At 59.8% G+C, this 111872-nt stretch carries 114 protein-coding genes and 2 tRNA genes (1 of these 116 running past the window's edge); 55 read left to right on the forward strand and 61 right to left on the reverse strand.

The features are described from left to right. The 4 genes from BLQ98_RS00005 to BLQ98_RS00020 form a co-directional block, all read right to left on the reverse strand. On the reverse strand, nucleotides 1–521 hold a 521-nt coding region (locus tag BLQ98_RS00005), incomplete at its 3' end, for a tyrosine-type recombinase/integrase (RefSeq protein ID WP_141135293.1). Nucleotides 522–670: 149 nt separating this feature from the next. Then, nucleotides 671–760 (reverse strand) — tRNA-Ser (locus tag BLQ98_RS00010). 236 nt (nucleotides 761–996) lie between these two features. Beyond that, a complete protein-coding gene (ychF, locus tag BLQ98_RS00015) occupies nucleotides 997–2094 on the reverse strand; it encodes a redox-regulated ATPase YchF (protein ID WP_093731312.1) in 1098 nt (365 codons plus the stop codon). Nucleotides 2095–2153: 59 nt separating this feature from the next. Further along, complete coding sequence (locus BLQ98_RS00020; protein WP_093731313.1) at nucleotides 2154–2345, reverse strand: hypothetical protein; 192 nt, start codon at nucleotides 2343–2345, stop codon at nucleotides 2154–2156. A 177-nt stretch (nucleotides 2346–2522) separates the two neighbouring features. Here BLQ98_RS00020 and trpA point away from each other — a divergent pair, with 177 nt between their 5' ends. The 8 genes from trpA (at nucleotide 2523) to BLQ98_RS00060 (ending at nucleotide 9561) form a co-directional block, all read left to right on the forward strand. Then, nucleotides 2523–3314, forward strand: a complete 792-nt coding sequence (gene trpA / locus BLQ98_RS00025) for a tryptophan synthase subunit alpha (RefSeq protein ID WP_093731314.1) — start codon at nucleotides 2523–2525, stop codon at nucleotides 3312–3314. 97 nt (nucleotides 3315–3411) lie between these two features. Further along, nucleotides 3412–4578 (forward strand): alpha-hydroxy acid oxidase, encoded by a 1167-nt coding sequence (locus tag BLQ98_RS00030; protein ID WP_093731315.1) that lies wholly within the window; start codon nucleotides 3412–3414, stop codon nucleotides 4576–4578. A gap of 225 nt (nucleotides 4579–4803) precedes the next feature. Continuing rightward, nucleotides 4804–5448 (forward strand): 50S ribosomal protein L25/general stress protein Ctc, encoded by a 645-nt coding sequence (locus BLQ98_RS00035; protein ID WP_093731316.1) that lies wholly within the window; start codon nucleotides 4804–4806, stop codon nucleotides 5446–5448. 152 nt (nucleotides 5449–5600) lie between these two features. Next, nucleotides 5601–6323, forward strand: coding sequence for an aminoacyl-tRNA hydrolase (gene pth / locus BLQ98_RS00040; RefSeq protein WP_093731317.1), 723 nt, complete (start codon nucleotides 5601–5603; stop codon nucleotides 6321–6323). After that, nucleotides 6320–7354, forward strand: coding sequence for a DUF2332 domain-containing protein (locus tag BLQ98_RS00045; protein WP_093731318.1), 1035 nt, complete (start codon nucleotides 6320–6322; stop codon nucleotides 7352–7354). The genes pth and BLQ98_RS00045 overlap by 4 nt, the downstream gene beginning before the upstream one ends. Nucleotides 7355–7421: 67 nt before the next feature. Further along, the gene (locus BLQ98_RS00050) at nucleotides 7422–8594 is read left to right on the forward strand and encodes a serine hydrolase domain-containing protein (RefSeq protein ID WP_093731319.1); all 1173 of its coding nucleotides are present in this window, start codon (nucleotides 7422–7424) and stop codon (nucleotides 8592–8594) included. Beyond that, on the forward strand, nucleotides 8591–8980 hold the full coding sequence (locus BLQ98_RS00055) for a DUF2237 family protein (RefSeq protein WP_093731320.1): 390 nt from the start codon (nucleotides 8591–8593) through the stop codon (nucleotides 8978–8980). The genes BLQ98_RS00050 and BLQ98_RS00055 overlap by 4 nt, the downstream gene beginning before the upstream one ends. After that, on the forward strand, nucleotides 8980–9561 hold the full coding sequence (locus tag BLQ98_RS00060) for a DUF4893 domain-containing protein (RefSeq protein ID WP_093731321.1): 582 nt from the start codon (nucleotides 8980–8982) through the stop codon (nucleotides 9559–9561). The genes BLQ98_RS00055 and BLQ98_RS00060 overlap by 1 nt, the downstream gene beginning before the upstream one ends. Nucleotides 9562–9636: 75 nt before the next feature. On the opposite strand, the gene trpB is transcribed toward BLQ98_RS00060, so the two are convergent. Then, nucleotides 9637–10863, reverse strand: a complete 1227-nt coding sequence (trpB, locus tag BLQ98_RS00065; RefSeq protein WP_093731322.1) for a tryptophan synthase subunit beta — start codon at nucleotides 10861–10863, stop codon at nucleotides 9637–9639. A gap of 159 nt (nucleotides 10864–11022) precedes the next feature. Continuing rightward, a complete protein-coding gene (locus tag BLQ98_RS00070; RefSeq protein ID WP_093731323.1) occupies nucleotides 11023–12975 on the reverse strand; it encodes an AsmA family protein in 1953 nt (650 codons plus the stop codon). A gap of 64 nt (nucleotides 12976–13039) precedes the next feature. Here BLQ98_RS00070 and rimO point away from each other — a divergent pair, with 64 nt between their 5' ends. From rimO to trhA, 3 genes are all read left to right on the forward strand, one after another. Beyond that, nucleotides 13040–14410 carry a 30S ribosomal protein S12 methylthiotransferase RimO gene (rimO, locus tag BLQ98_RS00075; protein WP_093731324.1) on the forward strand — a complete coding sequence of 457 codons (1371 nt, stop codon included), beginning with the start codon at nucleotides 13040–13042 and terminating at the stop codon, nucleotides 14408–14410. Nucleotides 14411–14625: 215 nt separating this feature from the next. Then, nucleotides 14626–15003, forward strand: a complete 378-nt coding sequence (locus BLQ98_RS00080; protein WP_237272297.1) for a hypothetical protein — start codon at nucleotides 14626–14628, stop codon at nucleotides 15001–15003. Between the two features lie 124 nt (nucleotides 15004–15127). Then, on the forward strand, nucleotides 15128–15748 hold the full coding sequence (trhA, locus tag BLQ98_RS00085; RefSeq protein ID WP_093731326.1) for a PAQR family membrane homeostasis protein TrhA: 621 nt from the start codon (nucleotides 15128–15130) through the stop codon (nucleotides 15746–15748). Nucleotides 15749–15754: 6 nt separating this feature from the next. On the opposite strand, the gene BLQ98_RS00090 is transcribed toward trhA, so the two are convergent. Both BLQ98_RS00090 and BLQ98_RS00095 read right to left on the reverse strand, forming a co-directional pair. After that, nucleotides 15755–16105 carry a YigZ family protein gene (locus BLQ98_RS00090; protein WP_093731327.1) on the reverse strand — a complete coding sequence of 117 codons (351 nt, stop codon included), beginning with the start codon at nucleotides 16103–16105 and terminating at the stop codon, nucleotides 15755–15757. Between the two features lie 9 nt (nucleotides 16106–16114). Further along, nucleotides 16115–16822 (reverse strand): M48 family metallopeptidase, encoded by a 708-nt coding sequence (locus BLQ98_RS00095; RefSeq protein WP_093731328.1) that lies wholly within the window; start codon nucleotides 16820–16822, stop codon nucleotides 16115–16117. 124 nt (nucleotides 16823–16946) lie between these two features. Between BLQ98_RS00095 and BLQ98_RS00100 the strand changes: the two genes are divergently transcribed. From BLQ98_RS00100 to BLQ98_RS00155, 12 genes are all read left to right on the forward strand, one after another. After that, nucleotides 16947–17183, forward strand: a complete 237-nt coding sequence (locus BLQ98_RS00100; RefSeq protein ID WP_093731329.1) for a DUF8831 family protein — start codon at nucleotides 16947–16949, stop codon at nucleotides 17181–17183. Between the two features lie 14 nt (nucleotides 17184–17197). Beyond that, nucleotides 17198–18064: a branched-chain amino acid aminotransferase gene (locus tag BLQ98_RS00105; protein WP_093731330.1), complete on the forward strand. Its 867-nt coding sequence runs from the start codon at nucleotides 17198–17200 to the stop codon at nucleotides 18062–18064. A 32-nt stretch (nucleotides 18065–18096) separates the two neighbouring features. Next, nucleotides 18097–18555, forward strand: a complete 459-nt coding sequence (locus BLQ98_RS00110) for a universal stress protein (protein ID WP_093731331.1) — start codon at nucleotides 18097–18099, stop codon at nucleotides 18553–18555. Between the two features lie 98 nt (nucleotides 18556–18653). Then, nucleotides 18654–19214 (forward strand): NifU family protein, encoded by a 561-nt coding sequence (locus BLQ98_RS00115; RefSeq protein WP_093731332.1) that lies wholly within the window; start codon nucleotides 18654–18656, stop codon nucleotides 19212–19214. Next, nucleotides 19207–19863, forward strand: coding sequence for a tRNA (adenosine(37)-N6)-threonylcarbamoyltransferase complex dimerization subunit type 1 TsaB (gene tsaB, locus BLQ98_RS00120; RefSeq protein WP_093731333.1), 657 nt, complete (start codon nucleotides 19207–19209; stop codon nucleotides 19861–19863). Before BLQ98_RS00115 ends, tsaB begins: the two co-directional genes overlap by 8 nt. Next, nucleotides 19860–20276 (forward strand): GNAT family N-acetyltransferase, encoded by a 417-nt coding sequence (locus BLQ98_RS00125; protein ID WP_093731334.1) that lies wholly within the window; start codon nucleotides 19860–19862, stop codon nucleotides 20274–20276. The genes tsaB and BLQ98_RS00125 overlap by 4 nt, the downstream gene beginning before the upstream one ends. A gap of 160 nt (nucleotides 20277–20436) precedes the next feature. After that, nucleotides 20437–21432 carry a BMP family lipoprotein gene (locus BLQ98_RS00130; protein ID WP_093731335.1) on the forward strand — a complete coding sequence of 332 codons (996 nt, stop codon included), beginning with the start codon at nucleotides 20437–20439 and terminating at the stop codon, nucleotides 21430–21432. Nucleotides 21433–21434: 2 nt separating this feature from the next. Further along, a complete protein-coding gene (locus BLQ98_RS00135) occupies nucleotides 21435–23063 on the forward strand; it encodes an ABC transporter ATP-binding protein (RefSeq protein WP_093731336.1) in 1629 nt (542 codons plus the stop codon). Between the two features lies 1 nt (nucleotide 23064). Continuing rightward, nucleotides 23065–24195, forward strand: a complete 1131-nt coding sequence (locus tag BLQ98_RS00140) for an ABC transporter permease (RefSeq protein ID WP_093731337.1) — start codon at nucleotides 23065–23067, stop codon at nucleotides 24193–24195. Then, complete coding sequence (locus tag BLQ98_RS00145; protein ID WP_093731338.1) at nucleotides 24195–25163, forward strand: ABC transporter permease; 969 nt, start codon at nucleotides 24195–24197, stop codon at nucleotides 25161–25163. Before BLQ98_RS00140 ends, BLQ98_RS00145 begins: the two co-directional genes overlap by 1 nt. A gap of 79 nt (nucleotides 25164–25242) precedes the next feature. Then, nucleotides 25243–26151, forward strand: coding sequence for a sulfite exporter TauE/SafE family protein (locus BLQ98_RS00150; RefSeq protein WP_093731339.1), 909 nt, complete (start codon nucleotides 25243–25245; stop codon nucleotides 26149–26151). After that, complete coding sequence (locus tag BLQ98_RS00155; protein WP_093731340.1) at nucleotides 26148–26918, forward strand: TIGR02186 family protein; 771 nt, start codon at nucleotides 26148–26150, stop codon at nucleotides 26916–26918. The genes BLQ98_RS00150 and BLQ98_RS00155 overlap by 4 nt, the downstream gene beginning before the upstream one ends. Nucleotides 26919–26950: 32 nt before the next feature. On the opposite strand, the gene BLQ98_RS00160 is transcribed toward BLQ98_RS00155, so the two are convergent. The 3 genes from BLQ98_RS00160 to BLQ98_RS00170 all read right to left on the reverse strand — a co-directional run bounded on the left by BLQ98_RS00160 (nucleotide 26951) and on the right by BLQ98_RS00170 (nucleotide 31437). Further along, nucleotides 26951–28489, reverse strand: coding sequence for an ATP-dependent DNA helicase (locus BLQ98_RS00160; protein WP_093731341.1), 1539 nt, complete (start codon nucleotides 28487–28489; stop codon nucleotides 26951–26953). 168 nt (nucleotides 28490–28657) lie between these two features. Beyond that, nucleotides 28658–29938 (reverse strand): crotonyl-CoA carboxylase/reductase, encoded by a 1281-nt coding sequence (gene ccrA, locus BLQ98_RS00165; RefSeq protein WP_093731342.1) that lies wholly within the window; start codon nucleotides 29936–29938, stop codon nucleotides 28658–28660. A gap of 152 nt (nucleotides 29939–30090) precedes the next feature. After that, the gene (locus tag BLQ98_RS00170; protein WP_093731343.1) at nucleotides 30091–31437 is read right to left on the reverse strand and encodes a 1-acyl-sn-glycerol-3-phosphate acyltransferase; all 1347 of its coding nucleotides are present in this window, start codon (nucleotides 31435–31437) and stop codon (nucleotides 30091–30093) included. A 204-nt stretch (nucleotides 31438–31641) separates the two neighbouring features. On the opposite strand from BLQ98_RS00170, the gene BLQ98_RS00175 reads away from it, so the two are divergent. From BLQ98_RS00175 to deoD, 3 genes are all read left to right on the forward strand, one after another. Continuing rightward, nucleotides 31642–33609 (forward strand): protein meaA, encoded by a 1968-nt coding sequence (locus tag BLQ98_RS00175; RefSeq protein ID WP_093731344.1) that lies wholly within the window; start codon nucleotides 31642–31644, stop codon nucleotides 33607–33609. Nucleotides 33610–33693: 84 nt separating this feature from the next. Further along, nucleotides 33694–34008, forward strand: coding sequence for an H-NS histone family protein (locus BLQ98_RS00180; protein ID WP_093731345.1), 315 nt, complete (start codon nucleotides 33694–33696; stop codon nucleotides 34006–34008). A gap of 82 nt (nucleotides 34009–34090) precedes the next feature. Beyond that, entirely contained in the window at nucleotides 34091–34801 is a 711-nt protein-coding gene (gene deoD / locus BLQ98_RS00185; RefSeq protein WP_093731346.1) for a purine-nucleoside phosphorylase, read from the forward strand. Nucleotides 34802–34881: 80 nt separating this feature from the next. Here deoD and BLQ98_RS00190 read toward each other — a convergent pair whose 3' ends face one another. The 11 genes from BLQ98_RS00190 to BLQ98_RS18195 form a co-directional block, all read right to left on the reverse strand. Further along, nucleotides 34882–35724: an urea carboxylase-associated family protein gene (locus tag BLQ98_RS00190; protein ID WP_093731347.1), complete on the reverse strand. Its 843-nt coding sequence runs from the start codon at nucleotides 35722–35724 to the stop codon at nucleotides 34882–34884. A gap of 51 nt (nucleotides 35725–35775) precedes the next feature. Further along, nucleotides 35776–35991 carry a hypothetical protein gene (locus BLQ98_RS00195; protein ID WP_093731348.1) on the reverse strand — a complete coding sequence of 72 codons (216 nt, stop codon included), beginning with the start codon at nucleotides 35989–35991 and terminating at the stop codon, nucleotides 35776–35778. Nucleotides 35992–36052: 61 nt separating this feature from the next. Continuing rightward, nucleotides 36053–36832, reverse strand: coding sequence for a succinate dehydrogenase iron-sulfur subunit (locus BLQ98_RS00200; protein WP_093731349.1), 780 nt, complete (start codon nucleotides 36830–36832; stop codon nucleotides 36053–36055). Nucleotides 36833–36885: 53 nt separating this feature from the next. Further along, nucleotides 36886–37701: an FkbM family methyltransferase gene (locus BLQ98_RS00205; RefSeq protein ID WP_093731350.1), complete on the reverse strand. Its 816-nt coding sequence runs from the start codon at nucleotides 37699–37701 to the stop codon at nucleotides 36886–36888. Continuing rightward, nucleotides 37701–38036: a hypothetical protein gene (locus tag BLQ98_RS00210; RefSeq protein ID WP_093731351.1), complete on the reverse strand. Its 336-nt coding sequence runs from the start codon at nucleotides 38034–38036 to the stop codon at nucleotides 37701–37703. Before BLQ98_RS00210 ends, BLQ98_RS00205 begins: the two co-directional genes overlap by 1 nt. 83 nt (nucleotides 38037–38119) lie before the next feature. Then, the gene (sdhA, locus tag BLQ98_RS00215) at nucleotides 38120–39925 is read right to left on the reverse strand and encodes a succinate dehydrogenase flavoprotein subunit (protein ID WP_093731352.1); all 1806 of its coding nucleotides are present in this window, start codon (nucleotides 39923–39925) and stop codon (nucleotides 38120–38122) included. 31 nt (nucleotides 39926–39956) lie between these two features. After that, a complete protein-coding gene (sdhD, locus tag BLQ98_RS00220) occupies nucleotides 39957–40328 on the reverse strand; it encodes a succinate dehydrogenase, hydrophobic membrane anchor protein (RefSeq protein WP_009826051.1) in 372 nt (123 codons plus the stop codon). A gap of 11 nt (nucleotides 40329–40339) precedes the next feature. Continuing rightward, entirely contained in the window at nucleotides 40340–40723 is a 384-nt protein-coding gene (gene sdhC, locus BLQ98_RS00225) for a succinate dehydrogenase, cytochrome b556 subunit (RefSeq protein WP_093731353.1), read from the reverse strand. Nucleotides 40724–41096: 373 nt separating this feature from the next. Further along, nucleotides 41097–42059 carry a malate dehydrogenase gene (gene mdh / locus BLQ98_RS00230; RefSeq protein ID WP_093731354.1) on the reverse strand — a complete coding sequence of 321 codons (963 nt, stop codon included), beginning with the start codon at nucleotides 42057–42059 and terminating at the stop codon, nucleotides 41097–41099. A gap of 189 nt (nucleotides 42060–42248) precedes the next feature. After that, on the reverse strand, nucleotides 42249–43292 hold the full coding sequence (locus BLQ98_RS00235) for a PRC-barrel domain-containing protein (protein WP_093731355.1): 1044 nt from the start codon (nucleotides 43290–43292) through the stop codon (nucleotides 42249–42251). 120 nt (nucleotides 43293–43412) lie between these two features. After that, entirely contained in the window at nucleotides 43413–43589 is a 177-nt protein-coding gene (locus BLQ98_RS18195) for a hypothetical protein (RefSeq protein ID WP_208595997.1), read from the reverse strand. 174 nt (nucleotides 43590–43763) lie between these two features. Here BLQ98_RS18195 and BLQ98_RS00240 point away from each other — a divergent pair, with 174 nt between their 5' ends. The 13 genes from BLQ98_RS00240 to lpdA all read left to right on the forward strand — a co-directional run bounded on the left by BLQ98_RS00240 (nucleotide 43764) and on the right by lpdA (nucleotide 57018). Further along, nucleotides 43764–44621 carry an HpcH/HpaI aldolase/citrate lyase family protein gene (locus tag BLQ98_RS00240; RefSeq protein WP_093731356.1) on the forward strand — a complete coding sequence of 286 codons (858 nt, stop codon included), beginning with the start codon at nucleotides 43764–43766 and terminating at the stop codon, nucleotides 44619–44621. Between the two features lie 5 nt (nucleotides 44622–44626). Further along, complete coding sequence (locus BLQ98_RS00245; RefSeq protein ID WP_093731357.1) at nucleotides 44627–45184, forward strand: NnrU family protein; 558 nt, start codon at nucleotides 44627–44629, stop codon at nucleotides 45182–45184. Between the two features lie 18 nt (nucleotides 45185–45202). Further along, nucleotides 45203–45406: a DUF1737 domain-containing protein gene (locus tag BLQ98_RS00250; protein ID WP_009826044.1), complete on the forward strand. Its 204-nt coding sequence runs from the start codon at nucleotides 45203–45205 to the stop codon at nucleotides 45404–45406. Beyond that, nucleotides 45406–46443: a MaoC family dehydratase gene (locus BLQ98_RS00255; RefSeq protein WP_093731358.1), complete on the forward strand. Its 1038-nt coding sequence runs from the start codon at nucleotides 45406–45408 to the stop codon at nucleotides 46441–46443. The genes BLQ98_RS00250 and BLQ98_RS00255 overlap by 1 nt, the downstream gene beginning before the upstream one ends. Nucleotides 46444–46724: 281 nt before the next feature. Then, nucleotides 46725–47918 carry an ADP-forming succinate--CoA ligase subunit beta gene (gene sucC / locus BLQ98_RS00260; RefSeq protein ID WP_093731359.1) on the forward strand — a complete coding sequence of 398 codons (1194 nt, stop codon included), beginning with the start codon at nucleotides 46725–46727 and terminating at the stop codon, nucleotides 47916–47918. Between the two features lie 19 nt (nucleotides 47919–47937). Further along, entirely contained in the window at nucleotides 47938–48471 is a 534-nt protein-coding gene (locus BLQ98_RS00265) for a succinyl-CoA synthetase subunit beta (protein WP_093731360.1), read from the forward strand. Continuing rightward, nucleotides 48468–49154 carry a hypothetical protein gene (locus BLQ98_RS00270; RefSeq protein WP_093731361.1) on the forward strand — a complete coding sequence of 229 codons (687 nt, stop codon included), beginning with the start codon at nucleotides 48468–48470 and terminating at the stop codon, nucleotides 49152–49154. Before BLQ98_RS00265 ends, BLQ98_RS00270 begins: the two co-directional genes overlap by 4 nt. Nucleotides 49155–49197: 43 nt before the next feature. After that, nucleotides 49198–50085 (forward strand): succinate--CoA ligase subunit alpha, encoded by an 888-nt coding sequence (gene sucD / locus BLQ98_RS00275; RefSeq protein ID WP_093731362.1) that lies wholly within the window; start codon nucleotides 49198–49200, stop codon nucleotides 50083–50085. Nucleotides 50086–50161: 76 nt separating this feature from the next. Next, a complete protein-coding gene (locus BLQ98_RS00280) occupies nucleotides 50162–53125 on the forward strand; it encodes a 2-oxoglutarate dehydrogenase E1 component (RefSeq protein WP_093731363.1) in 2964 nt (987 codons plus the stop codon). A 2-nt stretch (nucleotides 53126–53127) separates the two neighbouring features. Next, nucleotides 53128–54657, forward strand: a complete 1530-nt coding sequence (gene odhB, locus BLQ98_RS00285) for a 2-oxoglutarate dehydrogenase complex dihydrolipoyllysine-residue succinyltransferase (protein WP_093731364.1) — start codon at nucleotides 53128–53130, stop codon at nucleotides 54655–54657. Nucleotides 54658–54687: 30 nt separating this feature from the next. Further along, nucleotides 54688–55074 carry an MAPEG family protein gene (locus BLQ98_RS00290; protein ID WP_093731365.1) on the forward strand — a complete coding sequence of 129 codons (387 nt, stop codon included), beginning with the start codon at nucleotides 54688–54690 and terminating at the stop codon, nucleotides 55072–55074. 12 nt (nucleotides 55075–55086) lie between these two features. Continuing rightward, the gene (locus BLQ98_RS00295) at nucleotides 55087–55482 is read left to right on the forward strand and encodes an MAPEG family protein (RefSeq protein WP_093731366.1); all 396 of its coding nucleotides are present in this window, start codon (nucleotides 55087–55089) and stop codon (nucleotides 55480–55482) included. 147 nt (nucleotides 55483–55629) lie between these two features. Continuing rightward, on the forward strand, nucleotides 55630–57018 hold the full coding sequence (gene lpdA / locus BLQ98_RS00300) for a dihydrolipoyl dehydrogenase (RefSeq protein ID WP_093731367.1): 1389 nt from the start codon (nucleotides 55630–55632) through the stop codon (nucleotides 57016–57018). Nucleotides 57019–57101: 83 nt separating this feature from the next. Here lpdA and BLQ98_RS00305 read toward each other — a convergent pair whose 3' ends face one another. From BLQ98_RS00305 to BLQ98_RS00315, 3 genes are read right to left on the reverse strand one after another with little or no spacing between them, the layout of a single operon-like run. Then, nucleotides 57102–57833, reverse strand: coding sequence for a lysophospholipid acyltransferase family protein (locus BLQ98_RS00305; protein WP_093731368.1), 732 nt, complete (start codon nucleotides 57831–57833; stop codon nucleotides 57102–57104). Then, nucleotides 57833–58738 carry a cell division protein FtsX gene (locus BLQ98_RS00310; RefSeq protein WP_093731369.1) on the reverse strand — a complete coding sequence of 302 codons (906 nt, stop codon included), beginning with the start codon at nucleotides 58736–58738 and terminating at the stop codon, nucleotides 57833–57835. The genes BLQ98_RS00305 and BLQ98_RS00310 overlap by 1 nt, the downstream gene beginning before the upstream one ends. Then, nucleotides 58735–59412, reverse strand: coding sequence for a cell division ATP-binding protein FtsE (locus BLQ98_RS00315; protein ID WP_093731631.1), 678 nt, complete (start codon nucleotides 59410–59412; stop codon nucleotides 58735–58737). Before BLQ98_RS00315 ends, BLQ98_RS00310 begins: the two co-directional genes overlap by 4 nt. A gap of 165 nt (nucleotides 59413–59577) precedes the next feature. On the opposite strand from BLQ98_RS00315, the gene BLQ98_RS00320 reads away from it, so the two are divergent. Next, nucleotides 59578–60432 (forward strand): zinc-ribbon domain-containing protein, encoded by an 855-nt coding sequence (locus BLQ98_RS00320; RefSeq protein ID WP_093731370.1) that lies wholly within the window; start codon nucleotides 59578–59580, stop codon nucleotides 60430–60432. A 61-nt stretch (nucleotides 60433–60493) separates the two neighbouring features. Here BLQ98_RS00320 and BLQ98_RS00325 read toward each other — a convergent pair whose 3' ends face one another. From BLQ98_RS00325 to argH, 5 genes are all read right to left on the reverse strand, one after another. Next, the gene (locus BLQ98_RS00325; protein WP_093731371.1) at nucleotides 60494–63076 is read right to left on the reverse strand and encodes a TIGR02302 family protein; all 2583 of its coding nucleotides are present in this window, start codon (nucleotides 63074–63076) and stop codon (nucleotides 60494–60496) included. A 39-nt stretch (nucleotides 63077–63115) separates the two neighbouring features. Next, a complete protein-coding gene (lysA, locus tag BLQ98_RS00330; RefSeq protein ID WP_093731372.1) occupies nucleotides 63116–64381 on the reverse strand; it encodes a diaminopimelate decarboxylase in 1266 nt (421 codons plus the stop codon). 148 nt (nucleotides 64382–64529) lie between these two features. Then, a complete protein-coding gene (locus tag BLQ98_RS00335) occupies nucleotides 64530–64733 on the reverse strand; it encodes a hypothetical protein (RefSeq protein ID WP_093731373.1) in 204 nt (67 codons plus the stop codon). Next, nucleotides 64730–64909, reverse strand: coding sequence for a hypothetical protein (locus BLQ98_RS00340; RefSeq protein WP_093731374.1), 180 nt, complete (start codon nucleotides 64907–64909; stop codon nucleotides 64730–64732). The genes BLQ98_RS00335 and BLQ98_RS00340 overlap by 4 nt, the downstream gene beginning before the upstream one ends. Continuing rightward, on the reverse strand, nucleotides 64906–66297 hold the full coding sequence (gene argH, locus BLQ98_RS00345) for an argininosuccinate lyase (RefSeq protein WP_093731375.1): 1392 nt from the start codon (nucleotides 66295–66297) through the stop codon (nucleotides 64906–64908). The genes BLQ98_RS00340 and argH overlap by 4 nt, the downstream gene beginning before the upstream one ends. Before the next feature lie 22 nt (nucleotides 66298–66319). Here argH and BLQ98_RS00350 point away from each other — a divergent pair, with 22 nt between their 5' ends. Further along, nucleotides 66320–66889, forward strand: coding sequence for a TlpA disulfide reductase family protein (locus BLQ98_RS00350; protein WP_093731376.1), 570 nt, complete (start codon nucleotides 66320–66322; stop codon nucleotides 66887–66889). A 30-nt stretch (nucleotides 66890–66919) separates the two neighbouring features. Here the strand turns inward: BLQ98_RS00350 and BLQ98_RS00355 are convergent, their stop codons facing one another. Both BLQ98_RS00355 and BLQ98_RS00360 read right to left on the reverse strand, forming a co-directional pair. After that, nucleotides 66920–67993 (reverse strand): Hint domain-containing protein, encoded by a 1074-nt coding sequence (locus BLQ98_RS00355; RefSeq protein ID WP_093731377.1) that lies wholly within the window; start codon nucleotides 67991–67993, stop codon nucleotides 66920–66922. 93 nt (nucleotides 67994–68086) lie between these two features. Further along, nucleotides 68087–69004 carry a lipid A-modifier LpxR family protein gene (locus tag BLQ98_RS00360; protein WP_093731378.1) on the reverse strand — a complete coding sequence of 306 codons (918 nt, stop codon included), beginning with the start codon at nucleotides 69002–69004 and terminating at the stop codon, nucleotides 68087–68089. Between the two features lie 183 nt (nucleotides 69005–69187). Between BLQ98_RS00360 and BLQ98_RS00365 the strand changes: the two genes are divergently transcribed. Next, nucleotides 69188–69712 (forward strand): winged helix DNA-binding protein, encoded by a 525-nt coding sequence (locus BLQ98_RS00365; protein ID WP_174226595.1) that lies wholly within the window; start codon nucleotides 69188–69190, stop codon nucleotides 69710–69712. Here the strand turns inward: BLQ98_RS00365 and eda are convergent. Both eda and edd read right to left on the reverse strand, forming a co-directional pair. Beyond that, on the reverse strand, nucleotides 69709–70356 hold the full coding sequence (gene eda / locus BLQ98_RS00370; RefSeq protein WP_093731380.1) for a bifunctional 4-hydroxy-2-oxoglutarate aldolase/2-dehydro-3-deoxy-phosphogluconate aldolase: 648 nt from the start codon (nucleotides 70354–70356) through the stop codon (nucleotides 69709–69711). The two genes, BLQ98_RS00365 and eda, sit on opposite strands and share 4 nt — an antisense overlap. 21 nt (nucleotides 70357–70377) lie before the next feature. Then, nucleotides 70378–72177: a phosphogluconate dehydratase gene (gene edd / locus BLQ98_RS00375; protein WP_093731381.1), complete on the reverse strand. Its 1800-nt coding sequence runs from the start codon at nucleotides 72175–72177 to the stop codon at nucleotides 70378–70380. A gap of 173 nt (nucleotides 72178–72350) precedes the next feature. Here edd and BLQ98_RS00380 point away from each other — a divergent pair, with 173 nt between their 5' ends. Both BLQ98_RS00380 and nagA read left to right on the forward strand, forming a co-directional pair. After that, complete coding sequence (locus BLQ98_RS00380; RefSeq protein WP_093731632.1) at nucleotides 72351–73238, forward strand: glucosamine kinase nucleotide-binding domain-containing protein; 888 nt, start codon at nucleotides 72351–72353, stop codon at nucleotides 73236–73238. Next, nucleotides 73235–74353, forward strand: coding sequence for an N-acetylglucosamine-6-phosphate deacetylase (gene nagA / locus BLQ98_RS00385; RefSeq protein ID WP_093731382.1), 1119 nt, complete (start codon nucleotides 73235–73237; stop codon nucleotides 74351–74353). Before BLQ98_RS00380 ends, nagA begins: the two co-directional genes overlap by 4 nt. A 69-nt stretch (nucleotides 74354–74422) precedes the next feature. Here the strand turns inward: nagA and BLQ98_RS18560 are convergent, their stop codons facing one another. The 7 genes from BLQ98_RS18560 to BLQ98_RS00425 form a co-directional block, all read right to left on the reverse strand. Continuing rightward, complete coding sequence (locus BLQ98_RS18560; RefSeq protein WP_258182285.1) at nucleotides 74423–74944, reverse strand: UGSC family (seleno)protein; 522 nt, start codon at nucleotides 74942–74944, stop codon at nucleotides 74423–74425. Nucleotides 74945–74968: 24 nt separating this feature from the next. Beyond that, complete coding sequence (locus BLQ98_RS00400; protein ID WP_093731383.1) at nucleotides 74969–76558, reverse strand: TlpA family protein disulfide reductase; 1590 nt, start codon at nucleotides 76556–76558, stop codon at nucleotides 74969–74971. Between the two features lie 63 nt (nucleotides 76559–76621). Then, nucleotides 76622–76716, reverse strand: a tRNA-Sec gene (locus tag BLQ98_RS00405). Nucleotides 76717–76758: 42 nt separating this feature from the next. Then, the gene (selB, locus tag BLQ98_RS00410; protein WP_093731384.1) at nucleotides 76759–78630 is read right to left on the reverse strand and encodes a selenocysteine-specific translation elongation factor; all 1872 of its coding nucleotides are present in this window, start codon (nucleotides 78628–78630) and stop codon (nucleotides 76759–76761) included. Further along, nucleotides 78627–80018: an L-seryl-tRNA(Sec) selenium transferase gene (selA, locus tag BLQ98_RS00415; protein WP_093731385.1), complete on the reverse strand. Its 1392-nt coding sequence runs from the start codon at nucleotides 80016–80018 to the stop codon at nucleotides 78627–78629. The genes selB and selA overlap by 4 nt, the downstream gene beginning before the upstream one ends. Nucleotides 80019–80158: 140 nt before the next feature. Further along, entirely contained in the window at nucleotides 80159–81085 is a 927-nt protein-coding gene (locus BLQ98_RS00420; protein ID WP_093731386.1) for an MYG1 family protein, read from the reverse strand. 131 nt (nucleotides 81086–81216) lie between these two features. Continuing rightward, nucleotides 81217–81528: an ETC complex I subunit gene (locus tag BLQ98_RS00425; RefSeq protein ID WP_093731387.1), complete on the reverse strand. Its 312-nt coding sequence runs from the start codon at nucleotides 81526–81528 to the stop codon at nucleotides 81217–81219. 140 nt (nucleotides 81529–81668) lie between these two features. On the opposite strand from BLQ98_RS00425, the gene BLQ98_RS00430 reads away from it, so the two are divergent. Then, entirely contained in the window at nucleotides 81669–81953 is a 285-nt protein-coding gene (locus BLQ98_RS00430; RefSeq protein ID WP_093731388.1) for an antifreeze protein, read from the forward strand. Between the two features lie 99 nt (nucleotides 81954–82052). After that, the gene (gene uvrB / locus BLQ98_RS00435) at nucleotides 82053–84269 is read left to right on the forward strand and encodes an excinuclease ABC subunit UvrB (protein WP_093731389.1); all 2217 of its coding nucleotides are present in this window, start codon (nucleotides 82053–82055) and stop codon (nucleotides 84267–84269) included. Nucleotides 84270–84278: 9 nt separating this feature from the next. Here uvrB and BLQ98_RS00440 read toward each other — a convergent pair whose 3' ends face one another. Next, nucleotides 84279–84464 carry a DUF3008 family protein gene (locus BLQ98_RS00440; protein ID WP_093731390.1) on the reverse strand — a complete coding sequence of 62 codons (186 nt, stop codon included), beginning with the start codon at nucleotides 84462–84464 and terminating at the stop codon, nucleotides 84279–84281. 166 nt (nucleotides 84465–84630) lie between these two features. On the opposite strand from BLQ98_RS00440, the gene BLQ98_RS00445 reads away from it, so the two are divergent. Then, nucleotides 84631–84885: a hypothetical protein gene (locus BLQ98_RS00445; protein WP_093731391.1), complete on the forward strand. Its 255-nt coding sequence runs from the start codon at nucleotides 84631–84633 to the stop codon at nucleotides 84883–84885. A gap of 76 nt (nucleotides 84886–84961) precedes the next feature. On the opposite strand, the gene BLQ98_RS00450 is transcribed toward BLQ98_RS00445, so the two are convergent. Next, a complete protein-coding gene (locus BLQ98_RS00450; protein WP_093731392.1) occupies nucleotides 84962–85240 on the reverse strand; it encodes a hypothetical protein in 279 nt (92 codons plus the stop codon). 156 nt (nucleotides 85241–85396) lie between these two features. Between BLQ98_RS00450 and BLQ98_RS00455 the strand changes: the two genes are divergently transcribed. Together BLQ98_RS00455 and BLQ98_RS00460 are read left to right on the forward strand one after the other, a co-directional pair. Further along, nucleotides 85397–85582, forward strand: coding sequence for a PLDc N-terminal domain-containing protein (locus BLQ98_RS00455; protein ID WP_093731393.1), 186 nt, complete (start codon nucleotides 85397–85399; stop codon nucleotides 85580–85582). A gap of 140 nt (nucleotides 85583–85722) precedes the next feature. After that, on the forward strand, nucleotides 85723–86394 hold the full coding sequence (locus tag BLQ98_RS00460) for a hypothetical protein (protein WP_093731394.1): 672 nt from the start codon (nucleotides 85723–85725) through the stop codon (nucleotides 86392–86394). Here BLQ98_RS00460 and BLQ98_RS00465 read toward each other — a convergent pair. The 3 genes from BLQ98_RS00465 to BLQ98_RS00475 form a co-directional block, all read right to left on the reverse strand. Continuing rightward, entirely contained in the window at nucleotides 86391–88679 is a 2289-nt protein-coding gene (locus BLQ98_RS00465) for a glycosyl hydrolase family 28-related protein (protein ID WP_093731395.1), read from the reverse strand. The two genes, BLQ98_RS00460 and BLQ98_RS00465, sit on opposite strands and share 4 nt — an antisense overlap. Nucleotides 88680–88815: 136 nt before the next feature. Continuing rightward, on the reverse strand, nucleotides 88816–89229 hold the full coding sequence (locus BLQ98_RS00470) for a DUF4864 domain-containing protein (protein ID WP_093731396.1): 414 nt from the start codon (nucleotides 89227–89229) through the stop codon (nucleotides 88816–88818). Nucleotides 89230–89291: 62 nt separating this feature from the next. Further along, nucleotides 89292–90872 carry a lysine--tRNA ligase gene (locus BLQ98_RS00475; RefSeq protein WP_093731397.1) on the reverse strand — a complete coding sequence of 527 codons (1581 nt, stop codon included), beginning with the start codon at nucleotides 90870–90872 and terminating at the stop codon, nucleotides 89292–89294. A 119-nt stretch (nucleotides 90873–90991) separates the two neighbouring features. On the opposite strand from BLQ98_RS00475, the gene BLQ98_RS00480 reads away from it, so the two are divergent. Beyond that, the gene (locus BLQ98_RS00480; protein ID WP_208595998.1) at nucleotides 90992–91414 is read left to right on the forward strand and encodes a tellurite resistance TerB family protein; all 423 of its coding nucleotides are present in this window, start codon (nucleotides 90992–90994) and stop codon (nucleotides 91412–91414) included. 22 nt (nucleotides 91415–91436) lie between these two features. On the opposite strand, the gene dacB is transcribed toward BLQ98_RS00480, so the two are convergent. The 4 genes from dacB to BLQ98_RS00500 form a co-directional block, all read right to left on the reverse strand. After that, the gene (gene dacB / locus BLQ98_RS00485; RefSeq protein ID WP_093731399.1) at nucleotides 91437–92948 is read right to left on the reverse strand and encodes a D-alanyl-D-alanine carboxypeptidase/D-alanyl-D-alanine endopeptidase; all 1512 of its coding nucleotides are present in this window, start codon (nucleotides 92946–92948) and stop codon (nucleotides 91437–91439) included. Between the two features lie 225 nt (nucleotides 92949–93173). After that, a complete protein-coding gene (locus tag BLQ98_RS00490) occupies nucleotides 93174–93803 on the reverse strand; it encodes a nicotinate-nucleotide adenylyltransferase (protein ID WP_093731400.1) in 630 nt (209 codons plus the stop codon). 77 nt (nucleotides 93804–93880) lie between these two features. Next, nucleotides 93881–95434: an alanine/glycine:cation symporter family protein gene (locus tag BLQ98_RS00495; protein ID WP_093731401.1), complete on the reverse strand. Its 1554-nt coding sequence runs from the start codon at nucleotides 95432–95434 to the stop codon at nucleotides 93881–93883. Between the two features lie 11 nt (nucleotides 95435–95445). Continuing rightward, nucleotides 95446–95886, reverse strand: coding sequence for a universal stress protein (locus tag BLQ98_RS00500; protein ID WP_093731402.1), 441 nt, complete (start codon nucleotides 95884–95886; stop codon nucleotides 95446–95448). Nucleotides 95887–96262: 376 nt separating this feature from the next. Between BLQ98_RS00500 and ettA the strand changes: the two genes are divergently transcribed. Next, nucleotides 96263–97918 carry an energy-dependent translational throttle protein EttA gene (ettA, locus tag BLQ98_RS00505; RefSeq protein ID WP_093731403.1) on the forward strand — a complete coding sequence of 552 codons (1656 nt, stop codon included), beginning with the start codon at nucleotides 96263–96265 and terminating at the stop codon, nucleotides 97916–97918. A 99-nt stretch (nucleotides 97919–98017) separates the two neighbouring features. Here the strand turns inward: ettA and BLQ98_RS00510 are convergent, their stop codons facing one another. Next, nucleotides 98018–98977, reverse strand: coding sequence for a response regulator transcription factor (locus BLQ98_RS00510; RefSeq protein WP_093731404.1), 960 nt, complete (start codon nucleotides 98975–98977; stop codon nucleotides 98018–98020). A 397-nt stretch (nucleotides 98978–99374) separates the two neighbouring features. Between BLQ98_RS00510 and BLQ98_RS00515 the strand changes: the two genes are divergently transcribed. Further along, complete coding sequence (locus tag BLQ98_RS00515) at nucleotides 99375–99581, forward strand: cold-shock protein (RefSeq protein ID WP_005851393.1); 207 nt, start codon at nucleotides 99375–99377, stop codon at nucleotides 99579–99581. A 137-nt stretch (nucleotides 99582–99718) separates the two neighbouring features. Continuing rightward, entirely contained in the window at nucleotides 99719–100270 is a 552-nt protein-coding gene (locus BLQ98_RS00520) for a L,D-transpeptidase (RefSeq protein WP_093731405.1), read from the forward strand. A gap of 95 nt (nucleotides 100271–100365) precedes the next feature. Here the strand turns inward: BLQ98_RS00520 and BLQ98_RS00525 are convergent, their stop codons facing one another. From BLQ98_RS00525 to BLQ98_RS00555, 7 genes are all read right to left on the reverse strand, one after another. After that, the gene (locus tag BLQ98_RS00525; protein WP_093731406.1) at nucleotides 100366–101355 is read right to left on the reverse strand and encodes an ABC transporter substrate-binding protein; all 990 of its coding nucleotides are present in this window, start codon (nucleotides 101353–101355) and stop codon (nucleotides 100366–100368) included. 36 nt (nucleotides 101356–101391) lie between these two features. Next, nucleotides 101392–102231, reverse strand: a complete 840-nt coding sequence (locus BLQ98_RS00530; RefSeq protein ID WP_093731407.1) for an ABC transporter permease — start codon at nucleotides 102229–102231, stop codon at nucleotides 101392–101394. After that, on the reverse strand, nucleotides 102228–103094 hold the full coding sequence (locus tag BLQ98_RS00535) for an ABC transporter permease (protein ID WP_093731408.1): 867 nt from the start codon (nucleotides 103092–103094) through the stop codon (nucleotides 102228–102230). Before BLQ98_RS00535 ends, BLQ98_RS00530 begins: the two co-directional genes overlap by 4 nt. A gap of 69 nt (nucleotides 103095–103163) precedes the next feature. Beyond that, nucleotides 103164–103940, reverse strand: a complete 777-nt coding sequence (locus BLQ98_RS00540) for an ABC transporter ATP-binding protein (RefSeq protein WP_093731409.1) — start codon at nucleotides 103938–103940, stop codon at nucleotides 103164–103166. Then, nucleotides 103937–104464, reverse strand: coding sequence for a hypothetical protein (locus tag BLQ98_RS00545; protein ID WP_141135294.1), 528 nt, complete (start codon nucleotides 104462–104464; stop codon nucleotides 103937–103939). Before BLQ98_RS00545 ends, BLQ98_RS00540 begins: the two co-directional genes overlap by 4 nt. A 151-nt stretch (nucleotides 104465–104615) precedes the next feature. Beyond that, entirely contained in the window at nucleotides 104616–106076 is a 1461-nt protein-coding gene (hydA, locus tag BLQ98_RS00550) for a dihydropyrimidinase (RefSeq protein ID WP_093731411.1), read from the reverse strand. Between the two features lie 93 nt (nucleotides 106077–106169). After that, the gene (locus BLQ98_RS00555) at nucleotides 106170–107420 is read right to left on the reverse strand and encodes a Zn-dependent hydrolase (protein WP_093731412.1); all 1251 of its coding nucleotides are present in this window, start codon (nucleotides 107418–107420) and stop codon (nucleotides 106170–106172) included. A gap of 168 nt (nucleotides 107421–107588) precedes the next feature. On the opposite strand from BLQ98_RS00555, the gene BLQ98_RS00560 reads away from it, so the two are divergent. After that, nucleotides 107589–108224: a TetR family transcriptional regulator C-terminal domain-containing protein gene (locus BLQ98_RS00560; protein WP_093731413.1), complete on the forward strand. Its 636-nt coding sequence runs from the start codon at nucleotides 107589–107591 to the stop codon at nucleotides 108222–108224. Between the two features lie 15 nt (nucleotides 108225–108239). Here BLQ98_RS00560 and preA read toward each other — a convergent pair whose 3' ends face one another. Next, nucleotides 108240–109544 (reverse strand): NAD-dependent dihydropyrimidine dehydrogenase subunit PreA, encoded by a 1305-nt coding sequence (preA, locus tag BLQ98_RS00565; protein ID WP_093731414.1) that lies wholly within the window; start codon nucleotides 109542–109544, stop codon nucleotides 108240–108242. A 20-nt stretch (nucleotides 109545–109564) separates the two neighbouring features. Then, complete coding sequence (locus BLQ98_RS00570; protein ID WP_093731415.1) at nucleotides 109565–110887, reverse strand: NAD(P)-dependent oxidoreductase; 1323 nt, start codon at nucleotides 110885–110887, stop codon at nucleotides 109565–109567. Nucleotides 110888–111170: 283 nt separating this feature from the next. On the opposite strand from BLQ98_RS00570, the gene BLQ98_RS00575 reads away from it, so the two are divergent. Continuing rightward, nucleotides 111171–111377, forward strand: a complete 207-nt coding sequence (locus BLQ98_RS00575) for a cold-shock protein (RefSeq protein ID WP_093731416.1) — start codon at nucleotides 111171–111173, stop codon at nucleotides 111375–111377. Between the two features lie 66 nt (nucleotides 111378–111443). Here the strand turns inward: BLQ98_RS00575 and BLQ98_RS00580 are convergent, their stop codons facing one another. After that, on the reverse strand, nucleotides 111444–111872 hold the 3' portion of the coding sequence (locus BLQ98_RS00580) for an arylesterase (protein WP_093731417.1). The gene runs 222 nt beyond the window's last position; only the last 429 of its 651 coding nucleotides appear in the window; its start codon lies off the right edge, out of view; it ends in the stop codon at nucleotides 111444–111446.

The raw sequence follows: 111872 nt of genomic DNA on the forward strand, positions 1-111872 counted from the left end.
ACAACCTTTATACGTTGCGCCAAGCGCTTTGCAGTTTCATGCTTTTCTGTCCAGATCGGCGCGAGGCACATCATCACTTCTGGCTGGTCGATGCTATCAATGGGCATGCGCCCTATTTTGGGGAAAGCGTAATCGCGCAAGGTGTTGATCCACTGCTGTCCGTGCTTGGCGTTTTTCCACGTGGGCATCCGGTCGATATGAACCTGCTGAGCGACCTCTTCAAAGGTTGGAACCTCTTGGCGGGCATTGAAACGCGGGTTCAGACCTTGCTTGGCCATCCGGCGATATTCCAGCGCCCGCTCACGTGCTTGATTGATGGTGACGATATCCGCGCCACCAAGACCAAAGTCGGTGCGCAGAGGCGCGCCTTTCTTGTTCTTCTGGCCTTTGACCACAACCCGCACGATCCAACGCCGCGCGCCTGAGGGATCGACCACCAAGTATAGACCGTTACCGTCGCCATGCCGCCCAGCGCCGAGATTCTCGACCAGTTTCTTAGTCAGCTTGCCGGATAGGGCCATTCAAAAATACCACGTTCCATACCACTCAAGGAACGAATATAGACAACATCGAAAGAAACTCAAGGAAATCGGGAAGCGCATCCAAATGCCGGGAAACAAAAGAAAAAGGCCGCTCAAAGCGGCCCATTCAGATCGAAAAAAAGGTATGGTGGCGGAGACGAAGGGATTCGAACCCTCGAGACCCTTCCGGGCCTACTCCCTTAGCAGGGGAGCGCCTTCGACCACTCGGCCACGTCTCCGTCGACGCGTATATCCAAGAAAACCCATGGGGCACAAGCGGTAATCTGAGAAAATAGGACGAATGTGGTTAATGCCGGATGCGGCGGCTACCGTTGCTTGTGGGTACGCGCAGGGTGATGCGCCCACATGAGCGCCCTTGGGCTCGCTGACCTGCTCAGATGGTGCGTCAGGGGCTCTGCCAGCATCGCTTCGCAAGGATTCGGCGGGCCGTTTGTGACGGGCCCGCCGGTTTGGATCAGGTGTTGAACAGAAAGTGCAGGACGTCGCCGTCTTTGACGGTATAGCTTTTGCCTTCCGCGCGCATCTTGCCGGCCTCCTTGGCGGGGCCTTCGCCGCCCAGACCAACAAAATCGTCATAGGCGATGGTTTCAGCGCGGATAAAGCCTTTTTCGAAATCACCGTGAATCACACCAGCAGCTTTGGGCGCAGAGGTGCCGGCCTTGATCGTCCAGGCGCGGGCCTCTTTCGGACCGACGGTAAAGTATGTTTCCAGGTGCAGCAGATCGTAGCCCGCGCGGATCAACCGATCGAGCCCGGCTTCCTCAAGACCCATTTCTTCAAGGAACATGCTGGCTTCTTCGGGTTCCAGCTGGCTGATTTCCTCTTCGATCTGCGCCGAGATCACGACGTGGCTGTTGCCCTGCGCCGCGGCCATCTCGCCCACTTTGGCAGACAGCGCAGTGCCTTCCGCGGCCTCGGATTCGCCAACGTTGCAGACGTAAAGCACCGGCTTGGAGGTCAGCAGCTGCAACATGCGCCAGGCTTTTGCGTCGTCCGCGTCCACGTCGACGGTGCGTGCGGGATTGCCGTTTTCGATGGCTTCTTGCGCGGCGGCCAGCAGGCGGTCTTGTTGCGCGGCATCCTTGTCGTTGCCCTTGATCTTGCGGACCAGACCAGCGCGGCGTTTTTCGATGCTTTCCAGATCGGCAAGCATCAGTTCGGTATCAATGGTTTCGGCGTCGGCCACGGGGTCCACGCGCCCTTCGACATGGGTCACGTCGCCATCCTCAAAGCACCGCAGCACATGCGCAATAGCGTCTGTTTCGCGAATATTGGCAAGGAACTGGTTGCCCAGACCTTCGCCTTTGGACGCGCCTTTGACCAGGCCTGCAATGTCGACGAAGGTCATCCGCGTGGGGATGATCTGCTTGGAGCCCGCAATCGCGGCCAATTTATCAAGGCGCGCATCCGGCACCGCAACTTCGCCGACGTTCGGTTCGATTGTGCAGAACGGAAAATTGGCCGCCTGCGCTGCCGCTGTTTTGGTCAGCGCGTTGAAGAGGGTCGACTTGCCGACATTCGGCAGACCCACGATTCCCATCTTAAAGCCCATGACAAGCATCCTTTATAAGTTGGCGTTGTCCTAGGGTTTCAGCTGACTTTACGCAAGTCTTAGCGCATCTGCCGGTCCTGCCGCGTCTGATAAATCAGGATCCACGCAAGGATGATGAACATCGGATGGGTTAACCCGCCCGAAAAGATCACAGCCGGAATCCAGATCAGGAAAACGATAATCGCCGTGAAGATCCGTCCTGTCAGCAGGATGGAAAGCGGCGGCAACAGCAGGGCGAGTACATAATTCATAGCCTGAATGTAGGCGCGGGTGACATGATTTAAAGGTCCGCGCCACGTGTAGATGTATAAAAACAGCACCTTGCCGCTAAGTTTTTCAGAAAATCCCCCTCGCACGCCCGCGGAGTTGGATTGATTTCCCGCGATATATTCGGCATTGCAGCAGGGTAACGTAAAAAGGCCGCCCTCATGACACGTATCGACGCCAAATTCGCTGACCTGAAATCCCAAGGCAAGAAAGCCTTTGTGGCCTATGTGATGGCCGGCGATCCAGACTTTGATACATCGCTCGAGATTGTGCGCGGCCTGCCCGGCGCTGGCGTCGACGTGATCGAACTGGGTCTGCCTTTCACCGACCCAATGGCCGACGGTGCTGCCATTCAGCTGGCAGGGCAACGCGCCCTTGAAGGCGGGATGACACTCGATAAGACGCTGGCACTTGCCGCAGCTTTCCGCGAAAAGGATGACACGACACCAATCGTTTTGATGGGGTACTACAATCCGATCTACTCCAAGGGCGTGGATACCTTCCTTGAAGCCGCCAAAAAGGCCGGTGTCGATGGGTTGATCGTTGTCGATCTGCCTCCCGAAGAAGACAACGAGCTCTGTCTGCCAGCACAAGCCGCCGGTATGAATTTTATCCGGCTTGCCACGCCGACCACCGATGACAAGCGTCTGCCGCGTGTTGTGCAGAACACCTCGGGCTTTGTGTATTACGTGTCGATCACCGGCATCACCGGTTCTGCCGAAGCGGATGCAGGCGATGTTGCCCCCGAAGTTGTACGCATCCAGAAAGCCAGCGGCCTGCCCGTAATTGTCGGGTTCGGTGTAAACACCCCCGCCAAGGCCGAAGCCATTGCCGGTGTCGCAGATGGCGTCGTGGTCGGATCTGCTATCGTGTCCAAAATTGCAGACGGGTTGCCTGTCGAAGACGTGCTGAGCTTTGTCAAATCGCTCGCAGATGGTGCGCATCGGGCCTAAGGCTCCTGCCCACCACCCGATGCCGGGGCTTAAAGCAATTGATTTCAACGGGCCGAATTGGTTAGATCATCTGACCAATACATAGGAAATTGCCACCATGCCCGTGATCACGACCATCGATGACCTCAAGCGCCTGCATGAACGCCGTGTGCCGCGGATGTTCTATGATTACGCGGAATCGGGCAGCTGGACAGAGCAGACCTTCCGCGAAAACACCACCGACTTTGAACAGATCCGCCTGCGCCAGCGTGTCGCCGTGGACATGAGCGGCCGCAGCACCAAGACGCAGATGATCGGGCAGGATGTGGCGATGCCCGTGGCGCTCGCCCCCGTTGGGCTGACCGGCATGCAGCACGCCGACGGAGAGATCAAAGCCGCTCGCGCCGCCGAAGCCTTTGGCGTGCCCTTTACCCTGTCGACCATGTCGATCAATTCAATCGAGGACGTGGCAGAGGCGACGACGAAACCTTTTTGGTTCCAGCTATACACCATGCGCGACGAAGACTACGTTGCGCGGCTGATCCAGCGCGCCAAGGATGCGAAATGCTCGGCCCTTGTCATCACGCTTGATCTGCAAATCCTTGGCCAGCGCCACAAGGATCTGAAGAACGGCCTCTCTGCCCCGCCCAAGCTGACCGCCAAAACGCTCGCCAATCTGGCAACCAAATGGAGCTGGGGCATCGGCATGATGGGGGCCAAGAGGCGCAGCTTTGGGAACATCGTGGGCCACGTGCACGGCGTTGACGATACCGCAGATCTTGGCGCTTGGACGGCTGAGCAGTTCGACCCGACGCTCGACTGGGACAAAATCGCCAAGCTAAAAGAACAATGGGGCGGTAAGGTTATCCTCAAGGGCATTCTGGATGCGGACGATGCACGGATGGCGCTGAAAGTCGGGGCGGATGCGATCATCGTCAGCAACCACGGCGGGCGCCAGCTGGACGGCGCGATCAGCTCCATTCGGGCGCTACCATCGATCCTCGAGGCCGTGGGCGACCAGATCGAAGTCCATCTGGACAGTGGAATTAGGTCCGGTCAGGACGTGCTCAAGGCGATGGCGATGGGGGCCAAGGGCACCTATATCGGGCGTGCCTTTATCTACGGGCTTGGCGCAATGGGTCAGGCCGGTGTTACCTCAGCGTTAGAGGTGATCCACAAAGAACTCGACCTGTCGATGGCGCTTTGCGGTGAAACCTCTGTCGCGGCGTTGGGAAAGCATAACCTGCTTATTCCAAAAGGTTTTGAAGGCGACTGGCAGCCCTGAGCCTGCGACTTGTTCGCATGATCCGACCGCCTTGGCCTTTATGTCAGGGCGGGCGGAAACCATGCGCGCAGCCCCTGCCCCGCCTCACTAGGTCGCAAACCAAAGCCAACTTGCGCAAAATCGGCGTTTTAGCCTTTCCCAAACGCCCAAACCCGTCTATACGCGCGGCTTCACGCGGACATACAGCCTTGGAGGATGTCCGCCCTAAACATATTGGAGATTACAATGGCTGGAGAGATTCCTGATCTGGAAGCTTTCGAACGCACGGGGACAGGCAAGGGCGCCGCTCGTCAAGCACGCCGCGACGGCATGGTTCCTGGTATCGTATTCGGTGGTGACCTTGATCCGCTGCCGATCAACCTGGACTTTAACAAGCTGCTGACCAAATTGCGCGCAGGCCGCTTTAAGGCGACTCTGTTCAACCTAAAGGTTGAAGGCCAAGAAGACGTCCGCGTCATCTGCCGCGACGTTCAGCGTCACGTTGTTAAAGACCTGCCAACGCACGTTGACCTGATGCGTTTGAAGCGCACCACCAAAATCAACCTCTTCATCCAGGTTGAAGTCGAAGGCGAAGAAGTCAGCCCCGGCGTGAAAAAGGGTGGCGTTCTGTCGCTGGTCCGTCCCGAAGTCGAACTGGTTGTGACCGCAGGCGATATCCCTGATCACATCACAATCGACGTTTCCGAACTGGAAATCGGCGACAGCCTCACCATCTCGAGCGTCAAGCTGCCAGACGGCTCCAAGCCGGTCATCGACCGTGACTTCGTGATTGCCCAGATCTCCGCACCTTCCGGTCTGGCGAGCCAGGACGACGAAGACGAAGATGTTGCAGCAGACGAAGTGCCCGCAACAGAAGTCAAAGAAGACTGATACGACTATATCCCTCGCGCCAACGGGTGCGGCTGGGTCGAGACGGGGTCGCCATGGGCGGCCCCGTTTTTCGTTGGGGCGTTATTTCGTTTGGTTCTGCGGTCTGTTATCTTTGGCCGACCAAACGTTTACATCTAAGATAAGGGGTCCGCATGAAACTGATCGTAGGGCTTGGCAATCCAGGCGCGAAATACGCGGGCAACCGGCATAACATCGGCTTTATGGCGCTGGACCGCATCGCGCAGGACCACGGTTTTGCCGGATGGAAAACCAAACATAACGGGCTGACGGTCGAAGGACGCTTTGGCGCGGATCGTGTGGTCTTGCTCAAGCCCGAGACGTTCATGAACAACTCCGGCCAGTCCGTGCAATCGGCCATGCGGTTTCACAAGCTTGAACCCGCGGATGTGATTGTGCTGCATGACGAAATCGACCTCGCCCCCGGCAAGGTGAAATGCAAGACTGGCGGCGGGCATGCGGGGCACAATGGCTTGCGGTCGATCCATGCGCATATCGGCCCCGACTATGACCGCGTGCGCCTTGGCGTGGGGCACCCCGGCCACAAGGATGCCGTCCCCGGCTACGTGCTGCGCGACTTTGCTAAGGCAGATCAGGACTGGCTGGATGACGTTTTGCGCGGGATCAGTGACGGTGCCGCGGAACTTGCGCGCGGCGATACGGCCAAATTCATGAACGCCGTCGCCCTACGCGTCGCCCCACCACGATCCGGTACCGGCACGAAGAAACCTGCGGTTGCGCAAGCCAACCCCCAAGCTTCAGCGCCAAAGCCCCCACAACCAGCGGCACAGCCCGAGCCTGCCGCCAAATCAGACGAGCGCAACCCGATGCAAAAGCTACTGGACCGGTTCAAATGACACTGCAAGCCGCCTTTAAAGAGCAGGCAGAGCATTGCATCGCATTGGGGTCTCCCTTCATGGGGCAGCTGATGCGCGTGCTGGCGCGTGACTGGCCCGCAGACACAGCCCTTGGCCGTAAATTCGCGGCGTTTGAGGGCGATATCGGCCCGTCGGGCGCGTCGCTTCCCCTGCGCATCGCGGGCGGGCTGCATGCGCTGGTCCTGAAACGCAAAGCGCCTGCGCTGATGGCGGTTTACCCGCCCCATAAGGCCAGCGATGCCGCTTTGTCAGAGGCCGTGCGCGACGCGATCACCACGCACGAAGCCTTCTTGCTTGATTGGACCGACAGCGCGCCGCAAACGAACGAGGTCCGCCGCTCTGCCGCACTGATCGCCGGTGCCCGCGTCGCGGCGCAGCATTTCAATCTGCCGATCCGACTGTCCGAACTGGGGGCCAGCGGCGGGCTGAACCTGATGTGGGACCAATTCGTGCTCGAGATCGAAGGGCACCGGTACGGGTCGAATATGTCAACGATCCTGCTGTCGCCTGACTGGACCGGCAAACTGCCTCCGGCGAACAACCCGCAGGTCGAAAAACGTCGCGGCGTTGATCTGAACCCGCTTGACCCGACACGGCCCGATCATCTGCTGCGGCTGATGTCCTATATCTGGGCGGACCAACCCGACCGGCTGACGCTGACCCGCACCGCGGCGTCCGTCATGACGGCGCAGGTACAACGCGGCGATGCGATTGACTGGCTGGCGCGCACCCTACCCCAATCCCCCGAAGGCTGCCTGCACCTGATTCAGCACACCGTCGCGTGGCAGTATTTCCCCAAAGAGGCGCAGGTCCGCGGCAACGCGTTGATCGAGGCCGCCGGCAAACGCGCCACGCGCAACCGCCCCCTGGCATGGCTGTCGATGGAGCAGGACGGATCCGGCCTGAAAGGGGCCGCGCTGACGCTCAGGCTCTGGCCCGGTGACATCACCCTGCCCTTGGCGCGGGTCGATTTCCACGGCCGCTGGATCGATTGGACCTACACCGGCTGACGCCAAGTTTATCTGGCACCACCGCAGCCTTCGTGCTTGGGTATCCCCGCATATCAGGGAGGATTTCATGCGCACATTCGGGAAGTGGCTGGGCCGTATTTTACTGGCTCTTGTGGTGGCTGTGGTCGTTGTCGGCCTGTGGAAACGCGAAGAGATCACGCGGCTGCTGGCGGTGAATTCGCTCTTTGCCGAAGACAAGATCGTGCATAACTTCAGCCATATGGATGACGCCTTCCTGTCCAAGCCCCTGTCGCGCGGTGATGGCCCCACGGCAGAGCTGTCCTATGGTCCCGAATACGCGCCCCCGGCCACGGTCAACGACTGGATCGAAGCCCGTGATGTGACCGCCTTGGTTGTGCTGAAAGATGGTCAGATTGTCTATGAGAACTACTTTAAAGGCACCCAGCCCGATGATCTGCGGATCAGCTGGTCTGTCGCCAAAAGCTACCTTTCCGCCCTTGTGGGCATCCTGTTGGACGAAGGGGCCATCGCCTCGATTGACGATCAGGTCACGGCCTATGCACCCAAGCTGAAAGGCACCGCCTATGACGGGGCGACGCTGCGCAACGTGCTTAATATGGCCAGCGGGGTTACCTTTGACGAAGATTACCTCGACCCGGACTCCGACATCAACAAGATGGGCCGCGCCCTCGCCCTTGGCGGAGAGCTGGACGATTTCACCGCAGGCCTAAAAGATACCTTCACCACACCGGGCAGCCAGTGGCAGTATGTGTCGATCGACACCCATGTCATCGGAATGGTCGTGCGGGGGGCAACCGGCAGGTCCGTCACTGACCTTTTGTCGGAAAAAGTCATCACCCCCATGGGACTGGAACATGCGCCCTATTACGTCACTGACGGCGCGGGTGTCGCCTTTGTCTTGGGCGGGTTGAACCTGACCACCCGCGATTACGCCCGCATGGGGCAGATGTTCTTGCAAAACGGGCGCTACAACGGTCAGCAGATCGTGCCAGCGGACTGGATCGCCGCCTCTACCGCGCCTTCGGCCCCGACGGCAGAGGGGCAGATCGGCTATGGCTATCAGTGGTGGATCCCCCAAGGTGCGACAGAGGGTGAATTCATGGCCCGCGGTGTGTATGGTCAATACATCTACATCAACCGCGCCGACGGGGTGGTGATCGCGACAAATGCCGCCGACCGCAAGTTCCGCGAGGCCGGGGTCAGCGATCAGAACATCGCCATCTTCCGCCAGATCAGCGCAGCCTTGGGGGGCACATGACACCTGACGAAAGCATCAATATCCTTGGCGGCCCACTGGCCGTCTGTGGCACCGACCCCGTGACGGGCTTTTTCCGCGACGGGTCATGTAATACCTGTGCCGCCGATCAGGGCAGCCACACGGTCTGCGCGATCATGACGGCGGAATTTCTGGCCTATTCCAAATATGTTGGCAATGACCTCAGCACACCGCGCCCCGAATTCGGCTTTGCCGGACTGTCAGCAGGCGATCCGTGGTGTCTTTGTGCGGGGCGTTTCTTGCAAGCGGCGGACGAGGGCTGCGGGCCATTGATCCATCTTGAGGCGACCCATCAGCGCGCGCTGGATATCGTGCCGCTGCGCGTGCTGCAGGCCCATGCGCTGCCCCCTGAGGCAGGGGGCAACTGATGCTGCGGTATGCCTTGACCCTGACCGCGATGCTGGGGGCACTGCCCGCAATTGCCCAAGACGCCCTGCGCCCGCAGGAACAACTCCGCCTTGACCGGTTCGAGACGGTCGCGGGCAACGCCTTGCTGCAAGCTTTCCAGAGCGCCAGCGCGGAGGACCGCGGTGCCCTTGGGCGCGCGCTTTCTGGCACGCCGCAAGTCGCCTTTGACGAAGGGCTGGCAGGCGATTGGTCCTGCCGCACGATCAAGCTGGGGGGAATGCCGGCGTTGGTGGTCTATAGCCCGTTCAAATGCCGCCTGACATTTCAGGGCAACGGTTATTTATTCGAAAAGATCAGCGGGTCGCAGCGCACGACGGGCTTCATCACGTTGCGTGATGGGCAGGCGATCTATGCGGGCGTGGGGTACGTCGCGGGGGAGACGCCCCCCGCTTACGACGCCTTGCTGCCCGAGTTCGCCGGTGATGGCACGGTGCAGCCCGATGTGGCGGTATTCGAACGTGTCAGCAACCAGCGGGCGCGGCTGATGTTTCCCGCGCCGGTAGTCGAAAGCGACTTTGATATCCTAGAACTGACCCGATAGGGCCTGCGCCAAAAGAAAAGGGGGCGATGCGCCGCCCCCTTCGTGATCGTCAGTGTCTAAGCTTTCGTCTGATCCTCAGACCTTCATGTCAAAACCAAGCGCCTTGGCGACGGTGAAGATATCTTTGTCGCCGCGCCCACACATGTTCATGCAGATGATGTGATCCTTGGGCAGCTCTGGCGCGATCTTCATCACATGCGCCAGCGCGTGGCTGGGTTCGAGCGCGGGGATGATCCCTTCGAGCGCGCAGCTCAGCTGGAACGCCTCAAGCGCTTCTTTATCGGTGATCGACACATATTGCGCGCGGCCAATGTCGTGCAGCCAGGAATGTTCAGGCCCGATACCGGGGTAATCCAAACCCGCCGAGATAGAGAAGCCTTCGAGGATCTGACCGTCGTCGTCCTGCAGCAGATAGGTGCGGTTGCCGTGCAGCACGCCGGGGCGGCCACCGGTCAGCGACGCGCAATGCTCCATTTTTTCGTTCACACCCTTACCGCCGGCTTCGACGCCGATGATGTTCACATCTTTGTCGTCAAGAAACGGATAGAACAGCCCCATCGCGTTCGACCCGCCGCCAATCGCCGCAATCAGCGTATCGGGCAGACGGCCTTCGGCGGCATCCATCTGTTCGCGCACTTCCTTGCCGATGATCGACTGGAAATCGCGGACCATCGCGGGATAGGGGTGCGGGCCGGCAACTGTACCGATGCAATAGAAGGTATCGCGCACGTTGGTCACCCAATCGCGCAGCGCGTCGTTCATCGCGTCTTTCAGGGTCCCACGGCCCGAGGTTACGGGGATCACTTCGGCCCCCAGCAGACGCATGCGGAACACGTTGGGGGCCTGACGTTCAACGTCATGCGCGCCCATATAGACGACGCATTGCAGACCGAACTTGGCGCAGACCGTTGCCGTCGCCACACCGTGCTGGCCCGCGCCGGTTTCCGCGATGATCCGTTTCTTGCCCATCCGCCGCGCCAGAATGATTTGGCCCAAGACGTTGTTGATCTTATGCGCGCCGGTGTGGTTCAGCTCGTCGCGCTTCATGTAAACCTTGGCACCGCCCAGATGTTCGGTCAGACGCTCTGCGAAATACAGCGGGCTGGGGCGACCGACATAGTGGGTCCACAGGTCGTTCATTTCAGCCCAAAAGCTGTCGTCCGTCTTGGCCTTTTCATATTCCGCCTCGAGTTCGAGGATCAACGGCATCAGGGTTTCCGACACAAACCGCCCCCCGAAATCGCCAAAGCGGCCATTTTCATCAGGGCCGGTCATGAAAGAGTTGAAAAGATCATTGTCCATGGAGGTGCTCCTTGCGCTTGGCGACCAGCCTTAACGCCCCCGCCGCGACAGGTAAAGACGGGGCGGGGGCGGCGACGTATCTGCGCCGCCCGCCACCTTCAAAACGCCGCGGAAAAGCGCGTATCTCGTTGACGTGTCCGATCGCCGAGGCATCCGCCCCTAGTCGAAGAGCTTGAACAAGCCACGCCGCAGCTCGTCTTCGACTTTTTGCTTCAACGCATCCTCGACCGATTGCCCGTCCTGCCGCGACACGCCAAGCTCCTCCTCAAGCTTTTCGTTCAGCTTCTGACGGGCCTTTTCTTTTTCCTTGGCAAAGTTCATGTCGACCGCCGCCTGCAAGTCTGGTTTGATTTGCGGTGCGGCCCACGGCCCGAAGATGCGCACTGGAATGGCCAGACCGCGATCGCCGTTTACCTGCAGCGCCTTGGGCGTAACGGTATAATCCAGTGTCTGTGCCCCCAACCCCACCTGCCCCGTTCCCGTGGCGGTAAAGTTAGGCAGCTGCATCAACAGGTCATCATTGCGCAGCACGCCCTGATCCATGTCGAATGTCGCAGCAAGTGAATCAAACACGGTCGTCCCGCCCTCGACATCAAAATTTCCCATGAGCGCGTCCAGATCAATGCCGTCGATATGGCCACGCCCGACATTCACCGCCCCCGATCCGCTGAGCGAGCGCATGATCGCGTTCAACGACGCGCCAGAGCCAAGAAAGGACACTTCGGCATCGCCCGTCCCATGGAACCGGCCCAGCCCAGCGGTTTGCTGCAGCAACGGCTGCATGGCAATGGATTGCGCATTCAACGCGCCCCCCACAGACAGGCCGTTGCGGTTGTTGATCACGAACTCGCCGCTGATCACACCGGCATAGGCTCTGATCTCGCGCAGTTCGGCCACCAGTCGCGACCGGTCGTTGCGCAGCAGCACACGGGTTGCACCAAGCGACAGCGTGCCCAGATCAATGCTGTCCGCCCGCAGCGCGATTTCGCCGTTAAACCCCGCCAGCGCAGAGGCATCAATCGGCGCGGTTGACCAGCCCGACGACGATGCAGGCGCAGGTGCTGCGGTGCTCGATGCCGGCGCGGGACTGCCGCTGGTGTCGCTGCGTGCAAATCCGGTCAGGTCCAGCGTGCCCACGTTGAATTGCGCGTTCACATCCGGCGTGCCGTTCAGCGTAATATCTGCCGCACCTGTCAGCGCATTGCCGCCCAGATCAGCCACCACATCGCGCAGGGCCAAACGCCGGTCCGGCGTGAGCGTCAGGTCGAGCTTTATATCTGTCGTTTTTCCCAGGCCTTGCGGCAGCGCGATGGCACCTGCCCCCAAAGCAGCAAGGAAGCGCTCTGTATTCGACGTCTTGAACCACAAGTCACCTGCAACCGCCCCGCTCAACCCCGCCCGACCGGCCAGCGTGACGCCACCGCCTTTGGTGTCCACGCGGGCGCGCAGCGGGCGGATGTCGCCGTTGAGGAGTTGGTCAAAGCGGTCAATCTTCGCCTCGATCGTCACGCGATCCGCAGCAGGGCGCAGTGCGGCCTTGATCACCGCATCGCCCGCACGTTCAGGCCAATCGAGCGACAGGTCAACGCCTGCGAAACGCACCAGATCGGCACCTTCGGCATCATAGATCAACGTCGCGTCGGTGATATCAAGCCGCTGGATCGTCAGTGGGCGCGGGCTGCGGGCGGGGGCTGAGGGCGCGGTTTCAATTGACGCGGCACCGCCGCCATCGCTGAACTGCCAGCTCGCGCGGCCGTCGCGCCGCTGCTCAAGCCGGATCGTGGGGCTTTGGGCTTCGATGTTTGTGATCTTGATCTCGCCCCGGATCAGCGCCATCGCATCGACGCCAATCGCCGCATTGGCCGCAGACAACATTGCCCCGTCTTTGGCCCAATCTGCGTTGCCGACTTCAAGCCCGCCTGCGGTCACCCCCAGCACAGGCCAGAACGTCAGGCCTACATCGCCCGTAATCGTGACCTCGCGGCCGGTCAGGTTGTGCAGTTGATCCGCCGCGATTCGCGCAATGCGATCGGCAGGCAAAAGAAACAGCGACCCCACGGCCACCGCTAAAATCAGCAACAGAATGCCAATTGCCCGAATAATCCACTTCATTGCCCGTCTCCTTGCCCGATGCGAGGCCTTTCCCAGACCCTTTGCATGGCTTATAGCGCAGTTCATGAGCACAAACCCACCAAATCTACGCCCCGATCTTGCGCCCAAGGCACAGATCAGCAATCCGTCCCGCCCCGGCCAGCCGACCATCGGCATGGTATCGCTTGGCTGCCCCAAGGCGCTTGTCGACAGCGAACGTATTTTGACGCGCCTGCGCGCCGAAGGCTACGGCGTGTCGCCCGATTATGCCGGCGCAGATGCGGTGATTGTGAACACCTGCGGGTTCCTTGATTCCGCCAAGGCCGAAAGCCTTGATGCCATCGGCGAGGCGTTGAAGGAAAACGGCAAGGTGATCGTGACCGGCTGCCTCGGGGCCGAGCCGGATTATATCCGCGAACATCACCCCCGCATTCTGGCTGTCACCGGCCCGCACCAATACGAACAGGTGCTGGACGCGGTGCATGGAGCCGTGCCGCCTTCGCCCGATCCGTTTATCGATCTGCTGCCAGCGCAAGCCGTCAGCCTGACCCCGCGCCATTACAGCTACCTGAAGATTTCAGAAGGCTGTAATCACAAGTGCAAGTTCTGCATTATCCCCGACATGCGCGGCCGCCTGCAGTCACGCCCTGCGCACGCGATCCTGCGCGAGGCGGAAAAGCTGGTGCAGAACGGCGTGAACGAGCTGCTAGTGATCTCTCAGGATACCTCGGCGTATGGCGTCGATATTAAACACGCCGAAGACCGCGGCCACCGCGCGCATATCACCGATCTGGCGCGTGATCTGGGCTCGCTCGGGGCTTGGGTGCGGCTGCATTACGTCTACCCCTACCCCCATGTGCGCAACCTGATCCCGCTGATGGCCGAAGGCTTGGTGCTGCCCTATCTCGATATTCCATTCCAGCACGCGCATCCCGATGTGCTCAAACGCATGGCCCGCCCTGCGGCTGCGGCAAAAACGCTGGATGAGATCGCCGCGTGGCGCGACACCTGCCCTGACATCACCCTGCGGTCGACATTCATCGTTGGCTACCCGGGCGAGACTGAGGCCGAATTCCAGACCCTGCTGGACTGGCTCGACGAGGCACAGCTTGATCGTGTGGGCTGCTTTCAATACGAGAACGTCGCTGGGGCGCGGTCGAACGCATTGCCGGATCACGTGCCGGACGAGATTAAGCAGGACCGCTGGAACCGCTTTATGGAGAAGGCACAGGCCATCTCTGCCGCCAAGCTGGAAGCCAAGGTTGGCCGCCGCATGGATGTAATCATCGACGAGATCGACGACGAGGCCGCCACCTGCCGCACCAAGGCCGACGCGCCAGAGATTGATGGCAACCTGTTCATCGACGAAGGCTTCGAAAACCTGAGCGTTGGCCAGATCGTGACTGTCGAAGTCGAAGAAGCCGGCGAATACGATCTTTGGGGGCGCGTGGTCTAGGCCACCGCCCTTATCCCTGCACGATTGGAACAGACGAAGCGCTTTGACGCTCCTGTTGACGTTGCTACACCCCACCTCGACAGCACCCCATATTGTGGACAGCAAACCATATCACCCTATATATAGACAGGCAGCAGCGCAGAAAGGGCGTTGCCCTTGAAAAAGCATCAACGATGTTCTATATATGTTCCAACCAGAACAAGGGGGTCCACACGATGTCCTACCAACCGCAGTTTCCCGGCATGTTCGATCCCGGCCAAGGGGCCGTACCTGCCCATACAGAAGATTCACCCCGCGATGTGCGCGCAACATTGCCGCCAACTCAAAAGCAGATGCACTATGCCGCGTCGCTGAGCCTCAAGACTGGCGCACCAGTGCCAAGACAGGCACAAAAAGACCGCGCCGCATTGTCTGAGTGGATCGATGCGCATAAGCCCAAGCCGGTCGAAGGGCCGTTTTCGCAGTACCCGTCGTCAAAGCAGGTTGCCTTTGCCGAACGCATCGCACGGCTAAAGCGGCGCGATATCCCGCAGGAGTGTTTTCGCGACAAAACGATGATGTCGCGCTGGATCGACGGGAACAAACCCCGTTGAACCGGTGGCAGGCCGGATGCTCTTTAGCGTTGCCTATACCAAGGGATAGGCCGTGATACCAAAGCACCGAAATTTAGACGGGATCAAACATTGGAATGACATAATCCAGTGCTAGATTTGTTTCATGGCTTATCCGCACCCCACCGCTGACACCCTCGCCGACGGCACGATCCACGTGCTGGGTTTGGGGTTTGCCATACCCGCAACGATCTTATTGACCACCGATGTCGCGGGTCAGGGTGGGGCGCTCACACCGATACTGATCTATGCGGCCTGCTTCGTCCTATCGCTTCTGGCATCTGCCATATACCATCTTGTACCCTTTGACCGCCCGCGTGCCCTGTTGGGGCGGATCGATCATGCGGCGATCTATTTCAAGATCGCGGGCACCTATACCCCCCTCGTCGTGTTGATCGGGACAGGTTTTGCCTATGGCATCCTCGCCGTTGTCTGGGCGCTTGCCATTATCGGTGCCATCGCCAAACTGTCGTTCTGGAGCACGGAATCAAGAGCGTCGCTGTATCTCTACCTTGGCATGGGGTGGCTGTCTGTGCTGCTGGTCTGGCCGATGTGGCAAAGCCTTCCCCCAATGGCGCTGACGTTGATTGGCGCTGGCGGGTTGATCTATTCGCTGGGGACTGTGATTTTCGCCCACCCCGGCATGCGATTTCAGAATGCGATCTGGCACAGCTTTGTATTGACCGCGTCCATCTGCTTTTTCGCAGCGATCTCTATCAGCCTGTAGCCCGCCTTAAGCTGCATCCAGATAGGCGCGCACACAGGATTGCACATGACGAAAACGGTCGCCGCCGAGATGTTTGCCGCCATACCAGCGAGTGACCACGATCAAATGATCTTTCAGACCTTCGCGCTCCAACATGCGGATGATGACCATCCCCGCACCGGATTCCCCATCATCGCCTTTTAGCGGGCCGCCGTCTGACAGCAGCACCGCCCAGGTGTTATGGGTCGCTTTGGCATAGCTTTTATCGCGCTTAAGCTCTTTCAGCGCAGCATCCACCGCGGCGCGATCAGACGCAGGGCAGCCCGACACGGCATACTTGGACCCGCGGTCCGTAAGTATCTGGCCAAGCTGCCGCATCAAGTGTCGTTACATACCTGCCGCTGTTCGGCGCACCGTATCCAGACGCGATGCATTGGGCGGGTGCGTGCCGAGGAAACGGTCGCCGGGATCGGGGATACGGGTAAAGAATTCGGCCCCCCGCAGCGGATTATAGCCGGCACGCGCAGTAATGATGGTGCCCAAAGCATCTGCCTCAAGCTCGAAATCCTTGGAATATCGCCGCGCCCCCACCTGTGCCCCAAGTCGTTGCGCCGATTCGACCGCAGTCGGATCGCCACCGCTGAGTGTCGCAAGACCGGCAAAGATCACGGCACCGGCCACCGCGTTTTGTTGCTGGCGCGCAATATGCCCTTCGATGTGATGGGCGGCTTCGTGCCCCATGACAAAGGCAAGCTCGTCCTCGTTCCGCGCATCCGCAATCAGCGCGAGGGTAAAGGCAATAACGGGACGCCCCGCCTTGTCTTCGGTCTGATAGGCGTTGGCGGGCTGGCCCGGACGGTCGTCTACCACAATGTTGAAATCGCAGTTGACTTGCGACGTGCGCGTCCGACATTCGCGTTCCGCGACGGGTTCGACGGTGCGCAACACGCGGATAAAGCTGCGGGCCGATTCATTGGCGGAAAAGCCTGCGGGCTGTCCCTGATCAGGCTGGGTGGTGACAGGCCCCGACAGTGTTGTCGGTTCACACGCGGCGATGAATGCCACTGCGGCCAGAGCAAAACAGTATCTCAACATTACGTAACGTATCCTCAAAAGGGCACCGAATAGAACAACTACCCGTTTAACGTGGCAGCACTGATTTGAACAGACGGTGCAGTGCTGCTCTTGCATTGGACCGCCGAAAGAATACTGTGCCGGCATGTTTACGATTGAACACGAATTCGATGCCAGTGTGATCACGCTGATCGACGAAGGCAAAGCACCCTTGCGTGAAGACGTGACGGTGCAAGCTTTTGCCAGCGTCATCACAATCGAGCAGTGGGACCCGCGCACCAACTCTGTCTCCAAAATCAGCCTCTCGCCAGAGCAGCTGAATGATCTGACAGCTGCGCTGAACCTGCCCGAAGGCATCTACCGCACCGCGCCCAAGCGGTAATTAAAGGAAAGAAAATGGCCACCGGCACACATATCAAGACGTACTTCGAAGGCAGTTGGCACGAGGGCGACATCTCTGTCATCAAGGCCGCGGACCACGGCGCATGGTTGGGCACAACCGTGTTCGACGGTGCCCGCCTGTTCGACGGACTGAGCCCGGATCTGGAGGCGCATTGCGCCCGGATCAACCGGTCTGCCAAGGCGCTGATGATCACCCCCACGGTCGAGACCGACGATATGGTCGCGATGGTGCGCGAGGGTCTGAAAAGCTACCCCAAGGACGCCGCCGTCTATATCCGCCCGATGTACTGGGCGCTGGCAGGCGATGAATTGGGCATCGTGCCGCTGAAAGACGCGACCGGTTTCGCCATCTGCCTTGAACAGATCCCCATGGCCGCCCCCGATGCAGCCACCACCCTCACGCGGACCCGTTTCCGCCGTCCCGTGCTCGAAGATAACGTGGTGAACGCCAAGGCGGGATGTCTGTATCCGAATAACGCGCGTATGATGGTAGAAGCGCGCGCCAAAGGGTTTGGCAACGCGCTGGTGGCCGACGCGATGGGCAATGTCGCGGAGTCGGCGTCGGCCAACGTGTTTATGGTCAAGGATGGCGAGGTTTTCACCCCGATCCCCAACGGCACGTTTCTGGCAGGTATCACACGCGCACGGCATATGTCGAACATGCGCGCCGACGGGATCAAGGTCCACGAAACCGTCCTGAGCTTTGATGATTTTCACGCCGCAGACGAGGTGTTCTTGTCCGGCAACATGATGAAGGTTACGCCGGTAAAGGCCTTTGATGACACCCAGTACAACATCGGCCCCATGACCCGCCGCGTCCGCGAAATGTATTGGGATTGGGCGGCCTCTGACCGTGGCTGACCCCGCGCCCCGCTGCTTGTCAGGAGAAATCTATGCGTAAATTTATGGTCGTGCTGGATGACAGCCGCGAATGCCTGAATGCCATGCGATTTGCCGCGATGCGGGCGTCTAACTCTGGCGGCGGGGTCGTTGTGCTGTCGGTCATCCCGCCGGATGAATTCAACCACTGGATCGGTGTGGCCGAGGTCATGCGGGACGAGGCCCGCGAACGCATCGAGGTGCATTTCGAGGTCTTTGCGAAATGGATGCGGGACCGGCTGAACGTGGAGCCCACTTTGGTCATTCGCGAAGGTGTGATCGTGGACGAAATCATCAACCAGCTGGACGAAGACCCCCAAGTCGGCGTGCTGGTGCTTGGCGCGGGTACGGACAAGAAATCCGGCCCCGGTCCCTTGGTCACCCAGCTGTCGCGCAACGCAGGCTCGCTGCCGGTGCCGATCACCATCGTTCCCGGCGACATGAGCAAAGAGCGCCTAGAGATGATTACCTAAGGCGGCACGGCAGGCCTCCGCCAACTTAGAATCGTTCCAAACCTTGACTTGGCCGCGTTCAAGTCGCATATCTGCATCAACCCTTTGAGGAGCATGTGATGTTTATTCAGACCGAATCCACGCCCAACCCCGCAACGTTGAAGTTCCTGCCCGGTCAGACCGTGCTGGAAATGGGCACTGCCGATTTCCCCGCCCCCGAAGCAGCAAGCGCATCGCCCTTGGCCACGCGTTTGTTCGCCGTCGAAGGTGTAACCGGCGTGTTCTTCGGCACTGATTTCGTGACCATCACCAAGGCCGACGGGATCGAGTGGGACCACCTGAAACCCGCCCTACTTGGCGCGATCATGGAACATTTCCAATCCGGCCAGTCCGTGATGGAAAAAGGCCATGACCACGCATCAGGCCACGCAGAACACACCGGCGAAGACGGTGCGATCGTGGGCCAAATCAAGGAACTTCTGGACAGCCGCGTGCGCCCAGCTGTTGCCCAAGATGGCGGCGACATCACGTTCCACGGCTTTGAGCGCGGCGTTGTATACCTGCACATGCAAGGGGCCTGCGCGGGCTGCCCATCGTCCACATTGACGTTGAAAATGGGCATCGAAAATCTGCTGCGTCACTACATCCCCGAAGTGACCGAGGTACGCCCGGTTGCCTAAGACGCCTCTTATCCTGGCGTTTGATACATCGGCCGCACATTGTGCGGCCGCTTTGCTGTCAGGCGACCAGATTATCGCCAGCATTCAGGAACCGATGAACAAGGGTCAGGGCGAACGTCTGCTTGGCCTCTGCGCCGAGGTTCTGACCAGCGCGGATGTGGCGTATAGCGACCTGACCGCGATCGGCGTCGGCGTCGGGCCGGGGAATTTCACTGGCATCCGCATTGCCGTGTCTGCCGCGCGCGGGCTGGCGCTTGGCCTTGGGGTGCCCGCGATAGGTGTCTCGCATCTTCAGGCGTTGGCCTATGGGCATGACGGTGTGGTCATCAGCAGCATCGATGCCCGTCAGGACAAGCTGTTCGTGCAGGTATTCGGGACGATGGACGACCGCGAACCGGTGATGTGCGGCCTTGATGATCTGCCCGCAGTGCCATCGCGTGCCGACCCGATCTGTGTCGGGCATCAGGCTGACCTGATCGCAGCGCTGTGCAATGGCACTGCCCTCCCCCCGCGCAGCCCCGTGGCAGAGGCAACGGCACATATCGCGAGGGCCCGCTTGGGCATGCAAAACCCGCGACCTGCTCCGCTATATCTACGCCCGGCCGATGCCGCCCCCGCCCGCGACAAGCCGCCAACGATCCTTGCATGACCCCGCAAACCATGGCGCAGATCCATGCCGCCGCTTTCATCCATGACCGCAGCTGGGGCGCGCAAGAGTTTGCTGATCTGCTCAGCTCCCCGTTTGTGGATCATCTGGCAGAGCCGCACGGCTTTGCCCTGACCCGCCTGATTGCGGGCGAAGCAGAGCTTTTGACCCTCGCCGTTGATCCCGCGGCACAGCGTCAGGGCATTGGTCGTAGGCTGTTACAACGCTGGCTAGAAGGGCTCGAGGGACGAGCAGAAACCGCCTTTCTTGAGGTGGCCGCAGATAACGCTGCCGCCATCGCGCTATATACGGCGGCGGGGTTTAGCCAAACGGCCAGCCGACGCGGGTATTATCTGCGTAAAGATACGCCGCCAGTTGATGCGTTGATCCTTTCGCGGTGCTTTACGCAGGGTTAACGCCTAATATCATCTGCCCCCGCTTGAGAATCCGGTTGACCCCCCCCATGGGCTACGCAGTATCGTACATCTGATCAACGGAGCCGTGCACAAGTGCGGACCTGCGACCGGGCAAAGGCTCCTTGCTTGCGCCCCAACACAATAAACCGGGAGACACTCCATGACCCTTATGACCAAATTCCTCGGCGCCGCTGCGGCAACCGCGCTTAGCGCCGGTGCTGCTTTGGCCGAACCTGCCCTGATCTTCGACCTTGGCGGCAAATTCGACAAATCCTTCAACGAAGCCGCCTTTGCCGGCGCGCAACGCTGGGCCGAAGAAACCGGCGAAAGCTTCCGCGAGATCGAACTGCAGTCCGAAGCGCAGCGTGAACAGGCCCTGCGCCGTTTCGCCGAAGCAGGCTCCAATCCTATCGTGATGACCGGCTTTGCCTTTGGTGATGCGCTTGGTCAGGTGGCCGGCGATTACCCTGATACCGACTTTGTCATCATCGACATGGTTGTGGATGCGCCGAACGTTCGTTCCGTGGTCTTCAACGAGCACGAAGGGTCCTATCTGGTTGGCATGATGGCGGCGATGGCGTCCGAATCCAACACGGTCGGCTTTATCGGTGGCATGGATATCCCCCTGATCCGCAAATTCGCCTGTGGCTATGCCCAAGGTGTTCTGGCAGTGAACCCCGACGCGACCGTGATCTCGAACATGACCGGTTCGACTCCTGCCGCTTGGAACGACCCCGTAAAAGGGTCCGAACTGACCAAAGCGCAAATCAGCCAAGGCGCTGACGTTGTGTACGCGGCCGCTGGCGGCACAGGCGTCGGTGTTCTGCAAACCGCTGCTGACGAAGACATCCTGTCGATCGGCGTGGATAGCAACCAAAACCACCTGCACGCAGGCAAGGTCCTGACTTCGATGATCAAACGCGTGGACAACGCTGTGTTTGACGCGATGTCCGACGGTCCCGGCATGGAAAAAGGCTTTAACGTCATGGGCGTGGGCAACGAAGGCGTGGGCGTCGCAATCGATGAGCACAACAAAGCGCTGATCACAGCTGAAATGCAAGCCGCTGTCGACGAAGCTTCGACCAAGATCGCAGACGGGTCGCTTGAGGTACATGATTACATGTCCGACGACAGCTGCCCGAGCCTGAGCTTCTAAGCGTGAGCACTGCAACACAGACGGAGCGGCAGGAAACTGCCGCTCCGGCGATCGAGCTGAAAGGCATTTCCAAGGCCTTTGGCCCGGTACAGGCCAACAAAGACATCTCAATCCGCGTCATGCCCGGTACAATCCACGGGATTATCGGTGAAAACGGTGCGGGCAAATCGACGCTGATGTCGATCCTTTACGGATTCTACAAAGCGGACAAAGGCGACATTTTTATCGCCGGCAAAAAGACCGATATCCCTGACAGCCAGGCCGCGATTGCCGCAGGCATCGGGATGGTGTTCCAGCACTTTAAACTGGTTGAAAATTTTACGGTTCTGGAAAATATCATTCTGGGGGCCGAAGACGGACGGCTGCTGAAACCGTCGCTCGCCAAGGCGCGCAAGTCGCTGTTGAAACTGGCGGATGATTACGGGCTCAAGGTCGATCCCGATGCGCTGGTACAAGACATCGGCGTGGGCATGCAGCAACGCGTAGAGATCCTCAAGGCGCTGTATCGTCAGGCAGATATTCTCATTCTGGATGAACCCACCGGCGTGTTGACCCCTGCCGAAGCGGATCAATTGTTCCGCATCCTCGGGCGTCTGCGCTCTGAGGGAAAGACGATCATCCTGATCACCCACAAGCTGCGCGAGATCATGGAAACGACCGACACCGTATCCGTCATGCGCCGTGGCCAGATGACCGCCACCGTCAAAACCGCAGAGACCTCGCCCGCCGAACTGGCCGAGCTGATGGTCGGCCGCAAGGTCCTGCTGCGTGTGGACAAAAAACCCGCCGCCCCCGGCCCTGTCATTCTGGATATCGAAGGCTTGCGCGTCGTTGATGAAAAAGGCGTAGAGCGTCTACGCGGCATTGATCTGCAAGTCCGTGCGGGCGAAATCCTTGGCGTCGCTGGCGTGGCCGGCAACGGGCAATCCGAGCTGCTTGAGGTTCTGGGCGGCTATCGGACCGGCAAGGGCAGCGTGCGCGTCAATGGCACGGCGCTGGACCTCACCGGCAACAAGTCCGACGGCCAATCCCGCCGCAATCATGGCATCGCCCACGTCCCCGAAGACCGCCAGCGCGAAGGTCTGATCATGGACTATCAGGCGTGGGAAAACACCGCGTTTGGCTATCACAAAGACCCTGCCTATCGCAGCGGCCTGCTGATGGATAACGCCGCGATCAAGGCCGACACCGTTGAAAAGATGGAACGTTTCGACGTGCGCCCGCCCAACCCCAAACTGGCGGCCAAGAACTTTTCGGGCGGCAACCAGCAAAAGATTGTTCTGGCCCGCGAGATCGAACGCAACCCGGACCTGCTGCTGATCGGTCAACCGACCCGTGGCGTCGACATCGGTGCGATCGAATTCATCCACGAACAGATCGTCGCCCTGCGCGATCAGGGCAAGGCCATCCTGCTGGTCTCGGTCGAGCTGGAAGAGATTCTCGCACTCAGTGACCGTGTGGCTGTCATGTTCGACGGTCAGGTCATGGGCATCCGCGACGCCAGCCAAACCGATGAAAAAGAACTGGGCTTGCTGATGGCCGGCATCACCGATACCGATGCGCCCCATTCCATCGAAGAGATCGAAGACAATCTGGCCCATGCGGGCGGCGATCCGCATAAGGAAGTGTGACATGGACGTAATGCCAAAATGGGCCGAGGTCGTCCTCGTGCCTTTGATATCGCTTTTACTGGCAGCGATCCTGTCGGCGCTGGTCATTCTGGGCATCGGTGAAGACCCCGTTGCCGCCGTCAAACTGATGGTGTCCGGCGCTTTGGGCAGCACCTATGGGTGGGGCTATACGCTGTATTACGCGACCAACTTTATGTTCACCGGCCTGTGCGTCGCCATCGCCTTTCACGCGCGACTGTTCAACATCGGCGGCGAAGGTCAGGCAATGCTGGGCGGTTTGGGTGTGGCGCTCGCCTGTTTGTATATCCCGTGGCCCCACTGGTCGCTGGCGCTCTTTGGTGCCGCTGCGATGGCGGCTGTCTTTGGGGCCGCTTGGGCCGCGATCCCCGCGTTCCTGCAAGCCAAGCGCGGCAGCCATATCGTGATCACAACGATCATGTTCAACTTTATCGCCGCCGCAGCGCTGAACTATATTCTGGTCAACATGCTACGCCCCCAAGGCAGCATGGACCCCGCAACGGCGCGCTTTCCTGACGCGACAAAGCTGCCAACGTTGCACGATCTTCTGGCCCCGCTCGGGATCGAATTTTCCAAGGCGGCACCGGCCAATATCTCGCTTTTGGTGGCGGTTGCGGCCTGTATCTTCTTGTGGGTGCTGATCTGGCGCACGCGGCTTGGCTATGAAATCCGCGCCTATGGCCATTCGGAATCGGCGGCGAAATACGCCGGTATCTCTACGGTCAAGATCACCATGATCGCGATGACCATCTCGGGTGGTCTGGCGGGGATGATGGCGATTAACAACGTCATGGGCGAAGCCGAACGACTGGTGCTGAACGCCACGGAAGGCGCGGGCTTTATCGGCATCGCTGTCGCATTAATGGGGCGTAGCCATCCTTTGGGCGTGTTTCTTGCCGCGATCCTTTTCGGGTTCCTCTATCAGGGCGGTGCTGAACTGGCGCTCTGGACCTCGATCCCGCGCGAGCTGATCGTCGTCATTCAGGCGCTGGTGATCCTCTTTACCGGAGCGCTGGATAACATGGTGCGTATGCCGCTCGAGAAAATCTTTCTGGCGCTACGCGCCGCACGGGCTCCCAAGCCCGAACGCAAACCGGTGGAGCCTGCTGAATAATGGATTATATCACGCTCATCCAACTGTTCGACAGCACCGTGCGCCTTGCCACACCATTGCTGCTGGCCTGCCTTGCCGGTCTGTTTTCCGAACGCGCAGGCATTTTCGACATCGGACTTGATGGTAAGATGCTGGCGGCGGCGTTCTTTTCGGCGGCGGTGGCGTCACTGACGGGGAATGTCTGGCTGGGGCTGTTGGCGGGGATCGCCGCGTCGATGGCGCTGAGCCTGCTGCACGGGCTTGCGTCGATCACCTTTCGCGGCAACCAACTGATTTCAGGCGTTGCGATCAACTTTCTCGCGGCGGGGCTGACCGTTCTGATCGCGCAAGACTGGTTTCAGCAAGGTGGGCGTACGCCGTCGCTGATCGGCGGGGCGCGGTTTAGCCCGATCACCCTGCCTTTCGCTGACGACGTTGCTCAGACACCCATCATCGGACCGCTTTACGCCGAACTGATCTCGGGTCACTCGATCCTTGTCTATCTGGCGTTCCTTGCGGTGCCTGCGACGTGGTGGCTGCTTTATCGCACACGTTTCGGCCTGCGCCTGCGCGCGGTGGGTGAAAACCCTGCGGCAGTCGATACGGCGGGGGTTTCCGTCGTTGGCCTACGCTATGCGGCGGTGTTGATCTGTGGCGTGCTTTGCGGCGTTGCGGGTGCGTATCTTAGCACGGCGCTGCAGGCCGGCTTTATCAAGGACATGTCCGCAGGCCGTGGCTATATCGCGCTTGCCGCGCTGATCTTTGCCAAGTGGCGCCCGTGGTACGCGCTATGGGCGACGCTGCTGTTCGGCCTGTTCGGTGCGCTTGAAACCCGCCCCGACGTGATCGAGGCGCTGGTGAACTTCAAGGTTCAGGGGCAGTTGCTCGCGGCCCTTCCCTATGTGATGACCGTGATCATTCTGGCGGGCTTTGTCGGCAAGGCGATCCCGCCGCGTGCCGGTGGCGAGCCCTACGTGAAAGAACGCTAACTCTCGTTGCGCCGTTGCAAATTGCGGCGGCGCAGCATCCACGATTGATTTCAACCTTTCGATCGGACTAACTGCGTCTATGCAAATTTATCTGCCCATTGCCGAATTGTCGGTCAACGCGTTCCTCCTTTTGGGGTTGGGCGGGATTGTGGGCGTTCTATCCGGCATGTTCGGCGTCGGAGGCGGATTTTTGATCACGCCCCTGCTGTTTTTTATCGGCATCCCCCCAGCGGTGGCCGTGGCCACAGGCGCAAACCAGATTGTGGCGTCGTCGTTCTCGGCGCTGCTGGTGCATCTTAAACGCAAGACGGTTGATCTGCGCATGGGCAGCGTCTTGCTGGCGGGCGGTCTGGTCGGGGCTGCGGCAGGGGTCACGATCTTTAACTACCTCAAATCGCTGGGTCAGGTCGATCTGCTGGTAAACCTTTGCTACGTCGTTTTTCTGGGGATCATCGGCGGGCTGATGTTGGTTGAATCGCTGAACGCGATGTACAAGACGCGCACCGGAAAACGCCCCCCGCGCAAGAAACACACGTGGATACAAAAGCTGCCATTCAAGATGCGTTTTCGGGTTACGGGGCTTTATATCTCGGTCATTCCGCCGCTGCTGGTCGGGGCCTTTGTCGGGCTTCTGGCCGCGATCATGGGCGTTGGCGGCGGCTTTATCATGGTGCCTGCGATGATCTATCTGCTGGGGATGCCGACCAAAGTCGTTGTCGGCACGTCGCTGTTTCAGATCATCTTTGTCGCCGCATTTACCACGATGTTGCATGCCACCACCAACTATACTGTCGATATCGTGCTGGCCGTGCTGCTGCTGATCGGCGGCGTCATTGGCGCACAGTTCGGCACCACCCTTGGGACCAAGCTCAAGGCGGAACAGCTGCGCATCCTGTTGGCGCTTTTGGTGCTGATTGTCTGCGGCAAGCTGGCGCTGGACCTGCTCTTGCAACCGGCCGAGCTTTACTCCGTCGGGTTCAAATCATGATCCGGTTTCGTGTTTTAATCGCGGCGGTCTTGACCTGCATCGCGTTCTCTGCGCTCGCCGAAGAAGCAATCGTTTTGGGGCTGAACCAAAGCGAAGTATCTATCTCGACCAACTTTAACGGGTCCGAGATCATCATTTTTGGCGCGGTTAAACGCGAGGAGCCCATCCCAGAGGGCCCCGAGCTTGAGGTCGTGGTTACCGTTTCTGGCCCGTCTGCCCCCGTGACAGTCCGGCGCAAGGAAAAGACCTTTGGCATCTGGGTGAATACCGCTGCCGTAGAGGTGGACCGCGCCCCCAGCTTTTACGCCGTCGCCACCAGCGGCCCACTCCAAGACGTCCTGAGCCGTACCGAAGACCTGCGCTATAAAATCTCTGTACCCCGTGCCATCCGATCTGTCGGGGCCCCGATGGATATTAAAGATTCGGCGGCTTTTTCAGATGCGCTGATCCGTATCCGCAGCGATGCAAACCAGTACCAGCTGGACGAGGCAGGCGTGAGCGTTGACGAACAAACCCTGTTCAGAGCGACGGTACAGCTGCCCGCCTCGTTGATAGAGGGCGATTATAACACCCGCATTTTCCTGACCCGTGGCGGATCGGTCGTGGCCCAATACGGGACGCTCATCGATGTGCGCAAGGTCGGGTTGGAACGCTGGCTTTACAATCTGTCACGCGAAAACGCGCTGCTTTACGGGCTGATGTCACTCGCCATCGCTATTGCTGCAGGGTGGGGTGCATCCGCCATCTTTAGTGCACTGCGCCGCTAAGTGGCGGTGCAGGGAGTAGCCAAAAACAGCCTTTATGCGGCGGGGTCATCCGTCTGCACTTCGAGGTTAAGCGGTGCCGCTGGGGCCGCACGCAGGTCATCCACCCGCAACACCCCCGACGGTTTCGACAGACGGTTCCGCACCACCCAAATCAGGCGCTCTTGCGCACGGGTGATCGCCACGTAGGCGAGGCGCTTCCACAGGGGTTGCCCCGCCTCAGACCGGCCCATACGCGCCGCTGCGAACAGATCGGGTGCAAACACCTGCACTGTATCCCACTGGCTGCCCTGCGCCTTGTGGATGGTGACGGCAGCCCCGTGCAGGAACGTGGCCCCCATACGCGCGGCAAAGGGGATGAACGGCTCTTCCTCGTCCGGCTTTTCGATCTTTACGATGGACGCGGCAGAGATCTGAGGGTCTTCGGCCCCCATCACATGCAAGCGGCTAAAGCCCGGCTTGCGACCATTGCCCAGATAGACAACCTGCGCGCCTTTGATCAGGCCGCGTGCTTCGAGGTCGAGCCGTTTCTTGCGGTGTTTCAGTGGCAGCTCGATCCCGTCACATATCAGCGGCTCACCTTCGAGCAGCGCGTCTTCAGGTGCCCCATAAACCGACCGGAATGCGTTGATCAGCCGGATACGCGTCGCGTTGCGCCAGACCAGCACAGGCGAACGCGCCATCAGGTCAACCTCTACCCGCTGGCCCCAGACCACGCGGTCGTCTTTCTTTGACGCATCTTCAATCATGCGTTCAAACTGCTCGAATGTCAGCGCCGGATCGGCAAGCGCATGCGCAAGATCAAGGATCGGGTTGTCGGCCTGCTGCCGGTGGATACGGCTCAGGTTCAACACGCGTTCTTTCGGTAGCTTTTCGAAAACCATCGTGCCGGACTGCCCCACAGGGGCCAGCTGTGCCGGATCGCCAAACAGCAGTAATGTCGGGAAAATCTCTTTCAGATCCTCGAACTGCTTGTCATCCAACATAGAGCTTTCATCGACGAAACCGATGTCCAGCGGTTCTTCGCGGCGCTTCCATCCGGTGATGAAATCACTGCCGCGCAGACCCGCTGCAGCCAACGCGCCGGGGATAGATTTGTTGTTCTGATAGAACGCCAATGCCCGATCCAAGGCAATCTCATTCATCCCCTCGATCACCGGACGGTCGCCGTTGCCTGCCAGCCACTCTGCGATGCGTTCATATTCGGGATCATACACGGGGGTATAGAGGATGCGGTGGATCGTGGTCGCCGGCACACCGCGCAAGCGCAGGACCGAGGCCGCCTTGTTCGTGGGGGCAAGGATCGCCAGCGTCCGTTTGTCTTTCTTCTTGCGTTCATAGTCACCCGACACGATGTCGACGCCTGCGTTTTCCAATGCCTTGTACAGCTCTGCCAACAGCAGTGTCTTGCCCGACCCCGCCTTGCCGGTCACCGCCAGCACCTGATCTGCACCGCCCGCAGGCGGCATCAGCAAGTTGTCATCAAGATCAATGCCTGCATGGCGCAGCATTTCGGCTACGCTATCAAAGGCAGCCGCCTGATCGTCGGAATATGTAAGGGCAGGTACTGTCATGGCGCGACCCTAATTGAGCGCCGCGCCGGGGGCCAGATGGCATCACGGTTATTCGCACATTCAGCTTGCGCCACAACGCCCCTGCGAGGCCCAAAACGCAGAACACCCGCGCGCCGGGATGCGGCGCACGGGTGTCTGGTCAGTACTCCCACAAAGCGGGCTGTCTGATTATTTTTTCGCGTCCAGAGCGTCTTCGAGCGTGCGCAGGCCGGTTTTGGGCGACTGCACCAGCACCGACATGTTGCCGGGCTTGTGTTCGTTGGCCAGCATCTTCATGTGCGCGTCAGGCAGATCAGCCCAGGTAAACACTTCGGACATGCACGGATCAAGACGGCGTTCGACCATCAGCTTGTTCGCCGCCGACGCCTGCTTGAGGTGGGCAAAGTGGCTGCCCTGCAAGCGCTTCTGGTGCATCCACATATAGCGCACGTCGAACGTCAGGTTGAACCCCGAGGTCCCCGCGCAGATCACAACCATGCCGCCCTTTTTGCAGACAAAGGTGGATACAGGGAATGTTGCCTCGCCAGGGTGTTCAAACACCATGTCGACGTTCACACCCTTGCCGGTGATCTCCCAGATTGCGGCACCGAATTTGCGGGCCTCTTTGAACCACGTGGCGTATTCGGGCGTGTTCACTGTGGGCATCTGGCCCCAGCAATTGAAGTCCTTGCGGTTCAACACGCCTTTGGCGCCCAGATCCATCACAAAGTCACGCTTGGATTCGTCCGAGATCACACCGATCGCATTGGCACCTGCGGTATTGATCAACTGAATCGCATAGGACCCCAGACCACCCGATGCGCCCCAGACCAGTACGTTCTGGCCAGGTTTCAGGTCGTGCGGCTCGTGGCCGAACAGCATGCGGTACGCAGTGGCCAGCGTCAGCGTGTAACACGCCGCCTCTTCCCATGTCAGGTGCTTGGGGCGTGGCATAAGCTGCTGCGCCTGAACGTTGGTGAACTGCGCAAACGACCCGTCGGGTGTCTCGTAGCCCCAGATGCGCTGGCTCGGGGAATACATCGGATCGCCGCCGTTGCACTCTTCGTCGTCGCCGTCATCCTGGTTGCAGTGGATCACGACCTCGTCGCCGATCTTCCAGCGTTTGACCTTGTCACCGACGGCCCAGACGATGCCGGACGCATCAGAGCCCGCGATGTGGAAGGGCTGCTTGTGCCCGTCAAACGGGCTAATTGGTTTGCCCAACGCAGCCCAGACACCGTTATAGTTCACACCCGCAGCCATCACGAGGACAAGCACTTCGTTACTGTCGAGCGTCGGCACGTCCACGACTTCTTCGAGCATCGCCGTATTGGGATTCCCGTGACGTTCCTTGCGGATGGTCCAGGCGTACATCTGCTTGGGAACATAGCCCATCGGAGGAATTTCCCCGATTTCGTAAAGGTCTTTTTCCGGAGCGTCATATTGCGCGATATTCGTGTCCAAGGCCATGTCGGTCTCCACAGTCAGAATAGGTTTGTGCCGCAGTGCAGAATCGCGGCGTCTACAGGTGGAATATGATCCTTGGCGCAACAATGCAACACCAATTGCCCCTCAATTGTAACTTTATGACTTTGCAGTCGCAGCAATTTCAGATGTTTGACCTATCGATCAAAGAAATGCGCGATCGAGTTCGCATAAAAGCGCAGCACTGACAGCTGACCATCTGCAGGGCGATATCCCCGCTCTACCGCTGCGATTATCCCGCGCTGCAACAGATGTTGGCGTGCCTTGACCACATTGGCACCAAAGCCTTCATCCCCTTCGAACATATTGACCGGAGCAAGGGCCGCCATACGGGCCATCTCTTGTTCTAGCGCGACACCGTCCAGCGGCTTCTCTGCTAACAACAACACCCGTGCCAGCAAGGGAACGAACAACAATGGCATCTCGTTTTCGATCCGGCCCATCAGATCCTGCGCCAGCCCGTCGACATCGGGGGTGCTGCCATAGTCGCGCAGACGCACCGGCGTGCCAAACACCACCACGGCCTCTCCGAAGCGCAGGAACTTTCCGCGCAGACGCAACCAGACCTTGCGCACGATAAACTTCAGAATGACCGAGATTTGCGCGTCGAACCGCCGCGTGCCCGCCTCATCTGCCGAGATCAGAACGCGATCCTCCAGCACCCGGTCATAGTTGATCGCCACGGGCACAAAGACGACATCGCGGTCCTTCAGGTCGGCCTCCAGCACATAGCCGAGCAGACCCATCTTGGGCGGCATCAGCTTGCCATTCAGGCTCAGCCCGCCCTCGGGGAAAATCGCTTGGGTTACGCCGCCTTCGGTCGCCATCTGCACATAGCGCGCCAGCACCTTTCGATAGAGCGCACCACGTGATTTGCGCCGGATGAAATACGCCCCCATCGACCGTATCAACCGGCTGAGCGGCCAGACCCGCGCCCATTCCCCCACGGCATAGCTCAGCGCAGATGCCTCCCCCGCGAGGTAGGTGACCAGCACGTAATCCATATTGCTTCGGTGGTTCATGATAAAGATGACCGTGGCGTCTGACGGGATACCTTCGATCACGGCGTCATTTTGGGTACCCGTGCGCACATCATAAAGCGCGTTCGCTAGAAACCGCGCCAGCCGGATGCCAAAGCTGAAATAGGCAAAGGCGCTAAAGCTCGGGACAATTTCGCGGGCATAGCGTCGCGCTTGTTCTGAGGCGACGTTCTCGGGGATACCTTCGGCGCGGGCGTGATCCACGATGGCCTGACTGATCTGCGGATCATAAATTAGCCGCTGGATCATATCGTGACGCCGCGCAAGCTTGAACGGCTCGATTGGGCGGGTCAGCCGTGTGTTCAGCTGCGCGACAGCTTTTTCCAGCCGTCTGCGAAAGAACCACCTGACCGAGGGCAGCAAAAAGTGGCTCAGCGCAGTCACCGCGGCGAAAAGCAGGATCACGGCGAAAAGCCAGACGGGAAGTTCAATCGTTTGCGTCATTGCCCAACCCTTGCAGGAGGTGCACAGTCTGGGCAACACAAAACGGTCGACCCCCGATCGGGTTCCCTAATAAAGGCACCCGCTGTCGTAACGCAGCGGCTTTCGCCCATGCCGCGATGCAGCGAATTGACAGCGCCCGATTGTTTCACGTATCAATCGACCAGCGCAAGAATATTACCCATTCGATTCACGAAAGGCCGCCCCATGTCGCAACCGCAAAAAGACCGCCCTTGGCTGATCCGCACCTACGCCGGACACTCCACCGCCGAGGCATCCAATGCGCTGTACCGCGCGAACCTTTTGAAAGGGCAGACCGGCCTGTCGGTCGCCTTCGACCTGCCCACCCAGACCGGATATGACAGCGATCACATCCTGTCGCGCGGCGAAGTCGGCAAAGTGGGCGTGCCCGTGGCGCATTTGGGCGATATGCGCAGCCTGTTCAAGGATATCCCGCTTGAGCAGATGAACACCTCGATGACGATCAACGCCACCGCGCCGTGGCTGCTGGCGCTGTATATTGCTGTGGCCGAGGAACAGGGCGCAGATGTGTCCAAGCTGCAAGGCACCGTGCAGAACGACCTGATCAAGGAATACCTGTCGCGTGGCACCTATATCTGCCCGCCTGCCCCGTCTCTCAAGATGATCGCGGATGTGGCCGAGTATTGTTATACCAACGTGCCCAAATGGAACCCGATGAACGTCTGTTCCTATCACTTGCAAGAAGCAGGAGCGACGCCCGAACAAGAGCTGGCCTTTGCCCTTGCCACTGCGACTGCCGTCTTGGACGCCCTGCGCCCCCGCGTGCCGGAAGAAGATTTCCCCATGCTGGTGGGCCGCATTTCGTTCTTTGTGAACGCGGGCATCCGTTTCGTCACCGAAATGTGCAAGATGCGCGCCTTTGGGGATCTATGGGACGAGATTTGCCTTGAACGCTATGGTGTCGAAGACCCGAAATACCGCCGTTTCCGCTATGGTGTTCAGGTAAACTCGCTGGGACTGACCGAACAGCAGCCCGAAAACAACGTCTACCGCATCCTGATCGAAATGCTAGCTGTGACCCTGTCAAAGAACGCGCGCGCACGCGCCGTGCAGCTGCCTGCGTGGAACGAAGCGCTTGGCCTGCCGCGTCCGTGGGATCAGCAATGGTCAATGCGGATGCAGCAGATCATGGCCTACGAGACCGACCTGCTGGAGTTTGACGACCTGTTCGACGGCAACCCGGCTGTGGACCGCAAGGTCGAAGCGCTGAAAGAAGGCGCACGGGCCGAGCTGGCGAACCTTGACGATATGGGCGGCGCGATTTCAGCGATTGATTACATGAAGTCCCGTCTGGTCGAAAGCAACGCCGACCGTCTGGGCCGCATCGAAGCGGGCGAGACGATCGTGGTGGGCGTCAACAAGTGGCAGCAGGGCGAACCCTCGCCGCTGATGACCGGCGATGGTGGCATCATGGTCGTGGACCCTGCGGTCGAGGCCGACCAGATCAACCGTCTGAATGCTTGGCGCGACAGCCGCGATCAAGCGGCCGTAGACAAAGCCCTTGCCAATCTACGCGCCGCCGCCGCCGAGGGGCGCAATGTGATGGAACCGTCGATCGCAGCTGCCAAAGCGGGCGTCACCACTGGTGAATGGGCGGAACAGATGCGCAGCGTGCACGGCGAATACCGCGGGCCTACAGGCGTCGCATCAGGCCGGTCGAACAAGACCGAGGGCCTCGACGATCTGCGCGACGCCGTTGACGCCGTCAGCACCCGTCTGGGCCGCCGCCTAAGCTTTCTGGTGGGCAAGCCGGGCCTCGACGGTCATTCCAACGGTGCCGAACAGATCGCCGTGCGCGCGCGCGATTGCGGCATGGAAATCGCCTACGAGGGTATTCGGCTTACCCCGTCCGAAATTGTTTCCGCCGCTCTGGAGGGAGAGCATCACGTTGTCGGACTTTCCATTCTTTCGGGGTCGCATATTCCATTGGTCGAGGATTTGATGAAACAAATGCGCGACGCCGGATTGGCGCATATTCCGGTAATCGTAGGTGGAATTATTCCAGAAGAAGACGCCAAAAGATTGCGCGCCATGGGTGTTGCCCGGGTTTATACGCCCAAAGATTTTGAATTAAATACGATTATGGCAGACATCGTCACGCTGGCAGATCCTGAAACAGTGGCCGCGGAATAAAAGCGGCCAATTCAATAAATACTTTTTTTGTTCATTCTTTTGGAGTAAAGCAACGAATGGCTTTTCGACAAAGGAATGAGCGAAATGAGTATTGATCTGAACACAATGTCCCACAAAGAGCTGGAACAGCATTTGGAAGACGTGAAGATGGCGATTAAAAACGCATATGAACGCGACCGTGTAGAAGCCCGCAAAGCAGCTGAAAAAGCGGCCGCTGAATACGGCTTTTCGCTGGACGAAGTTTCCAGTGGCGCGAAAAAAGGCAAAGCTGCAAAAGCGGCCGCGAAATACGCCAACCCCGAAGATCCCAGCCAGACATGGACCGGCAAAGGCCGCCAGCCCAATTGGTTCCGCAATCTTGTATCCGATGGCACAGCACCGGAATCCCTGGAACTGTAAATAGACCTGGACGTCGCATCCCTTGCGATGTCTATGCCCCCCTCGGCGCATCCCCTTGGCTTTGGAAATAGACGAGCATCCTATGACAATTCATATCGGCGCAAATCCCGGCGACATCGCGGAAACAGTTCTCATGCCGGGCGACCCTTATCGCGCGAAATGGGCGGCGGAAACATTTCTTAAAGATGTAAAACTCATCAACGAAGTCCGTGGTATGTTGGGTTTCACTGGTACATGGAATGGCAACCGCGTCACTATTCAAGGCTCGGGCATGGGGATGCCGTCGCTGTCGATCTATGCGAATGAATTGATTTCCGAATTTAATGCACAAACCCTAATTCGGATTGGCTCTTGTGGCGGAATGCAACCGCACGTTGGCATTCGCGATGTGATTATTGCCATGACGGCGACGACAATTACCTCGCCCTCGTCCGGTATCTTCCGCGAGATGAATTACGCCCCTTGCGCCGATTGGTCCCTGCTGCGTGCCGCGGTGAATGCTGCCGAAGCAAAAGGCACCAAGACCCATGTCGGCGGCATCTATTCCTCGGATGTGTTCTATGCCGAACGCCCTGATCTGGACGAACAGATGACCCGCCACGGCATTCTGGGCGTCGAGATGGAAGCGGCAGAGCTGTATACGCTTGCCGCGCGTCACAAGCGCCGTGCGCTGGCGGTGCTGACCGTGAGTGACCACTTGCAAACCGGTGAGGCGCTGCCTGCGGAAGAACGTGAAAAGTCGTTTGGCGATATGGTAGAGATCGCCCTGCAGGCAGCATTCCCCAGCGGCTGATACGTCTTGATCCCCCGTCGGACGCTCCGCGGGGGATATATTGCCATTTGGAAGTATCGGGCCGTACAGGGGCCTAACCGTCAGCTTCCGTGGCTGCGGTCGTATCCGTTGGGCTGCGGGCTTTGCCAGCCGTTAAGCGTGCCACTGGCGGGGGCAAAAACTTCTACCAGCAGCGGATAGCAAGCGGCGGTATCGGCCGAATGCTTCGACGAACAATCGCCCCCCGGACAGGCGCTGAGCGCACCAAGCAGGTCGATCTCGGCAAAAAACTCGAGGTAATCACCGGGCCGCACCGGGCTGGCTTTCATGAAGTACTGGCCCGTGTCGCGGGTAAAGCCGGTGCACATAAAGACGTTCAGCACATCATGTACGTAAGGTTCTGCCTCGGCGTAGGATATACCCTGATGGTCTGCCAGTGCGCGGATCAGGTTTGAATGGCAGCAATGATGATACTGCCCGCCGGATAAAAGCTGGTTGGTGTAAGGATCGCAGCGCGTGCCGATCACATCATGCACAGAGCCGCCAAAATCATCCACACCGTACCAGTCGAGCGTATCATGGGTCAGGGTCGCCATGGGACGCAGCGTGGGAAAGCTGGACCACATGCGCTGGCCTGTGGTGATATGCGTGCCATGCAGTGCGCGGGTTTTGCCGGAATAGAACCGTTGAGACAGATCGTTTTGGGCCCAAAGATTCAGATCGCCGACCTGCGGCCCCTCGACCGAAGTGATGCGAAAGAAATGACCCGCCGGCACGGTAAAGCAGCTGGCATCACGGGGGGCGACGGTGACCTCGTCCACTTTGGTCAGCGTTTCGCGCGCGCGCCCGTAAAGCGTCATGTCAGGCGCGGGCAGCGTTTCAACGGGGTAGCAAATCACGGGCGCGACAGCGCGGCGGGCGTCGGCATCATGGGGCATTGTCATTGCGGAAACTCCTGACTGTTGGGTCCAATCCTAAGGCCACCGCCTGCGGCGTTAGAGAGGCCTACCGCCGACATTGGCCTTGCAGTCGCGGGGCGGACCTTGGGTGCTGGTATAAGCCTCTGCCCCGCAGGCGACGCAGTGATAGAACTGAAGGCTGCCTTTGTCGCGGTTGCTGTCCTTGCGCCAGCGGCATCCACGCACCGCTTTATCACGGTAGGCGAAATAGGCGACGATCGCAAAAGCGATAACAAAGGCAATGATGATCATAGGGGGCACTTGTCACGCCCCCCGCGCCAAAGGGCGGCGGGGGCCGTGGGTTGCGATGGGATCAAACTGTGCGTTCGACCATCATCTTTTTGATATTGGCAATGGCTGCGGCAGGGTTCAGGCCCTTGGGGCAGGTTTTGGCGCAGTTCATGATGGTGTGGCAGCGGTACAGTTTGAATGGATCTTCAAGTTCGTCCAGACGCTCGCCTGTGGCTTCATCGCGGCTGTCGATGATCCAGCGGTAGGCGTGCAGCAGCGCTGCCGGACCGAGGTAGCGATCGCCGTTCCACCAATAGCTGGGGCAGGATGTTGAGCAGCAGGCGCACATGATGCACTCATAAAGCCCATCCAGCTTGGCGCGGTCATCGATTGACTGCTTCCATTCCTTGGCAGGTTCCGCCGTCTTGGTTTCAAGCCACGGCTGGATGGATGCGTGCTGCGCATAAAAGTGCGTTAGATCGGGGATCAGATCCTTGACCACGGGCATGTGTGGCAGCGGATAGATCTTCACCGCGCCGTTCACCTCGTCCACGCCATAGGTACAGGCCAGCGTATTGATCCCGTCAATGTTCATCGCGCAAGACCCGCAGATGCCCTCGCGGCAGGACCGGCGGAAGGTCAGCGTCGGGTCGATCTCGTTCTTGATCTTGATCAGCGCGTCCAAAATCATCGGGCCGCAGGTGTCCATATCGACGAAATACGTGTCGATCGCCGGGTTCTTCCCGTCATCGGGGTTCCAGCGATACACCTGAAACTGTCGCAGGTTTTTGGCACCTTCGGGTTTCGGCCATGTTTTACCGGTCGTCATCCGGGAGTTCTTGGGGAGCGTGAGTTGAACCATATCGCTTCTCCTGGTCTGTCGGGCAGTTGCCCAGTTCGTTTCAATTCTGGCGCTTACGTCTTTCGGATGTAAAGCGCATTTCCTTCGGCGCGCAGGGTTTGGCGGTACCCGCAGGCCAGTATTTCTGCACAAAGATCGCCGTCCCACTGATCCGCGTGGCGGACCTCTATCAAGATCGCATCGGGCAGCCAGCCACCGGATTTGCCCTGCGCGAGGATGGGGTTCAGCACGACTTCTTCGGCCCCTTCGACATCGATCTTGAGGATCGTGCCATCGTGGTGCCGTGCGGCGTGTGTAAAGGCGGACAAGGGCCGTGTGGGCACCAGCACGCCGCCGTTTTGTTGCTTGCCCTCGATCGGGAGCAGCGATGCCTGACCGTAGTTGTGCCCGCGGAAGTTCAGCATCGCCTCACCGTCGCGGTCACATAGCGCGCAGCCTTCGATACGGACGCGGTCGGTCAGATTGTTAAGCGCGATGTTCATGCCAAGGCGGCCAATCATCAGCGGGTTGGGTTCAAACGCAACGACGCGCGACCCTTCGCCGGCAGCCATGGCCAGCGGGATCGAATACGCACCGCAGTTCGCACCGATATCAAAAACCAGCACGTTGCGATCTTCGACCAGTTCAACCAAGGCGACCAGCGATTTAATCTCTGGCGGGTATTCGTTCAGCCAAATGCAGGTTTCGGTGTAGTTATCGCGCGGGTCCACGACCATGCGGATATCGGCGAATTCAACCTCTGTGGGGCCTAGCTGTGATTTGATACGGGTGCGCACATGGGAATCGCCCTCTCGGAATTGCGCGCGCAGATCGGCCATATGGCCCGCGTCTACGACGTCCGCATCTGAGGTGGCAATCGGGTGACCCATTAGCCCAGAAGCCCCGGGACGCCGCTGGCAGAGCGCGACAGACATTGCACAGTTTCAGGACGCGACAGAACCGCGCGCACGGTGGCGACGGTGGTATCATCCACGCCGATCACAGCGGATTTGGCGAAAACGCGTACCTCTAGGGCGTCGGCGTTGTCGACGATGCAATTGGTAAACGGTGTAATCAGCTGCTTGGGCACCTGCGGAAAGCGGGTGGCAAGGGTTTCGGTGATGACCCCTTTGGCGGCTTCGCGGCCGATGCTGTCAACCTGCTGCGTTGCTTGCGCACAAGAAGACGCGGCCAGGATCATGGTCATAGCGATAAACTGTTTCATGTCGCCTGCCCTCCGCCTGCAGGATGGGGGCAAGAGCCCCCGGTTTGGTCCCCTGCCCCCAAAAGCGGGAGCAGGGTTCAAGATCAATACACCCGTGCTTTGGGCGCGATCTTTTTCATATCGATGCCGCCTTCGGCCTCTGTCGTCAGCGGATCAAGGTGGACACCACGGTAGCTGAGCGTGGCATTGTTGCCGTCGAAATACGCCAGGCTGTGCTTGCGCCAGTTCGCGTCGTCACGATCAGGGTAATCCTCGTGCGCGTGGGCACCGCGGCTTTCCTTGCGTGCGGCAGCGGCGGTGATGGTGGCCACGGCGTTCGGCATCAGGTTGGTCAGCTCGAGCGTTTCCATCAGGTCGGAATTCCAGACCAGCGATGTATCGGTCACGTGCAAATCCGCGATCTTGGCCGCGACTTCGTCCATCTTGGCCTTGCCTTCGTTCAGCGTCTTGTCGGTGCGGAAAACGGCGGCGTCGGCCTGCATGGTTTTCTGCATCTCGAGGCGCAGCTCGGCTGTTGTGGTCTGGCCCTTGGCATAGCGCAGGCTGTCAAAGCGTTCAAACGCGGCGTCGACCGACTTCTGGTTCGGCGTTGGCACGGGGGCCTCTGCGTCGACGACATCTTTTGCGCGGATCGCAGCGGCGCGGCCAAAGACCACAAGGTCGATGAGAGAGTTCGAGCCCAAACGGTTCGCGCCGTGCACCGAAGCACAGCCCGCTTCGCCCACGGCCATCAGGCCTGGTGCCACGCGGTCCGGTGCGTCTTCGGTCGGCGCCAGCACTTCGCCCCAATAGTTAGTAGGGATGCCGCCCATGTTGTAGTGCACGGTCGGCAGAACCGGGATCGGTTCTTTGGTCAGGTCTACACCGGCAAAGATGCGCGCGGACTCAGAGATCCCCGGCAGACGCAGGTCTAGCGTTTCTTTGGGCAGGTGGTTCAGGTGCAGGTGGATGTGGTCTTTGTTCTCGCCCACACCGCGGCCTTCGCGGATTTCCATCGTCATACAGCGCGAAACAACGTCGCGGCTGGCAAGGTCTTTGTAGGTCGGGGCATACCGCTCCATAAAGCGTTCGCCTTCGGAGTTGGTCAGATACCCGCCTTCGCCACGTGCGCCTTCGGTGATCAGGCAACCCGCGCCGTAAATGCCGGTGGGGTGAAACTGCACGAACTCCATATCCTGCAAGGGCAGGCCTGCACGTGCCGCCATACCGCCGCCGTCACCAGTGCAGGTGTGCGCCGATGTCGCCGAGAAATAGGCACGGCCATAGCCACCTGTCGCCAGAACAACCATCTTGGCGCTGAACAGGTGCATGGTGCCGTCGTCCAGCTTCCAGCACAGCACACCCTGACACACACCGTCATCCGACATGATCAGATCAATGGCGAAATATTCGATGTAGAATTCAGCGTTATGCTTCAGCGACTGACCATAAAGCGTGTGCAGGATCGCGTGGCCGGTCCGGTCGGCTGCAGCACAGGTGCGCTGCACGGGGGGACCTTCGCCAAATTCGGTGGTGTGGCCACCAAATGGACGCTGGTAGATTTTACCCGCTTCGGTCCGCGAGAAAGGCACACCGTAGTGCTCAAGCTCGTACACCGCCTTGGGGGCTTCGCGCGCGAGGTATTCCATCGCATCCGTGTCGCCCAGCCAGTCCGACCCCTTAACGGTGTCATACATATGCCACTGCCAGTTGTCGGGGCCCATGTTGGACAGCGACGCCGCGATGCCGCCCTGCGCCGCAACTGTGTGCGAACGGGTCGGGAAAACTTTGGTCACGCAGGCTGTTTTCAGCCCTTGCTCTGCCATGCCAAGTGTCGCACGCAAGCCAGCACCGCCAGCCCCCACGACAACGACATCATATTCATGCGTTTCATATTCATATGCAGCCATGTCTCGGTCTCCGGTATAGCGTAGGCGTGTGTTAAAGCGCGATGCGGGCGATGGCGAAAACGCCAACTGCGGCCGCACCATAGCTGAGGCAAGTCATCAGGATGATCGCAACTTTCTGCGACAGCCCGTGGACGTAATCCTCGATCAGCACTTGGACACCGTCATTAAAATGTTTGAAGCCAACGATCAGCGTCAGGGCGGCGACGATCGCGGGGAAGGGCCTGCTGTAGTAGGCGATGATCTCTTCGTAGGTGCCCCCCAGGGCGGACCCGAAGGTAAAGACGAAAAGCGGGATCAGGATCAGCAGCGCAACAGAGCTGACTTTCATCGCCCAGAAATGTGCAGTGCCCGATTTAGCCGAGCCCAAGCCCATAGCGCGTTTGCGGTCTGTCAAATAAGCCATGTGTCTATTCCTCAGATGATCAGCGCGGTGATGATGGTCAAAACGACGGAACCGATCAGCGCGGCCCAGCCCAGCTTTTCAGCCGTCGGGATGTCCAGCGCATAGCCGTTGTCCCATATCAGGTGCCGGATGCCGGCGAGCGTGTGATACCACAGGCCCAGCAGCGACAGGAACATGATCAGGTCACCGAACCAGCTGGTGATGAAACCGTTTGCAAAGTCGAAATATTCCGCCGACGTCGCAGCGGCCAAGAACCACCATACGATCAGCAGCGCGGCGATCAGCATTGCGTTGCCGGTGATGCGCGTCAGGATCGACGTCATGGAGGTCAGTTGCGGGCGATAGATCGTCAGGTGGGGTGACAGCGGGCGGTTGCCCCGGTTCACATCTGCCATGATGGATTCCTTTTCTCGTCAGGTTACGGTCATAGATAACGGTATTTTTGGGACTGTCACGTCCAGAGGCGTGAATTTGAAGCGGTTTATTGGCGCAGTTGCCCAAACCCTTCGGTTAGCGCCGGACATTGAGGGGGTTTGTGATCACTAATTTTGAAAGTGTGATCACAACTTCGGAAGGCCGTGAATATCGCCGGGCTGGAAGCCAGCAAATGATCCGGAAACTCTGAGAAGCGGTTGGGTCAACAGCGGCAATTAGCCGCGTGGCAGAGCAATTCGGGCACCGGTCGTCCCAGCGGCTCTGTCATCTAAAAACGGGCGCAACGGGTGATAACGGAGGATAGTCCGCCCCCGCCCGCTGCGCCTGGTCGTATTACTTCAGCGATTCATCGATGCCTTTGCACGCATCGACCAGACCTTTGACGGCGTTGACAGAGTTGTCGAACATCGTCTGCTCGTCTTTGTTCATCGAAATCTCGACAACACGCTCTACGCCGCCGGCACCGATCACGGTGGGCACGCCGACATAGAAACCGTCCAGACCGTAAGCACCGTCAACATAGGCGGCACAGGGCAGAACGCGCTTTTGGTCTTTCAGATAGGCTTCGGCCATTTCGATTGCCGACGTCGCAGGCGCGTAGAACGCCGAACCGGTCTTCAGCAGACCAACGATTTCGGCACCGCCATCACGGGTCCGCTGAACGATCGCGTCCAGTTTGTCCTGTGTGGTCCAGCCCATTTTCACCAGATCAGGCAATGGGATACCCGCAACGGTGGAATAGCGCGTCAGCGGTACCATGGTGTCGCCGTGGCCGCCCAGAACGAAGGCAGTTACGTCTTTCATGGACACATTGAATTCCGACGCGAGGAAGTGACGGAAGCGCGCCGAATCAAGAACGCCAGCCATGCCACATACCTTGTGGTGCGGCAGACCGGAGAATTCGCGCAGCGCCCAAACCATCGCGTCCAGCGGGTTGGTGATGCAGATAACGAATGCGTCTGGCGCGTGGGCAGCGATGCCTTCACCGACAGACTTCATGACCTTCAGGTTGATTCCCAGCAGGTCATCACGGCTCATGCCGGGCTTACGCGCAACACCGGCAGTCACGATACAAACGTCTGCGCCAGCGATTTCAGAGTAGTCATTCGCGCCGGTCATGGTCGCGTCGAATTTGGCGGATGGGCCCGATTCTGCGATATCGAGGGCCTTACCCTGCGGGATGCCTTCGGCGATGTCGAACAGGACAACGTCGCCCAGTTCCTTGATTGCTGCGAGATGGGCAAGCGTGCCCCCGATTTGCCCTGCGCCGATAAGCGCGATCTTGGGTCTGGCCATGTGGTATACTCCGACAGGGTTACATTTCGCTTCGGGATACCGAAATGAAGCGCACCGTGCAAGTTGCGCTTGGTCCGGCGTCACGTCACACCGCGCAGAGCCATAAAAAACGGGACCGTTTCTTTCGAAACGATCCCGTCTTGGTCAGCTTTTCAGCAAGCTATTGCCGAATTTGACTTAGCGTTAAGCTTAGCCTTGGTATTCGGGCTGTGCTTCCAGCGCTTCTTCGCTGCTGTCGATGTAGATGCGGAAGTCGTCGCCTTCAGCGTTCTTCATGATCTGCAGTTCGTCCCAAGTTACGGCAACTGGCTTTTCGCCAATGCCCAGGAAACCACCGACGTTGATCACAACTTGGCCGACTTCGCCGTCGTCACCCATGACAAGGGCACCGATTTCACCGACTGTTTCGTCGTTGGCACCGTAAACATAGGACCCTTCCAGGTCTTCTGCGGTCAGCGCGGCAACTTCGTCAGTTGTGGCGTTGGCATAGCCTTCACGCTCAACCGCTGGGGCTGTCAGCATGGGGCGTTCCATGTCGCTTTCGACTTCATTGGCTTCTTCGGTCATTTCCGTGGTCGCTTCATCAACGGCCTGCTCTGTTTCAGCCGCTGCTTCTTCGGCTTCCATTTCAGCTTCGTTTGCCAGTGCTTCGGCATCCGCTTCCATTGCTTCTGCGTCCGCTTCCATTTCGGTCTCTGTGTCGACCTCAGCTTCGGCGTTCATGTCGGTCGCTGCCATGTCTGTGTCAGCGTTCATGTCGGCGTTGGCGTCCATGTTTGCTTCGGTTTCCATGTCAGCTTCGTCGTCCATACGCTCGAACGCTGGGGCTTTTTCAAGCATCTCTTTGCTTGTGTTCACCACGAGGAAACGGTCGTCGCTGTCACCTTCTTCGGTCACGATGCGAATCTCGTCCATGTTGACGCTTACGTCACGCTCACCCATGCCGAGGAAACCGCCAATGCCGAGGATAACGGCCTTAACGTTGCCTTCGGAATCTAGCAGGACGTCGTTGATTTCGCCGATGTCGTCCCATTCCTTTTCGCCGTCAGCGGCGATGGTGGAATTTGCTTCAACTTCTGTCTCGGAATTGTAGATACGCATGCCGATCAGGTCGGACGCGAAGAAGTCAGTTTCTTGCGCTGTCACGATACCAAAACCAGCTGCATGTGCATCTGCAAATGCGGGACCAGTCAAGCTCAGGATGATTGCGGTTGTGCCAAGAATACGTTTCATTGTTGATACTCCTTTAGAAGTTCCGGGTGATAATCACTCGGTTGTGATATCAACGATGATGTGGCGATTGCGTTCCGGCGATCTGCATCTTTTTTCGCCGCTTTTATATTCTATGACATATCAAATAGGTCCTGCCTCCTTAGTTTGTTGATCCTGCGGCGGGTGCGAAATTTGTGCAGAAACCTCGTGGCTCCAGTCACAACCTGCGGTTCGCGTGCCCGCCGCGACATCCTGCGTCAGTGCGACCACCGCCGCCGCGGCAGTCGCCAGCCCGATCAGGTTAAACATCTTCACCATTCCACACCTCTTACACTTACACACGCCCCAAGACGCCTTTCCTTCTGGCAGCAAAACCTGAAGGCCGCGTTAAAGCCGCAAACTATCTGACGCTGCGCTGCGGCGCGTTTACGCTTGAGGTTTTCGTCTAAAAATGCAGACCTGCACGCAACATTATTTCTTGGAGAGTCGCAAATGTCGAAAATCACCCGCCCCCTGCGTTCCGTTTTATATATCCCCGGCTCCAAGGACCGCGCGTTAGACAAAGCCCGCGGACTGCCGGCCGATGCGATTATCTTTGACCTCGAAGACGCTGTGATCCCGGAAGAGAAAACCGCAGCACGGGAAACGCTTGCCACGGCGCTGAAAGACGGCGGCTATGGCAGCCGGTATAAGGTGATCCGCATTAACGGGCTGGACACCGAATGGGGTGCCGACGATGCCCGCGCCGCGGCAAAAATGGACTGCGACGCCATTTTGCTGCCCAAAGTCGGCAGCCCCGCCGATCTCGACGCTTTGGCCGAGATCACGGGCGACATCCCGCTTTGGGCGATGATGGAGACCCCCGGTGCCATGCTGAACGCCGCCGCGATTGGCGCGCATCCCAAGCTGCAATGCATGGTAATGGGCACTAACGATCTGAACAAAGACCTGCAAACCCGCGTGCGCGCCGACCGCCTGCCCCTGATGACCGGGCTTGGCCTATGCGTACTGGCAGCCAAGGCCAACGGCATCGCGATTGTCGATGGCGTTTATAATGCGTTCAAGGATGACGAAGGCCACCGCGTTGAATGTGACCAAGGCCGCGACATGGGCTTTGACGGCAAAACCTTGATCCACCCCGCGCAGCTGGACGTCGCGAACGAGGCATTCTCCCCCTCCGAGGCCGAAGCCGATCTGGCCCGCCGCCAGATCGCAGCGTTTGACGAAATGCAGGCGACAGGTCAGGGTGTGGCCGTTGTGGACGGGCGCATCGTCGAAAACCTGCATGTCGCCACCGCACGCGAAACATTGGCAAAGCTGGACGCAATCGCGGCCCTGCAAACGGAGTAAACCTGATGATGGCACTTTTGATCCTTGGTCTGATCTTATGGGTCGGTGCCCATTATTTCCGTCGCTTTATGCCGGACCAACGCGCCGCCATGGGCAAAAAGGGCAAAGGCATCATCGCCGTCGCCATCGTGGCGGCGCTGGTCATGATCATTATCGGATACCGCGGGGCCGAGTTTATCCCCGTCTGGACGCCCCCGCCCTTCCTGACGCATCTGAACAACCTGCTGATGGTGCTGGCATTCTGGGTCTACGGGTCCAGTGCAGCCAAAGGGGCCAAGGCTTGGCCCGCCTATAAAACCCGCCACCCGCAGCTGATGGCCGTTAAAATATGGGCGGTCGCGCATTTGCTGGTGAACGGTGATCTCGCCTCTATTCTGCTGTTCGGCTCTATGCTGGCTTGGGCGGTCGGTTCCGTGATCCTGATCAACCGCGCCGAACCCAACTGGACACCCCCTGCCCCCGCGGGCAAGGCCACCTATATCCGCCTTGCGGTGATCACGCTGGTGATGCTGGTCGTTGTGACCGCGATCCATACCCTGCTTGGCGTCTCTCCCTTTTCCTGAGTTACTGAAAGAACCCCCATGAAACTCTATCGTTTCCTGTCCGAAGAGGACACTTCCGCCTTTTGCCACAAGGTCACCGACGCGCTGAACAAGGGGTGGGAGCTTTACGGCACGCCCACACAAACATGGGATGCCAAGGCAAATGTCATGCGCTGCGGTCAAGCCGTGACCAAGGAAGTCGAAGGCACCTATACGCCCGACACCAAGCTGGGGGCGCATTGATGGCACAGGCAAAGACCAACAAGGGCCGTTTCTTCGAGGACTATAAAGTAGGCGAGACGCTGCATCATGCTGTGCCGCGCACCGTCAAGGATGGTGAACGCGCGCTGTACCACGCGCTGTATCCCGCACGTCATGCGCTCTATTCCTCCGATCAATTCGCGCAAAGCTGCGGCCTGCCTGCCAGCCCGCTGGACGATATGATTACCTTTCACATCGTGTTCGGCAAAACCGTGCCGGATGTATCGCTGAACGCCGTGGCCAACCTTGGCTACGCGCAGGGACGCTGGCTGGCACCGGTCTGGCCCGGCGATACGCTGCGGTCTGAATCCGAGGTGATCGGGCTCAAGCAAAACTCGAACGGGAAAACCGGCGTTGTCTATGTACGCACCACTGGCTTTAACCAGAACGACACCAAAGTGCTGGAGTATGTCCGCTGGGTGATGGTGCGCAAACGCGATGTCGATGCCCTCGCACCCGAAACTGTCGTGCCCGATCTGCCCAAGGCGCTGACGGTTGACGATCTGTCGATCCCCGAAACGCTCGATTTCAGCAATTATGACTTTACCCTCGCGGGCGAGGCGCATCGCTGGGGCGATTATTCCGTGGGCGAGATGATCGACCACGTGGATGGCGTCACCGTCGAAGAGGCGGAGCATATGATGGCCACCCGCCTGTGGCAGAACACGGCAAAAGTGCACTTTGACACCTCCGCCCGCCCTGACGGGTCGCGACTGATTTATGGCGGGCACGTGATCTCGATGGCCCGTGCGTTGTCGTTCAACGGGCTGGCCAATGCGCAGATGATCGTAGGGCTGAACGGCGGGGCGCACGCAAACCCCTGCCTGTCCGGCGACACAATCCGCGCCTGGACCGAGGTTCTGGACAAAGCCGATACCGACAAACCTGGTGTCGGCGCGCTGCGCTTGCGCTTGGTCGCCACCAAAGGCGGGGAGCCGTTCAAGCTGAAGGGCGAAGACGGCAAATATCTGCCCGATGTCTTGCTTGACCTCGATTACTGGGCACTGATTCCCAAGTAAAACTCCCCCTTGACGACACCTGATCGGTCGCAAAATAGACAACTATATGTCGCGTTCGGCCCTTAAAACTTGGGGTTTCCGAGCGCGACAGCCGCTGCGTCGGCAACATTCCGCAGATTTTCCACCGTTAGCGCTATTTTGTGATCACACGCGAAATTCGTGTGATCACAAATGTCGCTTTTCTCTGGATAACCCTGTATTTCTCCGAAAAACTGTTTACCGAGTATCAAGACTCAATCGTATACCGCGATTAGACTGGAACAAAGACGGGACCGTTTTTTATGAACATCCATGAATATCAGGCAAAAGCCCTTTTGCGTAGCTACGGCGCGCCAGTATCCGAAGGCCGGGTCGTGCTGAAAGCCGAAGATGCGAAAACCGCCGCCGGCGAGATGGACGGACCTCTTTGGGTCGTCAAGGCACAGATCCACGCAGGTGGCCGCGGCAAGGGTTCTTTCAAAGAAGCCGACGCTGGCGACAAAGGCGGTGTACGCCTGACCAAATCGGTTGAAGAAGCCGCCGAAGAAGCCAAGAAAATGCTGGGCCGTACCTTGGTCACGCACCAGACCGGCCCAGCGGGCAAACAGGTCAACCGCATCTACATCGAAGACGGTTCGGGCATCGAAACCGAATTGTACCTCGCGCTGCTGGTGGATCGCCAGACGTCGCGCATCGGGTTCGTCTGCTCCACCGAGGGCGGCATGGACATCGAAGAAGTGGCCGAATCTACTCCTGAAAAAATCATCAGCTTTTCTGTAGACCCAGCCGCGGGCTTCCAACCCTACCACGGCCGTCGCGTTGCTTTCGCCCTTGGGCTTGAAGGCAAGCAGGTCAAACAGTGCGTCACCCTGATGGGCCAGCTGTTCAAAGCCTTCGTTGAAAAAGACATGGAGATGCTTGAAATCAACCCGCTGATCGTCACCGACGGCGGCGACCTGAAAGTGCTGGACGCCAAAGTCAGCTTTGACGGCAACGCAATGTATCGCCACGGCGATATTGCCGACCTGCGCGACACCACCGAAGAAGACCCCAAAGAGCTCGAGGCGTCCAAGTACGACCTGAACTACATCGCTCTGGACGGTGAAATCGGCTGCATGGTGAACGGTGCCGGTCTGGCGATGGCCACAATGGACATCATCAAGCTTTACGGTGCCGAGCCCGCGAACTTCCTTGATGTTGGTGGCGGTGCGACCAAAGAGAAAGTGACCGAAGCGTTCAAGATCATCACCTCCGACCCGCAGGTCAAAGGTATTCTGGTCAACATCTTCGGCGGCATCATGCGCTGTGACGTCATCGCCGAAGGCGTAGTTGCAGCCGTGAAAGAAGTCGGTCTGAAGGTTCCGCTGGTTGTCCGTCTGGAAGGCACGAACGTTGAAGAAGGCAAAGCCATCATCAACAACTCCGGCCTGGACGTGATCGCTGCGGACAACCTGAAAGATGGCGCGCAGAAGATCGTGAAAGCGGTCAAAGGCTAAAACTGGCTGGAAAGCTTGGATGATGCATCGTCTCGCCTTTTGTTTTTCCATTGCCGCGCTGGCTGTCCCTTTCGGGGCGGCCAGTAACGCTATGGCACAGACGACCCGCGCGGCGGACATCGCCCAATCCTTTGCAGACCATTGTTTCAGCCCGCGACTGACGGCACAGTCGGCGCAGGCACAGCTTGGTACGGCGGGGGCACGGGTCGATTTCTATGACCTGCGTCCCTTTACCTCGGCACCTCAGTCTCCGGTGACGGGCGCGGCTGCAACGGCGGGCACGGACCGTCGCTGCGAAGTGTCCTTTGACGGGGCTGAACCGCAAATTGCGCAACAAGGGATCATTACCGGATTGGCTCAAGAACAGCTGATTGATCTGGTAGATGTCCCCGCAGGGTTCCCCACTACAACGGGGGCCACCTATCGCGCCGCCGTCATGTTGAACCCCAACCGCATCGCTGTGGTACAATCGGGGGTTCGTGACGGGGCACAAGGCGTCGAAACCTTTGCACGGGTCGAACGTTTGATCCCGCTGAACGAGGCGAACCAATGACTGCAACCCCGCAAAACACCGTCTTGGGTGGGAAAACCATCGTCCTTGGGATGACCCTTCTGGTTTTCGCAATGATGGCGGTTGTCGCGCAGCTGCCCTTGCCAATGCAGGGCTCCCTGCTGGCCGAAGGCGGCCCGTTCGAGACGCTGTCTGTGGTCGGCTATGGCCTGTGCATCTTGATGATGTTCGCGCTGTGGCCAAAGGCATCTGTTGCACGTCGGTGGTACTTTGCGGTGTTCATGGCCCTGTTCGCAGCCCGCGAGCTGGACCTCGACAAAAAGCCGTTCACCGAAGGCCTGCTGAAAGCGCGGCAATTTTCCAGCGATGGCGTCAGCCTGATGGAAAAGGGCATTGCCGGCATCATCCTGCTGACAATTATCGTGGCGGGTCTGATCCTGTTGCGTCGCAAAACGCGGGGCTTCATCCGTGGGGTCGTAAAAGGCGCGGCACCGCAGCTGGCCGTCCTGATCGGCCTGCTGTTCATCGTCGTCTACAAGCTGACCGACGGGCTGGCCCGCAAGCTGGAACCCTTTGGCATCACGCTCGGCCGCGAACAGATCGACCTTGCCTACGTCATCGAGGAAGTCGGCGAACTGGGCATCCCGCTGATGTTCGCCGTTGCGATTTATCTGACATACCGACTGCCGCGCATTGCGGCGGCGGCCCCTTCCACCGCGCCCTGAGACCGGCGCCACCTGAATTGAACTTGAGAAGAAAGCACATAACATGGCCGTACTCGTAAACGAAAACACCAAAGTGATCTGTCAGGGCCTCACCGGCTCGCAGGGCACGTTCCACACCGAACAGGCCATCGCCTATGGTACCAAAATGGTCGGCGGTGTGACCCCCGGCAAAGGCGGCCAGACCCACCTTGACCTGCCCGTGTTCAACTCTGTCCACGAAGCCCGCCACGTCACCGAAGCCAACGCGACCGTGATCTACGTACCGCCCCCCTTCGCAGCAGATTCGATCCTCGAGGCGATCGACGCCGAGATGGAACTGATCATCTGCATCACCGAAGGCATCCCGGTTCTGGACATGATGCGCGTCAAGCGCGCGCTCGAAGGGTCCAAGTCGCGCCTCATCGGGCCAAACTGCCCCGGCGTGATCACGCCTGACGCCTGCAAAATCGGCATCATGCCCGGCCACATCCACAAGCGCGGCACCGTCGGGGTTGTCTCGCGCTCGGGCACGCTTACGTACGAAGCTGTGAAACAGACATCCGATCTTGGCCTCGGCCAATCCACTGCGGTTGGTATCGGCGGCGACCCCATCAAAGGGTCCGAGCATATCGATATCCTCGAGATGTTCCTGGCCGATCCAGAGACACAGTCGATCATCATGATCGGTGAAATCGGCGGGTCCGCCGAAGAAGAAGCGGCACAGTTCCTGGCCGACGAAAAGAAAAAAGGCCGTTGGAAGCCAACAGCCGGTTTCATCGCGGGCCGTACAGCCCCTCCCGGCCGCCGCATGGGCCACGCCGGTGCGATCGTCGCAGGCGGCAAAGGTGACGCGGAATCCAAGATCGCAGCTATGAAAGAAGCAGGCATCGTCGTTGCGGACAGCCCCGCAACTTTGGGCGAAGCCGTTCAGGAAGCCATCAACAACGGCTAATGCCAGATGGTGGGGCCTGACCTTTCAGGCCCCACCGCTCTTACTTAAACGTCGCGCTCTCATCAGAGGTATCGCCATGACAGACCAACCGAAAAACGACCAGTTCCACGATACCTCCTTTCTTGAGGGGCAGAACGGCGAATACCTAGAGGCAATGTATGCCCGCTATGCAGACGACCCCAATGCGGTTGATGGCGCATGGCAGGCATTCTTCGAAGCGATGGATGACGACCACGCCGACGTGAAGGCCGAGGCCGCTGGCCCGTCCTGGGCACGCAGCGACTGGCCGCCCATGCCACAAGACGACCTGACAGCGGCGCTGACCGGTCAATGGCCCGTCCCGACCGAAGCAAAAGCTGCCGGTCAGAAGATTACTGAAAAAGCGTCTTCCAAGGGGATCGAACTGTCTGATGCGCAGGTGCAACGTGCCGTGCTCGACAGTATCCGCGCGTTGATGCTGATCCGCGCCTACCGTATCCGTGGCCACTTGGCCGCAGACCTTGATCCGCTTGGCATGCGCGACAGCGACACCCACCCTGAACTGGACCCGGCCGCCTATGGCTTCGGGCCCAAGGACATGGATCGCCCGATCTTTATCGACAACGTGCTTGGCCTTGAGATCGCGACGATGAAACAGATCGTCGATATCGTCAAAAGCACCTACTGCGGCACCTTCGCGCTGCAATACATGCACATCTCTGATCCCGAACAGGCCGCGTGGCTGAAAGAGCGGATCGAGGGCTACGGCAAGGAAATCCAGTTCACCCGTAATGGCCGCAAGGCTATTCTGAACAAGCTGGTAGAAGCCGAAGGCTTCGAGAAATTCCTGCACGTCAAATACATGGGCACCAAGCGCTTCGGCCTTGATGGCGGTGAATCCCTGATCCCCGCGATGGAACAGATCATCAAGCGCGGTGGTCAGCTGGGCATTCAGGACGTTGTCATCGGTATGCCGCACCGCGGCCGTCTGTCCGTGCTGGCAAACGTCATGCAGAAACCCTATCGCGCGATCTTTAACGAATTTCAGGGTGGCAGCTTTAAACCCGATGATGTCGACGGGTCCGGCGATGTGAAATATCACCTTGGCGCGTCTTCTGACCGTGAATTCGACGGCAACACTGTCCACCTGTCGTTGACCGCCAACCCTTCGCACCTTGAGGCCGTGAACCCCGTTGTTCTGGGCAAGGTTCGCGCCAAGCAGGACCAGTTGAACGACAAGGAACGCACCTCCGTTCTTCCCATATTGCTGCACGGCGATGCCGCGTTTGCCGGTCAGGGTGTTGTCGCCGAATGTTTCGCGCTGTCGGGTCTGCGCGGTCACCGCACCGGCGGGACCATGCATATCGTGGTGAACAACCAGATCGGCTTTACCACCGCGCCGCACTTCAGTCGCTCCAGCCCCTACCCCACCGACAACGCTCTGGTGGTCGAGGCACCGATTTTCCACGTCAACGGCGACGATCCCGAAGCGGTCGTGCACGCGGCCCGCGTGGCGACGGAATTCCGCCAGAAGTTCAAGAAAGACGTGGTCATCGACCTGATCTGCTACCGCCGCTTTGGTCACAACGAAGGCGACGAGCCGATGTTCACCAACCCGGTGATGTACAAGAAGATCAAGAAGCAAAAGACCACGCTGACGCTCTATACCGAGCGGCTGGTCAAGGACGGCCTGATCCCCGAGGGCGAGATCGAGGATATGAAGGCCGCCTTCCAAGAAAAGATGAACACCGAATTCGAGGCCGGCAAAGAATACCGCCCCAACAAGGCCGACTGGCTGGATGGCAAGTGGTCGCACCTCGATAAGGCGAAAGAAAAGAAATATCAGCGCGGCAAGACAGCCATCGCGCCCGAAACCATGACCGATGTCGGCAAGGCGCTGTCCACCGCGCCCGACGGGTTCCCGCTGCACAAAACTGTCGCGCGCCTGCTGGACGCCAAGGCCGAGATGTTCAAGTCCGGCAAAGGCTTTGACTGGGCGACTGCCGAGGCGCTGGCCTTTGGGTCCTTGTTGACCGAAGGGTACAAGGTGCGTCTGTCCGGACAGGACTCCGCCCGTGGCACGTTCTCTCAGCGTCACTCGGCCCTGATCAATCAGGAAAACGAAGACCGCTATTACCCGCTGAACCACATCCGCGAAGGTCAGGCAGAATACGAAGTCATCGACTCCATGCTGTCGGAATACGCGGTATTGGGCTTTGAATACGGCTACTCGCTGGCTGAGCCCAACGCGCTGACCCTGTGGGAAGCGCAGTTCGGCGATTTTGCCAACGGCGCGCAGATCATGTTCGACCAGTTCATCAGCTCGGGCGAAAGCAAATGGCTGCGCATGTCCGGCCTCGTTTGCCTGATGCCGCACGGCTACGAAGGCCAGGGACCCGAACACTCTTCTGCCCGTCTGGAACGGTTCCTGACCATGTGTGGCGGCGATAACTGGATCGTGGCGAACTGCACCACGCCTGCGAACTACTTCCACCTGCTGCGCCGCCAGTTGCACCGCAGCTACCGCAAGCCGCTGATGCTGATGACGCCGAAATCGCTACTGCGCCACAAACTGGCTGTCAGCAAGGCCGAGGAATTCACCACCGGTTCCTCGTTCCACCGCGTGCTGTGGGACGATGCACAACAGGGCAATTCGGACACGACGCTGGCCGCAGACGACAAGATCAAACGCGTCGTGATGTGTTCGGGCAAGGTCTACTACGACCTGCTGGAAGAACGCGACGCACGTGGTATCGACGACATCTACCTTTTGCGTTTTGAACAATTCTACCCGTTCCCCGCGCAATCCGCTGTGAAAGAGCTGGAACGCTTCAAGAATGCGGAAATGGTATGGTGTCAGGAAGAGCCCAAGAACCAAGGGGCCTGGACCTTTATCGAACCCAACATCGAATGGGTTCTGGGCCGCATTGACGCCACCCACACCCGTCCGACCTATGTCGGCCGCGCCACCTCGGCCTCGCCTGCAACCGGCCTTGCCTCCCAACACAAAGCACAACAAGCAGCCCTCGTTGACGATGCGCTGACCATCGAAGGAAAATAACCATGACAAGCGAAGTACGCGTCCCTACTCTGGGTGAATCCGTGACCGAAGCGACCGTGGCGACATGGTTCAAAAAGCCGGGCGATAGCGTCGCAGTTGACGAAATGCTCTGCGAGCTCGAGACGGATAAGGTCACCGTCGAAGTGCCCTCCCCCGTGGCGGGCACTCTGGCCGATATCGTTGCTGCCGAAGGCGAAACCGTCGGCGTTGATGCGCTGCTGGCCAATATCTCCGAAGGGGATGCGGCCCCAGCGAAATCCGAAGCCCCCAAGGCGGTAGACGCCGGTGCCGAAGACGTGAAACCCCGCGACGCCGCCGATGATGTCGATGTGATGGTCCCCACGCTTGGCGAATCCGTCTCTGAGGCGACAGTCAGCACGTGGTTCAAGAACGTCGGCGATCACGTCGAAGCAGACGAAATGCTGTGCGAGCTGGAAACCGACAAAGTCAGCGTCGAAGTGCCCGCGCCGGCCTCTGGCACCTTGACCCAGATCATCGCCGAAGAAGGCAGCACGGTCGAGGCCAACGGTAAGCTCGCCGTGATCAGCCAAGGCGAAGGCGGCAGCGCAAGCAAGCCCGCCGACGATACCGCTGAACCCAAAGCGGGCGGTCAGGTCCCCGCCCCCGGCAACGCGCCCTCGGGCGATGTCGAAGACGCGCCATCCGCCAAGAAAGCCATGGCCGAAGCCGGCATCAGCCGTGATCAGGTCACCGGCACAGGCCGCGACGGACGTGTGATGAAGGAAGACGTGGCCAAGGCCGTCGCCGCGGGGAACAACGCGGCAAAACCCGCAGCAGCCGCGCCACGCGCGCCCTCCGCCCCCCAAGACGCCTCCCGCGAGGAGCGCGTCAAGATGACCCGTCTGCGCCAGACCATCGCGAAGCGTCTGAAAGAAAGCCAGAACACCGCCGCGATGCTGACGACCTACAACGAGGTCGACATGACAGAGATCATGGCCCTGCGGAACGAATACAAAGACCTGTTCTTGAAAAAGCACGGCGTGAAACTGGGCTTCATGTCCTTCTTCACCAAGGCCTGTATCCACGCCCTGAACGAAGTCCCCGAAGTGAACGCCGAAATCGACGGCACCGATGTGGTTTACAAAAACTACGTCAATATGGGCATCGCGGCTGGGACACCAACCGGTCTGGTGGTGCCTGTGGTCAAGGACGCGCAAGCAATGTCCTTTGCCGACATCGAAAAGGAAATTGGTGAACTGGGGTCCAAAGCCCGCGACGGCAAACTCTCGATGGCCGACATGCAGGGCGGCACGTTCACCATCTCCAACGGCGGGGTCTACGGCTCGCTGATGTCGTCACCCATCCTGAACCCGCCACAGTCGGGTATCTTGGGGATGCACAAGATCCAGGACCGCCCCATGGCGATCAATGGTCAGGTTGTGATCCGTCCGATGATGTATCTGGCGCTTAGCTATGACCACCGTATCGTTGACGGCAAAGGTGCTGTAACCTTCCTTGTGCGCGTCAAAGAAGCGCTCGAAGACCCACGCCGCCTGCTGATGGACCTGTAATCCACGCATTCCACCGCCCAGAAAGGACATATGATGACAGAGACCACGATCCTTGCCGCCTACGGCCTGCTCGTTATGCTGACAATCTTGCTTCAGGTTCTGGGCGGTGTCCAACAACTCAGCTTGGGCTATCTGATCTCGTCGCGCGACGAAGACCGGTCAATGACCGGTATGACGGCCCGGGTGAAACGTGCGCTAGACAACTCCGTCGTGGCGCTCGCCCTTTTCGCGCCCGCGATCCTGATGCTTGAACTGCTGGACCGGACGAATGCAACGTCTTTGCTGGCGGCGCAGGTCTTCTTGCTTGCGCGGATCATCTACCTGCCGGTCTATGCCCTCGGCGTGCCGGCAATCCGTACCCTCGCTTGGCTGGCAGGCTTTGCGGCCACCGCCATTCTCTATTTCCTCGCTCTATAGCGGAACGCCACTATGACACCCGAACTCACTGTTCTGACTCTCGCGGCGCTGCTTCAGGTCGTGACCTTTGTCGCCTATGCGATCCCCGCCAACCGCGAGCTTGGCCCCGGCTACACCATGTCCGCGCGCGACCGTGAACCATCAAAGGCGCTGTCCGACAGCACCGCCCGTCTGGGCCGCGCGTTCAACAATATGTTCGAAGCGTTGGCGCTTTTCGCGGTCGCCGTCGTGGTGCTGCACCTGTCTGGCCAAAACACGACCTACACCGCAATCCTCGCGTGGGTCTTCCTTGCGGCCCGCGTCGCTTACGTGCCGGCCTATGCATTTGGCCTGCGCCCCGGACGCTCGCTGATCTGGGCAGTCGGCCTTGGCGCGACAGTGCTGATGCTGCTGGCCGCGCTCTTTTGATCTTCCAATTGGCTTAGATCCCGGGGGCGTGCGCTTGCGCACGGGGGCAGCGCCCCCTAGCCTTGGCCGCATCACACCCCGCCAATCTATGCCTTAACACCACACGATCTTATCTACCCCTATTCCCGACCACCAAGGAGACCTTCCATGTCCAGCTACGATGTCATCATCATCGGCTCCGGCCCCGGCGGCTATGTATCCGCGATCCGCTGTGCCCAACTGGGCCTTAAAACCGCCTGCGTCGAAGGCCGCGAGACGTTGGGCGGCACGTGCCTGAACGTCGGCTGTATCCCGTCCAAAGCGCTGCTGCATGCCACCCATATGCTGCACGAAGCCGAACACAACTTTGCCGACATGGGCCTCAAGGGCAAAAGCCCGTCGGTCGACTGGGCGCAGATGCAGACCTACAAGCAGAACACGATCGACACCAACACCAAGGGGATCGAGTTCCTGTTCAAGAAGAACAAGATCGACTGGATCAAAGGCTGGGCCACCATCCCCGAGGCCGGCAAGGTCAAAGTCGGTGACGAGGTCCACGAGGCCAAGAACATCATCATCGCCACGGGCTCCGAGCCTGCCTCCCTCCCCGGCGTCGAGGTCGACGAGACTGTCGTCGTGACCTCGACCGGTGCGTTGTCGCTGAACAAGGTGCCAAAGAAACTCGTCGTGATCGGCGCAGGCGTGATCGGGCTCGAGCTTGGGTCCGTCTACGCGCGTCTCGGGACCGAAGTGACCGTCGTTGAATACCTTGACGCGATCACCCCCGGCATGGACGGCGAAGTCCAAAAGAACTTCATGCGCATCCTGAAAAAGCAAGGCGTCAACTTTGTCATGGGCGCAGCGGTGCAGGGCACCGAAGCGAGCAAAACCAAAGCCAAAGTGACCTACAAACTGCGCAAGGATGACAGCGAACACACGCTGGACGCCGACGTTGTACTGGTATCGACAGGCCGCAAGCCGTTCCACGACGGGCTGGGCCTTGAAAGTCTGGGCGTCGAACTGACCAAACGCGGCCAGATCGCGGTGAATGACACGTGGGAAACCTCGGTCAAAGGCATCTACGCCATCGGTGACGTCATCGAAGGCCCGATGCTGGCCCACAAAGCCGAAGACGAAGGCATGGCCGCCGCAGAGGTCGTGGCGGGCAAACATGGTCACGTGAACTATGGCGTGATCCCCGGCGTGATCTACACCCACCCCGAAGTGGCCAACGTCGGTGCCACCGAAGAACAGCTGAAAGAAGAAGGCCGCGCCTACAAGGTCGGCAAGTTCAGCTTTATGGGCAACGCCCGTGCCAAGGCCGTCTTCGCGGGCGAAGGCTTCGTCAAGCTGATCGCCGACAAGGAAACCGACCGTATCCTTGGCGCACATATCATCGGCCCCGGCGCCGGCGATCTGATCCACGAGGTCTGTGTCGCGATGGAATTCGGGGCCTCTGCAGAAGATTTGGCGATGACCTGCCACGCGCACCCGACCTATTCCGAGGCAGTCCGTGAAGCCGCACTGGCCTGCGGCGACGGTGCAATCCACATGTAAGGCAGCCGCCTGCCGTGAAACGACAAAGGGTGGACCGCGAGGCCCACCCTTTTTTATTGCGTGCTGCACTGCATCGGTGCGGGCTAGACTGGCAAAGTGGCCTTGAACCCTGCCTCTGCCAGTAGCGCGTCTGAATGGGCTTCTACCGTTTTCTCCAGTGTCGCCATAAACGCAGCGCGTTCCATCCCCGGTGCGATCGGGGTCAGGAATTCGACCACAGCCACCCCCGGTCGCCGGTACAGCCCACGTCGTGGCCAGAAGTAACCGGCGTTCGTCGCTACAGGCACACAAGGCTGGCGCATCTGTTCATACAGTGCTGCAGTCCCCTTTTTATAGGGCACCGACAGACCAGGTGCGACACGTGTGCCTTGCGAATAGATCACCAATTGGCCGGGTTCGGCCTCGCCTGCTTTGACGTCGGCCAGCATCTTTGAAATCGCCGCGCCGCGTTTGCCCCGATTAACCGCGATCATCTGCATACGTTTTGCATATTGCCCGATCACTGGCATCATCAGGATCTCGCGCTTCATTATGAATTTGGCCCGCGGCAGCGCGTGAAAGATCATCAGGATATCAAGAAACGATTGATGCTTCGCGGCAACCAACACGGCCCCCTCCGGCACATCGCCGCGAATCTCGCAGCGCATCCCCACGACGACCCGTGCCAGCCACATGGTTCCCGCAGAATACGCCTTGCACGCAGCATAGGCTCCCCGCCGCGAAAACATCGCCCAAGGGGCGTAAAACACCCCGATCATGGGCATATAGACCGTGGCCAGCACGATGAAGGTAATCGATCGTATCCACTGCAACATCACGCAAGGTCCTTTAGTGTGCGGCGCGCCGCGGCCCCTGTGGCGACAAAGGCGACACCACCAGAGAGAAACGGGATCACCAGCGGCACAATCCAGTGCCAGCCCTGAAAGCCCAAGCCCGTCAGAAAGCCCCCCGCATCAGCGGTGCTTGGCAGCAGCAGAATAGCAAGCAGTCCCAGCCCCGTACCCGCCGCAGCGCCAGTCAGAGCGCGCAGGGTGAAACGCCGGATAAATGCCTGTGCGATATAGCTGTCGGTCGCGCCCACCAGACGTAGCACAGCGATGACCTGAGCATTGGCCGACAGCGCGGCATTGGCGGCGAGTGTCACCATCGCGGCGAGGGTCGCGATGATCAGGGTCATGGACACCCAGCCCAGAAGCTTCAGCCGCGATGCCGCTTTGACCAGCGGCGCACGCCAGCGGCTGTGATTGTCCAGCACGGCCCCCGGCACCTCTGCCGCAAGACGCAAGCGCAGACCGTCCGCATCCATGCCGTCGTCTTCCTCGATAATCTCGATCAGGCGCGGCACCGGTAGGGCGTCAATCGCCAGCTCTGGTCCGAACCAAGGGGCCAGCAGGGATTGCTGTTCTTCATCGGTCAATGCCCGCGCCGTGGCGACGCCTTTGGTCGTCTCGAGGATGCGCAGCGCGGCGTCGGTCTGGGCGCTGCGTTGGTCAATGGGGGCCACGACACGGATCGTTGCGGTACGTGCCAGCTCTTGCCCCCAGATATGCGCCAACCGCCCCGACGCGAGCGACAGCGCCAGCGCAAATACCGCCAGAAACGCCATTGTTGCGGCAGCAAACAAGGTAAGCTGCGCGGTAAATCCTGACGGTGGCACCACACGGTCCGCTTGACGGTCGCCGTTCCACAGCGACGCCAGCGCGATGCGCAACATCTTCATAGATCTGCCCCCGCCAACTGGATTCGGCGGTTCGCAATGCGCAACACCCGCGCTTGCACCTGCGCCTTGGTGGCGCGGATAAGTCCCAGATCATGGGTCGCGATCAGCACCGTCTTGCCCATGCGGTTGAGCTCGACCAGCAAGCGCAGTAGCCGCTGCGACATCTCCCAGTCGACGTTACCAGTGGGTTCATCCGCAAGCACCACATCGGGCGACATGATCACCGCACGCGCCAGTGCGGCCCGCTGGCGTTCACCGCCCGACAGTTCTGGTGGCAGCGCATCGGCACGGCTGCTGAGCCCGACCCACGACAGCAGCTCTTGCAGGTCTTCACCGCCGGTTTCTGCATGACGGCCCGACACGGTCAGCGGCAGCCCGATGTTTTCGGCAACCGGCAGATGGTTCAGGAACTGACAGTCCTGATGCACCACGCCCACACGCCGCCGGATCATCGCGATGTCGTCGCGTTCCATTGTGCGCACGTCCTTGCCAAACAGCGATACATGCCCCGCCGTCGGCAGCAGCGCACCATAGCACAGTTTCATCAAGGTGGTTTTGCCAGAGCCGGACGGACCCGTCAGAAAATGGAACGATCCCGGCGCCAGCTTGACCGAGATATCGGACAAAAGCTCGCCTCCGCCATAGCTGTAAGCCACGTTTTCAAACTCGATCACACGCATATCCCGCTTGGTTTGAACTGTTGTGCCCCAGCACCGCTTGGGTTTCAATGCACCCCGGCGCAGGCATTGCATGAAGATTGCACTTTTCCTACGGTTTTCTAGGACATAAGGTTGATCTGACGTGAAAACAAAGAGGTTTCCAATGGTTCGGTGCGCAACATGAGACTAATCTGTCCCAATTGCGATGCGCAGTACGAAGTACCGGACGAGGTGATGCCCTTGTCCGGGCGTGATGTGCAATGTTCCAACTGCGGCCAGACTTGGTTCCAGCATCACCCCGATTTCATGCCCCTCGACGAAGAGGATGGCGGCCGGCTTAGCACTGTCACCGCCGCCGTGTCGCAGCCCGATCAGGATACCCCCAAGGCAAACGCAGCCCCCGCTGACACGCCCGCAGAGCCGGAACAGGCACAGCCCGAACCCGCCCCTCCTGCCGCGCCGCCTCGTAAGCAGCTTGACCCGTCGGTCGCTGATATTTTACGTCAAGAGGCCGAAGCCGAACAGGAAGCCCGCCGTCGCCGTCAAGCAGATCCGCTGGAAAGCCAGCCCGATCTGGGCCTGCAAGAAGCCGATCACCCAAGCGAGAGCGACCGTGCTCAGCAGGCCAAGGTCCGCATGTCACGTCTGCGCGGCGAGGCGCAACCCAGCGTGGCCGAAACCAATGCCGCTGCGGCGGCTGTCGCATCGCGCCGCGAATTGCTGCCCGACATCGAAGAAATTAATTCGACGCTGCGCACCGGATCAGAGCGACGCACCATCCCCAATGCCGGTGGTGACGCTGCGCAGCCTGATCCGCAAAAGCGCAACGGCTTCAGCCGCGGGTTCGTGCTGATCGTGCTCCTCGCGTCGGTGCTGGTGCTGCTCTATGTCTTTTCGCCGCAGATTTCAGAGGCTGTGCCTGCGTTGCGCCCTTATCTGGCCAGCTATGTGGCGCAGGTGGATGACGGACGCCAATGGCTTGACGGGGCATTGCAGGCGTCGCTGCAATGGCTCGACTCGCGGGCATCCCAGTGAGGCAGCTAAAACGGATCGGGCCCGCCCTTTTGCCGGCCCCGTCCTCACCTACTTGCCCGTATCAGAACCGGTCCAGCAGACGGCGCAGGTAATCGCGCTCGACCTCTGGCCGCGTCTCCTCGCCCGAGCGACGGCGGATTTCGTCTAGCAGTTCGCGTGCGCGGCCATAGGCATCATTATCCAGCGCAAGGTCGCCCTCTGACCCCTGTGCGCCATTGGCCCCCTGTTCACGCCCCAGAGGGTCCGTGTTCTCGGCACGGCGGTTGCCTTGGGCTGTGCCCTGCCCCGGTTCGGACGCCTGCTGGTCCTGATCCATCGCCTCGCCCAAGGCACGCATCCCCTCGCGCAGCGCTTCCATCGCCTGCGACTGGTTATCGATCGCGTCGGCCAGATCATCGCGGCGCAGCGCCTCTTCGGCACCGTCCATGGCACGACCGGCGCGGTCCAGTGCATCGCGGGCAGCGTCGCCTTCGGGGGTGCCGCCGCCGGGCAGACGCCCCTCTTGGCGGCGCAGCTCATCGCGCAGCGCCTGCTGACGGTCGGCAATTGATCCCTGTCCCTGTCCGGGTTCGCCTTGGCCATTGTTCTGACCGGGTTGTTGCCCGGGCTGGCCCGGCTGGTTCCCGTCCTGCGGCGGGCCGGGCTGTTGGCCCTGGTCCTGCCCCTGCTGCTGACCATCATCCGCGTTCGGGTTGAACCGGTCCTGCAAATCTCGAAACGCCTGATCGCTTAGCTCTTGCTGTTCGCGCAGACTGTCGGCGAGCCCCTCCATCGCCTGCTCACCCGGAGATTGCCCACCTTCACCCGGCTGACCTTGGGTGACGCGCATGTTCTCCATCATCTCTTGCAGCTCGCGCAGCGCCTGTTCGGCCTCTGCCATGCGGCCTTGCTCCATCAGCTCCTGGATGCGGTCCATCATGCGTTGCAGGTCGTCCTGCGTCATCTGCATAGTCTCGCCTTGCTGCTGGTCGCCGGTCTCACCTTCTTGCGCCTGCTGGCGTTGCAGCTGACGCATGTAGTCGTCAGTGGCGCGGCGCAGCTCTTCCATCAGCTCTGCGATCTCTGCGTCCGAGGCACCGTTCTTCATCGCCTCTTGCAAACGCTCCTGTGCGCGGCGCATCCGGTCCAGCGCGTCGGCCAGAACGCCTTCTTCCAGTTCAATCGCCAAATCCCACAGATCATCCGCGATCTCGGTCTGCACCTCGTCGGCCAATCCATAGCGGGCGCGAATTTCGATCCGTTCAATCAGCCGCCGCAAACGCAGCGCTGCCGTGTCAGAGCGGAACACATCCGCAGGGCGATAGGACACCGCCCGCAACACCTGCGCGAGACTGTCGGCGTTGCCCTTGGCCCACAGCAGATCACGCCGCTGCTCAATCACCGCCGCCGCCAGCGGATCGAAAAAGCGCCGCCCCGGCAGGATCATTTGCGTCGGTGGGGTGGTCGCCTGCTGCTCTGACGCGTCCAGCACGCTCAGCGTGACCGTGACCGGCAGGTTGGCCCAAGGGTGTTTCGAAAAATCGTCGATCAGGTTTTCTTCGAAATCGCGGCGATCCCCTGCAATGGGCAGCGACAAAGGTACGATCAGCTCTGCACGCGGGTCAGGGTCGATGGTCAGCCCATAGCGGCGGTCCACGGAAGCCAGATCCAGATCGATCCGCGCCTCGCCCGCTTCGACGCCATAGTCATCACGTGCCACGAACGGCAGCTGCATCTCGCCAAGCGCGGTCACGTCCGGCGGGCCGGTAATTTCAATCTGCGGCTTGGCATCGGGCAGCATCGTCACGTCCCACGCGCGCCCGTTCGGCCCGTCGATGGCGATCTGCCCGCTTTGGCTGATTTTGAAATCCTGTACGATGGCGGGGGTGTCATCCACACGCTGGGGCTGGCCCGAAACGGTCTCGGAAACAGACAACGCACCCACTTCGCCATACATGCGCAAGGTGATCAGCGTGCCCGCAGGCAAGTTCAGCGGCCCTTCGGCAAGGTCCGAGAGGTACAGTGTAGGCTTGCCGGTATAGCGCGGCGGCTCGGCCCAGCCTTCCCAGACCGGACCAGAGGCCAAAGCCCCCCCGCCCGACGTCAAACCCGCCACCGATCCGATGCGCAGCACCGACCCGAAAATTAGCGCCGTGACAAAAGCCAGCAGTGCCACATAGCGCAAGGCAAAGGGGTCACGGTCCGCAACGCGTAAATCCGCAGGCACCGCTTGCGCAGCGGCTGCACGGGCAGCCATGCGGCTCTGGTGCGCCTGCCACACCGCGGCAGAGGCATCATCCCCCGTGCCGATCGCCTGCACATCCATCAGCGCTTGAATTGGGCGTCCGGGCAGGCTGGCGTCCAGGCGGGTCAGCGCTTCTATCCGGCGGGGGAGGCGCAAATGGCGCAGCGCATAAACCAGCGCCCCGACAGCGGCCAGCGTCACGGCAACGACAGCGCCCGTTACGACGGACATCGCAGCGTTATCGAGCAGCCCCAGCATCAGCACCGCCAGCACAGCCAGCACCAAGGCAATCAGCGGCCAGAATGCCTGCACCAACACCTCGGCCCAGATACCGGCCCACGTCAGACGCAAGGGCCAACGGATCGACTTGAGACCCTGCTCGGGCGAGTGGTCGTCATCCTTGGCAGTGAAAAACGTCATGCGGGCCCTGCTTTCAAAAGCCGGACACGCAAGGCGCGGTCACAGCCATTCAGGAATGGTATCGCGATTTATCATTTCGTCAAAGGTCGGGCGTCGGCGGATAACCGCAAATTGATCGCCATGGACCAGCACCTCGGGGATCAGCGCGCGAGAGTTGTATTCGCTGGCCATTACCGCGCCATAGGCACCTGCGCTGCGAAACGCCACCAAATCGCCTGCAACCAGCTTTGGCATCATGCGCTGTTTGGCAAAGGTATCACCGGATTCGCAGACCGGCCCGACGATGTCATAGGGTTGCTGCTCGGCCCCTGCTTCGGCTTCGACGACGGGCACGATGTCGTGGTAGGCGTCGTACATGGCGGGGCGGATCAGGTCGTTCATCGCACCGTCGATGATCAGGAAATCACGGCCCTCGCCGGATTTGACATAGATCACCTCGCTCACCATCAGGCCGGCGTTGCCCGCGATCAGGCGGCCAGGTTCGATCTCGATCTCGCAGCCCAGATGACCAAGCGTCTTTTGCACCATCGCACCATAGTCTGTGGGCAGCGGCGGGGCGGCATTGCTCCGTTCATACGGGATGCCCAGGCCTCCGCCCAAATCCAGACGGCGGATGGTATGCCCGTCGGCACGCAGCTGTTCTGTCAGTTCGGCGACCTTCTGGTACGCCAGTTCGAATGGCGTCAGATCGGTCAGCTGGCTGCCGATGTGCACGTCGATGCCCACGACCTCTAGGCCCGGCATCGCGGCGGCCATGCGGTAGACTTCGCGCGCGCGGGCGATGGGGATGCCGAACTTGTTCTCGGACTTGCCGGTGGCAATCTTGGCGTGTGTTTTGGCGTCGACATCGGGGTTCACACGGATGGTGATCGGCGCGACCTTGTCCATCGACCGCGCGACGGCGTCCAGCACCTCCATCTCGGGTTCGGATTCGACGTTGAACTGCCGGATGCCGCCCTCAAGCGCGAGCCGGATTTCCGAGACGGTCTTGCCCACACCCGAGAACACGATCTTGTCACCCGGTACGCCTGCCGCCTTGGCGCGGAGGTATTCCCCGGCGGACACGACATCCATCCCCGCACCCGCCTGCGCCAGTGTCTTCAGCACCGCTTGGTTCGAATTCGCTTTCATCGCGTAGCAGACCAAATGGTCCATCCCATCGAGCGCATCATCGAACGCCTTGAAGTGACGCAAAAGCGTGGCGGTTGAATAGACGTAAAAAGGCGTGCCGACCGCGGCTGCGATTTCGGAGATGGCGACATCTTCGGCGAACAACGCGCCATCACGGTACAGGAAATGATCCATGTTTTCGGGCTCCTAAGCTTTTCCCGCCGAAAGCTGCCGGCGATATTTTAAAGGCGGCGGACCGCAGGAAAAAAGACAGCGGCGGACCATTGCCTACCCCAATATCAAAGGGCGCGGGAATGGCAATCAGCGCCAGTCGCCCCAAAGGTCAGAACGTCTTGGAAACACCGACATCCACATACCCCGAGACATGCACCCCCGGTTGGTAATTGCTGCGGTTCTTGCGGGTGCTGGTGTCCGTCGCGGGCGGATAGGCGCGGCTGTCATAGGCAGATGGCGCATGGGCTTGCGGGCCGTCACAGCCCGCCAACACCGACACCGCTACCACGGCCAGAACCGCCGCGCGGATCATAGCGCCGCCCCCAGACCCAACCGGAACGGGCCGCGGCCAAGGGTGACAGCCGTTCCGACCGACATGCCCGACGACGACAGCGTCACCGTGCTATTGACCTGCGGCGGCACGGGTTCCCCGTCCACACCACAGGCGGCGAGGGTCAGCAACAAGGCAATAACGGCGACGGGTTTCATCCGATGATCCCTTTCCAGCGGGCCACCTGCGCGCGCACTTGGGCAGGTGCGGTCCCACCATAAGACATACGCGAATTGACGGAATTTTCCACGCCCAAAACGTCAAAGACATCCGCCGTGATGTCGCCATGCGCCGATTGCATCTGTTCCAGCGTCAGGTCCGGCAGGTCGCAGCCGTTCTGTTCGGCCAGTGCTACCAACGATCCGGTGATGTGATGCGCATCGCGGAACGGCAGCCCCAGCACGCGGACCAGCCAGTCGGCCAGATCCGTCGCGGTGGAAAAGCCCGACCCCGCCGCTGCCGCAAGGCTTTCGCGGTTGGCGGACATATCCTTGACCATGCCTTCCATCGCGGCCAGCGCCAGCATCAGGTTGTCAGCGGCGTCAAAGACCTGTTCCTTGTCTTCCTGCATGTCTTTGGAATAGGCCAGCGGCAGCCCCTTCATCACCATCATCAGCGCCACATTGGCCCCCATGATGCGACCGATCTTGGCGCGGATCAGCTCTGCCGCGTCGGGGTTCTTTTTCTGCGGCATGATGCTGGACCCGGTCGAGAAACGGTCCGACAGCGTCACAAAACGGAATTGCGCCGACGACCAGATCACCAGTTCTTCGGCGAAACGGCTCAGGTGCATGGCGCAGATCGACGCCGCGCCTAGGAAATCCAACGCAAAATCACGATCACTAACCGCATCGAGCGAGTTGGCCGACGGGCGGTCAAAGCCAAGCGCCTGCGCCGTCATGTCGCGGTCGATCGGAAAGGACGTGCCAGCCAGTGCCGCAGCGCCCAAAGGCGATTCATTCATCCGTGTCCGTGCGTCCCGCATCCGGCTCAGATCGCGGCCAAACATCTCCACATAGGCCATCATATGATGGCCCCAAGTGACCGGCTGCGCGGTTTGCAAATGGGTGAAACCGGGCATGACCCAATCGGCCCCGGCCTCTGCCTGGTCCAGCAACGCCTTGATCAACGCCAACAATCCGCTTTCGGCGGCGTCGAACTGGTCGCGGGTCCACAGCTTGAAATCTGTCGCCACCTGATCGTTGCGCGACCGGCCCGTGTGCAGACGCCCTGCCGGTTCGCCGATGACTTCTTTCAAGCGCGCCTCGACGTTCATGTGAATGTCTTCCAGCGCGGCCGAATACGCGAAGGTGCCGCCCTCGATCTCTGACAACACCGTGAGCAGGCCTTTTCGAATGGCGTCGGCATCGCTATCACTAATGATGTCTTGTGCAGCCAACATGGCGGCATGGGCACGCGACCCGGCAATGTCCTGGGCGGCCATACGCTGGTCAAACGAGATCGAGGCGTTGATCGCCTCCATGATCGCGTCCGGTCCGGCGGCAAAACGGCCACCCCACATTTTGTTCGAAGTCGTATCAGTCATCAGGCAACCCCTCGGAGGGAAAATGAAAAAGATTATGCTCGCGCTCGTTTATACGGCCCTTGCCCTTGGTGCAAACCCCAGCTTTGCGCAAAGCGCCGACATCAAGCCCCTGCGCGACGGCGATATGAAGAAACTGGTCGTCCACGGTTCCCCTGTTGCCACCTCCTCTGTCGCATTCCAGCTTGAGGATGACGGCGGCGAAACCACACTTGAGGCGTGGCAGGGCAAATATGTGTTGATCAACTTCTGGGCCACATGGTGCGCGCCGTGCCGCAAGGAAATGCCGCAACTGAACGCGCTGCAAAAGGAATTCGGCGGGGATGATTTCGAGGTGCTGACAATTGCGACAGGCCGCAATACGCCTGACGGGATCAAACGGTTCTTCGCGGATGCCGGTGTCGACAGCCTACCCCGTCACCAAGACCCCAAACAGGCGTTGGCCAGCCAGATGGGCATTTTTGGGCTACCGATCACCGTGGTGATGGACCCTGAAGGCCGCGAGATTGCCCGCCTGCGCGGCGATGCGGATTGGTCCAGCGACAGTGCAAAAGCCATCGTTCAGGCGTTGATCGCGGGCAAGACAGACAGCTAACCCTACCGCAAAGCAGGCGGTCCGGCGGCGTCAGGCGGCGTGCGCCAGGATCGCCGCTTCGGACATCGACAGGTTGCGCCGGGCATAGCCGCCATAGGTATGCGGATCGGACCCGATCTGGGGGAACTGGTCCAGCAGACGCGCACGGTCGGCGGTGTCCAATGCTTCCAGCGCGGCAGAGGCCGGGTGAAAGCTTTCCGTCTCGACGCCATTGGCCCAAAGCACCTCGTGGAAATCAAGCAGCAGGTGGATATAGGTCACCTCGCGCGCGTGGGCATCGATCGTGACACTGCGCCCGTTCACCAGATCACGCGCGGTGACAAGCACCTCGTCGGTGTTAAACAGCGCGTGCGCGACGGGGCCTTTCACCAGCATCCGGTGGCTGGGCGACACCAGCAAATCCGCATCAGGCCGCGCAGCCCCCAAAGCATTGGCACGAAAGCGGACAGGCCGCAGCTGAGGCATGGCGAACAGACGTGCGCCGCTCATCCGGCGGCTGCCAATCCAGCGCACGGATTGCAGGCCGTTGTCCTTCGTCTGGATCAAATCGTCTTCGCGCAGATGCTCGATGAGACGGGCACCGTCGGCGGTGCGGATCATCGTGCCGGGGGTAAAGCAGATCACACCGCTGCTGTATTGCGCCGCCCGATCCGCCGCGGCGGTGTTCAACGTATGCTCGACGACCCACAGATCGGTATTGCGCGGCGGCAGCGCGTCAAGGAACATCAGCAGCGGCTGGCTGCCCTGCCCGACCTCGATCACCGTCACCAGATAGCTTTGCGCACCGTCGGTTACGGTAAAGCTGTTGTCCATTAACGGGGTGTCGCGGTCGCTGGCAAAGGTCCGGTGTGGTGGCACGGTACCGTCCAACGCAGTCCCCACCAAACGATGCACCATCCGCGCAGCCCGTCTGCGCAGATCACCTGCCTCGTCTGCCTGATCCAGCCGCAACACGTCATTCGGCCCGTCAACGCGAAGTGAATCGCCCCGCCACGCCCAAGCTGCCCCTACCTTCAGGGATTGCACCGGTGCGGCGTCCAGCCCGTCTATTTCTGTCTGCGACCAGCTTATGACAAACGTGCCTCGAAAGCCCGTTTTGACCACTGTTCGTGCCTCGTCGTATTATTATTGCCCCAAGGCTATCAAAACCGTTCCCCGCTGGAAAGAACGAATCACCCTATGCACGGGGCTTGCGCGTCAGAAGTCGAGCTTGATGCGCACAGAGCCGACCAGTTGGTTGTCGGGCTGCGTCTCGTATTCCTTGCCCAGCCACGTCAGACCATAGAAGGCCGACGCACGCCTGCCCTGCCAATGCACCCCCGCACGCACACGATCCCGGCGCGGTGTCAGGTCATAGCCACGGTCCGACGGCAGAAACACACTGTCGCTGACCCGCGCCATATCCGCCCCGATAACAAAGCCGAACCCTGTCGCGTCGGTGTTCTGCACCACGCGGTAACGGTGGCCGGTGGTGCTGTCGCGCACCAAAAGCTCGCCCCGCGTGATGTCGCCAAAGGTAAGATCAAAGCCCACGCGCATGAATGTCTCTATCCCCGCCTGCCCTTCGACAAAGGGGCGCAACGTTGTCCGCGCGCCAATCGGAAAGCTGCGAGCCGTCTCGACCAGAACCGTGGGGTGAAAGCCGTTTTCGATCTGGTTATCCAGCACCTGATCCGAGGGCGAGGTCGCGTCGATTAGATCGTGAAGCCCCCGTTGCAGGTCATCCAGATGGGTCTGCGGACCGGTGGCATAGATCGCGGCCCCGACCGAATATTCGACGCTGTCACGTTCGAAATGCGTGTGCACCCCGGCAGACAACGCACCGGCCCAAGGGCGCGATCCAGGTCGCGGGCGACGCAGGCTCGCGGGGGCCAGCAGCTCTACCCCCAAACGCAGCTCGATCAACTGCCCAAAGCGGTCTGGCAAGCGACCTGTCCATTCTGGCCCCCAGACACGCGAGGACACGTAGGAACCGGTCCGCTCGCGGTCGCGGAACTCTGCGATGGCGTCATTGGTGATCAGACGGCCATAGCCGAGGCGCATCCGCTCTGTCGCTTGTGCATCCATTGGCAGAAGCAAAAGTGCCGCCAGCACCGGCACAAGAAATCGCAGCATCGTCTATCCTATCGCGAGGGCCTCGGGGGCAGTTACCATCTGCCCCTTGCTACCGCGCCCCGTCACGCCACACCATCCTCGGCATATTTTTCTATGGCAGGCGTGTCCTTGGCGCACAGACCGATTGCACCATACCGGCAATTCGCTAACATAACGACAGTGAAAACCAGTCTTGAGGCCCCGATGTCAGACCCAAAATCGCACCCATCCCGCCGCATCGTATCGTCCCGTCACCTTGCCGAGGGCGAAGGATGGGAGGCGTCCGAGCTCGAATATGGGATGATCATCGCCTACAACGCCTTCTCGCGCTGGATGTCGCGCTGCATGGCGGCGGCGGGCAATGCCGATCTGACGCCGCTGGAAATACTGGTGCTGCACAATACCAACCACCGCGACCGTGAAAAGCGGCTGACAGACATCTGCTTTTTGCTCAACATCGAAGACACGCATACGGTGAACTATGCGCTGCGCAAACTGCTGAAATCCGGCCTGCTAGAGGCCGAAAAACGCGGCAAAGAGGTGTTCTATCGCACCTCCGCCAGCGGGGCCGAGCTGATAGAGACCTACCGCGCGGTGCGCAACACTTGCCTGATCGACAGCATGGGGCGCACCGATATCAAGGGCGACGACCTGCGCGAGATCGCGGCGCAGCTGCGCGCGATCTCGGGACAGTATGATCAGGCCAGTCGCGCCGCGGCGTCGCTTTAACCACGGCTGCCAAGGGTGCTGGCGGCGCGGGCCAGTTCGGTGATCGCCGCCCAATCGCCTTTGCGCATCAGGTTGTCCGGCGCGACCCAGCTGCCGCCCGCGCAAACCACATTGGGCAGCGACAGATAGCTTTCCGCATTCGCGGGGCTCACGCCGCCCGTGGGGCAGAACCGCACCTGAGGCAGCGGCGAGGATAGCGATTTCAGGAAGGGTGCCCCACCCGCAGCTTCGGCGGGGAAGAACTTGAGCATATCATAGCCGCGTTCATAAAGACGCATCGCCTCTGACGCGGTGGCAGCACCGGGCAACATCGGCAAATCCAGATCTTCGGCCGCCTGAAGCAGTTTATCCGTGGCACCGGGGGACACACCGAATGTCGCGCCCGCATCCACCGCACGCTTGACGTCATCAGGCGTCAACAACGTGCCCGCCCCCACAATGCCGCCTTCAACCTTTGCCATTTCGGAAATGACCTCAAGCGCGGCGTCCGTGCGCAGCGTTACCTCTAGCGCGGGCAAACCGCCGGCGACCAAAGCTTCGGCCAAGGGACGGGCATGCAGCACGTCATGCACCACCAATACCGGCACGATGGGCGCACGTTTACAGATGGCATAGGCAGCAGCGCTGGCGTCTTGCGGGGTCATCGGATCATCCTTTGGTCAGGTTCAAATGCTGCTGGCGCCGGTATCGGCCGTGCCAACTGTGTTGCGGAAAGTGGCAAACAGCTCGCGCCCCTGCCCGTATTCATTGCCCGACAGATCAGCCGTGGTGACCGGACGCTCCATCGCGCCGGGGGTCAGGACCGTCAGCTGCCCGTCGCGGGCATCGACGCGCACGATATCACCGTCTTGCAAACGTGCAATCGGTCCGCCGTCCACCGCTTCGGGGCAGACGTGGATCGCGCTCAGCACCTTGCCCGACGCGCCGGACATGCGCCCGTCGGTGACCAGCGCCACTTTCAGCCCCCGCGCCTGCAGGTTTGCCAGCACCGGCGTCAGGCTGTGCAGTTCGGGCATGCCGTTGGCTTTGGGCCCCTGAAAGCGCACGACGACGATGACATCCTCGTTGAACTCACCATTGCGATAGGCGTCTTTCACGCTTTCCTGATCATGGAACACGCGGACCGGCGCTTCGACGATGTGATGCTCCGGCTTCACGGCAGAGACTTTGGTGACCGCATTGCCCAGATTGCCCGCCAGACGTTTCAACCCGCCTGTGGGCTGGAAGGGATCGCCAATGGGGCGCACGATCTTTTCATTGAGCGTCTTGGTCGGCCCCGCCACCCATTCGACAGCGCCGTCTTTGAGCTTGGGATCTTGGGTATAGCGCGACAGCCCCTCGCCCGCGATCGTCTTGACGTCGTCATGCAGCAAGCCGCCCGACATCAGCTGCCCGATCATAAAGCCCAAGCCCCCCGCCGCGTGGAAGTGGTTCACGTCAGCCAAGCCGTTCGGATAGACCCGCGCCAGCAGCGGCGTGACATCAGCAAGGTCCGAGAAATCCTGCCAGTCCAACACGATACCACCGGCCCGCGCCATGGCGACAAGGTGGATCAGAAGATTGGTCGACCCGCCCGTCGCATTCAGCCCGACGATGCCGTTCACATAGGCCTTTTCGTTCAGGACATCGCAGACAGGCGTATATTCATTGCCCAGATGGCTGACAGCCAAAGCCCGCTGCGTGCCCGCCACCGTCAGCGCATCGCGCAGGGGCGTATTGGGGTTCACGAAAGACGCGCCGGGCAGGTGCAGGCCCATGAACTCCATCAACATCTGATTGGTGTTGGCCGTGCCATAGAAGGTACAGGTGCCCGGCCCGTGATAGGCCGCCATTTCCGAGGCCATCAGCTCTTCGCGGGTGGCTTCGCCTGCGGCAAACTTCTGGCGGACGATCGCTTTGTCATCGTTGGAAACACCCGATGTCATTGGCCCCGCTGGCAGGAAGATCGCAGGCAGATGACCAAACGCCTGCGCGGCGATGACCAATCCCGGTACGATCTTGTCGCAAACCCCCAGATAGATCGCGGAATCAAAAGTGTTGTGGCTCAGCCCGACCCCCGCTGCCATGGCGATGATATCGCGTGAAAACAGGCTCAGCTCCATCCCCGGGGTGCCTTGGGTCACGCCGTCACACATGGCAGGCACACCGCCGGCAACCTGCGCCGTCCCGCCCGCCGCGCGCGCGGTGTCGCGGATCAGGGTCGGAAAGCGTTCAAACGGCTGGTGCGCCGACAGCATGTCATTATAAGTCGTGATAATCCCGATATTGCCCGTCGATTGCGTCGCCAGTGCCGCCTGATCCTGCCCCGCACCGGCATAGGCATGTGCCTGCCCGCTGCACGACAGATGCGCCCGCGCGGGCCCGTCTTCGGCGGCGCGACGCATCCGCGCAAGATAGGCATCACGGCTTGGCGCGCTGCGTTTGATGATCCGGTCGGTGACGCGGGCTACGGTCTCGTTCAACATCAGGCTTCCCTTCGCGGCGGGGGTTGGCCCTAGGGGCTTCCCAGCAAATACGTAAGTATGTTAGCGCTAACTTATCACACCGGAGTGCCGTTTGCAAACCCGTTGCCGCCGCTGGCAAACCGAAGGGTGAAAATTGCCTTTCCCCGCCAAAACAGGTGGCCTACACCAATCAAATGACACAAATTGATCCTCCCTTTCTGATCGGCGTCGATGGCGGCGGCACCGGATGCCGCGTCGCTGTTGCCACCCCCGATGGCCGCATCCTTGCCGAAGCCACAGGGGGTCGCGCGAATGTCAGCACAGACTGCGCCGCCGCAATCGATAACATCCTGACCGCCACCCGCGAGGCAGTTGCGCAGGCGGGTCTGGACCTGTCCCATATGTCCCGCGCCGTGGCGCATCTGGGGCTCGCAGGGTACACAGGGCCCGAATGGGGCCCGCGCGTGCAGGCCGGTCTGCCCTTTGCCAAATCCGTCGTGACCGAAGACACCACCACCACCCTCGTCGGTGCCGTGGGTGCGCAAGACTGCTATCTGATCGCGCTTGGCACAGGCACCATTGTGGGCCGCCAGAGGGCAGGTGTGCAAACCTGCATCGGCGGCTGGGGCTATCAGGTGTCGGATCAGGCCTCTGGCGCGTGGCTAGGGCACGGGGTGCTTGAACAGACGCTATTGGTCGTTGACGGGATCACCCCCGCCAGCCCGCTTTCACAACAGATGCTGGATAGGTTCGGCGGCGGCACGGGCATCGTCCAGTTCAGCCTCAAGGCGCGACCCGGCGACTTCGCCACTCTCGCCCCTGATGTGGTACAGGCCGCTACAAAGGGCGACAGCATCGGGCGGGCGCTGATGGCACGCGGGGCTGACTACCTGACTCGCGCCCTCATCGCGCTGGATCACCAGCCCGACGACCATCTGTGTCTGACCGGAGGGGTCGGCCCGCACTACGCCGCCTATCTGCCCGAAACCCAGACCGCCCATCTTATCGATGCCAAGGGCCGTGCATTGGATGGGGCAATCGCGCTGGCCCTGCGCGCAGCCCACGAAGGAAGTCACCCATGATCGCCTATACCGGAGCCCGTGTTTTCAACGGCCAGACGCTGCTGGTCGATCATGCGCTGGTGGTCGATGCCGGCGGCGCGACCAACATCATGCCACAGGCCGAGCTGCCACAGCGCACCAAGACACATCCGCTTGCAGGCGGCATCCTGTCGCCCGGTTTTGTTGATCTGCAAGTGAATGGCGGCGGCGGGGTGATGCTGAACAGCGCCCCTGATCTGGCCACGCTGCGTATCATGGCCACAGCGCACCGGCGGCTTGGCACCCATGCGCTCCTGCCCACGCTGATCACCGATACGCCCGCCCACAGCCGCGCCGCCATCGCCGCCGTGACCGAGGCGCTGCACCAAGGCATTCCTGGCATCGCGGGCCTCCACCTAGAAGGGCCGCATCTGTCCGTTGCCCGCAAAGGGGCGCATGATGGTAACCTGATCCGCTCTTTGACGGCTGACGATATATCGATGCTGACCGACGCTGTCGCGCAAATCCCGAACCTGATAATGACCCTCGCCCCCGAGAACGCCACCCCCGACCAGATCGCGGCGCTGACCGAGGCCGGCGTACTGGTATCGTTGGGGCACAGCGATTGCGACTATGATACGGCGATGCGCGCATTTGATGCGGGCGCCCGCATGGCAACGCATCTGTTCAACGCCATGAGCCAAGCCAACGCCCGCGCCCCCGGTCTGGTCGGGGCCGCGCTGGATCATCCGCGCGTGGCCACGGGGCTGATAGCGGATGGCGTGCACGTGCATCCTGCGATGATCCGCGCCGCACTTGCCGCCAACCGTGGCGCGGCAGAGGTATTTCTAGTGACCGACGCAATGGCGACCGGCGGCTCTGACATCACGAGCTTCACCCTGAACGACCGCGAGATTTTGCGCCGCGAGGGACGGCTGACGCTGGCCGACGGAACGCTGGCAGGGGCCGACCTGAGCCTGCTTCAAGCCGTGCGGTACATGCATGAAACGGTGGGTGAACCGTTAGAGCGACCCCTTGCCCGCGCCACGGTGATCCCTGCCGGCATGCTGCCGAAACCTCCGGAACTGGACCAGGCCACAGCGATGATCTGGATCAAGGATGATCTGTCAGAGCTGCACTGGCTAACCGAGCTGTAGCCCGCACACCCCATGCCCACGAAAAAGGCGGCGCAGGCCTCCCCGCGCCGCCCCATATTTTTGCGTCAGTCACGCGTCGCGCAACGCACCGATGATCTGGTCGAACGCCTCGCGGGCCTTGGCCCGCATTTCGTCGTCCGTGGCATCCTGAATAGGATGCGGCACCAGCACATAACGCGCGCCCTCCATGCCTAACGCCTTGCGCTGCGTTTCAGCGGCTTGGCCAAACACGCTCGAAGCGATGGAAACAGACGGGATCCCCTGGATTTCAAACCAGACTGTATCGTGCATACTGCACGTGGTACATGATCCTCAGTCCGCCAGCCCTTCGACCAGAAAATCGCATTCATCGCGGATCTGGTGGCGCAGCGTGTCGGGGCACGGTTTGGCGAAAGTCGGCTTTGTATAATGCCGGATCTCAACGCCGGGTGCGTTTTCGGTCAGCAACCTGTCCAGTTCATCCAGCAGGATATTGCCACGTGGCTTGCTGATATTCAGCAGCCCGACAACCCCCTGCACCGAACCGGAACGTTCGCTGATCTGACGCGCGACGGGGACACGTTCGTCCGTCGGGTCAAGAATTATTGTCATTCACGTCCTCCTCTGCTGTGAAACCTAGCCCAGATCGATCTTTCTGGAAACGGAAATCGACCCCACTTCGCCCGTGGCCCACCCGTGGAACGCGGAGGAAAATTTGCCCGCATCCCCACCAGCCACGACGATATGGATGTATTCCTTACCCGCGAATTTGGGGGCAAGCTGCGCCAGTTTTTCCGGCCCCATGCGTTCGGCATCCGCCACGGGGATACCCGCACCCGAATGGTCATCCTGCACCATCTCGGACAGCGGGCGCGCGGTGACCTGCTGAATGCGGTCGCGCAGCCGGTCCTTGGAATAGGGGCCATCGACGGTCAGCGTGTTGATATGTTCCGGGCAGACCACCAGCAGCGCGTCAATCGGCAGGTTGTGCATCTTGGGCAGGAAAACTCCTTCAAGCCCCTGCCCCAACGACCCTGCAATCTGATCCGGCCTGCGCGAGGTCTGGTCCACCAGATGCACCGGCCCGCCGGTCATGGCAAAGACGGTCACGACCGAATCCTCCGCCTTGAAACCACGCTCCACATGCAGCGGCTCCCAGGGGGAGCGTTCTTCGTTCTCGGCAAAGCACATGGTGTATTTCATCGGATTGCCCAAAACCGACCGTTCGACGCCGCCCGTAGTCGCGCCGCCGACATTGCGGATGATCAGCCGCAGCGCGCGCCCGATGGTGGCGTTGGCACGGTTCCCCGCGCCCAAAGCCCCCAAGCCGCCGTTCAACCCGATCTTGTCCACGATCGGCCCGTTCACCACCATAACCGTCGCCGCGCCCATGGTTGTCGCGGTGACCCCGTGGATGTTGAATTCATCCGTGCAGACGGCTTCGACGGCTGCGATCACCACGGGCAGATATTCAGGCTTACATCCCGCCATCACGGCGTTAATCGCGATCTTTTCGACCGTAGCGGGCCCCATATTCGGCGGCACTGTGGCGATCACATCCTGCGGATCACGATGCGTCCCCTCAAGCATGCGGATCACCCGTTCGGGCGTCGGCGGGACCAAGGGCAACCCGTCCGAGAACCCTTGATCGAACATGAATTCAGCCATGTCATCGCCGCTGGCGACCTCGACCTTGCGGGCGCGCAGACGGCTGCCTTCGGCCTCTGCCCGCAGCGCGTCGTACACCTCTGGGTCAAAGTGTTTCGACCCGCATCCGGGACGCCAAGCGGGCAAGCTGTCCCAATCGACCTGGGCGGCAGCTTTGCCGGTGGCACTGGCCATCTGGTCGGACAATGCCTGCCAGTCATCGCGCACAAACCCTTCGAAGTGGGTAACAACAGCACCGCTTTCATCAATCCAGTAAAGCGCGGGCACGATCTCGAAATCCCAGCTGAACGAGGTCTTGCAGCCCGCATCCTCCAGCACCGGCATGGTCAGCCCGTGACGCTGTGCGAAATCGGCGTTCTTCTCGCCGGACTGCCCCGGCACCAGAAACCGCACCGCATCGCCATAGGCCTGCGACAGCGTCTGCAGCACCGGCCCCGCGATATTGCAGGTCTCGCAATCCTCTTTCACGAAACAGACCAGCGCAGGGCCCGTGCCGTCAAAATGATGGGCTGCCCCTTGCAGATCCTTCAGGATAAATTCCGGTTTCTGATCGCTCATGTCGCCCCCTCCCAAGTATGCCGCTGCATACTGTGGGGGATCGTCAGGCATGTCCAGACGGGTTGGCGGAGACGGATGGGAATCGAACCCACCACACGCCGTATCGACGCGTCCATGGTTTTGAAGACCAGGGAAGCCACCAGACTCCGGTCGTCTCCGCACTGAGGGCAGACTAGCGGCGGTGGGGTGCGGGGGAAAGCCTAATGCGCAGGCTTTACCATGTGCCGTGTGTCGTTGTCCCGCAGGGTAATGCCTTGGGCGTCCAGATGCTCAAGCAGCGGCACGATGAACTTGCGGCTGGTGCCCAAAGCTGTGCGCGCCTCGCTGGTGGTAAAGGCCGTGGGCGGCGGGAAGGCCGCCGCGAGGGTCCGCTGCGCTTGGCCGATGGTCATTTCGTGAAACACGACCTGCTGTTTCAGCGCAATATTCGACAGCGGTACCAGCCGCCCCTGCGCCACCATCAGCGCGATCAGATCCGCGTCATCAGGCGCATCGAACTGCCGCAGATCAGGGGGCGTGTTGCAGCCCGCGCGAATACTCTCTTCAATCTCCGTCAGGCGCGCGACCTGATGCGGAGCAAGCGCTGCGAAGGGATCATGCCGTGCAAGGCTGACCAAACCGTCGCACAACACGACCTCTCCCGCCTTGACCAGCGCGGCTTGGGCAAAGGGCACCAAGCCCCGTAGCGGCGTCACCTGTTGCAGCAACGCAGGCGCGGCCCCCTGCTTGATTGGATGATCGGTGTGAAAGCGCTGCAAAACCTCCGCCACCGCCGCCTGCACCGCGTTGAGGTCGTCGGCCAGCGCGATATGTTCCGGCGATAACCGCATAACGCCCGTGGGCAGCGCAGCCGTCGCATCGCAGCGCGCCAACCGCACAAGATCGGACCACAGCGCCACCCCGCGCCCCTGCGCACAAAGCGCGGCGGCAAGCGCCGTACCATCCTGCTGCTGTGCCGCCTGCATCACCGCCAACCGCCGTCTGTCGCCCGCCCCGACTGCGGTGGCCTGCGGGTCAAGGATCACCGCACCCGCCAACGTCGCCGCAGGCGAAAGCTGACGCAACACCGCCGCCTGTCCGGCAAACCCCACCACCGGACGTGTGAACCGCACCTGCCCCAACCCCGCGCAACCCGGCGCGACCTGGCCACCGCCCATCAGCCTCAGGGTCGCGACCTCGTGCGCGGTGCCCCAAAGCACGCGCAGCTCTTGCATATGTTTGACCGGTCGCGGTGCCGTGTCAGAAACGGTTAACGATACATCCATACAGAGCGTTGCCGCCTGCCCGCCCGCACTGATCACATCGCCGCGGGCAATATCCTCTAGCGCGATACCGCGCAGGTTCACCGCGACCCGCTCGCCCGCCGCGACCCTCGCCCGCGCCGCGCCGCGAGATTGCAGCCCGCGCACCACCGTCACAACACCGCTTGGCTGCACGGTCAGCGCCTCCCCAACCGCCAACGCGCCGCCAAGCAGCGTACCTGTCACCACCGTCCCGCGCCCCGCCAGTGTGAACGCGCGGTCCACCGGCAGGAACGCTCCCATTGGCGCGGCCCGCGCGGGCAAAGCGTTGAACCGCCGCGCCAAGACCTGCCGCAGATGATCCGTCCCGCCAGCAGTCGTGGCCGAACAGGGCACCACGTCGGCCCCCGTAACGCCCTGCGCGGCAAGGGTATCCTCAATTTCCGCCAAACGGGCGGGCAGCGCTGCTTCGGGGAGCAAATCGGCCTTGGACACCGCGACCACCGCCACAGGCACCTGCAACAGCCTTGCAATCTGCACATGCTCGCGCGTTTGCGCAGCGACGCCATCCACGGCAGAAACCACCAGCAGCGCGCCCTGCGCCCCGCTTGCGCCAGACACCATCGTGCGCATGAAATCCTCGTGTCCCGGTGCGTCAATCAGATCAAGCGTACCGCCTGCCATCTCGCAATGCGCAAAGCCCAGCGCTATCGACAGACCACGGGCTTTTTCCTCGGCCAGCCGGTCCGTCTCCATCCCAGTGAGGGCGCGCACCAGCGCCGTCTTGCCATGATCCACATGGCCGATCACGATGACGCAGGCCGAGGTCATGAGGTGGCTATCGCGCCCAGCGCCGCGACGATATCGGGCAGTTCATCATCAGTGACAGTGCGCATATCCAACCACAGCTTTCCGTGATGGATGCGCCCGATAATCGGTACCACCCCCCCGCGTAGCCTGTCGCCCAGCGCTTCCGGGGAAAGGGCATCACAGACCACCACGACGCTCACACTTTCCAAGTCTTGCTGGGGCAACGATCCACCACCGACATAGGCAGCGGACGGGGTGACCGATGCTGTGACGCCATTCATAACCTCTACCGACGCCGCCAGTTTCTGCGCCCGCACCTCAACCTCCGCCAGGGGCTGCGACAGTGCTTGCAACACAGGCACCCGTGACAACGGATCATGGGGCGGCAGGTACAGTCGCAAAGTTGCCTCAAGTGCGGCGAGGGACAGCTTGTCGATCCGCAAAGCCCGCAGCAGCGGATGCTTGCGCAACCCTGCAATAATGTCGGCTCGCCCCGCGATGATGCCCGCCTGTGGCCCGCCCAACAGCTTGTCGCCCGAGAACATGACCAGATCGACGCCCGCTTTCAAAATATCCGCCACCACTGGTTCATCCCGCAGACCGAAGGGCGACAGGTCAATCAACACGCCGCTGCCCAGATCTTCCATCAGGATCAGGTCCCGCTCGGCTGCCAATTGCGCCAAAGCCGTGCGTGACGGAGCAGAGGTAAACCCGACGATGCGAAAATTGCTGGTATGGCTTTTCAACAGAACCGCCGTGTCCTCATCCACCGCGTCGGCATAATCGCTAAGCCTGGTTTTGTTCGTGGCGCCGACTTCTTTCAGGACTGCCCCGCTTTGAGCGATGACGTCGGGCAGGCGGAATGATCCGCCAATTTCGATCAGCTCCCCCCGCGACGCGATCACCTTGCGCCCCGACGCGGTTCCCATCAACGCCAGCACCACCGCCGCGGCGCAGTTGTTCACGATCAACGCCGCCTCTGCGCCAGTCAGCTGACAGATCAGCGCCTCGGCATGGTCATAGCGCGATCCACGCTTGCCGGTAGCAAGGTTCAGTTCAAGGTTCGACGGACGTGCACCGATGTCGCGCATCGCTTGCAAGGCTTCGGGCGCAAGGCGGGCACGGCCAAGGTTTGTGTGAATGATGATACCCGTCGCGTTGATCACGGGACGCAGGTTCGGCTGGCGGGTTGCCTCGATCCGATCTGCAAGAGTGCGGGCAAAACCCTCGCTGGTAAAATCAGGCAGGTCGACAGCCGCGCCGCTCAGGATATCATCGCGCAGCGCGTCCAGTGTCAGCCGTAGCGCGCTGCGCACTTCCTCGTGGCTATAGGCGGCGACCACCTGGGCAATCGGTGGCTGCTGCAACAACGTGTCGATCTGTGGCAAATGTCTTAGCTGGCTGTTCACGCGGTGCCCCCCGATGGCTGGAGGTGCAGTGTATTCACGCCCGCCCGGGGGGCAAGCGAGATCGGTCACCGCATCAGCGTCACATGTGACAGCATACTACCACCGCCACCGGCAACCTGCAGCCCACGACGTCGCCTATGCTAAGCCGCCGTGGCCTCGCGCACAGCGATATCGGCCATTTTCAAGATCGCCTCACGGCTGTCGGCAACCGCGATAAAACGACCGTTGTGACAGAACTTGGCCCCCTGTACGCCGGACGCCTCTTCAAGCGCGGCGTCTTTCAGGCCCGCCCATGCGACCGGCAGATCCGCACGGTTTTCAAAGGTATCATCCCCCGACCGGATCGTCGTCAGCGTCCATTCAGACCCACGTGGGTGGATGACAAACAGCAGGTGGTCTGCACCCGCCTTGATCACCGGCCCCCGAAACGGCATGCCCATCGGCAGGTCCAGCACATGCCCATCACCCGCAGCGTCAATCGCGGCCAATACCATCGCTTCGGCACGGAATTTGGCGGCCTTTCGGCGGATGGAGGCCTCGACAAAGGCGCGCGCAATGGGCAAGGCGGCGGCAAAGGCACGGTCGTCCACACCTTCTTCGCGGTCATCGAACACGGGCTTGAGGCTTTCCAGCAGTGCCGGCAGGGTAAGACCGGCAAACAGTGGCCCCGCCTCTGACGCATTAACGGCACCATTGTCCAGCAGGTCGATCGGCAGGACAAACCCGCGATCAAAGCTGTCGTGAATGGCGTTTACATCCGCCTCTGGCACATCAAGCGCGCGCAGATAATCGTGCCCATAATGCGCCCAGATCAGCCCGAATGAACTGTAGGGCTGGCCGTCTTCACGCAGTGGATTGGGACGTTGGTGGTGGTCAAATATCCCTGCCTCAGCATCAAAATCGCCGCCCACATCATAGATGATGCGCCCTGCTGCGGGCGTGATCAGCGCCATCTCGCGGCTGCGCAAGATCGTTGCATCGGGGAACAGCCGTGTCAGGATGACTGACGACAATAGCTCGTCCGCATGAAAGCCGCCGGAGTGGGTCACGAGTTGGGTGATCGTCATGAGTTGGTACCTTTGCGCGTCTGTTCATCGATCGAAAAAGAAAACGGGCGACCTTGGAAGGGGCCGCCCTGTGTATTGCGTCTCGCTCACACCGCCCGCCTCGGGCCTAGCATGAGAAAAAGTAGAAAGTGTTAATGCGTCCAGGCCCCGCGGCGCGCTGTGGCAAAGTTTTCGCCATAGCCACCAGCGCGCACATTCGCGCGGCGCTTGTTGGGATCTTGGACCATCGCGTCGATATTGTGGTCACGGGCGTATTCGACCGCTTCTTCCTTGGTCGCGAACTGCAAGCGCACCTGAGTTTGCGTGTCTTTCGACGAGGTCCAGCCCATCAACGGGTCAATTTCGCGCGCGTGCTCGGGGTCAAACTCAAGCAACCAAACGCGGGTTTTGGCAGTGCCAGAGGACATGGCAGTTCGGGAAGGCTGATAAATACGCGCGCGCATCGCTAAATCTCCGCTGTGATTGGGCGGTTTATCAGCCAAATACAGCCAAGGATCAAGGCATCACAGTGAATTGTGACAAATTCGGGTTACATATGCTGCGACGCAGCATAAGCTGATCCCATGCAATCGGAGCACATCCCATGAACCCTCTTACCCTAATGACGCTAAATACCAACCTCGCCAAGCTGATGATCGACACCCAAGCTGTTATGACGCTTAGGCTTTTGGCGATGGCCGGTGCCCTACCACAGTCCCGCGGAGAGAACGCCCGCATGGTCAATGAAAAGGGACCTGCCATGGCAAAAGCCTATGAGGCGGCCACCAAAGCCGCCTTTGCCGGGGGCACACCTGATCAGATTCTCTCGGCCGCGATGGCACCGGTAAGCAAAAAGGTCAGCGCCAACCGCAAGCGCCTGACCAAATAAGCCTGCGACGAAAGCGACATATGCGCGTCGCGCAGGGCTCCGCCCCTTGAACCCGCGCAAAAACATGACACCTTAGGGGCACCCCCAAAGGACGATGTTATGGCCTACGCCCACTCTGATAGTTTGCCCGAGCGCAAAGACGCCTATCTTGCCAACCCCGCGCCCAATGTGCGCGACCGCCCCAAACTTGAGGGCGGCAAGAAGTTCAAGCTTTCGACCGAATTTGAACCCGCAGGCGACCAGCCCACCGCAATCAAGGAACTGTCCGAAGGGGTGCGGTCGGGCGAACGCGATCAGGTGCTGCTGGGGGCCACGGGGACGGGCAAGACGTTCACGATGGCCAAAGTGATCGAGGAAACGCAGCGCCCCGCCATCATCCTCGCGCCGAACAAGACGCTGGCGGCGCAACTTTATGGCGAATTCAAAGGGTTCTTCCCCGACAACGCGGTGGAATATTTCGTCAGCTACTACGACTACTACCAGCCCGAAGCCTATGTCGCGCGGTCTGACACCTTCATCGAGAAGGAAAGCCAGATCAACGAACAGATCGACCGGATGCGCCACTCTGCCACGCGGGCGCTGCTGGAACGCGATGACGTGATCATCATCGCCTCTGTCTCGTGCATCTACGGTATCGGCTCTGTCGAGACCTACGGCGCGATGACACAGGATTTGAAAACCGGCAGCTCTTACGACCAGCGTCAGGTGATCGCAGACCTGATCGCGCAGGCGTATAAACGCAACGACGCCGCCTTTCAGCGCGGCACCTTTCGTGTGCGCGGTGATAGCCTCGAAATTTTCCCCGCTCACCTTGAAGACCGCGCATGGCGTCTGTCTTTCTTTGGCGAAGAGCTGGAAAGCATCACTGAATTCGACCCTCTTACGGGCGAGAAAACCGGTAACTTCGACCAGATCCGCGTCTACGCCAACAGCCACTATGTGACGCCTAAACCAACGATGAATCAGGCGGTGATCGGCATCAAGAAAGAGCTGCGTATGCGGCTTGATCAATTGGTGGGCGAAGGCAAACTGCTGGAGGCGCAACGGCTTGAACAGCGCTGCAACTTTGACATCGAAATGCTCGAAGCCACAGGCGTGTGCAACGGGATCGAGAACTACTCGCGCTATCTGACGGGCCGCGCCCCCGGGGAGCCGCCCCCCACCCTGTTCGAATTCATCCCGGACAACGCTATTGTTTTTGCAGACGAATCTCACGTGTCGGTCCCGCAGATCGGCGGGATGTACAAGGGTGACTTTAGACGCAAGATGACGCTGGCCGAACATGGGTTCCGCCTGCCCTCTTGTATGGACAACCGTCCTTTGAAGTTCGAGGAATGGGACGCCATGCGCCCGCAATCGGTGTTCGTCTCGGCGACGCCGGCAGCATGGGAGATCGAACAAACCGGCGGTGTTTTCACCGAACAGATCATTCGCCCCACCGGCCTGATCGACCCCAAGATCGAAATTCGCCCTGTGGAAATGCAGGTCGATGATTTGCTGGACGAGGTGCGCAAGGTCGCCGCTGATGGCTTTCGCACGCTGTGCACCGTGCTGACCAAACGCATGGCAGAAGACCTGACAGAATACATGCACGAACAGGGCATCCGCGTGCGCTATATGCACAGCGATATCGACACGATTGAACGGATCGAGATTCTGCGCGACTTGCGGCTCGGCGCGTTTGACGTGCTGATCGGGATCAACTTGCTGCGCGAAGGCTTGGATATTCCTGAATGTGGTCTTGTCGCAATTCTCGACGCGGATAAAGAGGGCTTCCTGCGCTCTGAAACCTCGCTGATCCAGACCATCGGTCGTGCCGCGCGGAATGCCGAAGGCCGCGTGATCATGTACGCCGACCGCATCACCGGCTCGATGGAACGCGCCATGGGCGAAACCGACCGCCGTCGCGCCAAGCAAGTCGCCTATAACGAAGAGCACGGGATTACGCCGACCACGGTGAAAAAGAACGTCGATGACATCCTTGCCGGTCTCTATAAAGGCGATGTCGACATGAGCCGCGTCACCGCCAGGATCGACAACCCATTGGCGGGCGGCAACCTGCAAACCGTGCTCGACGGGTTGCGCACCGACATGCGCAAAGCGGCCGAGAACCTCGAATTCGAAGAAGCCGCACGTCTGCGTGACGAGGTCAAACGACTTGAAGCCGTCGATCTCGCCATCGCCGATGATCCGATGGCCCGCCAGTATGCGGTGGATAAAGCCGTTGACGACGCGCAAAAAGCATCGGGCCGGTCAACTGGTGGCCGCGGCGGAATGCGCGGCGGAAAATCCCGCTACGGTGGCAAAAAACGCTAAGAGGCGCGCCTAGTCTTCGACCTCGTCCGGCAATCCATCATGTTCGGTCGAGGCCATTTCCTCCAGCTCATCCTCTGACATGCTGTCGTACATATCCTTCGACGCGCCTTGCAGATCGTTCACCTTGGTCTCGCCCCGTTTTGCAGACAGGGCCGCGCCAGCGGCACGTTGCTGGGATTTTGATTGGGCTTTCATCGCTCTCTCCTTTCGGCTGGATGTAGCGGCACAACACGTCGAACAGTCCGCAGTTCCCCGACATTATATGACGCATAATTATTTTCATGCACCCGTTGTCAGGTGATTGCTTTGCATCCGCGTCCACCCCACATTCGGAGTCTGCGCTTTATCCGGAGGATCCCAAATGCGCCTGATTGCCCTTGCCACCCTGAGCCTAACTGCCCTCTCTGCCCCCGCCTTTGCCGACGAAACAACCGGCACGATCCTGGCCTACGATCGCTTGGCCAATATCATTGTTCTGCAAGACAAATCATCGTGGACCTTAGATGCAAAAACCCTTGTGCCGTCTGATCTGATGGCAGGCGACAAGGTCACGCTCACCTTTACATCTGACGGGGACAACGGCGCGAAACCTGCGTCTAAACTCACCCGAAACTGAGACCAACCAGACATAAAAAAAACGCCCCCTGACCAAATCAGGGGGCGTTTTTTTTTGTTGAAACTGATGAATATTATCAGTCGTTCGACGGCGGTGTCACTTCAACACCGGGAACGGTGAGAGTTTTTTCTTCGGTGGTGATTTCAACGTCAGGAACTTCAACATCAACCTCTTCTTCGGTCACGTTAACCGAACCGGTTTCAGCGTCGAATTTAGGAAGGTTCCCCCCTTCAACAGAGACGTCGACATCAGGCAGCGCGCCTTCTTCTGTCTGGTCGATATCGATGAAAAAGATTGCAAATGCGATCACCAGAATTGCGGCGAGCCCTGCGATTACTGCTGTAGAGGTCTTCATAGTATTTCCTTCAAATTACACTGTCCCGTCAGGGCTATTGGAAGAGCAACTCGGTTGATCACGAAATAGTTCCAATAACATTTTCGGGAACATCTATCAAAGATACGAAGTTGTGACCGCAGACAGTAATTCAGATTACAACTCAGGAGCTTTACAATGGAATTCGGCATTCTCGGACTAATCATTCTGATCGCAGACATTTACGCGATCTACCAAATCTTCACCTCCGGCGCTTCGGGCCTTGCGAAAGTCCTCTGGATTCTCGGCGTCCTGATCTTCCCCGTCGTTGGCTTTATCGTATGGCTGATTGCTGGCCCACGCGGCAGCAACGTCAAAGTCTAACCGGCCCTGCATGATCTAACGAAAAGGCCCGCAGCAATGCTGCGGGCCTTTTTGCATGCCCTCGTCACCGCATCCCTGCCCTCAGCTATAAGTAATTTATTAAGCATGAAGCGCCAAGCTGCCCGCCGAAAGGGTACCCGATGCGCTTATGGTCAATCCTCCTTATCCTCCTGACGGCCCCAGTCCCCGCCTACAGCGGCGCTTGGTTGCGCGAAAAAGGCAAAGGTTTCAGCTCAAACACTGTCAGTGTCACGCAAAATTATGACATCTCGGAAAGCACGTTCCTCGAATACGGCGTGCGCGATGATCTCACCCTCGGGGCAGAGGTCAGTTTTCTCGCCAGCTCTTATGGGCTGCAATCGGGGTCCGCCACGTTATTCTTACGCCGCCCGTTGGGCCGACAGGGTCGGCCAAACGTTTGGTCCGCTGAACTGGGCATCGGCGCGGCGTGGGTGGGGGATGTGGTCACGCCGAATGTAAAAGCGGGGCTGTCATGGGGCCGCGGCTTCACGCTCGCGGAGAAAAACGGCTGGATCACCATCGACAGTTCGCTTTCGTGGGACGTGTACCTTCAAGAGCATCTCGCCAAAGTGGACAGTACCGCCGGGATCAACCTTGGCGAAAGGTTTTCAGGGATGCTGCAAATCTTCCACGCGTCGACCTCCACCACCACCGCCACCTCTATCGCGCCCTCCATCATTGTACGTCCGATCAAAAGCCGCCCTGATATTCGCCTTCAAATCGGGGCCGAAACGCTGATCACCGACAGTTCCAACCCCGCGCTAAAACTATCGATCTGGCGCGAATTCTAGCGTTTCTCCATCCGCGCCTGCATAAAGATCGATCCTTTGACGCTGGTGCTCCAGACCAGATGCAACAGATCACGCTCCGTTCCTTGGTCCGTCAACACATAGGGCACGCTGTACTGCGCCACATTCGATCCGTCGCGCACCGGCCCGTCCATCGTGATGCTATCTACCGCAATCGCCCACCCGCCGAACGGAAAGCGGTCGGCAATATCCACCACCCAGGTCTTGGCCAAACTGCTTTCGGTATGTTCGACCTGCACGGGATTAGAGACCGGATTGCTGATGCCGTGAAACGAATTGCCGGTCATCTCTATGTTGCGCATGCGCGAGAAATCCATATCGGCAAAGCTGGTGTCGATCCGTTCGACCCGATCAATGAACCCGTTGATGCTGCGAAACCGATTGTCGTTGATTGTCAGCCCGTTGATCACATGACCCGCCCCATGGGGTTTGATCACGATATAGCTGAACCACGGGGCGACTTCGCCCGACAGAAAAATATTGCCGCTGATCGACAGTGAGCTGAAAGAATACTCGCTGCTATATTCCGGCGCGGGGTCTTGTTCGTTGGTCCATTCGACGAAACAATTATCGATATAATTTCCGTTCACCACGCTCGCCGTGTGCTGCGCCGCAAGGATCAACCCAGCAGAGCGGACGCCGTTCTTGACCGTATCCCCCTGAAAGAAGTGGTTCCCCGTGACGATATTATTCTGCCCCGCCAGCAGCGCAAAATGGCGAAAACGCGTGGCACGGTTGTCTCGGATCTTGACGTCATTGGCGTTGCAGTTGATCGCGATCGTGGTCCGGTCCGGCACGTCCAAAGCATCTTCGGCGGACAGGAATTGGCAGCGATCTACGAACATCCCCTGACACCCGCCGCCGCTAGACGTGATCCCGCGATCCTTGGGCCGCGAGATAAAGCAATCGCGCACATGAAAAATCGTCCCCGACGGCGCAAGGTTGATCGCGCTGGCCACGTTGTTGCACTGGAATTCGATGTCATCCAAAACGAACTTGCTAAGCTGGCTGTAGTTGCCGAAATCCAGCAGATACTGGAACCGCGTAAAGGTAAAGTTCTGCGTCCCCGCCGCATCATACAAGGGCGCGTTCAGGGTAATCTCTTGCGTGGCGACGTTCTTGGCCCGCACATAAATCTCGCGCCCTACCCCATTGCCCGTGATCAGCGCCCCCACAGGCACATTCGCCACATTCACCACATTTGTCAGCTTGCGCGCATCCGACGGCGAATAGCTGGCCTGCGAGGTCACCGTGACCGTATCCCAATCGCCATTCGTGGCCGCTTCAAGCTGGCCGTTGCGGATCACCCGCCGCGTGGCATAGCTGGTGCGTTCAGGCGTCGCCGCCTGCATATCGATCGGGCCGGTCACGTTGACCTTGCGCCCGCCCAGATCCAGCGATTCATGATCCGCGTTGTTCAGCAACGCCTGAAACGCCTTGCGAAAGGCGATCTCTTCATTCCCGAACGCCTCGATATAGTTGGGCAGATCAAAGTTGCGGCGCAGCAAAAGGATCGCGCTGCTAGGCATGGTCACCGTCCCCTCAAACCGCGTCGGCGCGTCAAAGGTCACATCCCCGTTCAGCAGATACGTCCCACGCGGGATCAGCACGCTGCGCCCCTGTGCATCCGCGTTCGCCGCCACAAAGGCCGCCGTATCATCGGTACTGCCATCCCCCACCGCGCCATAGTCCCGCACATCCACCTGTGCCAGCATGTCGCGCAGGAAAACGCTGGTCACATCCTCAATCTGCAGATCGTCGATGCGGACAACCCCGCCATTTTGCCCCGTCAGATCCAGCCCGAAATGCCCATAGACCGGCGCATTGCCCCAGACCATATCGACCCCGCCGCGCAGCCCCGAACCGACAATCGCGCTGACCTCGACCACGTCGCCATAGCTCGTAAGCGCCACCGCCGGCCCTACTTCGACCAGCCCCCCGACACGGTTGCCATTGCCAAGCGCCGGATACCCCGAGATCCGCACCGAGGGTAAATTCCCACTAATCGCCTTCACCCGCGCCGTGATCCGCAGATAGCATCCCGGCAAAAGCGGTGTCTGCCCCATGTATCGCAGCTTCTGCGTCGATTGCGTCTTGATCAGCTCAAGCGCCCCGCCAAAGTCCTGATCCGCAGGGATAAACGCCGCATTGATCGCATTGGCATAGGTATCAGACCCCGCCGTGCCATCCCCGCTTGAATACACATCCAAGCCTTGTGCAAAAGCCGCAGGTGTCAGCAGCAGACCATCTGTGATTGCCTTGTTCATCGTCATCCCCTTCGCCGAGGGTGCAATGTCGCCCCCCATGAATTGCAAAACTCCGACGCTTGGCCGGCAGGGGGATAGAAATATTCACAAGTGGTTAATCACGTCTAACCGCAGCGTACGGCGCTCGGGGGCAATGTTACGCCGAAACGCTTGGCGCATCCAGCAACTGAACAGAGGCAATGCGCCAACCCTCGGGCGTCTCAACCATCTGATAATCCAGCAAATAGGTGAAACCCTTCAGGTCCGTCACCTGCACCTTTTGCCACTGTGCGCCCGCGATCTCGCGTAGGTCCAGAAACCGCACGTCGGTGTTTTTCCAAACCATCGGATAGCCCGAGGTTACCATACGTTTAAAATTTTCGGTGGACTGAAACATCATCTGCAGATTGGGGCTCGCATATGCGAACGCCCCCTCGAAATCATCTGCCTTAAAGGCCTCGAACTGGCCTGTGATCGTGCTTTCGATATCCGCCTGCTGCGCCGTGGCACCAAACGCCGTCGCAAAGGTCAAAACCATCCCGAAAAATGCCGAAAGAACCGCGCCACGCATGAGAATGCTCCCTATGATGTATTGGACTTAACCTAATCCACGCACACCATAGGGCAATAGTTTCACGCTGTGGTCAGCTTGCCTGCCAGCGCGTCGTCGATCAGTGCGACAGTCTCATCCACACCATAAAGCGCGATGAAGCCACCGAAACGCGGGCCTTGGCTCGCGCCCAACAACACTTCGTAAAGCGCGGTAAACCAGTCACGCAGCGGGTCGAAACGTTCTTTCCCGACAGCGAAAACCATCGTTTGCAACGCCTCGGCATCCAGCCCGCCGTCCCATGTTTTCAACTGGTCCCGCAGGTCTTCCAGTGCTTCGCGCTCCAGATCAGAGGGCTCGCGGAACACTTTGGTGGGCTTCACAAAGTCGTTGTAATAGCGCACCGCATGTTCGGCTGCTGCATCCATACCGGGGTTACCTTCGGGCGTCGCATCCGGCGCATAACGCTGGATAAAGCCCCACAGCTGCGACTTTTCCTCGGCCGACGAAACAGACGCAAGGTTCAGCAGCATCGAATACGGCACGATCATATCCGACTTTGGCACATCGCCCCCGTGGATATGCCAAACGGGGTTGTTCAACTTGCCCTTGTCGTCCTGCGTCTCGAACGCGCGCAGCTGTTGGTGGTATTCATCAACCGCCTTGGGGATCACGTCGAAATACATGCGCTTGGCCGTCTTCGGCTTGAGGTACATAAAGTACGACAGCGATTCCGCACTGGCATAGGTCAGCCATTCGTCGATGGTCAGCCCGTTGCCGGATGACTTGGAAATCTTGTGCCCGTCCTGATCCAAGAACAGCTCGTAGGTGAAATGCTCGGGCGGACGGTTGCCCAGAATGCGGCAAATTTTGTCATAGATCGGCGTGTTGGTGCTATGGTCCTTGCCGTACATCTCAAAGTCGACATCAAGCGCTGCCCAACGGGCGCCAAAGTCAGGCTTCCACTGCAATTTCACGTTGCCACCGGTCAGCGGCAGGGTCATCTCGGTGCCGTCTTCATCGTCGAAGGTGATCGTGCCTTCTTTGGCGTTGACCGCTTTCATCGGCACATACATCACCCGTCCGGTTTCAGGGTGGATCGGCAGGAAGATCGAATAGGTCTGACGCCGCTCTTCGCGCAGCGACTTCAGCATCACTTCCATGATCTCGTCGTACTTCTCGGCGGCGCGCAAAAGCACCTCGTCGAACTTACCCGACCCGTAGAATTCGGTGGCCGAGATGAATTCATATTCGAACCCGAATGTATCAAGGAACCGGCGCAGCATCGCGTTGTTATGTGCGCCAAAGCTGTCGTGCGTGCCGAAAGGATCGGGCACAGATGTCAGCGGTCTTTGCAGATGTTCGGCCAAGGCTTCGGGATCCGGCACGTTGCTCGGCACTTTGCGCATTCCGTCCAGATCGTCCGAAAAGCACACTAACCGCGTCGGAATGTCGCTGATCAGCTCAAAAGCGCGGCGGATCATCGTCGTGCGCGCAACTTCGCCGAAGGTCCCGATATGCGGCAGACCCGACGGGCCATAGCCGGTCTCGAACAAGACATGCCCCTTCTCGGGAGCCTTATTTGCATAGCGTTTCAACACCCGACGTGCTTCCTCGAACGGCCACGCTTTGCTGGTTAGGGCTGCTTCACGCATCTGCGACATGTCATCAATTCCATCATTTTCACCCCGCACCCAATGCGCGCAGGCAGGCTGTACCTATTGCGTCCCTGTAGGCCCGTCAATAATCTGCAGATCAATGCAATAACCGAACGGAAATGCGCATGAATGACGACACCTCCCTTAGCTTAAGCGCGCAAGACTGCCTTGTCGCCATTATGATCGCGGTCTCCGCGTCAGACGAGGACATCCGCACCACGGAACTGCTCAAGATTCAGTCGGCAGTGAATATGCTGCCCGTGTTCTCCGGTTATGATCTGGACCGCATCAGCACTGTCAGTTCCATGGTCTTTGATCTGTTCGAACAAGAGGACGGGCTGGATGCCCTGTTCGGGCTGGTCAAAGCCGCGATGCCTGACCGCCTAAACGAGACGGCATATGCCTTGGCCTGTGACGTGGCCGCAGCCGACGGCACCCTCGAAGAGGCAGAGCTGCGCCTGCTCGAAGAAATCCGCTACGAGCTGGATCTGGACCGTCTGCACGCGGCCGCCATCGAACGCGGTGCCCGTGCGCGCCATGTAAAATAAGCCAGCTGGTCGGGCTAATCCGCTAAAGCGCGGCTGTATCCTTGGTCTGATGAAACGCCCCCCAGCGTTCAATCAGCCCCTGCTGCAGCCGTTTGGCCCGCCCATTCCAGGCCCGCCCCCCGTCAGGGCGTTCGCGTTGCGCCCGCGTTAGGGTCGCGCGACGGGGCATGTCGGCGGTGAACACAGCAAATGCCATCACCCGCCCGTCCGGTGCCGTCAGGTATCCTGCCAGCGCCGAGACAAAGTTCAGCGTTCCGGTTTTCGCCTCGACCTTGATCGGATGGTTTTGCACAGGACGGCCTTTGGAATCACGCAAGGAAATCGACTTGAGCAAGGGTTTCAACGTGCCAGACCCGTGGATCCTGACCAGCGCTGTCACCATGTCCTGCGACGACACGCGGCTGTCTTCCCCCAGACCGGAATGATCCACCAGCGCGGGCGCATTCATGCCCAGATTGGCCTTGGCCCAAACGTTCATTTCTGCCGCCGAGGCCCGCAAGGAAACCGGCGTTCCGGTGCGATAGACCGTGGCAGAAAGCCCCGCCATCTCGGCGATCAGGTTATTGGAATACTTCAACATATCGCGCAGGATATCGCGCAACGGCGCACTTTTTCGGGCCACCAGAACCTCGCCCTCGGGCAGACTGGTGATCAGGCTCATGTCGCGCAGGCGGATGCCTTGTGATCCAGCCAACGTCTTGAATATGTCGCCCGCATAAAGCCCCGGTTTGCGCACAGGCAACCACCGCGACCCGCCATTCCCCAAGGCGCTTTGGGCAACGCTCCAATCATCGCGCGTGCCTGCATCGCGATAGGTAAACACCGGTGAGCTGCGGTCGCTGATCTCCATCGCCGCCATCGCCACATCAGGGCGATAAGACCCCGACCGCCCGTCCATCAGTACCGAATAGCCGCCGTTCTCGCGCTTCCATTCGAAATGCACGCGGTTAAAGTTCAGCGCCAGCCCCGACACTGCCGGATTGTAGCCCACGTGATCGGGCTGGTCGGCATCAATCAACGGGAACATCGGCAGGCTGTGTTCATAGACCTTCAGCCCGCCTTTGACGCCTATGATCCCGGCCGCTTTCAGGTCGTCCACCAGCCGCGCGAGCCCGGCGGTATCCAGCGTCGGATCGCCCCCGCCCACAAGGATCAGATCGCCCTGCACTTCGCCGCCCACGACACCGCCGGTCGCCATGATCCGCGTCTCGAACTGATGCGCCGCGCCTAGCGTGTCCAGCGCGTACAGCGCGGTTATCGCCTTGGTTACGCTGGCAGGGGGCATGCCCTCAAGCGGGCCATGTTGTTCAAGCACCGCACCGGTTTCGGCGTCTGCCAGACTAAAGGTCACCATTCCGTCGAGCTTGGCTTTGTCGATCAGCTCTTGCGCAGAGGGGATTGACTGCCGGAACAGATCATCCCCGCGCAACACAGGGCGCAGCGATTCAGTCGGCGGGGCCGCAAACGCAGCCGGCGCGATTATGCCCGCCGCAGCGGACCCCAGAAAGAAACGACGTGATAAAACAGTTTTCATAAGGCGACTTAAACCTGACAGGACCCAGTGACACAAGCAGGAGCAAATCACATTTTCATGGGCGACGGGGCCAGGCAAACGGACGGGACACGCAACGCGCCATTTTGATCATGTTTGACGCTTCTCCCCCGCGTCCCGCAGGCGATTTCCTGCCAATAGCGCTTGGCGCGGGTCCAACATCTGCGCCGAAGTCCCTTTTTACCTTGGGCAGGGCGGGACACGATTCTAGGCTTTGGCGTCGCCTTTTGCAGACTGCGCTGACCATTTGCCCGCAGCGCGGATCGCGCTTGAACTGACATCGACCATCGGCACATTCACAAAACACCACGCCGGTGCCTGCGCGCGCCCCAAAAGTTGGCTGTGCCGTCCCGAAATCCGGTAGGGCGCATAAAGCGTCGCCGCGCGGCTCATCCGCGCCGAGATCCGCTGGCCAGGTCGCGCAAGAACACCCAAGGGCACCGTTTCTATGATCTGCTGCCAGTCTTGCCACAGGTGGAACTGCGCCAGATTATCCGCGCCCATCAGCCAGACGAACCGCACGCCGGGATAGCGCGCGCGCAGCGCGGCAAGGGTCTGCGCGGTATAGCGCGTGCCTAGATGGGCCTCGATATCCGTGACCTCGACCCGCGGGTGCTGCATCACCTGCTGCGCCATCGCCAGACGCTGCGCCATCGGGGCCGGACCTTGTGCCTTCAACGGGTTGCCGGGGCTCAGCATCCACCACACGCGATCCAGCCCGAAACGCTTTATCGCTTCGCGGGTGATATGCGCGTGCCCCTCGTGTGCCGGATCAAACGACCCGCCTAGCAGTCCGATCACCTGCCCCGGGGGCGCATATGGAAATGGATAACCCAACGAAAACGGCCCCCGATATACATCAGGGGCCGAAAGAAGGGCAGCAACGCCCCTTTGTCAATCGCGTAGTCCGTGCGTTAATCGACGAACTTCTTGATCTCGCCGGATTTAAGCCGCGCGAAATAGCTCTTCATCTCGCGTTTGACGATTGGCATCAGGAAGTACAGCGCCGTGATGTTCACAACCGCCATGGCAAAGATCATCGCATCAGAAAAGTCGATAACCGCCCCAAGATTGGCGGCAGCCCCCACAACGATGAACAGGCAGAAGATCACCTTGAACACGATCTCTTTGGTTTTGCCTTCGCCAAACAGATAGGTCCACGCTTTCAGCCCGTAGTAAGACCAGCTGATCATCGTGGAAAAGGCGAACAAGATCACCGCCAGCGCCAGCACATAGGGGAACCAGCTGAACCCGGTCGCAAAGGCGGCGGATGTCAGTTGCACACCGCTGGACCCGTCAACGGTCTGGATCGCGGTGCCTGCCTCGTTCAGGATGAAACGCCCTGTTTCGGGGTCCATAACCAACACGCCAGAGATGGTGATCACCAAAGCCGTCATCGTACAGATCACAACGGTATCGATGAACGGCTCAAGCAGGGAAACCACACCTTCGGTCACCGGCTCTTTGGTGCGGACGGCAGAGTGTGCGATCGCAGCCGATCCCACACCCGCTTCGTTAGAGAAAGCCGCCCGCTTAAAGCCCTGTATCAACGCACCGACCAGACCGCCTGCAACACCCAGACCGCTGAATGCACCTTCGAATATCTGACCAAAGGCCCAACCGATCTTGTCGTATTCAACGATCAGGATAATCAACGCAGCCCCGACATAGATCACACCCATCAGCGGTACGATCTTTTCAGTCACGTTGGCGATGGATTTGATCCCGCCCACGATGACCGAAAACACCACGGCGGCAAACACGATGCCCGTGATCCATCCGGGATAATCCCCGATGATACCGGCCAACTGCGCATGTGCCTGGTTGGCTTGGAACATGTTCCCGCCGCCCAAGGCACCGCCGATGGTAAAGATCGAAAAGACAATCGCCAGAAAGCCGCCCAACGGCAGGCCGCGTTCCTTAAAGCCCTTTGTCATATAGTACATCGGACCACCGGAAACGGTGCCATCGGCGTATTCATTGCGGTATTTCACACCCAGCGTACATTCGGTGAACTTAGATGCCATGCCCAGCAAACCGGCCAAGATCATCCAGAAGGTTGCGCCCGGCCCACCGATGCCCACGGCCACCGCGACGCCCGCGATGTTCCCCAGACCGACAGTCCCCGACAGCGCCGTCGTCAGCGCCTGAAAGTGGCTGACCTCACCCGAGTCGTCGGGATCGGAATAATCACCTTTGACCAGCGATATCGCATGCCAGAACGCCTTGATCTGAATAAAGCCAAAGTACAGCGTAAACACAGACGCCGCGACCACCAGCCACAGCACGATCCATGGGAAGTTTGTGCCCGGCAGCGACATGAAGATCAGGTTGACGAACCAGCCCGTCGAACCGGCAAAGATATCGTTGATGCGTTGATCCATGCCCACGGCCTCTTGTGCAGAGGCAACCATCGGCAAGGCAGAGGCAGCAGCAGCCCCCACACCCGTTGTCAGAAAGTTTTTCATGATATGACCTTTCAAGGAATGATCGTCAAAGGCACGCGGGAGGCGACGGCCAGACGGCCCGTCACGCCACCGAACATACGCTCTTTCAAACCGCGCAGACCGACACGACCCACCACGATCTGCTGTGCGCCATGTTTTTTGGCCAGATCATCCAGAATATCGGCTACATCGCCGTGCTTTACGATGCCCTGAACCGTTACGCCCTTATCGCCGGCCTTTTTCACCGCCGGATCGACGATGCGTTCACGGGCAAGCGCCAGCTCCTCTTCGCGGCGTTTGTGGCGCTGGTCATTTTCCTCTGAGGTCTGGAAACTGAACGGAGACCATTCGATCACATACACGAGCTTAAGCTCGCAATCCCCGATCAATCTGGCCTGGGTCATCGCGAAATCCAAAGCGCGCGCTCCGGCCTCTCCCCCATCCAGACCAACTATAATAGTCGAAGCTGTCATGTATTTATCCCTATGTTGAGACACGGTCTTTTTGCGGCCGCGTTGAAACGGGGCGCTGAACGCACCCGAGTCTGCAGAATATAAACGAGGTCGGAAATTTTTTTCGACTGAATTTCGTATAAAATGCGGTCGATCGTCCCCATTTACTTGGCTTTGCTCGGTTAAAACGGAAAGCTGCTGCCGAAACGCCGTCGATGGGACGTCGGGCCACGACCCAGAGCCAAGCACGCACCCTAAAAGCGGTCCCTCGGCGGCGGGTCTTCAAAACCGCACGTGATGCCTTATATATGAGCCTAATATATTGAACGTTTGCTCTTGCCCGCCAGTGGCGATATTGCACGCTCCAAATCGTATTCAGCTTACCCGAGGATTCTCAATGGCCGCCTTCCAATATGTCTACCACATGTCCGGTGTCTCAAAGACCTATCCGGGCGGTAAGAAATGTTTCGACAACATCAACCTGAACTTCCTGCCGGGTGTGAAAATCGGTGTGGTCGGGATCAACGGTTCGGGTAAATCGACGTTGATGCGGATTATGGCCGGTCAGGACAAAGACTTTTCGGGCGAAGCATGGGTCGCAGAGGGTGCCAAGGTTGGCTACCTCGAGCAAGAACCCTACCTCGACCCCGCTTTGACCGTGCGTGAGAATGTCATGCTGGGCGTCAAAAAGAAAAAGGATATTCTGGATCGCTATAACGAACTGGCGATGAACTATTCCGACGAAACCGCAGACGAGATGGCCGCGTTGCAAGACCAGATCGACGCAGAGAACCTGTGGGATCTCGACAGCCAGATCGACGTATCAATGGAAGCCCTGCGCTGCCCCCCTGATGATGCGGATGTCACAACCCTTTCTGGTGGTGAAGCCCGCCGTGTTGCCCTGTGCAAACTGCTGCTTGAAGCGCCTGAAATGCTGCTCCTCGATGAACCGACCAACCACTTGGACGCGGAAACCATTGCTTGGCTGCAGCAGCACTTGATCGACTATAAGGGCACGATCCTGATCGTGACCCACGACCGTTATTTCTTGGATAACATCACCAGCTGGATTCTCGAGTTGGACCGCGGCAATGGCATCCCTTACGAAGGGAACTATTCCAACTGGATCGACCAGAAAGCCAAACGGCTTGAGCAAGAAGCCCGCGAGGACAAGTCCAAGCAAAAGACGCTGTCGCGCGAACTTGAATGGATGCGTCAGGGGGCCAAGGCCCGTCAGGCGAAATCCAAGGCACGTATTAACGCCTACAACGAAATGGCCGACAGCTCAGAGCGCGAACGCCTGACGCGCGCCCAGATCGTTATCCCCAACGGCCCACGTCTGGGCAACAAGGTGCTTGAGGTCGAAGGCCTGTCTAAGGCTATGGGCGATAAGCTGTTGATCGAAAAGCTAGACTTTACCTTGCCACCGGGCGGGATCGTCGGCGTGATCGGGCCCAACGGCGCGGGTAAATCGACCCTGTTCAAAATGATCACCGGCCACGAACAACCCGACACCGGCACGATCGAGCTGGGGAACACCGTTGATCTGTCCTATGTCGACCAGTCGCGCGATGACCTGAACCCGGATGACAACGTCTGGCAGGCCATCTCGGGCGGGGCCGAGATCATCAAACTGGGCGACGCCGAAGTAAACTCCCGCGCCTATTGCGGTGCGTTCAACTTCAAGGGCGGCGACCAACAGAAGAAAGTCGGCCTGCTGTCAGGTGGTGAACGCAACCGTGTGCATATGGCGCGTCTGCTCAAAGAAGGCGGCAACGTCCTGCTGCTCGATGAACCGACCAACGATTTGGACGTCGAAACGCTCCGTGCACTCGAAGACGCGCTGGTCGATTTCGCGGGCTGCGCCGTGGTCATCTCGCACGACCGTTTCTTCCTTGACCGGATCTGTACGCACATCCTCGCCTTTGAAGGCGACGCACATGTCGAATGGTTTGAAGGTGGCTTCTCTGATTACGAAGAAGACAAGAAACGCCGTTTGGGCGAAGACGCCATGGAACCCAAGCGCATGAAGCACAAGAAATTCTCGCGCTGATCTAGGCGAAAGTTCTAAAGAAAAGGCCCCCGCAGGAAACTGCGGGGGCCTTTTTATTTGACGGTCAACGCGCCGAGGCGACGCAGCAAGGGTTTCCCGTTACAGCCCGTCGGCCAGTTCGGCATACCCATCGGTGCGGTCGGTGCTGGCGCTGTCGGGCACGGTTTCACGGCCCAAAAAGTCGCGCAGCGTGTTGCAGGCAGACAGCCCCGACCACAGCCGCTGGTTCGACACGAGCTTTACGGTTACATCGGCGCTGAAGTCCCCCCCGATCCGCACCGCAGTGCCGTCATGGGAGAGGATATTCTCGATATCTTTCTGAATTTCATCCGGCTTGATCCGGTGGCGTCCAATCACGGTGCCCACGATGATTCCGTCGCCGGCATAGCCCATATAGCATTTCTCGTGCACCAGCGCCGCGACCGTGGCCTGCGCAACCAAACCCATCTGGCGACAAAATTCAGCGGGGCTTGCCGCGTCAAAGATATTGCGGATTTGTGGGAGTTTCACCGCGAAAAGGTTCATGGCATAGCAGCCCTCGGGCAGGCGCAGCATGTGGTTCTCGAACCCGTGCAGATCATCCACACCCACGACATTCAGATCAAAGCTTTCGTCCACACGGACCTTCATCAGCCCCGACAGTTCCGCCAGCGTATGGGCCGCCTCGCGTTCGCGGCGCAGGCTGTCACTGAGCATCCCCGCCATGTTGATCCGCGCGCCCAGCTCGATACCGTTGAGCGGTTTGAAGATGAAATCGGTCGCCCCTGCACGGAAGGCCGTGTCCATCAGATCGTGTTTGCGGCTGCCGGTAATCATAATAATCGGCGCGCTTTTATAGGCCTGCATGGTGCGAATATCGTCACACAGTGTGATGCCATCGACGCCGGGCAACATGATATCCAACAAGAAGCAGTCAAAACTCGCCCCGTGCTCTTCGATCTTGGCCATCCCATCCTCGGCCGAGTCGGCACAAATCAGATCAAACCCAAGCGACGGCGTCAGGCAGTCGCGCAGCAGGTCAAGGATGGTAGGGTCGTCATCTACGGCAAGGATTTTCATAAAGGGGCTCACTCGTTGTCGGGTTACCAAAAAGGGGGAATCATTAAGTTTGCGATACGGCTCGGAGCAAAATCGCAAATGAATCTGTCAGCAGTGGGGCGAATTGACCCAAAGCGTTAACCGTTTAGAGGTTGCAAACGGTCAACATCTATTGGTGAAAAATGCCTTCGCCGACGGAACTGAGGCAAGAATGTGCCGAAATAAGCAATGATCGGCCTGTTTTTTAAGGCCCATTGACAGCCCCTTGCGCGAATCTCTGCGACCTGCCATATCAAAGGAGCTAACGTTATTCTTTTTCGACCAACTGTCTCCCTCATACGGCGTTCAGACTTCGATCCAGACCGACAACGCCAAGCCATCGCACGACGCGGATGGCATACTAGAGGAGACTACGGATATGGCCACTGGCACCGTAAAATGGTTCAACACAACTAAAGGCTTCGGCTTTATCGCACCCGATGGCGGCAGCAAAGATGTATTCGTACACATCTCCGCTGTTGAGCGCGCAGGCCTGACCGGTCTGGCCGACAACCAGAAAGTGACATTCGACATCGAAGCTGGCCGTGACGGCCGCGAATCCGCGTCGAACATCGCACTGGCATAAGCCATGCAGGGCCTTAGGCCCGCACCATGAATTTGCCGGCTGACCCTCACGGGACAGCCGGTTTTTTTATGTCCTAAAGGTTGCAAAACACACCCCAAGGGGCAAAATACCGCCATCACATCCTAAAGGAGCCCTCCATGCGCCGCCGTCAATTTATCGCAGGTTCTTTGGCCGCCCTCGCCTTTCCGCACGCGCTGTTCGCCGCTGGTGCCGCCTATGACCCCACGCCGCAAATGGTGTCGATCAAACCGCAATATGCCGTAGGCGAATTGCTGATCCTGCCCCGCAGCCATTACCTGTATCTGGTGACCGCCCCTGGTCAGGCCATGCGATACGGCGTGGGCGTCGGCAAAGCGGGTCTGGAATTCACCGGCACCGCGACTATCGACGTTAAAAAGGAATGGCCCACCTGGCGCCCCACGGACGAGATGATCGAACGCGAACCCAAATCCTATGCAAGGTTCATCGGGAACACCGACGCGCAGCCGGGTGGCCCCAGCAACCCACTGGGCGCGCGCGCGCTGTACCTGTTTCAGAACGGCAAAGACACGTATTTCCGCATCCACGGCACCACCCAACCCAGCAGCATCGGGCGTTCTGTCTCGAATGGCTGCATCCGGATGCTGAACACACACGTCAAGGACCTGTACCAGCGCGTGCCCATCGGCACCAAGGTTACCGTCCTTTAAGCAACAGACCTACAACGTAAAAGGGGCTGGCATCACTGCCAGCCCCTTCGCATTTCTGCACTGTGTCGGGGACGTATCCCTTAGTTCAGCGCCCCTCAGTTCAAGGCTTTGTCAGTGATCGCATGGGTCCATGCGCCCGACGGCTCGGCCGTGATGACGGGGTCCGACCCACCAGACAGCAGCGATTGCACGGTCCGCTCATAGTCTGCTTCGTCCAGCGCGCCGTTGCTGCCTGCGGTCAGCTTGGCCACTTCGCCCATCATGCGTTTCTGATGCTCTTCGGTCTGGGCACCGGAAGCGTCATTGTCCAAGACGATTTCCGCGGCTTCATCAGGATTTTGCTCGGCGTATTTCCAGCCCTTCATCGACGCCCGCACAAAGCGCACCATCTTTTCCTCGAACGCCGGATCGGCAAGGTTCTCTTCCAGTGCGTACAGCCCGTCTTCCAATGTGGCGACGCCCTGCTCTTCGTATTTGAACACGTTCAGATCATCTGGCGTCAGACCTGCGTCGATCACCTGCCAGTATTCGTTATAGGTCATGGTCGACACACACGCGGCCTGATTTTGCAGCAGCGGGTCCACGTTAAAGCCTTGTTTCAGCACGGTGACACCATCTTCGCCGCCTTCGGTGGGCAGCTCAAGCTTGTTCATCCAGCTGAGGAAGGGGAATTCGTTGCCAAAGAACCAGACGCCCAGTGTCTTGCCCTTAAAGTCATCCGTGGTCTCGATCCCGGCGTCCTTGCGGCAAGTCAGCATCATGCCCGAGGATTTGAACGGTTGCGCGATGTTCACCATCGGCAGGCCCTTCTCGCGCGCGGCCAAAGCGGCGGGCATCCATTCAACGGCAACGTCCGCTCCGCCACCGGCCAGAACCTGGGTCGGCGCGATATCCGGACCGCCCGGTTTGATCGTGACGTTCAGGTCTTCTTCTTCATAGAACCCCTTATCTTGCGCCACATAATAGCCCGCGAACTGCGCTTGTGTGACCCACTTCAGTTGTAGCGTCACATCATCCGCAGCTTGCGCCATGGTCCCCATCAGGCCCACAGCGGCCCCGGCGACATATGTTGATAGTTTTTTCATTATTATATCTCCCTCTTGGTTGGTTGGTCGTCTTGGTTAGTTCCGCTGGCTCGGGTGCCAAAAGGTCACCCGCCGTTCAAACAAGGACATCGCGCCATAGAAGGCGGAGCCGGCAATCGCCGCGACAACAATCTCGGCCCAGACCAGATCAAGCGCAAGCTGACCGACCGAGGTAGAGATGCGAAACCCCATTCCCCGCACGGGAGAGCCGAAAAATTCAGCAACAATAGCCCCGATCAACGCCAAGGTCGTGCCGATCTTGAGGCCATTGAACACGAAAGGCATCGCAGCAGGCAAGCGCAGCTTGAACAACGTCGCCCAATAACTGGCTGCATAGGTCCGCATCAGGTCGCGCTGCATCGTATCCGTCGCTTGCAGGCCCTGCACGGTGTTCACCAGCATCGGAAAGAACACCATGACGACCACCACGGCGGCCTTTGACTGCCAATCAAACCCGAACCACATGACCAGAATAGGCGCCATGCCGATCACCGGAAGTGCCGCGACAAAGTTCCCAACCGGCAATAGCCCGCGTTGCAAAAACGGAAACCGGTCAATCGCAATGGCGATCAGGAAGGCCGCACCGCAGCCCAAAACATAGCCCGACAGCGCGCCCTTTAACACGGTCTGCACGAAATCCACCCATAGGATATCGACCGACGACACCAACCGCAGCGCGATCAGCGACGGCGCAGGCAGCAAGACCTGCGAAATCTCGAGCCCCCGCACGATGCCTTCCCACACGGCGATCAACGTCGCGCCAAAGACCAACGGTGCGGCCAACGACACCCAGCGTGCCGGCCGCAATCGCGCCAGCCGGATGTTGACCCACATGCCAAAGGCCCATGCCACTGCTGCAAAAACCAGCCAGATCATCGCGCCATCCCCATCCGTTTCAATGTCACACGCTGGATCAAGCCAATAATCCCCACCAGCAACGCAGCTAGGGCCGCCGCCATGATCAGCGCGCTCCAGATCTGGATCGTCTGGCCATAATAGCTGCCAGCCAACAACCGCGCGCCCAGACCCGCAACGGCACCCGTTGGCAGCTCACCAATGATGGCCCCCACCAGCGACGCCGCCATCGCGATCTTGAGCGAGGTAAAGAAATACGGCATCGATGCAGGCAACCGCAGCTTCCAGAACGACTGGGCCGTGCTCGCATGCCAAGTGCGCATCTGGTCCAACTGCATCTGGTCAGGGCTACGCAGCCCTTTGACCATGCCGACGACCACGGGGAAGAAAGACAGATACATGCTGATCATTGCCTTGGGCAGCAAGCCCGACACGCCCACGGCGTTCAGCACCACAATGATCATCGGCGCAATCGCCAGAATGGGAATGGTCTGGCTGGCGATCACCCAAGGCATCACCGACATATCCATCACACGGTTGAACACGATCCCCACCGCCAACAACACCCCCAGCAAAGTCCCCATGCCAAAGCCCAGCAGGGTCGCGCTGAGCGTGATCCAGGAATGATAGACCAAGGACCGCTTCGACGTGACTTTCTTCATCAACGTCGTGTCCCAGATCTCTGACGCGACCTGATGCGGCGCGGGCAGTTTGGGCTTTTTCTGCGCCCAGGTATCCGCGACCAGTGACGTGGCGGTCACCGTCTCGCCCGACCGTGTGGCCTTGTCATAGGTCCAGTCCGCATTCAGCCAGACCGCCGCCGCATACCACAGCGCAAACAAGACCCCGACCACAGTCAGGACAGGCAGGAAGTTCGACCTCATCGCGCGCCCCCCTGCTTCCAGATGGTCCGAAAATCCTCCCCGAAGGGCCGGGCTGCAGCAAGCGCGCTATCAGTCATCCGCATGCCCTGCCCGCAACCCTTCGCGCACCCGATGCGCGATCTCCAGAAACTCGGGCGTTTCGCGAATATCCAAGGGGCGCTCTTTCGGCAGAGGGCTTTCAATGACATCTGCAATCCGTCCGGGACGCGGGCTCATCACCACGATCTTGGTGCTCAGATACACCGCCTCGGGGATAGAGTGGGTGACAAAGGCAATCGTCTTTTCGGTGCGCGCCCACAGACGCAACAGCTGTTCGTTCAAATGGTCGCGCACGATCTCGTCCAGCGCACCAAAGGGTTCGTCCATCAGCAAGATATCCGCGTCAAACGCCAAGGCCCGCGCGATAGAGGCCCTCTGCTGCATCCCGCCCGACAGCTGCCAAGGGAACTTGCGCTCGAACCCTGCCAGCTCGACCAGCTCCAACACTTGGCTAACCCGCTTCGCCTGATCGGCTTTGGAATACCCCATAATTTCGAGCGGCAGACGGATGTTGCCGCCAATCGTCCGCCACGGATACAGCCCCGCCGCCTGAAACACATAGCCATACGCTCGCGCCCGCCGCGCCTCGGCAGCGCTCACGCCATTGACAGTGATCTCGCCACCCGTTGGCTGCTCAAGGTCCGCCATACAGCGCAGAAACGTCGTCTTACCGCAGCCCGATGGCCCGATAAAGCTGACAAAATCGCCCTTTTCAATATTAAGTGACACATCTTTCAGCGCATGCACAGGGCCGTCGTTGGTTTCAAATGTCAGGGATAGGTTCTGGGCGCTAATCACTGTTTTCAAGCTTCTTCTTCCTTGTTTAACCTATATGAGCCATTTTGAATGCGAATATACCCTGCATTTAGCATCTTCTCATGATGGAGGTCGTATATTTCTCTGACCAGTGCATTTGGGGTTCGATGCACCTCCATTTCATTCCAAGCGACTGTTCCGTGGGAAATACTTTGAATTATCAGTTCCATAACCAACATGAGACCTGCTAGCTCGGAGTTAATCCTCGCAAGCGTCTCAAACTTCATTTCCGTGTTCTGATATGTAGCACTATGCGTCTTACTAGGCTCGATCCTCTTTAGCTTGAACCTTTGAAACACTATTTCTCTTTCGCTAACCATAGAGACCTGCCCGTGAGCAACTGCGTTTCGAAACTCAAAGGTTTCTGAGACTAGAACACCTATTTGAGGCCAACCACCCAAGTCTAAGATGGCGCGTTCCGGTTTGGCTACTAAGTCAGAGTCTATCAGCTTTCTCACAAACTTGAACTTGTCTTGAAAAGACTTTGGTACATCCTTTGAGAATGCGTAAATCACTGACCGATCTAGGCCGCTGTGCGCTTGCCATGCAATTTCATCTAAAAGAGTTTCTAGGCATCCAAACTTGACGATGAAATCCCCAATAGCTGGAGACCAAAGGCTATAGAAGATCTGCGGTTGTCGGCTTTGCTGTTCATACATTATAGCCTCAGATCCCCGCAGGGATGTTCAACGGATCGCGTTTGATCAGTTTCGGCGCAGTCAACTCTTTCCACTTGCTCAGCGCAAGGTTGGCTGACGGGAAAGCAGGCCGCGGCACAAAGCGTCCGCGTCCGGGGTTGGGCTGCGAATTCTGCCCCCAGGCCCAGATGACCTCGCCGCGACTGAGGGTATAGCGTGCCTGCGCCTTGACCTCAAAGCCTTCAAAGACGTTGTAATCCAGAATGGAATGGTGGTTCGCCGTCGAAATCGTCTTGCTGATTTTTGGATCCCAAACCACGATATCCGCATCGGCCCCTTCGACGATGGCCCCTTTGCGCGGGTAGATGTTCAGGATCTTCGCCACGTTGGTCGAGGTCGCCGCGACGAATTCATTGGGTGTCAGCCGGCCCGTCTCGACGCCTTCGGTCCAGAGCACCGCCAGACGCTCTTCCAGCCCGTTCGACCCGTTGGGGATGATGCGGAAATCGTCCTTGCCCGCGCGTTTTTGCTCGGTCGAGAACGCGGCGTGGTCCGTCGCAACCACCTGCAACGATCCCGACTGCAAGCCCGCCCAAAGGCTGTCCTGATGGTCCTTGGACCGGAACGGCGGCGACATGACACGGCGCGCGGCATGGTCCCAATCTTTGTTGAAATATTCGCTTTCGTCCAGAGTCAGGAACTGGATCAATGGCTCGCCATAGACCCGCATCCCCTTTTGCCGCGCACGGCGGATCGCCTCGTGGGTCTGCTCGCAAGAGACATGCACGATATAAAGCGGCACGCCGGCGGCATCTGCGATGGTGATCGCGCGGTTCGCGGCTTCGCCTTCCAGCTCGGGCGGACGGGAATAGGCGTGACCCTCCGGCCCCGTGATCCCCTGATTAAAATACTTCTCCTGCAGGGCCGCGACCAGATCGCCGTTTTCGGCATGCACCATCGGCAGCGCACCCAGTTCGGCACAACGCTGGAAGGACGCGAACATCTCGTCATCCTCGACCATCAAGGCCCCTTTATAGGCCATGAAGTGCTTGAACGAATTCACCCCCATGTCGACGGCGTCTTTCATCTCGTCAAAGACATTCTCGTTCCAACCGGTGATCGCCATGTGATAGCCGATATCCGAACAGATTTGCGGTGCGGATTTGCGATGCCATTCATTGATCGCGTTCTTGATCGACCCATCCGCACCCGGCAGACAGAAATCCACAATCATCGTGGTCCCGCCCACAGCCGCGGCCCAAGTCCCCGTCTCGAAGGTTTCGGCCGCCGTGGTCCCCATAAAAGGCATCTCGAGGTGGGTGTGCGGATCAATACCCCCGGGAATGACATAGGCCCCTTCGGCGTCGATATATTCGTCGCCCACCAGATCCTCGCCGATCTGCTTGATGATCTCGCCCTCGATCAACACATCCGCTTTCCAGGTCCGATCCGCCGTGCAGACCATGCCGCCCTTGATAACCTTGCTCATCTGTTCTCTCCCCTGTCTGTCTTCCAAATGGTCCAAATCCCGGGGGTCTGGGGGCTGGCCCCCAGGGCGCGCCCGCTCAGGCCCCCGACGGGTTCAGCCCACAATCTCTGCCGTTTCCAGCACCGCATGCAGCAAAACATCGGCACCCGCTTTGGCCCAGTCTTTGGTGATCTCTTCGGCCTCGTTATGGCTTAGCCCATCGACGCAGGGGCACATGACCATCGCGGTCGGGGCCACCCCGTTGATCCAGCAGGCATCGTGACCGGCCCCCGAGATGACATCCATATGACTATACCCCAACCGCTCTGCTGCAGAACGGATGGCCGAGACGCAGCCCTCGTCAAACGTCACGGGATCAAAGCCGCCGACTTTTTCAAAGGCGACCTCAAGCCCCATGTCATTGGCGATCTTCTGGCCTTCGACGCGCAGACGCTTTTCCATATCTTCGATCACGCTCAGATCGGGCGACCGGAAATCGACGGTAAAGATCACTTGACCCGGAATGACATTGCGCGAATTCGGGTAGACCTCGAAATGCCCTGCGGCACCAACCGCGTGGGGCGCGTGGGACCATGCGATCTGGTCCACGGCCTCAAGCATGCGCGCCATGCCAAGCCCTGCGTTCTTGCGCATGGGCATCGGGGTCGATCCGGTGTGTGCATCCTTGCCGGTGACGGTGACTTGGGTCCACGACAGCCCCTGCCCGTGGGTGACGACACCGATATCCTTGCCTTCGGTCTCAAGGATCGGGCCCTGTTCAATGTGCAGCTCGAAAAAGGCGTGCATCTTGCGGGCGCCGACCTCTTCGTCGCCTTGCCAGCCAATCCGCTTGAGCTCATCACCAAAGCTCAGGCCCTCGGCGTCGGTCTTGGCATAGGCCCATTCTTGCGTGTGGATGCCGGCAAAGACACCGGACGACAGCATGGCGGGGGCATAGCGGGTGCCTTCTTCGTTGGTCCAGTTGGTCACGACCACGGGGTGCTTTGTCTTGATCCCCAGATCGTTCATCGTGCGCAGCAATTCCAACCCGCCAAGCACGCCCAATACGCCGTCATATTTCCCGCCCGTAGGCTGCGTATCCAGATGCGACCCGACATAGACCGGCAGTGCATCGGGGTCAGTGCCATCGCGCTGCGCAAACATGTTGCCCATCGTGTCGAGACCCATGGTGCAGCCGGCCTCCTCGCACCATTTCTGGAACAGGGCGCGGCCTTCGGCGTCTTCGTCGGTCAGCGTCTGGCGGTTATTCCCACCTGCCACACCGGGGCCGATCTGGGCCATCTCCATCAGACTGTCCCACAGACGATCAGGGTTGATCTTCAGGTTTTCACCGGGCGCGGCCATAGCGGTTTCCTTTGCGTTTTCTACCTTGTGCAAGGCGTAAATTTTTACCATTTGGTAAATCCACGATTGCGGCTAGGGTTAAGTCTGTCAAGAAATGCTTTCCTTGGGGCGACCCGTCACTGGCGGACTGCCGCATTTTCAGGCACTTACACCGGAAGGGACCGCGCCATGCCCGACGCCACCGCCAAGAAAAAGCCCAGCCGAATCCAAAGGCGCAACCGGCGTGTCATCCTGGACGCCGCGCTGGATGTTTTTTCCAGCTACGGGTTTCGGGGTGCCACGCTGGATCAGATTGCCACAGAGGCAGGGCTCAGCAAACCAAATATATTGTATTATTTCAGTGGCAAAGAAGAAATTCATACGACCCTTCTCAGCCAGCTTATGGAAACATGGCTGGACCCTCTGGTAGAGCTCGATGCCCTTGGTGACCCGCGCACAGAGCTGTTGGATTACGTGCAGCGCAAGCTGGATATGGCGCGGGATTTGCCCCGCGAGAGCCGGCTGTTCGCTGGTGAAATTTTACGCGGTGCGCCGCATATGGGCCCTCGATTGCAAAGCGATCTTAAGCCGCTTTTTGATGAAAAATGCGCCGTCATTGCGGCTTGGATGGACGCAGGAAAGATCGCACGAATGGACCCGAGGCATCTGATATTTTCGATCTGGTCCACAACGCAGCACTATGCGGATTTTGCCCCACAGGTGGCGTTGTTGCTTGAGGGCGACGCCGAACAGCATCAACAGGCGTCGGATCATCTACGGCTGATGTTCTCTACGTTGCTGACCCCCGCCGCGCCTGAACAGTAGCGGCGGAGGCAAGGGTCACTCTGCCGCCGTGGCAGAGGGGTTGTTCGGGTGCGTCGTCCAGTTGGCATACGCCGCTTCGACCGTTTTTCCGGTACGCGGGTCCGTGGTGCCCGTGGCCAGTTCCACCATAGAGATGCAATCCTCGACGGGGCAGACATTGACGCACAGGTTGCAGGCCACGCATTCATCGTCAATCACGCTGAATGTCCGGTCTTCGGACATGGCAATCGCCTGGTGCGACGTGTCTTCGCAGGCCGCAAAGCAACGCCCGCACGAGATGCACAAATCCTGATCAATCTTGGCCTTGGCGACATAGTTCAGGTTCAGCTGGTTCCAGTCGGTCACATTCGGCACCGCACGGCGCACCAGTTGATCGACCGAAGTCATCCCCTTGTCGTCCATATATTCCGACAGGCCGCTGATCATTTCCTCGACGACCTTAAAGCCATAGGTCATCACGGCGGTACAGACCTGCACGTTCCCCGCCCCAAGTGCGAGAAACTCTGCCGCGTCGCGCCATGTGGTCACGCCGCCGATACCACTGATCGGCATATCAGCCGTGGCAGGGTTGCGGGCAATCTCGGCCACCATGTTCAGCGCAATTGGTTTCACTGCCGGTCCGCAATAACCGCCATGGGTGCCTTTGCCGTCGATTGTCGGTTCGGGCGCGAACAGATCCAGATCGACCGAGGTGATAGAGTTGATCGTGTTGATCAGGCTCACCGCATCCGCACCACCGCGTTTCGCGGCCTCGGCGGGATAAAGCACATTGGTGATGTTCGGCGTCAGCTTCACGATCACCGGCATGCGCGTGTATTGCTTGCACCAGCGGGTGACCATTTCAATGTATTCCGGCACCTGCCCCACGGCCGATCCCATGCCGCGTTCCGCCATGCCGTGCGGGCAGCCAAAGTTCAGCTCGATCCCGTCGGCACCGGTGTCCTCCACATGCGGCAGGATCGCTTTCCACGCCTCTTCCTCGCACGGGACCATGATCGAGGCGATCAGCGCACGGTCGGGGTAGTCGCGTTTGACCGCTTTCATCTCGCGCAGGTTCACCTCAAGCGGGCGGTCGGTGATCAGCTCGATGTTATTGAGCCCCAGCAGCCGCCGGTCCGCTCCATAGATGGCACCGTAGCGCGGGCCGTTGACGTTGACGACCGGCGGGCCCTCCATGCCGAGCGTTTTCCACACGACACCGCCCCACCCCGCCTCGAAGGCGCGGCGGACGTTGTATTCTTTGTCCGTTGGCGGCGCGGATGCCAGCCAGAACGGGTTCGGGCTTTTGATGCCCACGAAGTCGCTTCTTAGATCAGCCATTTGCGTTCTCCTGTAGGGGCTTAACCCATCAATACCATGTGAATATCCATCGCCGCGTCGCGTCCTTCGGCGACAGCGGTCACGGTCAGGTCATCGCCGCCGCTGGCGCAATCCCCGCCGGCCCAGACCCCATCGACGCTGGTGCGCCCGGTGCCATCGACCTTGATCTTGCGCGCCTCAAGCGTGGGCAGCGCGTCGCCCTGCAAGGTCTGGCCGATGGCCTTGAACACTTGATCCGCAGCAAGGCGCAGGGTCTGACCTGTGCCCTGCATCTGGTCGTCCACATACTCGAATTCGATCTCGCGCACGGCACCGTTGCCGATCACGGCGACCGGCGTGGCATGGGTCACGATCCGCACGCCCTTAGAGGCCGCGAGATCCTGTTCGAACACGCTGGCGTTCATCCGGTCCCGCCCGCGGCGATAGACCAGCGTCACATTCAACGCCCCCAGCAGCTTCGCCTGAATAGCCGCGTCAATCGCGGTCATCCCGCCGCCGATCACCACCACGTCACGACCGATCGGGACCGCAGCCACATCGCTCGCCTGACGCAGATCGGCGATGAAATCGACCGCATCCAGCACGCCGGTCTTATCCTCGCCCTCGGCCCCCAAGGCGTTCACACCGCCAAGGCCCATACCAAGGAACACGGCGTCGTATTCCGCCCGCAAACTGTCCAGCGTCATCGCCGCCCCAAGGGCTGCGTTATTCTGCACGGTGATGCCGCCGATCTTGAGCAGCCAGTCGACCTCTGCCTGCGCGAACCCGTCTGGTGTTTTGTAGGTGGCGATCCCGTATTCATTCAGACCGCCGGGCTTGGGCCGCGCGTCAAAGACGGTCACATCATGCCCCATCATCGCAGCACGGTGCGCACAAGAAAGCCCTGCCGGACCTGCCCCCACGACCGCGACCCGTTTGCCCGTCGGTGCTGCGCGTTCAAACGGGTGCACCCCCTTGGCCTGCAGATGGTCCGTGGCATAGCGTTGAAGCTCGCCGATCTTGACCGGCTTGCCCTCAGCCACTTCACGCACACAGGCCTGTTCACACAGCTGTTCGGTCGGACAAACGCGGGCACACATGCCGCCCATGATATTCTGGCTCAGGATGGTCTTGGCCGCAGCATCCGGTGTGCCGGTGGCGATCTGCCGGATGAACAGCGGAATATCGATGTCCGTCGGGCACGCCGTGATGCACGGCGCGTCGTGACAGAAATAGCATCGGTCTGCGGCGACCAGCGCCTCGTGCACATCCAGCGGCGGGTGCAAATCCGAAAACTGCGCGGTGTAGGCATCAGCGTCCAGCCGTCCGGCAGCGACCCCCGGTTCAAAGATTTTCTGCGACATTTTTTTATCCCTGCTGTCACTATTTATTCAGAAACGCTCCCACGGAATGATTTTTTTATCAACTGGTAAAATTATTTCACTGTTGTGAAATTTCATGCGCAAACGCCCGCCTGTTGTGAATTTGCGGGCAAAAACTCTTGATTTTGTCCTTTTTGGCGCCAAAGTCAGAGGTGCGACGCGAAAGACTTTCGACCCCTCAGCCCTTAGGCGCTGGTGCGATCAAGTTCTGACCGAGCCACGCTGCCGCATAATGTGGGCAGGACAAACACAGGAGTAACGGGGCATGGCTACTGGCACCGTAAAATGGTTCAATACTACAAAGGGATATGGCTTTATCGCGCCTGATGGCGGCGGCAAGGATATCTTTGTTCACATCTCAGCGGTTGAACGCGCTGGCCTGACCGGGCTTGCCGACAACCAGAAGGTGACATTCGACGTAGACGCGGGCCGTGATGGCCGCGAAAGCGCCGCGAATATCGCACTGGCCTGACCGGGCCGAAGCCGGATCATAATATTTTTGACGACGGGCGCTTCGGTGCCCGTTTTTTGTGCAAAACTACTCGGTTTCGTTGATCTGATCGATCAGCGTCAGCACTTTCGGGCCCAAAGCGTCGACGATTCTCGTGACGCCTTGCGCGTTCGGATGCACCCCGTCGGCCTGGAAAAACCCGCGTGCCTGCACCAGATCGGGAGTCTCGCCATTGTCGGACAGGCCGTCGAAGAAGCTGCCCATCAGGCTCGCGTCATATTGTGAGGCCAGATCGGGATAGATGCTGTCAAAGGCGGTTTTATAGTCGGGGCCAAAGTTGCCCGGCGCGGTCATGCCGACCAGCAGCACCTCGACCTCGGCGTCCTGCGCGGCCTTCATGATTCCGTCCAGATTGGCGCGGCTGACCGCAGGATCGATCCCGCGCAAAAGGTCGTTCCCGCCAAGCGTTACGATCATGCCATCCACCTCGGGTGTCATGGTCCAGGCAACACGTGA

Origin of the sequence: Sulfitobacter litoralis (genome assembly GCF_900103185.1) — a bacterium.
In the GTDB taxonomy this organism is placed as follows: domain Bacteria; phylum Pseudomonadota; class Alphaproteobacteria; order Rhodobacterales; family Rhodobacteraceae; genus Sulfitobacter; species Sulfitobacter litoralis.

Bases quoted from the DNA above. Each gene is read 5' to 3' on its own strand.
- ychF (WP_093731312.1), bottom strand. From the start codon at position 2,094: ATGGGCTTTAAGATGGGAATCGTGGGTCTGCCGAATGTCGGCAAGTCG.
- BLQ98_RS00020 (WP_093731313.1), bottom strand. From the start codon at position 2,345: ATGAATTATGTACTCGCCCTGCTGTTGCCGCCGCTTTCCATCCTGCTG.
- trpA (WP_093731314.1), top strand. From the start codon at position 2,523: ATGACACGTATCGACGCCAAATTCGCTGACCTGAAATCCCAAGGCAAG.
- BLQ98_RS00030 (WP_093731315.1), top strand. From the start codon at position 3,412: ATGCCCGTGATCACGACCATCGATGACCTCAAGCGCCTGCATGAACGC.
- BLQ98_RS00035 (WP_093731316.1), top strand. From the start codon at position 4,804: ATGGCTGGAGAGATTCCTGATCTGGAAGCTTTCGAACGCACGGGGACA.
- pth (WP_093731317.1), top strand. From the start codon at position 5,601: ATGAAACTGATCGTAGGGCTTGGCAATCCAGGCGCGAAATACGCGGGC.
- BLQ98_RS00045 (WP_093731318.1), top strand. From the start codon at position 6,320: ATGACACTGCAAGCCGCCTTTAAAGAGCAGGCAGAGCATTGCATCGCA.
- BLQ98_RS00050 (WP_093731319.1), top strand. From the start codon at position 7,422: ATGCGCACATTCGGGAAGTGGCTGGGCCGTATTTTACTGGCTCTTGTG.
- BLQ98_RS00055 (WP_093731320.1), top strand. From the start codon at position 8,591: ATGACACCTGACGAAAGCATCAATATCCTTGGCGGCCCACTGGCCGTC.
- BLQ98_RS00060 (WP_093731321.1), top strand. From the start codon at position 8,980: ATGCTGCGGTATGCCTTGACCCTGACCGCGATGCTGGGGGCACTGCCC.
- trpB (WP_093731322.1), bottom strand. From the start codon at position 10,863: ATGGACAATGATCTTTTCAACTCTTTCATGACCGGCCCTGATGAAAAT.
- BLQ98_RS00070 (WP_093731323.1), bottom strand. From the start codon at position 12,975: ATGAAGTGGATTATTCGGGCAATTGGCATTCTGTTGCTGATTTTAGCG.
- rimO (WP_093731324.1), top strand. From the start codon at position 13,040: ATGAGCACAAACCCACCAAATCTACGCCCCGATCTTGCGCCCAAGGCA.
- BLQ98_RS00080 (WP_237272297.1), top strand. From the start codon at position 14,626: ATGTCCTACCAACCGCAGTTTCCCGGCATGTTCGATCCCGGCCAAGGG.
- trhA (WP_093731326.1), top strand. From the start codon at position 15,128: ATGGCTTATCCGCACCCCACCGCTGACACCCTCGCCGACGGCACGATC.
- BLQ98_RS00090 (WP_093731327.1), bottom strand. From the start codon at position 16,105: ATGCGGCAGCTTGGCCAGATACTTACGGACCGCGGGTCCAAGTATGCC.
- BLQ98_RS00095 (WP_093731328.1), bottom strand. From the start codon at position 16,822: ATGTTGAGATACTGTTTTGCTCTGGCCGCAGTGGCATTCATCGCCGCG.
- BLQ98_RS00100 (WP_093731329.1), top strand. From the start codon at position 16,947: ATGTTTACGATTGAACACGAATTCGATGCCAGTGTGATCACGCTGATC.
- BLQ98_RS00105 (WP_093731330.1), top strand. From the start codon at position 17,198: ATGGCCACCGGCACACATATCAAGACGTACTTCGAAGGCAGTTGGCAC.
- BLQ98_RS00110 (WP_093731331.1), top strand. From the start codon at position 18,097: ATGCGTAAATTTATGGTCGTGCTGGATGACAGCCGCGAATGCCTGAAT.
- BLQ98_RS00115 (WP_093731332.1), top strand. From the start codon at position 18,654: ATGTTTATTCAGACCGAATCCACGCCCAACCCCGCAACGTTGAAGTTC.
- BLQ98_RS00125 (WP_093731334.1), top strand. From the start codon at position 19,860: ATGACCCCGCAAACCATGGCGCAGATCCATGCCGCCGCTTTCATCCAT.
- BLQ98_RS00130 (WP_093731335.1), top strand. From the start codon at position 20,437: ATGACCCTTATGACCAAATTCCTCGGCGCCGCTGCGGCAACCGCGCTT.
- BLQ98_RS00140 (WP_093731337.1), top strand. From the start codon at position 23,065: ATGGACGTAATGCCAAAATGGGCCGAGGTCGTCCTCGTGCCTTTGATA.
- BLQ98_RS00145 (WP_093731338.1), top strand. From the start codon at position 24,195: ATGGATTATATCACGCTCATCCAACTGTTCGACAGCACCGTGCGCCTT.
- BLQ98_RS00150 (WP_093731339.1), top strand. From the start codon at position 25,243: ATGCAAATTTATCTGCCCATTGCCGAATTGTCGGTCAACGCGTTCCTC.
- BLQ98_RS00155 (WP_093731340.1), top strand. From the start codon at position 26,148: ATGATCCGGTTTCGTGTTTTAATCGCGGCGGTCTTGACCTGCATCGCG.
- BLQ98_RS00160 (WP_093731341.1), bottom strand. From the start codon at position 28,489: ATGACAGTACCTGCCCTTACATATTCCGACGATCAGGCGGCTGCCTTT.
- ccrA (WP_093731342.1), bottom strand. From the start codon at position 29,938: ATGGCCTTGGACACGAATATCGCGCAATATGACGCTCCGGAAAAAGAC.
- BLQ98_RS00170 (WP_093731343.1), bottom strand. From the start codon at position 31,437: ATGACGCAAACGATTGAACTTCCCGTCTGGCTTTTCGCCGTGATCCTG.
- BLQ98_RS00175 (WP_093731344.1), top strand. From the start codon at position 31,642: ATGTCGCAACCGCAAAAAGACCGCCCTTGGCTGATCCGCACCTACGCC.
- BLQ98_RS00180 (WP_093731345.1), top strand. From the start codon at position 33,694: ATGAGTATTGATCTGAACACAATGTCCCACAAAGAGCTGGAACAGCAT.
- deoD (WP_093731346.1), top strand. From the start codon at position 34,091: ATGACAATTCATATCGGCGCAAATCCCGGCGACATCGCGGAAACAGTT.
- BLQ98_RS00190 (WP_093731347.1), bottom strand. From the start codon at position 35,724: ATGACAATGCCCCATGATGCCGACGCCCGCCGCGCTGTCGCGCCCGTG.
- BLQ98_RS00195 (WP_093731348.1), bottom strand. From the start codon at position 35,991: ATGATCATCATTGCCTTTGTTATCGCTTTTGCGATCGTCGCCTATTTC.
- BLQ98_RS00200 (WP_093731349.1), bottom strand. From the start codon at position 36,832: ATGGTTCAACTCACGCTCCCCAAGAACTCCCGGATGACGACCGGTAAA.
- BLQ98_RS00205 (WP_093731350.1), bottom strand. From the start codon at position 37,701: ATGGGTCACCCGATTGCCACCTCAGATGCGGACGTCGTAGACGCGGGC.
- BLQ98_RS00210 (WP_093731351.1), bottom strand. From the start codon at position 38,036: ATGAAACAGTTTATCGCTATGACCATGATCCTGGCCGCGTCTTCTTGT.
- sdhA (WP_093731352.1), bottom strand. From the start codon at position 39,925: ATGGCTGCATATGAATATGAAACGCATGAATATGATGTCGTTGTCGTG.
- sdhD (WP_009826051.1), bottom strand. From the start codon at position 40,328: ATGGCTTATTTGACAGACCGCAAACGCGCTATGGGCTTGGGCTCGGCT.
- sdhC (WP_093731353.1), bottom strand. From the start codon at position 40,723: ATGGCAGATGTGAACCGGGGCAACCGCCCGCTGTCACCCCACCTGACG.
- mdh (WP_093731354.1), bottom strand. From the start codon at position 42,059: ATGGCCAGACCCAAGATCGCGCTTATCGGCGCAGGGCAAATCGGGGGC.
- BLQ98_RS00235 (WP_093731355.1), bottom strand. From the start codon at position 43,292: ATGAAACGTATTCTTGGCACAACCGCAATCATCCTGAGCTTGACTGGT.
- BLQ98_RS18195 (WP_208595997.1), bottom strand. From the start codon at position 43,589: ATGGTGAAGATGTTTAACCTGATCGGGCTGGCGACTGCCGCGGCGGCG.
- BLQ98_RS00240 (WP_093731356.1), top strand. From the start codon at position 43,764: ATGTCGAAAATCACCCGCCCCCTGCGTTCCGTTTTATATATCCCCGGC.
- BLQ98_RS00245 (WP_093731357.1), top strand. From the start codon at position 44,627: ATGATGGCACTTTTGATCCTTGGTCTGATCTTATGGGTCGGTGCCCAT.
- BLQ98_RS00250 (WP_009826044.1), top strand. From the start codon at position 45,203: ATGAAACTCTATCGTTTCCTGTCCGAAGAGGACACTTCCGCCTTTTGC.
- BLQ98_RS00255 (WP_093731358.1), top strand. From the start codon at position 45,406: ATGGCACAGGCAAAGACCAACAAGGGCCGTTTCTTCGAGGACTATAAA.
- sucC (WP_093731359.1), top strand. From the start codon at position 46,725: ATGAACATCCATGAATATCAGGCAAAAGCCCTTTTGCGTAGCTACGGC.
- BLQ98_RS00265 (WP_093731360.1), top strand. From the start codon at position 47,938: ATGATGCATCGTCTCGCCTTTTGTTTTTCCATTGCCGCGCTGGCTGTC.
- BLQ98_RS00270 (WP_093731361.1), top strand. From the start codon at position 48,468: ATGACTGCAACCCCGCAAAACACCGTCTTGGGTGGGAAAACCATCGTC.
- sucD (WP_093731362.1), top strand. From the start codon at position 49,198: ATGGCCGTACTCGTAAACGAAAACACCAAAGTGATCTGTCAGGGCCTC.
- BLQ98_RS00280 (WP_093731363.1), top strand. From the start codon at position 50,162: ATGACAGACCAACCGAAAAACGACCAGTTCCACGATACCTCCTTTCTT.
- odhB (WP_093731364.1), top strand. From the start codon at position 53,128: ATGACAAGCGAAGTACGCGTCCCTACTCTGGGTGAATCCGTGACCGAA.
- BLQ98_RS00290 (WP_093731365.1), top strand. From the start codon at position 54,688: ATGATGACAGAGACCACGATCCTTGCCGCCTACGGCCTGCTCGTTATG.
- BLQ98_RS00295 (WP_093731366.1), top strand. From the start codon at position 55,087: ATGACACCCGAACTCACTGTTCTGACTCTCGCGGCGCTGCTTCAGGTC.
- lpdA (WP_093731367.1), top strand. From the start codon at position 55,630: ATGTCCAGCTACGATGTCATCATCATCGGCTCCGGCCCCGGCGGCTAT.
- BLQ98_RS00305 (WP_093731368.1), bottom strand. From the start codon at position 57,833: ATGTTGCAGTGGATACGATCGATTACCTTCATCGTGCTGGCCACGGTC.
- BLQ98_RS00310 (WP_093731369.1), bottom strand. From the start codon at position 58,738: ATGAAGATGTTGCGCATCGCGCTGGCGTCGCTGTGGAACGGCGACCGT.
- BLQ98_RS00320 (WP_093731370.1), top strand. From the start codon at position 59,578: ATGAGACTAATCTGTCCCAATTGCGATGCGCAGTACGAAGTACCGGAC.
- BLQ98_RS00325 (WP_093731371.1), bottom strand. From the start codon at position 63,076: ATGACGTTTTTCACTGCCAAGGATGACGACCACTCGCCCGAGCAGGGT.
- lysA (WP_093731372.1), bottom strand. From the start codon at position 64,381: ATGGATCATTTCCTGTACCGTGATGGCGCGTTGTTCGCCGAAGATGTC.
- BLQ98_RS00335 (WP_093731373.1), bottom strand. From the start codon at position 64,733: ATGATCCGCGCGGCGGTTCTGGCCGTGGTAGCGGTGTCGGTGTTGGCG.
- BLQ98_RS00340 (WP_093731374.1), bottom strand. From the start codon at position 64,909: ATGAAACCCGTCGCCGTTATTGCCTTGTTGCTGACCCTCGCCGCCTGT.
- argH (WP_093731375.1), bottom strand. From the start codon at position 66,297: ATGACTGATACGACTTCGAACAAAATGTGGGGTGGCCGTTTTGCCGCC.
- BLQ98_RS00350 (WP_093731376.1), top strand. From the start codon at position 66,320: ATGAAAAAGATTATGCTCGCGCTCGTTTATACGGCCCTTGCCCTTGGT.
- BLQ98_RS00360 (WP_093731378.1), bottom strand. From the start codon at position 69,004: ATGCTGCGATTTCTTGTGCCGGTGCTGGCGGCACTTTTGCTTCTGCCA.
- BLQ98_RS00365 (WP_174226595.1), top strand. From the start codon at position 69,188: ATGTCAGACCCAAAATCGCACCCATCCCGCCGCATCGTATCGTCCCGT.
- eda (WP_093731380.1), bottom strand. From the start codon at position 70,356: ATGACCCCGCAAGACGCCAGCGCTGCTGCCTATGCCATCTGTAAACGT.
- edd (WP_093731381.1), bottom strand. From the start codon at position 72,177: ATGTTGAACGAGACCGTAGCCCGCGTCACCGACCGGATCATCAAACGC.
- BLQ98_RS00380 (WP_093731632.1), top strand. From the start codon at position 72,351: ATGACACAAATTGATCCTCCCTTTCTGATCGGCGTCGATGGCGGCGGC.
- nagA (WP_093731382.1), top strand. From the start codon at position 73,235: ATGATCGCCTATACCGGAGCCCGTGTTTTCAACGGCCAGACGCTGCTG.
- BLQ98_RS00400 (WP_093731383.1), bottom strand. From the start codon at position 76,558: ATGAGCGATCAGAAACCGGAATTTATCCTGAAGGATCTGCAAGGGGCA.
- selB (WP_093731384.1), bottom strand. From the start codon at position 78,630: ATGACCTCGGCCTGCGTCATCGTGATCGGCCATGTGGATCATGGCAAG.
- BLQ98_RS00420 (WP_093731386.1), bottom strand. From the start codon at position 81,085: ATGACGATCACCCAACTCGTGACCCACTCCGGCGGCTTTCATGCGGAC.
- BLQ98_RS00425 (WP_093731387.1), bottom strand. From the start codon at position 81,528: ATGCGCGCGCGTATTTATCAGCCTTCCCGAACTGCCATGTCCTCTGGC.
- BLQ98_RS00430 (WP_093731388.1), top strand. From the start codon at position 81,669: ATGAACCCTCTTACCCTAATGACGCTAAATACCAACCTCGCCAAGCTG.
- uvrB (WP_093731389.1), top strand. From the start codon at position 82,053: ATGGCCTACGCCCACTCTGATAGTTTGCCCGAGCGCAAAGACGCCTAT.
- BLQ98_RS00440 (WP_093731390.1), bottom strand. From the start codon at position 84,464: ATGAAAGCCCAATCAAAATCCCAGCAACGTGCCGCTGGCGCGGCCCTG.
- BLQ98_RS00445 (WP_093731391.1), top strand. From the start codon at position 84,631: ATGCGCCTGATTGCCCTTGCCACCCTGAGCCTAACTGCCCTCTCTGCC.
- BLQ98_RS00450 (WP_093731392.1), bottom strand. From the start codon at position 85,240: ATGAAGACCTCTACAGCAGTAATCGCAGGGCTCGCCGCAATTCTGGTG.
- BLQ98_RS00455 (WP_093731393.1), top strand. From the start codon at position 85,397: ATGGAATTCGGCATTCTCGGACTAATCATTCTGATCGCAGACATTTAC.
- BLQ98_RS00460 (WP_093731394.1), top strand. From the start codon at position 85,723: ATGCGCTTATGGTCAATCCTCCTTATCCTCCTGACGGCCCCAGTCCCC.
- BLQ98_RS00465 (WP_093731395.1), bottom strand. From the start codon at position 88,679: ATGAACAAGGCAATCACAGATGGTCTGCTGCTGACACCTGCGGCTTTT.
- BLQ98_RS00470 (WP_093731396.1), bottom strand. From the start codon at position 89,229: ATGCGTGGCGCGGTTCTTTCGGCATTTTTCGGGATGGTTTTGACCTTT.
- BLQ98_RS00475 (WP_093731397.1), bottom strand. From the start codon at position 90,872: ATGTCGCAGATGCGTGAAGCAGCCCTAACCAGCAAAGCGTGGCCGTTC.
- BLQ98_RS00480 (WP_208595998.1), top strand. From the start codon at position 90,992: ATGAATGACGACACCTCCCTTAGCTTAAGCGCGCAAGACTGCCTTGTC.
- dacB (WP_093731399.1), bottom strand. From the start codon at position 92,948: ATGAAAACTGTTTTATCACGTCGTTTCTTTCTGGGGTCCGCTGCGGCG.
- BLQ98_RS00495 (WP_093731401.1), bottom strand. From the start codon at position 95,434: ATGAAAAACTTTCTGACAACGGGTGTGGGGGCTGCTGCTGCCTCTGCC.
- BLQ98_RS00500 (WP_093731402.1), bottom strand. From the start codon at position 95,886: ATGACAGCTTCGACTATTATAGTTGGTCTGGATGGGGGAGAGGCCGGA.
- ettA (WP_093731403.1), top strand. From the start codon at position 96,263: ATGGCCGCCTTCCAATATGTCTACCACATGTCCGGTGTCTCAAAGACC.
- BLQ98_RS00510 (WP_093731404.1), bottom strand. From the start codon at position 98,977: ATGAAAATCCTTGCCGTAGATGACGACCCTACCATCCTTGACCTGCTG.
- BLQ98_RS00515 (WP_005851393.1), top strand. From the start codon at position 99,375: ATGGCCACTGGCACCGTAAAATGGTTCAACACAACTAAAGGCTTCGGC.
- BLQ98_RS00520 (WP_093731405.1), top strand. From the start codon at position 99,719: ATGCGCCGCCGTCAATTTATCGCAGGTTCTTTGGCCGCCCTCGCCTTT.
- BLQ98_RS00525 (WP_093731406.1), bottom strand. From the start codon at position 101,355: ATGAAAAAACTATCAACATATGTCGCCGGGGCCGCTGTGGGCCTGATG.
- BLQ98_RS00530 (WP_093731407.1), bottom strand. From the start codon at position 102,231: ATGATCTGGCTGGTTTTTGCAGCAGTGGCATGGGCCTTTGGCATGTGG.
- BLQ98_RS00535 (WP_093731408.1), bottom strand. From the start codon at position 103,094: ATGAGGTCGAACTTCCTGCCTGTCCTGACTGTGGTCGGGGTCTTGTTT.
- hydA (WP_093731411.1), bottom strand. From the start codon at position 106,076: ATGAGCAAGGTTATCAAGGGCGGCATGGTCTGCACGGCGGATCGGACC.
- BLQ98_RS00555 (WP_093731412.1), bottom strand. From the start codon at position 107,420: ATGGCCGCGCCCGGTGAAAACCTGAAGATCAACCCTGATCGTCTGTGG.
- BLQ98_RS00560 (WP_093731413.1), top strand. From the start codon at position 107,589: ATGCCCGACGCCACCGCCAAGAAAAAGCCCAGCCGAATCCAAAGGCGC.
- preA (WP_093731414.1), bottom strand. From the start codon at position 109,544: ATGGCTGATCTAAGAAGCGACTTCGTGGGCATCAAAAGCCCGAACCCG.
- BLQ98_RS00570 (WP_093731415.1), bottom strand. From the start codon at position 110,887: ATGTCGCAGAAAATCTTTGAACCGGGGGTCGCTGCCGGACGGCTGGAC.
- BLQ98_RS00575 (WP_093731416.1), top strand. From the start codon at position 111,171: ATGGCTACTGGCACCGTAAAATGGTTCAATACTACAAAGGGATATGGC.